The 115,343-nt window shown below is 43.1% G+C and carries 91 protein-coding genes and 3 tRNA genes (1 of these 94 running past the window's edge); 39 read left to right on the top strand and 55 right to left on the bottom strand.

From position 1 onward, the window contains the following. Window positions 1-346: 346 nt before the first annotated feature. From ovoA to ACXAGV_RS15875, 23 genes are all read left to right on the top strand, one after another. A complete protein-coding gene (gene ovoA, locus ACXAGV_RS15765) occupies window positions 347-2,458 on the top strand; it encodes a 5-histidylcysteine sulfoxide synthase (protein ID WP_474874062.1) in 2,112 nt (703 codons plus the stop codon). A gap of 154 nt (window positions 2,459-2,612) precedes the next feature. Beyond that, entirely contained in the window at window positions 2,613-4,076 is a 1,464-nt protein-coding gene (locus ACXAGV_RS15770; RefSeq protein ID WP_474874063.1) for an aminotransferase class I/II-fold pyridoxal phosphate-dependent enzyme, read from the top strand. Window positions 4,077-4,283: 207 nt separating this feature from the next. Further along, entirely contained in the window at window positions 4,284-5,012 is a 729-nt protein-coding gene (locus tag ACXAGV_RS15775; RefSeq protein ID WP_474874064.1) for a pirin family protein, read from the top strand. A gap of 180 nt (window positions 5,013-5,192) precedes the next feature. Beyond that, window positions 5,193-5,837 carry a UvrY/SirA/GacA family response regulator transcription factor gene (gene uvrY / locus ACXAGV_RS15780; protein ID WP_474825759.1) on the top strand — a complete coding sequence of 215 codons (645 nt, stop codon included), beginning with the start codon at window positions 5,193-5,195 and terminating at the stop codon, window positions 5,835-5,837. Window positions 5,838-5,868: 31 nt separating this feature from the next. Continuing rightward, window positions 5,869-7,686 (top strand): excinuclease ABC subunit UvrC, encoded by a 1,818-nt coding sequence (uvrC, locus tag ACXAGV_RS15785; protein WP_474874065.1) that lies wholly within the window; start codon window positions 5,869-5,871, stop codon window positions 7,684-7,686. Between the two features lie 122 nt (window positions 7,687-7,808). After that, window positions 7,809-8,381, top strand: coding sequence for a CDP-diacylglycerol--glycerol-3-phosphate 3-phosphatidyltransferase (gene pgsA, locus ACXAGV_RS15790; protein ID WP_474874066.1), 573 nt, complete (start codon window positions 7,809-7,811; stop codon window positions 8,379-8,381). A gap of 169 nt (window positions 8,382-8,550) precedes the next feature. Continuing rightward, window positions 8,551-8,626 (top strand) — tRNA-Gly (locus ACXAGV_RS15795). 41 nt (window positions 8,627-8,667) lie between these two features. Next, window positions 8,668-8,741: transfer RNA gene (locus ACXAGV_RS15800), tRNA-Cys, on the top strand. A 59-nt stretch (window positions 8,742-8,800) separates the two neighbouring features. Continuing rightward, window positions 8,801-8,887: transfer RNA gene (locus ACXAGV_RS15805), tRNA-Leu, on the top strand. A 248-nt stretch (window positions 8,888-9,135) separates the two neighbouring features. Beyond that, complete coding sequence (locus ACXAGV_RS15810) at window positions 9,136-10,029, top strand: WYL domain-containing protein (RefSeq protein WP_474874067.1); 894 nt, start codon at window positions 9,136-9,138, stop codon at window positions 10,027-10,029. After that, the gene (locus ACXAGV_RS15815) at window positions 10,026-10,598 is read left to right on the top strand and encodes a DUF6933 domain-containing protein (RefSeq protein WP_474874068.1); all 573 of its coding nucleotides are present in this window, start codon (window positions 10,026-10,028) and stop codon (window positions 10,596-10,598) included. The genes ACXAGV_RS15810 and ACXAGV_RS15815 overlap by 4 nt, the downstream gene beginning before the upstream one ends. A gap of 32 nt (window positions 10,599-10,630) precedes the next feature. Beyond that, window positions 10,631-12,283 (top strand): class I SAM-dependent DNA methyltransferase, encoded by a 1,653-nt coding sequence (locus ACXAGV_RS15820; protein ID WP_474874069.1) that lies wholly within the window; start codon window positions 10,631-10,633, stop codon window positions 12,281-12,283. Then, on the top strand, window positions 12,273-13,706 hold the full coding sequence (locus ACXAGV_RS15825) for a restriction endonuclease subunit S (RefSeq protein ID WP_474874070.1): 1,434 nt from the start codon (window positions 12,273-12,275) through the stop codon (window positions 13,704-13,706). Before ACXAGV_RS15820 ends, ACXAGV_RS15825 begins: the two co-directional genes overlap by 11 nt. Before the next feature lie 5 nt (window positions 13,707-13,711). Next, window positions 13,712-17,014, top strand: coding sequence for a type I restriction endonuclease subunit R (locus ACXAGV_RS15830; RefSeq protein WP_474874233.1), 3,303 nt, complete (start codon window positions 13,712-13,714; stop codon window positions 17,012-17,014). Between the two features lie 29 nt (window positions 17,015-17,043). Next, window positions 17,044-20,490: a P-loop NTPase fold protein gene (locus tag ACXAGV_RS15835; RefSeq protein ID WP_474874071.1), complete on the top strand. Its 3,447-nt coding sequence runs from the start codon at window positions 17,044-17,046 to the stop codon at window positions 20,488-20,490. 424 nt (window positions 20,491-20,914) lie between these two features. Next, window positions 20,915-21,607 (top strand): tRNA-uridine aminocarboxypropyltransferase, encoded by a 693-nt coding sequence (locus ACXAGV_RS15840; RefSeq protein ID WP_474874072.1) that lies wholly within the window; start codon window positions 20,915-20,917, stop codon window positions 21,605-21,607. A gap of 74 nt (window positions 21,608-21,681) precedes the next feature. Then, the gene (gene tpx / locus ACXAGV_RS15845) at window positions 21,682-22,179 is read left to right on the top strand and encodes a thiol peroxidase (protein WP_474874073.1); all 498 of its coding nucleotides are present in this window, start codon (window positions 21,682-21,684) and stop codon (window positions 22,177-22,179) included. Between the two features lie 122 nt (window positions 22,180-22,301). Further along, window positions 22,302-23,132 carry a sulfurtransferase gene (locus ACXAGV_RS15850; RefSeq protein WP_474874074.1) on the top strand — a complete coding sequence of 277 codons (831 nt, stop codon included), beginning with the start codon at window positions 22,302-22,304 and terminating at the stop codon, window positions 23,130-23,132. 82 nt (window positions 23,133-23,214) lie between these two features. Further along, entirely contained in the window at window positions 23,215-23,940 is a 726-nt protein-coding gene (gene cobB / locus ACXAGV_RS15855; RefSeq protein ID WP_474874075.1) for a Sir2 family NAD+-dependent deacetylase, read from the top strand. A gap of 12 nt (window positions 23,941-23,952) precedes the next feature. Continuing rightward, window positions 23,953-24,579: a LysE family translocator gene (locus ACXAGV_RS15860; protein WP_474874076.1), complete on the top strand. Its 627-nt coding sequence runs from the start codon at window positions 23,953-23,955 to the stop codon at window positions 24,577-24,579. An 82-nt stretch (window positions 24,580-24,661) separates the two neighbouring features. After that, window positions 24,662-25,393 carry a YciC family protein gene (locus tag ACXAGV_RS15865; protein ID WP_474874077.1) on the top strand — a complete coding sequence of 244 codons (732 nt, stop codon included), beginning with the start codon at window positions 24,662-24,664 and terminating at the stop codon, window positions 25,391-25,393. Further along, window positions 25,386-26,177 carry a glucosaminidase domain-containing protein gene (locus ACXAGV_RS15870; RefSeq protein WP_474874234.1) on the top strand — a complete coding sequence of 264 codons (792 nt, stop codon included), beginning with the start codon at window positions 25,386-25,388 and terminating at the stop codon, window positions 26,175-26,177. Before ACXAGV_RS15865 ends, ACXAGV_RS15870 begins: the two co-directional genes overlap by 8 nt. After that, window positions 26,174-26,821: a DUF2987 domain-containing protein gene (locus tag ACXAGV_RS15875; RefSeq protein WP_474874078.1), complete on the top strand. Its 648-nt coding sequence runs from the start codon at window positions 26,174-26,176 to the stop codon at window positions 26,819-26,821. The genes ACXAGV_RS15870 and ACXAGV_RS15875 overlap by 4 nt, the downstream gene beginning before the upstream one ends. Window positions 26,822-26,843: 22 nt before the next feature. On the opposite strand, the gene ACXAGV_RS15880 is transcribed toward ACXAGV_RS15875, so the two are convergent. From ACXAGV_RS15880 to ccoN, 12 genes are all read right to left on the bottom strand, one after another. Beyond that, window positions 26,844-27,869: a patatin-like phospholipase family protein gene (locus ACXAGV_RS15880; protein ID WP_474874079.1), complete on the bottom strand. Its 1,026-nt coding sequence runs from the start codon at window positions 27,867-27,869 to the stop codon at window positions 26,844-26,846. Then, window positions 27,870-28,823 carry a tRNA 2-thiocytidine(32) synthetase TtcA gene (gene ttcA, locus ACXAGV_RS15885; RefSeq protein ID WP_474874080.1) on the bottom strand — a complete coding sequence of 318 codons (954 nt, stop codon included), beginning with the start codon at window positions 28,821-28,823 and terminating at the stop codon, window positions 27,870-27,872. A gap of 148 nt (window positions 28,824-28,971) precedes the next feature. Next, the gene (gene uspE / locus ACXAGV_RS15890) at window positions 28,972-29,895 is read right to left on the bottom strand and encodes a universal stress protein UspE (protein ID WP_474874081.1); all 924 of its coding nucleotides are present in this window, start codon (window positions 29,893-29,895) and stop codon (window positions 28,972-28,974) included. A 249-nt stretch (window positions 29,896-30,144) separates the two neighbouring features. Next, the gene (gene fnr, locus ACXAGV_RS15895) at window positions 30,145-30,882 is read right to left on the bottom strand and encodes a fumarate/nitrate reduction transcriptional regulator Fnr (protein WP_014949596.1); all 738 of its coding nucleotides are present in this window, start codon (window positions 30,880-30,882) and stop codon (window positions 30,145-30,147) included. A gap of 45 nt (window positions 30,883-30,927) precedes the next feature. Next, window positions 30,928-31,587: a sulfite exporter TauE/SafE family protein gene (locus ACXAGV_RS15900; RefSeq protein WP_474874082.1), complete on the bottom strand. Its 660-nt coding sequence runs from the start codon at window positions 31,585-31,587 to the stop codon at window positions 30,928-30,930. Continuing rightward, window positions 31,574-31,804, bottom strand: coding sequence for a cbb3-type cytochrome oxidase assembly protein CcoS (gene ccoS / locus ACXAGV_RS15905; protein ID WP_014949594.1), 231 nt, complete (start codon window positions 31,802-31,804; stop codon window positions 31,574-31,576). The genes ACXAGV_RS15900 and ccoS overlap by 14 nt, the downstream gene beginning before the upstream one ends. 1 nt (window position 31,805) lies before the next feature. Next, window positions 31,806-34,271, bottom strand: coding sequence for a heavy metal translocating P-type ATPase (locus ACXAGV_RS15910; protein ID WP_474874083.1), 2,466 nt, complete (start codon window positions 34,269-34,271; stop codon window positions 31,806-31,808). Next, window positions 34,271-34,750 (bottom strand): FixH family protein, encoded by a 480-nt coding sequence (locus tag ACXAGV_RS15915; protein ID WP_039227668.1) that lies wholly within the window; start codon window positions 34,748-34,750, stop codon window positions 34,271-34,273. The genes ACXAGV_RS15910 and ACXAGV_RS15915 overlap by 1 nt, the downstream gene beginning before the upstream one ends. Window positions 34,751-34,974: 224 nt before the next feature. Further along, a complete protein-coding gene (gene ccoP / locus ACXAGV_RS15920; protein ID WP_014949592.1) occupies window positions 34,975-35,928 on the bottom strand; it encodes a cytochrome-c oxidase, cbb3-type subunit III in 954 nt (317 codons plus the stop codon). Window positions 35,929-35,944: 16 nt separating this feature from the next. Continuing rightward, a complete protein-coding gene (locus ACXAGV_RS15925) occupies window positions 35,945-36,106 on the bottom strand; it encodes a cbb3-type cytochrome oxidase subunit 3 (RefSeq protein WP_014949591.1) in 162 nt (53 codons plus the stop codon). Between the two features lies 1 nt (window position 36,107). Then, the gene (gene ccoO / locus ACXAGV_RS15930; protein ID WP_014949590.1) at window positions 36,108-36,713 is read right to left on the bottom strand and encodes a cytochrome-c oxidase, cbb3-type subunit II; all 606 of its coding nucleotides are present in this window, start codon (window positions 36,711-36,713) and stop codon (window positions 36,108-36,110) included. A gap of 15 nt (window positions 36,714-36,728) precedes the next feature. Continuing rightward, the gene (gene ccoN, locus ACXAGV_RS15935; RefSeq protein WP_014949589.1) at window positions 36,729-38,162 is read right to left on the bottom strand and encodes a cytochrome-c oxidase, cbb3-type subunit I; all 1,434 of its coding nucleotides are present in this window, start codon (window positions 38,160-38,162) and stop codon (window positions 36,729-36,731) included. A 229-nt stretch (window positions 38,163-38,391) separates the two neighbouring features. Between ccoN and ACXAGV_RS15940 the strand changes: the two genes are divergently transcribed. Further along, entirely contained in the window at window positions 38,392-38,871 is a 480-nt protein-coding gene (locus ACXAGV_RS15940; RefSeq protein WP_474874084.1) for a hypothetical protein, read from the top strand. A 110-nt stretch (window positions 38,872-38,981) separates the two neighbouring features. Here the strand turns inward: ACXAGV_RS15940 and bfr (ACXAGV_RS15945) are convergent, their stop codons facing one another. From bfr (ACXAGV_RS15945) to ACXAGV_RS15955, 3 genes are all read right to left on the bottom strand, one after another. Beyond that, a complete protein-coding gene (gene bfr, locus ACXAGV_RS15945; RefSeq protein ID WP_014949587.1) occupies window positions 38,982-39,449 on the bottom strand; it encodes a bacterioferritin in 468 nt (155 codons plus the stop codon). Beyond that, window positions 39,449-39,925, bottom strand: coding sequence for a bacterioferritin (bfr, locus tag ACXAGV_RS15950; protein ID WP_014949586.1), 477 nt, complete (start codon window positions 39,923-39,925; stop codon window positions 39,449-39,451). Before bfr (ACXAGV_RS15950) ends, bfr (ACXAGV_RS15945) begins: the two co-directional genes overlap by 1 nt. A 133-nt stretch (window positions 39,926-40,058) precedes the next feature. Next, window positions 40,059-41,630 carry a cation:proton antiporter domain-containing protein gene (locus tag ACXAGV_RS15955; protein ID WP_474874085.1) on the bottom strand — a complete coding sequence of 524 codons (1,572 nt, stop codon included), beginning with the start codon at window positions 41,628-41,630 and terminating at the stop codon, window positions 40,059-40,061. Between the two features lie 338 nt (window positions 41,631-41,968). Between ACXAGV_RS15955 and ACXAGV_RS15960 the strand changes: the two genes are divergently transcribed. Beyond that, a complete protein-coding gene (locus ACXAGV_RS15960; RefSeq protein WP_474874086.1) occupies window positions 41,969-43,600 on the top strand; it encodes an FMN-binding glutamate synthase family protein in 1,632 nt (543 codons plus the stop codon). A gap of 79 nt (window positions 43,601-43,679) precedes the next feature. Here ACXAGV_RS15960 and ACXAGV_RS15965 read toward each other — a convergent pair whose 3' ends face one another. After that, on the bottom strand, window positions 43,680-44,156 hold the full coding sequence (locus tag ACXAGV_RS15965) for a c-type cytochrome (protein WP_474874087.1): 477 nt from the start codon (window positions 44,154-44,156) through the stop codon (window positions 43,680-43,682). Between the two features lie 203 nt (window positions 44,157-44,359). On the opposite strand from ACXAGV_RS15965, the gene ACXAGV_RS15970 reads away from it, so the two are divergent. Both ACXAGV_RS15970 and ACXAGV_RS15975 read left to right on the top strand, forming a co-directional pair. Then, complete coding sequence (locus ACXAGV_RS15970) at window positions 44,360-44,782, top strand: universal stress protein (protein ID WP_474874088.1); 423 nt, start codon at window positions 44,360-44,362, stop codon at window positions 44,780-44,782. A gap of 125 nt (window positions 44,783-44,907) precedes the next feature. Then, entirely contained in the window at window positions 44,908-45,264 is a 357-nt protein-coding gene (locus tag ACXAGV_RS15975) for a diacylglycerol kinase (protein WP_474874089.1), read from the top strand. Between the two features lie 38 nt (window positions 45,265-45,302). On the opposite strand, the gene ACXAGV_RS15980 is transcribed toward ACXAGV_RS15975, so the two are convergent. From ACXAGV_RS15980 to ACXAGV_RS16005, 6 genes are all read right to left on the bottom strand, one after another. Next, window positions 45,303-45,653 carry a hypothetical protein gene (locus ACXAGV_RS15980; RefSeq protein ID WP_014949580.1) on the bottom strand — a complete coding sequence of 117 codons (351 nt, stop codon included), beginning with the start codon at window positions 45,651-45,653 and terminating at the stop codon, window positions 45,303-45,305. A gap of 204 nt (window positions 45,654-45,857) precedes the next feature. After that, the gene (locus ACXAGV_RS15985; protein WP_474874090.1) at window positions 45,858-47,054 is read right to left on the bottom strand and encodes a tyrosine-type recombinase/integrase; all 1,197 of its coding nucleotides are present in this window, start codon (window positions 47,052-47,054) and stop codon (window positions 45,858-45,860) included. Between the two features lie 1,764 nt (window positions 47,055-48,818). Continuing rightward, window positions 48,819-50,117: a DUF2254 domain-containing protein gene (locus tag ACXAGV_RS15990; RefSeq protein WP_474874091.1), complete on the bottom strand. Its 1,299-nt coding sequence runs from the start codon at window positions 50,115-50,117 to the stop codon at window positions 48,819-48,821. 107 nt (window positions 50,118-50,224) lie between these two features. Next, window positions 50,225-50,377, bottom strand: coding sequence for a DUF2256 domain-containing protein (locus ACXAGV_RS15995; RefSeq protein ID WP_474874092.1), 153 nt, complete (start codon window positions 50,375-50,377; stop codon window positions 50,225-50,227). Beyond that, the gene (locus tag ACXAGV_RS16000) at window positions 50,364-51,902 is read right to left on the bottom strand and encodes a cryptochrome/photolyase family protein (RefSeq protein ID WP_474874093.1); all 1,539 of its coding nucleotides are present in this window, start codon (window positions 51,900-51,902) and stop codon (window positions 50,364-50,366) included. Before ACXAGV_RS16000 ends, ACXAGV_RS15995 begins: the two co-directional genes overlap by 14 nt. A 3-nt stretch (window positions 51,903-51,905) precedes the next feature. Next, on the bottom strand, window positions 51,906-53,330 hold the full coding sequence (locus ACXAGV_RS16005) for a cryptochrome/photolyase family protein (protein ID WP_474874094.1): 1,425 nt from the start codon (window positions 53,328-53,330) through the stop codon (window positions 51,906-51,908). A 111-nt stretch (window positions 53,331-53,441) separates the two neighbouring features. Here ACXAGV_RS16005 and ACXAGV_RS16010 point away from each other — a divergent pair, with 111 nt between their 5' ends. Together ACXAGV_RS16010 and ACXAGV_RS16015 are read left to right on the top strand one after the other, a co-directional pair. Next, a complete protein-coding gene (locus ACXAGV_RS16010) occupies window positions 53,442-54,749 on the top strand; it encodes a DASH family cryptochrome (protein ID WP_474874095.1) in 1,308 nt (435 codons plus the stop codon). Between the two features lie 12 nt (window positions 54,750-54,761). Beyond that, entirely contained in the window at window positions 54,762-56,435 is a 1,674-nt protein-coding gene (locus ACXAGV_RS16015) for a cryptochrome/deoxyribodipyrimidine photo-lyase family protein (RefSeq protein WP_474874096.1), read from the top strand. Here the strand turns inward: ACXAGV_RS16015 and ACXAGV_RS16020 are convergent. Then, the gene (locus ACXAGV_RS16020) at window positions 56,432-56,719 is read right to left on the bottom strand and encodes a hypothetical protein (RefSeq protein ID WP_474874097.1); all 288 of its coding nucleotides are present in this window, start codon (window positions 56,717-56,719) and stop codon (window positions 56,432-56,434) included. The two genes, ACXAGV_RS16015 and ACXAGV_RS16020, sit on opposite strands and share 4 nt — an antisense overlap. Window positions 56,720-56,926: 207 nt before the next feature. Here ACXAGV_RS16020 and fabA point away from each other — a divergent pair, with 207 nt between their 5' ends. After that, on the top strand, window positions 56,927-57,445 hold the full coding sequence (gene fabA, locus ACXAGV_RS16025) for a bifunctional 3-hydroxydecanoyl-ACP dehydratase/trans-2-decenoyl-ACP isomerase (RefSeq protein WP_474825677.1): 519 nt from the start codon (window positions 56,927-56,929) through the stop codon (window positions 57,443-57,445). A 98-nt stretch (window positions 57,446-57,543) separates the two neighbouring features. On the opposite strand, the gene rmf is transcribed toward fabA, so the two are convergent. The 28 genes from rmf to ACXAGV_RS16165 form a co-directional block, all read right to left on the bottom strand. Next, window positions 57,544-57,720: a ribosome modulation factor gene (rmf, locus tag ACXAGV_RS16030; RefSeq protein WP_039220169.1), complete on the bottom strand. Its 177-nt coding sequence runs from the start codon at window positions 57,718-57,720 to the stop codon at window positions 57,544-57,546. Between the two features lie 299 nt (window positions 57,721-58,019). Next, window positions 58,020-59,780 carry a DUF3466 family protein gene (locus ACXAGV_RS16035; protein WP_474874098.1) on the bottom strand — a complete coding sequence of 587 codons (1,761 nt, stop codon included), beginning with the start codon at window positions 59,778-59,780 and terminating at the stop codon, window positions 58,020-58,022. A gap of 12 nt (window positions 59,781-59,792) precedes the next feature. Beyond that, window positions 59,793-61,733: an ATP-binding cassette ATPase Uup gene (gene uup / locus ACXAGV_RS16040; protein ID WP_474874099.1), complete on the bottom strand. Its 1,941-nt coding sequence runs from the start codon at window positions 61,731-61,733 to the stop codon at window positions 59,793-59,795. Further along, entirely contained in the window at window positions 61,730-61,963 is a 234-nt protein-coding gene (locus tag ACXAGV_RS16045; RefSeq protein ID WP_474825670.1) for a glutaredoxin family protein, read from the bottom strand. Before ACXAGV_RS16045 ends, uup begins: the two co-directional genes overlap by 4 nt. Continuing rightward, window positions 61,960-64,056 (bottom strand): bifunctional 23S rRNA (guanine(2069)-N(7))-methyltransferase RlmK/23S rRNA (guanine(2445)-N(2))-methyltransferase RlmL, encoded by a 2,097-nt coding sequence (gene rlmKL, locus ACXAGV_RS16050; protein WP_474874100.1) that lies wholly within the window; start codon window positions 64,054-64,056, stop codon window positions 61,960-61,962. The genes ACXAGV_RS16045 and rlmKL overlap by 4 nt, the downstream gene beginning before the upstream one ends. 84 nt (window positions 64,057-64,140) lie before the next feature. Then, entirely contained in the window at window positions 64,141-65,148 is a 1,008-nt protein-coding gene (gene pyrD, locus ACXAGV_RS16055) for a quinone-dependent dihydroorotate dehydrogenase (RefSeq protein ID WP_474874101.1), read from the bottom strand. 165 nt (window positions 65,149-65,313) lie between these two features. Continuing rightward, entirely contained in the window at window positions 65,314-70,152 is a 4,839-nt protein-coding gene (locus ACXAGV_RS16060; RefSeq protein ID WP_474874102.1) for an NAD-glutamate dehydrogenase, read from the bottom strand. A gap of 196 nt (window positions 70,153-70,348) precedes the next feature. Then, on the bottom strand, window positions 70,349-72,667 hold the full coding sequence (locus tag ACXAGV_RS16065; RefSeq protein WP_474874103.1) for an efflux RND transporter permease subunit: 2,319 nt from the start codon (window positions 72,665-72,667) through the stop codon (window positions 70,349-70,351). A 15-nt stretch (window positions 72,668-72,682) separates the two neighbouring features. Next, on the bottom strand, window positions 72,683-73,729 hold the full coding sequence (locus tag ACXAGV_RS16070; protein WP_474874104.1) for a WD40/YVTN/BNR-like repeat-containing protein: 1,047 nt from the start codon (window positions 73,727-73,729) through the stop codon (window positions 72,683-72,685). A 79-nt stretch (window positions 73,730-73,808) separates the two neighbouring features. After that, window positions 73,809-75,176, bottom strand: a complete 1,368-nt coding sequence (locus ACXAGV_RS16075; protein WP_474874105.1) for a DUF1329 domain-containing protein — start codon at window positions 75,174-75,176, stop codon at window positions 73,809-73,811. An 11-nt stretch (window positions 75,177-75,187) separates the two neighbouring features. Next, on the bottom strand, window positions 75,188-77,248 hold the full coding sequence (locus ACXAGV_RS16080) for a DUF1302 domain-containing protein (RefSeq protein ID WP_474874106.1): 2,061 nt from the start codon (window positions 77,246-77,248) through the stop codon (window positions 75,188-75,190). A gap of 352 nt (window positions 77,249-77,600) precedes the next feature. Then, window positions 77,601-77,843 (bottom strand): DUF2835 family protein, encoded by a 243-nt coding sequence (locus tag ACXAGV_RS16085; RefSeq protein WP_474874107.1) that lies wholly within the window; start codon window positions 77,841-77,843, stop codon window positions 77,601-77,603. After that, window positions 77,830-80,439: an aminopeptidase N gene (gene pepN, locus ACXAGV_RS16090; RefSeq protein ID WP_474874108.1), complete on the bottom strand. Its 2,610-nt coding sequence runs from the start codon at window positions 80,437-80,439 to the stop codon at window positions 77,830-77,832. Before pepN ends, ACXAGV_RS16085 begins: the two co-directional genes overlap by 14 nt. A gap of 47 nt (window positions 80,440-80,486) precedes the next feature. After that, window positions 80,487-81,962: a Na+/H+ antiporter NhaC gene (gene nhaC / locus ACXAGV_RS16095; protein ID WP_474874109.1), complete on the bottom strand. Its 1,476-nt coding sequence runs from the start codon at window positions 81,960-81,962 to the stop codon at window positions 80,487-80,489. 72 nt (window positions 81,963-82,034) lie between these two features. Then, window positions 82,035-83,369, bottom strand: a complete 1,335-nt coding sequence (locus tag ACXAGV_RS16100; protein WP_474874110.1) for a sodium-dependent transporter — start codon at window positions 83,367-83,369, stop codon at window positions 82,035-82,037. Between the two features lie 82 nt (window positions 83,370-83,451). Beyond that, window positions 83,452-85,494 carry a carboxy terminal-processing peptidase gene (gene prc, locus ACXAGV_RS16105; protein WP_474874111.1) on the bottom strand — a complete coding sequence of 681 codons (2,043 nt, stop codon included), beginning with the start codon at window positions 85,492-85,494 and terminating at the stop codon, window positions 83,452-83,454. Between the two features lie 2 nt (window positions 85,495-85,496). Then, window positions 85,497-86,165, bottom strand: a complete 669-nt coding sequence (gene proQ, locus ACXAGV_RS16110; protein ID WP_014949542.1) for an RNA chaperone ProQ — start codon at window positions 86,163-86,165, stop codon at window positions 85,497-85,499. Window positions 86,166-86,181: 16 nt separating this feature from the next. Beyond that, the gene (locus ACXAGV_RS16115; protein ID WP_014949541.1) at window positions 86,182-86,472 is read right to left on the bottom strand and encodes a hypothetical protein; all 291 of its coding nucleotides are present in this window, start codon (window positions 86,470-86,472) and stop codon (window positions 86,182-86,184) included. Window positions 86,473-86,474: 2 nt separating this feature from the next. Continuing rightward, window positions 86,475-86,930 carry a GAF domain-containing protein gene (locus ACXAGV_RS16120; protein WP_474874112.1) on the bottom strand — a complete coding sequence of 152 codons (456 nt, stop codon included), beginning with the start codon at window positions 86,928-86,930 and terminating at the stop codon, window positions 86,475-86,477. 12 nt (window positions 86,931-86,942) lie between these two features. Further along, window positions 86,943-87,674, bottom strand: coding sequence for an SIMPL domain-containing protein (locus ACXAGV_RS16125; RefSeq protein ID WP_474874113.1), 732 nt, complete (start codon window positions 87,672-87,674; stop codon window positions 86,943-86,945). A 294-nt stretch (window positions 87,675-87,968) separates the two neighbouring features. Then, complete coding sequence (locus tag ACXAGV_RS16130) at window positions 87,969-89,090, bottom strand: pyridoxal-phosphate-dependent aminotransferase family protein (RefSeq protein ID WP_474874114.1); 1,122 nt, start codon at window positions 89,088-89,090, stop codon at window positions 87,969-87,971. A gap of 520 nt (window positions 89,091-89,610) precedes the next feature. Further along, the gene (locus tag ACXAGV_RS16135; RefSeq protein WP_474874115.1) at window positions 89,611-90,135 is read right to left on the bottom strand and encodes a gamma carbonic anhydrase family protein; all 525 of its coding nucleotides are present in this window, start codon (window positions 90,133-90,135) and stop codon (window positions 89,611-89,613) included. Window positions 90,136-90,145: 10 nt separating this feature from the next. After that, window positions 90,146-91,006, bottom strand: a complete 861-nt coding sequence (gene tesB / locus ACXAGV_RS16140; protein ID WP_474874116.1) for an acyl-CoA thioesterase II — start codon at window positions 91,004-91,006, stop codon at window positions 90,146-90,148. Further along, complete coding sequence (locus tag ACXAGV_RS16145; RefSeq protein ID WP_474874117.1) at window positions 90,999-92,879, bottom strand: protein kinase domain-containing protein; 1,881 nt, start codon at window positions 92,877-92,879, stop codon at window positions 90,999-91,001. The genes tesB and ACXAGV_RS16145 overlap by 8 nt, the downstream gene beginning before the upstream one ends. 84 nt (window positions 92,880-92,963) lie before the next feature. Then, window positions 92,964-93,842: a 23S rRNA (adenine(2030)-N(6))-methyltransferase RlmJ gene (locus tag ACXAGV_RS16150; RefSeq protein ID WP_474874118.1), complete on the bottom strand. Its 879-nt coding sequence runs from the start codon at window positions 93,840-93,842 to the stop codon at window positions 92,964-92,966. A gap of 147 nt (window positions 93,843-93,989) precedes the next feature. Continuing rightward, window positions 93,990-95,690 (bottom strand): dihydrolipoyllysine-residue acetyltransferase, encoded by a 1,701-nt coding sequence (locus ACXAGV_RS16155; RefSeq protein WP_474874119.1) that lies wholly within the window; start codon window positions 95,688-95,690, stop codon window positions 93,990-93,992. Between the two features lie 16 nt (window positions 95,691-95,706). Further along, on the bottom strand, window positions 95,707-96,684 hold the full coding sequence (locus tag ACXAGV_RS16160) for an alpha-ketoacid dehydrogenase subunit beta (protein ID WP_061095031.1): 978 nt from the start codon (window positions 96,682-96,684) through the stop codon (window positions 95,707-95,709). Beyond that, entirely contained in the window at window positions 96,684-97,871 is a 1,188-nt protein-coding gene (locus tag ACXAGV_RS16165) for a thiamine pyrophosphate-dependent dehydrogenase E1 component subunit alpha (protein ID WP_474874120.1), read from the bottom strand. The genes ACXAGV_RS16160 and ACXAGV_RS16165 overlap by 1 nt, the downstream gene beginning before the upstream one ends. Before the next feature lie 517 nt (window positions 97,872-98,388). Between ACXAGV_RS16165 and ACXAGV_RS16170 the strand changes: the two genes are divergently transcribed. Next, window positions 98,389-102,357, top strand: coding sequence for a S8 family serine peptidase (locus tag ACXAGV_RS16170; protein WP_474874121.1), 3,969 nt, complete (start codon window positions 98,389-98,391; stop codon window positions 102,355-102,357). Between the two features lie 42 nt (window positions 102,358-102,399). Here the strand turns inward: ACXAGV_RS16170 and rmuC are convergent, their stop codons facing one another. Together rmuC and ACXAGV_RS16180 are read right to left on the bottom strand one after the other, a co-directional pair. Continuing rightward, window positions 102,400-103,689: a DNA recombination protein RmuC gene (gene rmuC, locus ACXAGV_RS16175; RefSeq protein ID WP_474874122.1), complete on the bottom strand. Its 1,290-nt coding sequence runs from the start codon at window positions 103,687-103,689 to the stop codon at window positions 102,400-102,402. Window positions 103,690-103,900: 211 nt separating this feature from the next. Beyond that, entirely contained in the window at window positions 103,901-105,430 is a 1,530-nt protein-coding gene (locus ACXAGV_RS16180; protein ID WP_014949528.1) for a fumarate hydratase, read from the bottom strand. Window positions 105,431-105,698: 268 nt separating this feature from the next. Here ACXAGV_RS16180 and pabB point away from each other — a divergent pair, with 268 nt between their 5' ends. The 3 genes from pabB (at window position 105,699) to ACXAGV_RS16195 (ending at window position 109,300) form a co-directional block, all read left to right on the top strand. Further along, window positions 105,699-107,138 (top strand): aminodeoxychorismate synthase component I, encoded by a 1,440-nt coding sequence (gene pabB, locus ACXAGV_RS16185; RefSeq protein ID WP_474874235.1) that lies wholly within the window; start codon window positions 105,699-105,701, stop codon window positions 107,136-107,138. A 62-nt stretch (window positions 107,139-107,200) separates the two neighbouring features. Continuing rightward, the gene (locus ACXAGV_RS16190) at window positions 107,201-107,773 is read left to right on the top strand and encodes a CoA pyrophosphatase (protein WP_474874123.1); all 573 of its coding nucleotides are present in this window, start codon (window positions 107,201-107,203) and stop codon (window positions 107,771-107,773) included. 153 nt (window positions 107,774-107,926) lie between these two features. After that, the gene (locus ACXAGV_RS16195) at window positions 107,927-109,300 is read left to right on the top strand and encodes an L-serine ammonia-lyase (protein WP_474874124.1); all 1,374 of its coding nucleotides are present in this window, start codon (window positions 107,927-107,929) and stop codon (window positions 109,298-109,300) included. A 77-nt stretch (window positions 109,301-109,377) separates the two neighbouring features. On the opposite strand, the gene cysB is transcribed toward ACXAGV_RS16195, so the two are convergent. Further along, a complete protein-coding gene (cysB, locus tag ACXAGV_RS16200; protein ID WP_474874125.1) occupies window positions 109,378-110,352 on the bottom strand; it encodes an HTH-type transcriptional regulator CysB in 975 nt (324 codons plus the stop codon). Window positions 110,353-110,560: 208 nt separating this feature from the next. Here cysB and ACXAGV_RS16205 point away from each other — a divergent pair, with 208 nt between their 5' ends. Further along, window positions 110,561-111,265 (top strand): sensor histidine kinase, encoded by a 705-nt coding sequence (locus tag ACXAGV_RS16205; RefSeq protein WP_474874126.1) that lies wholly within the window; start codon window positions 110,561-110,563, stop codon window positions 111,263-111,265. A 94-nt stretch (window positions 111,266-111,359) separates the two neighbouring features. Then, a complete protein-coding gene (locus ACXAGV_RS16210) occupies window positions 111,360-112,118 on the top strand; it encodes a hypothetical protein (RefSeq protein WP_474874127.1) in 759 nt (252 codons plus the stop codon). A 37-nt stretch (window positions 112,119-112,155) separates the two neighbouring features. On the opposite strand, the gene ACXAGV_RS16215 is transcribed toward ACXAGV_RS16210, so the two are convergent. Further along, window positions 112,156-113,040 (bottom strand): LysR family transcriptional regulator, encoded by an 885-nt coding sequence (locus ACXAGV_RS16215; protein ID WP_474874128.1) that lies wholly within the window; start codon window positions 113,038-113,040, stop codon window positions 112,156-112,158. 122 nt (window positions 113,041-113,162) lie between these two features. Between ACXAGV_RS16215 and ACXAGV_RS16220 the strand changes: the two genes are divergently transcribed. The 3 genes from ACXAGV_RS16220 to ACXAGV_RS16230 form a co-directional block, all read left to right on the top strand. Next, entirely contained in the window at window positions 113,163-113,870 is a 708-nt protein-coding gene (locus tag ACXAGV_RS16220; protein ID WP_474874129.1) for a CoA transferase subunit A, read from the top strand. Beyond that, the gene (locus ACXAGV_RS16225; protein WP_474874130.1) at window positions 113,870-114,523 is read left to right on the top strand and encodes a CoA transferase subunit B; all 654 of its coding nucleotides are present in this window, start codon (window positions 113,870-113,872) and stop codon (window positions 114,521-114,523) included. The genes ACXAGV_RS16220 and ACXAGV_RS16225 overlap by 1 nt, the downstream gene beginning before the upstream one ends. A 245-nt stretch (window positions 114,524-114,768) precedes the next feature. Next, a protein-coding gene (locus ACXAGV_RS16230) for a DEAD/DEAH box helicase (RefSeq protein ID WP_474874131.1) crosses the window boundary here: on the top strand, window positions 114,769-115,343 show its beginning. The gene runs 751 nt beyond the window's last position; the window shows 575 of its 1,326 coding nt (coding positions 1-575); it begins with the start codon at window positions 114,769-114,771; its stop codon lies off the right edge, out of view.

A 115,343-nucleotide genomic window follows, 5' to 3' on the forward strand; every position in this document is an offset into this window, starting at 1 on the left:
GAGAGTTGGCAGAGCCCGGTTTAATGCACCTGACTTGAAATCAGACGTGGGGTCAAACCCACCGGGGGTTCGAATCCCTCACTCTCCGCCATATACAAGAAACCCGCACATTGTTGCGGGTTTTTTTATGGGTGAAATATTTTCTGATCTCATCCTGTCTGTATCTTGTAATTACAAAACATTTCATAAAAACCAAGTTATGTCGCGCTTTATTCACAAAAGCTTGATATATATAAAAAGGTTTACAATCAACTGAAATCTTTACGGCATATAAAAGCGGTGTACGTGTACGTATATCGCTGGTCCTACGCAGTTGGTAGTAATAACAAGAATTCAAGAGGACATCATGCAGGCAATGCCCACACTTAATCTTCGGGAAGGCACGGTTGAACAAAAAAGACGGGAAATAAAGGCGTATTTCCTCGACTCATTCAACACATATGAATCACTTTTCTCTTGCCTAGCGAATGACGAGGTCTTTTACGAACGACCTGAAAAACTGCGTCATCCGTTAATTTTTTATTTCGGCCATACCGCCACGTTTTTTATCAATAAGCTCGTGCTCTCAAAGGCTATTAACGAACGAATTAACCCAAAATTTGAATCGCTCTTTGCTATTGGTGTTGATGAAATGAGTTGGGATGATCTTAACGATGAAAATTACGACTGGCCGAAGGTGGAAGAGGTGCGTCAATATCGTAATCAAGTGCGCACATTGGTATGCGATTTAATAGATACCATGTCTTTCACCATGCCTATTGACTGGGAAAGTCCAATGTGGCCCGTTGTTATGGGAATAGAGCATGAACGTATTCATTTAGAAACCTCATCTGTTCTAATCAGACAGCTACTCATTGCATCGGTACGCCCCAGCCCAGAATGGCCTGCATGTAGCACTATGCAAACTAATGCTGAAGCGTTAGAGGCTAATGTTTTAATGACCGTTCCGGCACAGAAAGTCATAAATGGCAAAGCGTGGGACAGTGCTTATTACGGCTGGGACAATGAATATGGTTCTCAGCAAGAATCCGTTAGCGAGTTTAGTGCGTCTAAATTTCTTGTAAGTAATGGTGAGTATTTATCGTTTGTACAAGACGGCGGCTATAACAACGCAAAATACTGGGAGGCTGAAGGCAATAAGTGGCGTGAATACACTAAAGCTCAGTATCCTGTATTTTGGATTAAAAAGGGTGATGATTATTTATATCGCAGTATGCTTGAAGAGCATCCACTACCTTTAGATTGGCCTGTGGATGTGAATTATCATGAAGCGAAAGCGTTTTGTAACTACTTGAGTGAAAAAACGGGTGAGCTTATCCGTCTGCCGACTGAAAATGAATGGCAAGCGTTACGTCAGCAGGCTGGTGTAACACAAACCGTATACAGCGAAGGATTCAACATAGCGCTGCAAAAGTATGCGTCGAGTGAACCTGTTAATGTTAATAAGTCCGGCGAATTTTATGATGTTGTTGGCAACGTATGGCAATGGACAGAAACACCCATCTATCCGTTTGAGGGCTTTAACGTTCATCCTTTATATGACGACTTTACAACACCAACATTCGACAATAAGCATAACCTCATTAAAGGCGGTAGTTGGGTATCTACAGGTAACGAAGCAATGAAAGATAGTCGTTACGCTTTTAGGCGCCACTTCTTTCAGCACGCGGGGTTTAGGTATGTTCAAGGAAAGCGAGTTATAGCAGTGAACGATTTTGATTATGAAAGTGATACACAGGTTTCGCAATACAGTGAATTCCATTACGGCGACGAGTATTACGGCGTTCCTAATTTTGCTGAGGCCAGTGCGCAGTTTTGTATTAACGCTATGCAAGGGCGTCAACACGCTAAAGCGTTAGATTTGGGCTGTGCCGTTGGTCGGTCTACCTTTGAACTTGCAAAATACTTCGATCATGTCGATGGCATCGATTTTTCTGCACGCTTTATAAAAACAGCGTTTGAGATGCAAGAGCGTGGTGAAATACGCTATAACCTTATAGAAGAAGGTGAACTTACGTCGTTTAAGGCGCGCAAGCTCTCTGCGCTCGGTTTAGATGACAGTGTAGACAACGTTGCTTTCGCACAAGGTGATGCGTGTAATTTGAAGCCGCAATTCACAGGCTACGACTTGATCTTCTTAGGCAACCTTATTGATAGAGTGTATAGTCCAAGAAAGGTATTAACGGACATGGCCACTCGGCTAAATAAAGGTGGATTGCTCGTTGTCGCCAGCCCCTTTACATGGTTGGAAGAGTATACCGAAAGAAGTGAATGGTTGGGCGGCTATAAAGATGAAAATGGTGAAACGCTTAGCTCTACTCAGGCGCTTGAAGATGCATTAGGTCATAGCTTTAAACGAATTGCTGAACCTAAAGACATTCCATTTGTCATTCGAGAAACAAAGCGGAAATACCAACATACGCTTTCTGAATTTAACGTGTTTGAAAAGATAGAATAATGCTGTGTCTGTTAAAGCGCTGTGTCTATTAAAGCGTGTGTGCAGTATAAAGTGAGCGCGGTACGCGTGTTTCGCGCTTATAAATATAATAGATTTCAGAAGGCCTTTAGCCAATAGTAAATGCGCAAGGCTATATAAATAGGATAATGTGAAGGTGAGCAACGCGCTAAGCCATCTCCCCGTGTTCAACGCTATGCAAAGCGAGTTTATGCCTTACAAGGATGTATGGCAGGCACCTTCTCACCTGAAACTCGATCAAACCCGTCTTAAATATTCAGCGATATTTCGCCGCTTTCAGGGCGCGTCTTCATCTCAAGCGAACGTTGTCGCGTCTCAGCAAGACCCTATTCCAATGTGGATAGCGGATATGGACATCCCGCCTTGTGATGAAATTCTCAGCGCGATTACACAGAACCTTCGCTCTACTTACGGATATCAGTCCCTTGATATCGGTGACGCGGTAGCAAAACGTTTTGAGCGTACCACGCAAAAAAGTAGTCGCTTTAAAGTAGAAAGTGGCGATGTTGTGGATGTTGCGAGCGTAATAGGAGCAATAGACGTTGCGCTTCACACTTTTTGCCAACCTGGTCAAAAAGTCATGGTATTAACACCAACTTATTCCCCTTTAACAGAGGCTATTAAAAATAACGGCTTAACGCCAGTATCTATTCCAGTCATTCAAAACGCGCGTCAAATTCAGACTAAATTTTCTGAAGTTACCGCGACAAAGGGTAGCGACAAGAGTCGTCAGGAAGACGTCGAAGGTTCTTACTCAACTATAGATACTTCAGCCTTCGATAGTGCTGCGGCTGCATTCGTGATTTGCCATCCTAATAACCCTACAGGTACAGTGTTAAGTGCAGAAGAGCAGCGTGTGATTATGAGCTTCTGCGCCAAGAACGATATTTTAATGATCACTGATGAGGTGCACAGCGAGTTTGCATTTAACTCGTCAAATGAACCAACGCTAATCCCCATGTTTGGTGCAGAGATAAGCAATAAGAGCGAGAGGCGCCAAGAAAGTCAAAACGGTGGTAACATCCATACTCATCAACTGCCACGCATTATCCACATCAATAGCGTATCTAAGGCGTTTAACCTAGCGAGTATTCCAGGTGCATCGTATGCGGTCATTAAGGATAAAACGATCAGAGAGACGTTTGCCCAAGCTATTAATAGCAGGCACCTTAACGCAAGTAACTTAGGAAAAGTTGCGTTGATTGCCGCTTATGAGAAGGGAAGTACTTGGTTAGACAGCGTAAAAAGTGCGTTGAGCTTCAACCGAAAGCTTGTTGTGCGCTTCTTTGAGCACTATGGTTTATCTGTTAATTATACAATGGGCAGCGCTGGTTATTTCTTGTGGCTAGACCTTTCAACATTCCCTTCGCATTTAACACAGCCGAACAGTATCGCTTCTGTGGATGAAGCTCCTTTAGGTGACGCTTCTCGTCAACCTCTCAAATATTCACCCGTGACCACTGTGGAAGGATGTATTGAGCGCGGCGTGATAGGTAACGACGGCGCGACCTTTGGTTCTCCACACCATATTAGGCTAAATTTAGCCTGTCACCCTGCGGTTGTAGAAACCGCGCTGCATAGACTGTGCTTTATTTCTTAGCGTAGCTTAACCCGCATCTGTTGACCGATAGTTAGTTTAATTCTAAATATTAGAATAATAAGCTCAAATATATGACATTTAATTTCTATTAAAGAGGATTAAAATAGCCTTATTAAATAATTAGCCCTTAACACATGTTCTATCGCCCAGCGTTACTCCTGTTGGGCAGAAGAGTCAGTGGCGGCTTACGGTTATAAGGAATGCAAGATGATTTATCTGAGAGAAGCGAATGAAAGAGGAAAAGTGAACTTTGGCTGGCTAAAAAGCCAACATAGCTTTTCGTTTGGACACTATTATGACGCAAAACATATGGGGTTTTCAGCGCTACGGGTTATCAATGACGATGTTGTTCAGGCCGGTAGAGGTTTTGAAACCCATGGTCACAGAGATATGGAGATAATTTCGTATGTTGTGAGCGGTGCTTTAAAGCACAAGGATAATACCGGTAATGAGTACGTAGTGCCTGCGGGTGACGTGCAAGTAATGAGTGCAGGTAAGGGTATTATGCATTCGGAGTTTAACCCTTCTACTGAAGAGCCTGTTAACTTTCTGCAAATTTGGATTGTGCCCAATGAAAAAGGCGGTACGCCCAGCTATGCGCAAAAAACCTTTGGCACACATGCAGGTGGAAATAACCATGATTCAAAGCTTGAATTATTAGTAAGTGATGACGGTAGGGAAGGGTCATTACGCATTAAGCAAAATGCGGCAATCAGCCGTTTAACTTTGAAAGCTGGCGAAACATGGGAGCATGGCACTGAAGACCAAAAGGGTTACCTTCATATGATTAGCGGTAATGTACAGGCTACGGTAGACAGTGAAACGAATGCAGTTGAAATAGAGGCAGGCGATGCTTTGGGTATTTACGAGCAAGACATCATTCGTCTGAAAGCCTCAGAGGAAAGTGTGGCCTTGTGGTTTGAATTACCTAAATAGCTGCCTAAAAGTAATCTAGATCAATAATTTAGTTTCAAATTGTGTATCTCTACTTCACGAATTCTTATCTCGTGGTATGATGACTTGGATAAGGTTAAAGGCTGGTAATACTTCTCATTAATGAGCATTATCAGTCTTTATTCCAGTTGTATGTAAAACTGAAGTCAGTGAGATACTAGAGTGATAAAAATAATCCTAGCAGATGACCATGATTTGGTCAGAACAGGGATACGCCGGATTCTGGAAGACGTAGACGACTTTACTATCCTCGCAGAAGCGAAGAACGGTGAAGACGCGGTACTTTTGTGCCGAAAAAACGCGCCAGATGTTGTACTCATGGACGTGAATATGCCCGGTATTGGTGGACTGGAAGCGACAAAGAAAATTGTTCGTATGTCTGAAAATACGCGAGTTATTTGTGTTTCGATGCACAAGGAAAGTCCTATTCCAATGCAAGTTATGGACGCAGGCGCATACGGTTTTCTGTCAAAAGATGCTGAGCCAGACGAAGTAATACGCGCTATCCATAAAGTTGCGGCAGGACAAAAGTATGTTGATCAAGAAGTGGCCAATAGCATAGCCATCGGTAAGTTATTGCCTAGTTCGGATAATCCGTTTGACGAGCTATCGAGTAGAGAACTTACAATAGCAATGCGATTAACCGAAGGTCACAAAGTGCCTGATATAGCCCGAGAACTCAGTATTAACTCAAAAACGGTTAATACTTACCGTTACAGAATGTTTCAAAAGTTAGGTGTAAATTCTGATGTAGAGCTAACGCACTTGGCCTATCGTCATAAGCTTATCAATCCTAACACCTTTTAAGCGTCACTAGACGCGCAACGTCAAAGTGATTATGTCTGCATTTGATTCAGCAGCATTTCTTAAGAATCTAACCTCTCAACCTGGTGTGTACCGCATGTACAACAATCAGGAAGAGGTTATTTACGTAGGAAAAGCCAAAAACCTCAAAAAGCGTGTATCAAGCTACTTTCGTAGTAACCTTGATAACGCCAAAACCCGTTCGTTAGTCAGTCAGATTGCGAATATGGATGTTACGGTTGTAAACAGCGAAACCGAAGCGTTCTTGCTTGAGAACAACTTCATCAAGAAATACAAACCGCGTTACAACGTGGTCATGCGTGACGACAAGTCTTATCCTTTTATCTTCTTATCCGATCACGAACATCCTCGGCTTTCTTTCCATCGCGGCCCTCAAAAGAAAAAGGGCGAATACTTTGGCCCATACCCCAGTGCGTGGTCGGTGCGAGAAAGCTTGCGTTCAATGCAGCGAATCTTCCCCGTACGTCAGTGCGAAGATAGCTATTACCGAGCACGCAGCAGACCTTGTCTTCAGTATCAGATGCAGCGCTGCAGTGCGCCGTGTGTAGAAGGCTATGTGAGCGATGACGAATATAAAGAGCAGGTCAATTTTGCACGCTTGTTCTTGAAAGGTAAAAACCAGCAGGTCATTGGTGGGCTGGTGGAAAAGATGGAAGCAGCTAGCGAGGCACTCAACTTTGAAGCTGCTGCCCGTTACCGCGATCAGATTAATGCACTAAGAAAAGTTCAAGAACGACAGTGGGTTGCCGGTACTCAAGACGAAATGGATGTGTTTGGATTTGCGTTCAAAGGCAATATGGCGTGTATTCAGGTAATGTTTATTCGCGAAGGGCAGTTGTTAGGCAGCAAGGCCTATTTTCCCAAAGTACCCAACACTGCTGATGAACAAGAAGTTTTTGAATCTTTCTTCCTACAGTTCTATCTGGCGGGTAATAAAGTTATTCCCAAGCAGATAGTACTTAGCAATACATTAACTGACGAAGACGCGATAGCAGATGTACTAGCCAGTGAAGCGGGGCACAAGGTTCAGTTCTTTAAAGGGGCGAGGGAAGAGAAACGCAAGTACCTGCAGCTCGCGCAGTCAAATGCGCAAACTGCGTTAGATGCTCAATACAGTCAGCAAAAGTCTGTGTTTGCACGCTATCTCGACTTAGAAGCGGCACTGGAAGTTGATACGCCTATTCAACGCATGGAGTGTTTTGATATATCACATACGTCTGGCCAGCAAACGGTGGCTTCGTGCGTAGTATTTAATCGAGAAGGGCCACACAAAAGTGACTATCGCCGATACAATATAGAAGGCATTACCCCAGGTGATGACTACGCGGCCATGGCACAGGCGTTAAAACGTCGCTACAAGTCAGTGAAAGAAGTGCAAAAAATACCTGACCTTCTATTGATAGACGGTGGTAAAGGACAGCTTGCCCAAGCAGAAGCGTTTTTTGAAGATTGGCCCCATGATAAAAAGCCTATGCTGTTAGGCGTGGCAAAAGGCACCACTCGTAAGCCTGGCTTAGAAACGCTAATACTTGCAGGTAGCCATCAGGTTCTGCCGATGGACAGCCATTCGCCTGGACTTCATCTTATTCAGCATATTCGCGATGAATCACACCGATTTGCTATCACCGGGCACCGCAACCGCCGTCAGAAAGTAAAAACGACCTCGAGTCTTGAAAGTATTCCTGGTATTGGCGCTAAGCGTAGACAAACGTTGCTGAAGTTTATGGGCGGCTTACAAGGTCTTAAAAAGGCCAGTAAAGATGAAATAGCAAGTGTACCAGGCATTAGCCCAGAACTGGCGGATACTATTTACGACCACCTTCATCAATAAATGACTGAGTAACAAGCAATGCATTGCAAATTAAGGTAATGTGTTGTGGAAATGAAAGAAGCTTAGCTAAAAGCTACTGCGCTAAAACGCCCATAGAGGCATAACACCGAGACGTACTTTTTATGTGGACTGTTCCAAACTGTATTACTTTATTTCGAGTAATCCTTATACCTGTTTTTGTGGTTGTTTATTTTCTTGATTGGCGCTGGGCGCACGAAGCAGGGGCCTTTATCTTTTGGCTGGCGGCAATAACGGACTGGTTTGACGGCTATCTAGCAAGAAAACTACAGCAGTCTACACCCTTTGGCGCATTCTTAGATCCTGTAGCAGACAAGCTCATTGTGGGCGCTGCTCTTCTTATGATTACTCATAGTTATGCAAACCTGTGGATCACGTTGCCATCTATTGCGCTTTTGGTGCGTGAAATTTATGTGTCGGCGCTTCGCGAATGGATGGGTTCGAATGGCGTAAGAGACGCCGTTAAAGTGTCTTTTATAGGTAAAGCTAAAACCACTGCTCAAATGTTAGCCTTAATTGGGTTACTTTCAGGATTAGAAACCTTTATGGGCATAACTATTTATTGGGTTTCTTTAGGTTATATTCTTTTATATTTCTCAGCAGTGCTGTCAATTTGGTCAATGTTTGTTTATACAAAAGCGGCCTGGCCACACCTTCGAAGTGGCGCAGCAAAGTAGAATTGATCGCGGTTTAATCAAAGTGAATAAAAAAATAGCAAACGATCATAAAAAACCGCATTTATCTCAATTTAAACGCTTTTTTGTGTTGACAGTTTTGAATGGGTAGGTAGAATGCACCCCACATTTCGAGAGGACATCAACCAAACGAAATGGTCGATTAAGACATGCGGGAATAGCTCAGTTGGTAGAGCACGACCTTGCCAAGGTCGGGGTCGCGAGTTCGAATCTCGTTTCCCGCTCCAATCTCTTAGAGATGAGTTTTAATCACGCGCCAGACGCATCTGGCGGAATGGCAGAATGGCTATGCAGCGGATTGCAAATCCGTCTATCTCGGTTCGACTCCGGGTTCCGCCTCCAAACGCTGCAACGCAGCATCAGGTTCTACGCCTGACACCTTTGCTGAAAAGCAACCCGATGCCCGGGTGGTGAAATTGGTAGACACAAGGGATTTAAAATCCCTCGCTGGTAACAGCGTGCCGGTTCAAGTCCGGCCCCGGGCACCATTTCATAGTTTGGCTCTACCCCATAAACGGGGGATCAGCATTCACCTTACACGATTGTAACACCATCCCATCCACAATGGGTCATCACTCTTATTCGATAGTTCACATGCGGAGATGAAAGGTTGTAACTATTATCTACGTACTTTGTTTAAGCTATTGAATTTTATTAACATAAACAATCCGATCACTTTACAACCATACAGAAACAAACCATACTAGCCCTAAGTACAGGTTAGTAACTTGGTAGAATGCTCGAACAGATAAGTTATGCTCAAAAACAACGATTAGCCTACATAGATTTTTGTTTGTTGTTTAAAGGCTCGATTTACAGACAAGAAATTATAAACCGTTTCGAGATAGGTCTATCGGCAAGCTCTCGTGATTTCAGTATTTATAAAGAGCTGGCACCAACAAATCTGATATACGATACAGCAGACAAACGCTATTATCAGACATCTACTTTCAAACCTGTCTTCGAACACGATGCAAGGCGTACGTTAACCAAACTCGCCAACGATATCTCCGACGGGTTTGATGCAATAGGTGATATCCATTTCCCAGTAGAAGCGCCATCCAGTCTGAACGTACCTGACATCTTTATCGTTGCGCGCCTTGTTCAGGCCATTCTCAATAACAAAGCGGTTAGTGTTATTTACACGTCACTTTCTAGCGGTTCAGGAGCCAGAGAACTTGTACCGCACTCCATCGTGGACAATGGCCTACGCTGGCACGTTCGTGCGTTTGATCGTAAGAGTAAAAGCTTCCGAGACTTTGTGTTAACGCGCATTAGCAAGGTAACAATTAAAGACACGCCTAACGAAGATGAAAGCGCCCAAGCAGATACCGAATGGCAGCGCCTTATACCACTTCAGCTTGTGCCGCATCCAAAGAATGTTGAACATCCTACCGCAATAGAAATGGATTACGGCATGGAAAACAAGCAACTTCTTATCGAGGTACGAGCGGCAATGGCTGGTTACCTGTTAAGGCGGTGGAGCGCGGACTGTACCGAGCGAGGGACATTAAAAGGTGCGGAATATCAACTTTGGCTGCAAAACCGTTTTACGCTCAACAATGTGCAAAACTTGGCGATTGCACCGGGGTATGAAGCAAAAGATGACGGAAGCGGAGGTGGTAATTGATCCTCCATTGTACCAAGAAGCTTTACGCCAAACTGCCTGAGAAGGTGAAAGCTACAGAACAACCTGCGACTGCTATTGGCATTCAGGCACAGTGGCTAAACTGGCACGCAAACCTCATCACTATTCTGCGAAGACAATGTGTAGTCGCCGTGCATGATGCGACACGTTTCACTTTGTTTATCCCATGCCTTACCAAGAAAGACTTAGCAAACCTTGATTGGCATTTTAACGATGTGTTTATTAACACCTTGCTGAAAAGTGATATACCACCTGAGCTAGTTAATGTCGCCGTGACGAACTACCAACCACTCACGTTCGATACAAATTGTAATCGTTCGGTTCAAGGTACGATGAATCAGGTGGCTCAGGAAATAGATTATGGGTTGTATTACAAAAACACCTCGGTAGCAGATATCAGCCCCTACCGATACAGTGCAGACTTAAGCCACAGGCCTTGTGGAGTAAAAGGCCAGAAAGATTACATATGGCCAGATAGAGAAATGGCCAAGTTACTACAAAAATTACCAAATACAAATGCCGATAGTGCAGCAAGTACGAACCTGCATTAGTGGCGAATGGAATAAGAATACGGACACAAGCAATGAGTAAAACAACGAAAAAGTCATCAGCCAATAAGAAAGAAATCGTCTTTGAAGAAGCTCTATGGGATGCAGCCAATAAGCTTCGTGGAAGTGTTGAATCAGCAGAATATAAGCACATAGTTCTTAGCCTTATATTCCTCAAATTCATCAGCGATAAGTTTGAAGCCCAACGAGAAAAGCTCAAAGCAGAAGGCATGGGCGACTATGTTGATATGGTCGAGTTTTACACTAAAGATAATGTGTTCTACTTACCTGAAGAAGCCCGCTGGTCGACAATTCAAAAACAAGCCAAGCAAGACGATATCGCGGTTAAAATTGACACTGCATTACATACCGTAGAGAAAACCAACCCATCGTTAAAAGGCGCATTGCCGGATAATTACTTTTCGCGTTTGTCGTTGGACGTAAGCAAGCTCGCCGCACTCATTGACACCATTAATAACATCAACACCGTGGCTAACGAATGCGACATGAGCGAAGAAGACTTAGTAGGTCGAGTTTATGAATACTTCCTTGGTAAGTTTGCCGCTAACGAAGGAAAAGGCGGTGGCGAGTTCTATACACCAAAATCTGTGGTTACCCTGATCAGCGATATGTTAGAGCCCTACAAAGGCAAGATATACGACCCGTGTTGTGGCTCAGGCGGTATGTTCGTGCAGTCGTTAAAGTTTATCGACAGTCACAAAGGCAATCGCAAAGATATTTCCATTTACGGTCAGGAATATACCAACACCACTTATAAACTGGCGAAGATGAACCTCGCAGTTCGGGGTATCTCTGCCAATCTCGGTGACATTGCCGCAGACACTTTCTTTAAAGACCAACACCCAGACCTAAAAGCCGATTACATTATGGCGAACCCACCGTTTAATCAGAAGCAGTGGCGTGCCGACAATGAACTCACCGACGACCCTCGATGGGCAGGCTTTGACGTACCGCCAACAGGTAACGCTAACTATGCGTGGATCATGCACATGATTTCTAAGCTTAGTGAGCACGGTACGGCAGGCTTTGTGTTAGCGAACGGTTCAATGAGCTCTAACACCAGTGGTGAAGGTGCTATTCGTCAGAAAATCATCGAAAACGACCTGGTCGATTGTATGATTGCGCTTCCCGGTCAGTTGTTTTACACCACACAAATTCCGGTCTGCTTGTGGTTTATCAGCAAGAACAAACGTGAAGACAAAGCGCGTGGCTACCGCAACAGACAAGGCGAAACGCTGTTTATCGATGCCCGAGAAATGGGCAGTATGATTAGCCGTGTGCATAAGGAACTAACTACCGAAGATATCGCCAAAATCGCCAACACCTACCATGCATGGCGACAGGATAGCCAATCCATCGCACAGGCACTCGCAGAACAACAAAACGATGCCCCCACACAAGAGCTGCTACAAGAACACAAGGAGCTCAATGCTTATGAAGACGTTGCAGGTTTTTGTAAATCGGCAACCTTAGAAGAAATCAAAGCCAACGATTACGTGCTAACGCCTGGTCGCTATGTCGGTGCTGCTGCTATTGAGGATGATGGAATTCCGTTTGAAGTCAAAATGCGCGAACTTAGCGAAACTTTATTCAGCCAAATGGACGAAGCTAAGAAGTTAGATAAGGCGATTTTACAGGGCTTTGAGGAGTTGGGATATGGAGAGTAGTTGGAAAACTTACAAGCTCGGTGATTTAACTAAATGGTCGTCAGGTGGAACCCCAAAAAAAAGTGAAGCTTCATACTGGGGGGGAGATATACCTTGGATAAGTGCTTCATCTATGGATGGGCATCTATACAGTGACTCAAAATTGAGGATAACTAATAAAGGTCTCGCAAATGGTTCTAGATTGGCACCCAAAAACAGTATTTTACTATTAGTTCGCGGAAGCATTCTACATCAGAAAATCCAAGTAGGGTTGGCAACAAAACCTGTAGCTTTTAATCAAGACGTAAAGTGTCTAGTACCGGATGAAGAAATTCTAGACCCTTGGTACTTACTTTTATGGTTTAAAGCTAAAGAACAAGAGTTGTTGACATTGGTTGAAAGCACCGGAATAGGAGCGGGTAAATTTGATACAAAGTTATTATCTGAATATCCAATAGATATTCCTCCCGCGAATGAGCTGAAAAAAATAAGAGAATTTGGTAAAGCACTCTTCGATAAATCAACTAATATCGTAAACACTAACCAAATCCTAGATCAAATGGCGCAGACGCTTTTTAAAAGCTGGTTTGTTGATTTTGATCCAGTAGTGGATAACGCGTTAGCAGCAGGCAATCCAATACCCGACGAATTAGCCCATCGTATTGAAGTTCGCAAACAAGCCCATGCATTACCCGCTTCTCTTGAAGGCAAAAGGCAGCCATTGCCAGAACATATCCGAAACCTATTCCCGAGCGAGTTTGAGCAAACAGGTGAGCCTGCTGTTGGTATAGATGGGTGGGTGCCAAAAGGTTGGCAAATAACTAGCATGCATGAAATGGTTGAGACAATCTCTAAGACTTATAATCTAAAAGAAGTTAATGAAGTTATTTTCCTTAACACCGGCGATATCGAATCCGGAAAAATACTTCATAATGAATACTCACCAACAATCGGGTTGCCGGGGCAAGCTAAAAAAACAATTAAAAAAGGCGATATTTTATACAGTGAAATCCGACCACAGAACAAAAGATATGCGTTCGTAGACTTTGATGCAGAAGAGTACGTTGTATCGACTAAGCTAATGGTTTTGAGAGCTAAAGAAGGAATTGAACCTCTATTGCCTTACTTTTTGTTGACGCAAGAAGAGACTATAAATGAACTTCAAAGGATCGCGGAGCATCGTTCAGGCACATTCCCACAGATAACATACAAGGAATTGTCGAAAGTTCTAACCATATTACCTCAAGAAGCGGAACTAGTAACCATATTTGTCGAACAGTATCTAAAGGCGAGCTACGCTAAAAAAGCATCATTGGCTCAGCAAAATACGCAACTTACCAAAATAAGAGACACATTATTACCCAAACTCATATCAGGCGAGATTCAGTTAGCCTCGAAGGAAAAGAATAACACTAACCAAGGGCAAGAATTACAAGGAATGTAACCATGCTGAATTTCACAGAAGCGCAATTAGAAGCGGCAATTATCGAGTTGCTAGAAGGACAGGGATATCCTTATGTGCCCGGTAATCAGGTTGCGCGTGCGCCTACCGACGTTATAATTAAAGATGACCTGCGTGCGTTTTTAGCCAAGCGATATGCTGATGATGATATTACCAGCGGTGAAATTGACAGTATCATACGCCAGGTTGAACTTCTGCCTGCCAGCGACCTATACGACAGCAATAGAACCTTTTGTAAGTGGTTAAGTGATGGTTTCTTACTTAAACGAGAAGCAAGTAGCGAAGCAGGTAAAGCCTCCCAGAAAGACTTGTATATTCAGCTTATTGATTACGATAACGTGGTCGAGTCATTGCTTCCAGCATTACTAAATGACAGGCACGAAACAAACCTTATAGAACAAAACCATCAACAAAAGGTGGCCGAGCAACATCCTGATTTCGAAACGATAGTTTCAGCTACTAAAGATAGCAATATCTATAAAATCGTTAATCAGCTTGAGATAGAAGGTTCAGAAGGCGAACTGCGCATACCTGACGGTATTCTTTATATCAACGGCTTACCTATCGTGGTGTTTGAGTTTAAAAGTGCGATTCGTGGCGAAGAGGCCAGTATCCACGATGCTTACGTGCAGCTCACAACGCGATACCGCAGAGACATACCACAGTTGTTTATCTATAACGCGCTTTGCGTCATTAGCGATGGCGTTAATAACAAGATGGGTAGCTTATTTGCACCTTATGACTTCTTCTATGCGTGGCGAAAGGTGACAGGTAACGAGTCAATTGAGAAAGACGGTATCAGCTCTCTGCATACACTGTTAGAAGGCCTGTTTGATAGAGCACGGCTTCGCGATGTGATACGTAACTTTGTGTTCTTTCCTGACACCTCAAAACACGAGGTGAAAATTGTTTGTCGCTACCCTCAGTATTACGCCGCCAGAAAGTTATATCAAAACATTAAAGAGCACCGTAAACCAATAGGCGATGGTAAAGGCGGTACTTACTTTGGGGCAACGGGATGTGGAAAAAGCTTTACCATGCAGTTTCTTACCCGCTTGTTGATGAAAAGTGTTGAGTTTGAAAGCCCAACCATTGTGCTGATTACAGACAGAACAGACTTGGACGACCAGCTCTCCCAACAGTTTACCAATGCCAAAAGTTATATTGGCGATCAGACTGTAGAGTCGGTAGAAAGTCGTTCTGATTTGCGTGCTAAATTACAAGGTCGCAACAGCGGCGGTGTGTTCTTAACCACCATCCATAAATTCACCGAAGATACCCAGCTACTTACCGAACGAAGCAATGTGATTTGTATCTCAGATGAGGCACATCGAAGCCAGACTAATCTTGATCAGAAGCTTCGCATTGTGGAGAAAGGCCCTAACGCAGGTGTTAAACGTACTTTCGGTTTTGCCAAGTATTTGCATGACTCACTACCTAATGCCACCTACGTGGGTTTTACTGGCACACCGGTAGACGCCACCTTGGATGTGTTCGGTCAGGTAGTCGACAGCTATACCATGACCGAGTCTGTCAAAGACGAGATCACCGTTCGTATTGTGTATGAAGGCCGTGCAGCCAAAGTGGTATTGAACAATGCTAAGTTAGAAGAGATTGAAGCTTATTATCAACAATGCGCCGAAGATGGCAGTAACGAACACCAGATAGAGGAAAGTAAGAAAGCCTCAGCGAACATGACGGCTATTTTAGGTGATCCTGACCGTATTGAAGCTCTGGCGAAAGATTTTGTGGCGCATTATGAGCAGCGACAATTAGAAGGCTCAACCATCAAAGGCAAAGTCATGTTCGTGTGCAGTAGCCGCGAAATCGCCTGGCAGCTCTATCAAGCACTAAAAGACATAAAGCCCGAATGGTTTGAAGTCTTGGAGTGCGAAGCAGGCGCAACACTGACTGAACAAGAAAAGAAAAAGATTAAGCCAATAGAGCGGGTAAAAATGGTAATGACCCGTGGTAAAGACGATCCCAAAGTATTGTGGGATCTACTCGGTACTAAGGAAGATCGAAAAGAACTTGATCGTCAATTCAAAAATGAAAAGTCCAATTTTAAAATCGCCATTGTGGTGGATATGTGGTTAACCGGTTTCGATGTGCCATTTCTCGACACGATTTACATCGACAAACCCATACAACGCCACAACCTGATCCAGACTATATCTCGTGTTAACCGCAAATACGAAGGCAAAGACAAGGGCTTAGTCGTTGATTACATCGGTATAAAGAGCCAAATGAATAAAGCATTGGCCCAATATGCCAAGTCAGATGAAACCAATTTCGAAGATATCGCCCAGTCTGTCGTGGTGGTGAAAGATCATTTAGACCTTCTTGCTAAGCTTACCCATGGCTTTGATGCCAGCGACTATTTCACTGGTAAACCTATTGCTCAGTTAAACTGTTTGAATAATGCTGCTGAGTTCGTACTACAAACCAAAAAGCTAGAACATCGGTTCATGGCATTGGTGAAACGATTGAAAGCAGCCTATGACGTTTGCTGTGGTAGCGAGAAACTTAACCAAAAAGAACGAGATCTGATCCACTTCTACCTTGCTGTACGCTCCATCGTATACAAGCTAACCAAAGGCAATGCGCCAGATACCGCGCAGATGAATGCCAAGGTGCGCGAAATGATCACCGAGGCGTTAAAGGCTGATGGAGTTGAAGAAATCTTTAAGCTGGGGCAGGGACAGGACGGTATCGATATCTTCGACGATGATTATCTTGCCAAGATCGAAAAGATAAAGCTGCCTAATACCAAAATTCAGTTACTTCAACAGATGCTGGCAAAAGCCTTGGGCGAGTTTAAAAAGGTCAATAAAACCAAAGCGTTTGATTTTTCAGAGCGGTTTAAATCACTGGTTGAAAAATATAACGAACGAAAAGAAGAAGATGTGCTGGTGAGTAATGTACTGGAAGATTTTTCAGACGAAATCATCAACATGTACAACGACCTTAGAACCGAGATGAACTCCTTTGAAGACATGGGCATCAACTTCGAGGAAAAAGCGTTCTACGACATCCTGCTTGCCTTAGCCGCCAAATACGACTTCAACTACCCCGATGATAAATTACTGGAGCTAGCCAAAGCGGTTAAAGCGGTTGTGGACGACAAGGCCAAGTACACCGACTGGAGCCAGCGCGATGATATTAAAGCAGAATTGAAAGTGGATTTAATTATACTGTTAGCTAAGCACGGCTACCCACCTGTAGACCGCGACGAGGTGTATAAGGAAATATTTGAGCAGGCTGAGAACTTTAAGAAGAATAGGCTATAGTTTGGTAGCAGAAAACTACAAGGATGAGTATGTCGCACACTTATTATGTACAACCTGAAGCACGACCGGAACAAAAAATTGTTTTCACGTCGGTTGATCAAAAAGGGGGGATCGGGCCGCTAAGCCAATATGTGATTCGTAACAGTGGTATAAGCGTGGCAAACCCTACACCTAAAAATCTGGAGAAAGGTTTCCATATAGCCGAAGACAAAGGCCGTATGCTTGTTTTTATTGTGACTGTTACATCCAAGATTACTACTACCATCGCATTGGAGGAAAATCTTGGTTTAGCATTAGATTCACTTGGTGTGGTTAAGCAAGAAACAAGTATTTGGTTTCCATTAATGGGTACGGGCTCTGGTGGGCTCTCGTATAACAAAAGTGCGACTATCATCAAAGATGTACTCGAAGAGCGAATACCCATTCCGTTATCAAAAGTAATTATTTCTCTGCCAAGCGATTTGAATGCGCAACAAGAAATTGAAATAGAAAAAGTATTTAACCCTTTTTTTGAGCCTGAGCCAAAATTACCCGATGATATTGAATCCTTAATTGAACGTTTCCTCCAGAGATTTCCGTTACATGAATTGCAATTCATGAATTTGGAGTCTTACTCGAATATTAACAGCAGAGACTATTTTACCTATTGGTTAGAACATGAGACATCCGCTGTTGGAGGTGTTCGCGGAGGAAGTTCATTCAAATTTGGCATATTCAAAAGAAGGTCGAAAGAAACCAAGGTTAGTAACGCAAAATACAGCTATGAAGATGATTACGCGTGGTATACACAATACGGACCCACAAAAGAAGTCGCATTCCAAACTATTCTAGACAATATTGTCCGAACGGCTTCATATGCGGCTAAAGGTGATATTAAAGAAATAGGCAAAGTTAGTTTAGATAGCAGGATTAAATGGAAAATTGCTTTCCTGTATCAAAATTTTCAGAAACCTAAAGTAGTGAGTATCTATAAAAAAGAAGCCTTAAGAGATTTAAGTGGGTTACCAGATTCTACTTTTACTGTCGCAAAGGCGCATGAGCTGTTAATCAAAAAGAAACCGAAGGACTTAGACGTTTGGACTTACAGCAAAAATTTGTGGACTGAGTGGTCTAGCAATCAACAAAACTCGGCTGAAGAGAATACCATAGTAGCAAGTCAAAATATTCCAAACGACCAAGGGGACTATATTGCTGAGCCACCTAGTGAACAAGAACAAGAGGAAGACATTGTTCTTGATGATGAGAATTTACAGATTACACGCTTTGACAACGATGGCTTAGCAGGGAAAGATCATTTAGGTATTCAAAATGAAATTGAAGCGCTCGCCAGCATAATCGCATATAAAGAGACAACTCCGCCCTTGTCCATAGGGATTTTTGGAGAGTGGGGTGCGGGTAAAAGCTTCTATATGCAGCAATTAATTTCACGTATTGATGAATACTCCCAGAAGGCTCGCGATAGCAGATTACCTCAAAGGAGCTATCCGTTTTTTAAACATATAAAGCAAATAAAATTTAATGCGTGGAATTATGTCGAAAGTGATTTGTGGGCTAGTCTTGCGCATACAATTTATAAGAACCTTTATCAAAGTGATGAGAATAAGAATAAAAAAGCTTCTCATTGGTTAAAAATAGTAAAATATGGTGAGGAAGAAGCTAAGCAAAAGGAAGCCGAAATAAAGAAACTGGAGGCAGAGTCCAGGGAAGTTGAAAATAGTTTGAATCGTTTAAAACAAGAGAAAAAAGATACTGAACTTGAAAAAATTGACGATGAAAATAAAGTGCTGTCTGCGGCATTAGATCCGAACACAAGCAAAAAGTGTCTAGCTCTCCTCGAACAACTTGGTCTAAAACAACAAGTAAACACCATCAATGATGCAATTAGCGTAGTAAACGAGCTAAAAACTATTGGAAACAGAGTAAATCTCCTATTTAAAGCTGTTTCAAAAACATCATTGCTGACGATTCTATTTTTAGTGCTTCTTCCGTTTCTCACTTTCTATATTTTTACTCTTCTCGACGGGATCTTCTGGGAGAATAAGCTAGTAGATAAAATTGTAGCTTTTCTTGTTTTTATGAGTACTTCATTAGCATGGATAAAAAATAGAATAAACCTAGCTAATGAATGGTTAAACAAAATTGAGGACTTACAGTTATCAACACGGTCATTGAAAGATAGAAAGCAAGAACAACTTGCCGTTCGCAAGAAAGAGGCAAATAAGAAACTAGAAGAGTTAGACCGAAAAATTGAGAATACGAAAGAACAAAAAATTCAAATAGAGAAACAAATTAAGCAAGCGAGAGTAAACCTCAATGATTTAACGCCAGAATCAATATTGGCTTACCACATTAGTGAAACATTAGGTGATAACCGCTATGGCAAGTTTCTTGGTCTTCCCGCGATTTTAAGTCGTGATTTTGAAGTTCTTTCATCAACAATTGAAAAGCAAAACGAATCACTGGAAGACATCAATTTATATCCCACCTTAAACGAAGAATTGAATGCTGAAGATGCTGCACATCGCATCAATAGAATAGTTCTGTATATTGATGATCTAGATCGCTGTGAACCTGAAACTGTCGTCAAAGTTTTGGAAGCCGTTCATTTATTTCTTGCCTCGCCTTTGTTTATCGTTGTTTTGGGCGTAGACCCGCGATGGTTGTTTTCTTCGATAAGAGAACATTATGCTTCATTGATGCAAAGAGGTGAGGCTGATCATGAAAGTACGCTATCGGCTTCGACACCAGAAGAGTATTTAGAGAAAATATTTCAGATACCTATTTGGTTAAATTCCCCGAACAACGAAAACGTACAACGTATTATCTCAAGCTTAATTGGAACAGTAAGAAAAGAAGAGAGTGTCAAACAAAACCACACTAATTCAGATAGCTCTTCAAAAAAAAATGAGAGACAACATGACGATAAAGACAAATCAGATAACAAAGAGGAGCATGGTGGCTCCATAAAAAGGAAACTTAACCACAACGATAATGAGAGTTCTGAGTCGAGAGAAACCGAGCAGTTAATGCTTGCACAACACCACAAGTTAGAATCCGGAGAGGTTCAATTTATCAGTGGTTTGAGTCATATACTTGGGCGCTCTCCACGCTCAGTTAAACGTTACCTAAATATATACCGACTGATTAAATCCTCTTTGTCAGAGGAGGATTATGAACGATTCATGTTCTCTGTTGATGATAATGAAGAGGGGTACAAATCCGTTTCTTTCTTACTTGCTGTTGTTGTTGGAAATCCCGATATTGCGCCAACAGTTATTAAAAAGTGCAATAATTTTGAGACGTCAACGTCAATTCGAAAAATCATAGAATCGTTGAGGGCACCTCAGCAATATGAAAGCCAGAAAATAGATCTTTTTATAGAAAATTGTGAAAAGCTTGACTGTTTAGATATACCGTTATCAACAATTGGATACTGGTCAAAAGTTGTGTCGCGATATTCTTATACAAAAATGTGAGGATTGTGATGACACTCGTATCATGGTGAAAATTCAGTATTTACGATTTTCGTCATTATCATGTTCGACGTACCACCGTCACTTGCTGTTAGATATTGTCTTAAATTGAACTACAATTTGAAGCAACACACTACTTTTTATTGTTTATAATTCAGGTGCTTGGTTAATTGAAACCGGTGCAGGTTCAAGTCCCAAATTTCACCAACAGGAACCGGTGCTACGGGTGGTGCTTTCGATCTTCATTTATTTTTATTCTTTATTAAGATCAATCAATTAAATCAAAGTTCAAGTCCGGCCCCGACACCATTTATCAACTCCCAAATCTTAATCAAAAAATTGATAAGATAATAGCGCTCTTTTATCACAAATTACTATGGTAAAATCCGTAAAATTTTTGCAAAGACGTACTATCTTGAATTCTGTTATGTCACTTCGTTTAGACGAGTTATCTCGTGCTGAACGTCCATTCTACGCACGTGGGAGTAAAGTAGTTCGCTGCGACGCGTGTTTGCTTCCAACGCAAAACTGTATTTGTGAATTTAAGCCTGAGGCTGGCACTGACGTGGCGGTTTTGTTCTTGATGTACAAAGGCGAATACTATAAGCCTACCAATACCGGTCGTTTAATTGCGGATGTGGTTAAAGATAACCACGCATTTTTGTGGAAGCGCACCGAGCCAGAAGAGGCGCTATTGGCGTTACTTCGTAACGAAAAATATTTTCCTATCGTGGTATTTCCACACGAATATGCTGCAGCTGAACGTTGTATTGACACGCCACCATTGAATACTGGGAAAACGTTACTATTTATTTTCTTGGATGGAACGTGGCGTGAAGCAAAAAAAATGTTCGTGAAAAGCCCTTACTTGCATGACTTTCCTGTGTTGGGCGTGAGTATGGACGTAGCGTCAGATTATTTACTACGCGAATCTACCCATGATTTCCAACACTGTACTGCTGAAGTTGGCATTAGCGTTTTAGACCTTGCGCAGCAGAAGCAAGGGGCACAAACTTTAGCGCATTATTTCAGTGTGTTTAGACGGGAATATTTAAAAGGTAAGCCGCATTTGCAGCATAAGCTTGCGTTTGCAGAGTCGCAGGTTAAAAGTAACATTTAAAAAGCGTCACTTTTATTTGCGAAAGTATTGTTTTACATCCACTATTTCATATTAACAAAACACGGAGAAAGCGAATGGCATCAGTTACTTTTCAAGGCAATACAGTTACGACAAAGGGTCAGCTTCCTGAAGTAGGTACATCTGCACCAGACTTTTCATTAGTGAAAGCAGATTTGGGTGAAGTAACATTGTCTGAGCTTGCTGGAAAAAATGTGGTATTAAACATTTTCCCTTCTATCGACACGGGAACGTGTGCAATGTCTGTGCGTAAATTCAACGAAGAAGCGGCAAAATTGGATAACACTACAGTTATCTGTGTATCGGCAGATCTTCCGTTTGCAGCGGGTCGCTTCTGTGGTGCTGAAGGTATTGAAAATGTACTTACAGGCTCGACTTTCCGCTCAAGCTTTGGTGATGACTATGGTGTTACCTTTGAATCAGCGCCGCTTACTGGGCTGCTGTCTCGTTCAGTAGTGGTTATCGATGCCGAAGGCAAAGTGGTTTACACAGAGCAAGTTGCAGAAACAACAGAAGAGCCGAACTACGACGCGGCTATCGCAGCTCTTAGCTAAGTAGATCCGCAACATAGGTTAGTTGGTTAGCTAACTATGTAATGTGTTTGAATACGTACCGATTTGTTTTATCGGGGTATTACAGGGCACTCACTGATGTGGGTGCCTTTTAGGAGAATGTAATGGCATCGGTATTGCTCTCAGTTGGTGAATTAGCCAATGTAATGCAACAAAAGCCGGTAACGCTTGTACGAGCGTTAATGGACGACCCCGTTTCAAAAACACCAGATACGCGAACGGCAATGGTTTTACCTGCGTCAGTCGACTTTGACTTAGATAGTGAAGGTAGCGATCACACTACAGGTCTCCCCCACAGTATGCCTTCTGCAAATGACCTTGCTATTTATCTTGGTAATCAGGGCATAACAGCGAATACACCTATTACGGTATATGATACCCGTGGAATATATTCTGCGCCAAGAGTGTGGTGGATGTTAAAAGCGTTGGGCCACCAAGATGTTTATCTATTAAATGGCGGACAGCCTGCATGGGAAAAAGCAGCGCTGCCGGTTTCAGAACAACAACAATACGGAAAATTAACCTATCAAGCTACGCCTAGGCCTGGTTGGTTCGCAAATTCCGGTGCAGTACTTCAGGCAATAAATACTGAAGCACAACTTGTTGATGCGCGCAGCGCACCGCGATTCAAAGGAGAAGTATCAGAGCCTCGTGAAGGAGTACGTTCAGGTCATATGCCTGGTGCGTTTAATATTCCTTTTGACACCTTAGTCAAAGACGGGCATTTTTTGCCAGTTGAGCAGCTTAAGGCTGTTTTTGACCGCGCTAATATCGATTTACGCAAACCCATTATATGTACGTGTGGTTCTGGCGTTACCGCCTGCATAATTGGAGTGGCGGCATTATTGTGCGGCGCAACGCAGGTTTCAGTATATGATGGCTCTTGGTCAGAGTGGGGCGCTGATACTCAATATCCTGTGGTCAAAGATATTTAAAGAGTCGCGGTTTATAACTAAGTAAATACACAACATGCTAATCGTATAATTAGCGCTATAACAACAGAGTAAGAACAACCTGATGCCATCTGATCAATCTCTACCCAATATTGTTATTCTTACCGGTGCGGGCATTTCCGCTGAATCTGGGCTAAAAACCTTTCGTGATAATGACGGCCTTTGGGAAAATCACAGCGTTGAAGAAGTCGCTACGCCCGAAGCTTTTGAGCAAAACCCAAGCTTGGTTTACCGCTTCTACAATGCGCGTAGAGCGCAGCTTCAAGAAGATGATGTCGTGCCAAACGCAGCGCATTTGGCGCTGGCTAAACTCGAGAAAGCTTTCGGTCACAAGATGATGCTAGTGACGCAAAATGTTGATGACTTACATGAACGTGGTGGCAGTGAATCGGTTTATCATATGCATGGCAAGCTACTGTCGGCGCGCTGTGCTATTAGCCAGCAAACTTTTGATTGGCGTGAAAGTTTTGATCACACGACAAAATGCCCATGCTGCGACAGAGTAACTCTTCGACCTGACATTGTGTGGTTCGGTGAAATGCCAATGTACATGGAAGAAATTTACGAAGCGCTTTCACAAGCCGATGTATTTATAGCGATTGGTACATCCGGCAATGTGTATCCCGCTGCTGGCTTTGTTCAGATTGCTAAAGAAAATGGGGCACATACAATAGAAGCGAATTTAGAGCCAGGCGTATCTAATGCCTTGTTCGACGAATCACTTACAGGACTAGCCTCGCACATAGTTCCGCAATGGGTTGATGAATTAATAACAAAATATGCGCTGTAGGAGGCGCAAAGCATGCAGTATATGAATGAATTTCTTACCATTGCATTGGTACATCTTGTGGCTGTCGCCAGCCCTGGGCCTGACTTTGCGGTGGTGGTTCGAAACAGCGTGGCTTATGGCAGACGTATAGCCATGTACACTAGCGTTGGTATTGGGCTAGCAATCTTATTGCATGTTGCTTACTCATTAGTGGGGCTTAGTGTGGTTATTGCAACTACTCCATGGTTATTCACCACGTTTAGCTATGCCGCCGCAACTTATTTACTGTACCTTGCGTTTGGTGCGCTTAGAAGCGGGCCTGTAAAGCAAGACCAAGCTGTTGACGCTGAAAAGAAAACATCCCACATATCGGCAAAGCGCGCAGTGTGGATGGGCTTTCTCACAAATGGGCTTAACCCAAAAGCGACACTTTTTTTCCTCTCGTTATTTACTGCAATTATTAGTATTGATACACCATTTACAGTAAAACTCAGCTACGGTATCTACTTAGCTATTGCTACTGGACTGTGGTTCTGTTTTCTTTCATACCTTTTAAGCACCAGTAAAGTAGCTGAGCTTATTGGTAAAAAAGGGTATTGGTTAGACCGTGCGATGGGTGTGCTACTCGTCGGTTTGGCTGCGAAATTAGTATTAGGTTAACGTTTGTTTACCATACAAACAGGCATTTGTTTTTGCGAATTGATATAATCGCTCTGATTTTTCAAAAAGAAAAGAGAGTTGTGTGAAAGACATAAACCAAGACCGCCTGAACAATACGTTGTCTAAACAGTATCAATTTGATACCAAAGGTCTATTGCGCCGCGCTGCCGGTTTAACAAAGGCAAATTTTTCATCATTACTGCAGGGAAGTGTTGTTCTATTTCTTACGTTTGTCGTGTTAGGTGTATTTGCTCAGCAATACATTACAATAAATGACGATGGAACCTATGTTTTTGAGCATCAGTCAATCATTGAAATTGTCGCAATCTGCATCGTTGCCCCGCTGTTGACGGGGTTGTACATGATGGGCGTTTTTGTCGCCCGTGGCACTAAAACTTCAGTATTTACCGTATTCCAATTTTTTCCCCTTATATTTTTGGTCGCGTTAACCCAACTAGTAAACAGTATTCTTGTTCAACTTGGCATGATGCTGCTTATAATTCCTGGTCTGTACTTTTATTTAGCGTCGTCTTTTTCCCTAATGTTAGTCGCTGATAGAAAGCTGACGCCAATTAGTGCGATTATCCTGTCCTGTCGCGTATTTAATGCATACTGGGCTCAAATCGCCAGCATATTTGGTGTGTTCTTTTTACTGTTTGCTTCAGTTCCATTAACGCTGGGGTTTTCACTTATTTGGGTATTACCTTTTTATTTTAGTATGATGGGCTTACTCTATCAGGAACTGATTGGCGAGCAGGGAGTGAGCACGGAAGCATCTGAAAACGATGTGAATGAGTCTAGCTTCGATGCATAAGCGTGAAACCTTTAAGATAGTCCTTATAACGCTGGGCGTTTTGGCGGTAATCGTCATCAATGCCATTATTTTTACAAAGGACGAGCCGGATATTTTAGAAATACCGCAAACGGTTGAAGCTAAAAAGCCGGTGCCTGACTTTTCTGCCTATACAGATGTAAAAGAGAAGAAAGAAGCGTTTTTTAACTATTTACGACCTGAAGTAGAGAAACAGAATGCTTATCTACTTACGTTAAGGCATTACGTGCAAACCCTGTACAGGAAGGCGTTAGCCAACGAGTCGCTCTCTGAAGAAGATATGGCGAGGCTTGAGTGGCTTGAAGAGGAATATCGAGTTAAGCCGACGCAACCGTTAAAGATGAAACTGTTGGCGCTGTTGCAAAAAATTGATGTTTTGCCTGCGGAGTTGGTACTTGTGCAAGCTGCAAATGAGTCGGCTTGGGGCACAAGCCGATTTGCAAGAAAGGGATATAACTTCTTTGGTTTATGGTGTTTCTCTAAAGGCTGCGGTTTTGTCCCAAGCCGTCGAAACGATGGTGCATCTCATGAAGTTGCTAAGTTTGATAGTCTTTCGCGCGCAACCTACACCTACATGAGAAACTTAAACCGCCATGACGCATATACAGATTTAAGAGAAATCCGTAGCCGATTGCGTGCGAACCAAATTCCTATTACTGGAGTTGCTTTAGCTGAAGGGCTAATGAATTATTCCGAGCGTGGAGCCGCTTATGTTGAAGAGCTTCAAACTATGATCCTATTTAACGAGGAGTTTTTATCCGAATGATACGCGCTGCTTTATTTTTTGCTTCATCTCTGTTTATAGGTGTTGGCAGTTCATCCGTAGCTGCTGAAACGATAGACGTTGAGTACAGCCGTTTCTACAGCCATGTTAAAAAACTAGACAATGAAGATACCCAAGCGCTTCAGTTTGCCTTTGGTTTTGTCCGTGTTGGCGAAGGGCGTTTATGTGCGGTTAATGAAGCATCTATTGTTACTGATAAGAAAACGATGCCTTTAGAGGTAACTGAAGAGGGGCGTTTTACTGTACCTACAGAGAAAGCACTGAAGCTGGCTAATGCACTGGTTCGAATTGACTTAGACGAGCGGGCTAACGTTTGTGATATGTCGGTGCAGCTTGAAACCAAAGCGGAATATCTAAAGCAGTATTACACAAAAGACGACCTTACTTTTTTGTATGGTCAATACGAAGCTTTCTTTAATGAAATGGGAAGCTTCTTGTCTTTCATGATGCCCTCGGTAAAAGGCTTGATGATTCAGTTTGATGACAAGAATTTAGACTTCATTACACCACAAGGTGTGCAAATTAATAATGGCGTGTTGCATCTAAAACAAGATTGGATCAACGACGCTAAAGGCTTAACGTTACCTCATGCGCCGCTGCGCGTGACCGCTATGGCGTCAAGTTAATCACCAGCTAAGGAATTGGGTATCAGGTAAGCAACTGATACCTAATTTGCTCTGCAACACGGGCGATGGTTTCTTCGCCTTTTGCGCACAGTTCTTCCGCCCTATGAAACTCCATGATACCTACATCAGTAAGCTGCGGTTCTATTAGTATATCTGGCGGGTCGCCGGCTAAACGTGAGCGAGTAACACGAGCCTGCAGTATTTCAAGTGAACTGCTCATAACGCTCATAATTCCCGGTGGGTTTCGCTTATTCACTTTAGCCGGTACTTCGGTAAATTCTTCTTCTACTTTTTCAATAACATCAGAGGCTATGCTTTCTTCGGTATTCACATCTTCAGAAGCATTGACTTGAAGCTGCTCTTCACTTTCTTCTGACGCTTTATCATCTTTACTATCAGGCGAAAACCATTGGCGCAATACGTTTTGGCTTTTAGTAAAAAAGTCTTCTGTTTTACGCTGGTTTTCCTCGTGATCCTGCCTTAATTTCTCCAAGCGAAGTGGACGAAAATCAGCGTTGAGGTTAACCGCAATCACGAAGTCTGCGCCTAACTGACGACATAAGTTCACGGGGACGGGATTAACAACGGCGCCATCAACTAACCATCGATCGCCATGTGCCACGGGCGCAAAGAGCGCTGGAATAGCGCACGATGCTTGAATAGTGTCGCCAATAGGACCTGAGTTAAATACCACTTCACGGCCGGTATAGAGGTCAGTTGCCACCGTCGCAAAGGGCTTCAGCATTTCTTCATAAGAAGAGACACAAAACTCGCTGGCAAGCTTGTCGAAAACTTTTTGGCCGCTAGCGATGCCACCGCGCCTAAGCCCAACTCCCATAAGCGCAAGCACTTGCCAGTCGCTAAGTGAACAGGCCCACTCTTTCAACCCTTCCAGCTTGCCACTTGCGTAGGCAGCACCAACATAGGCACCAATAGAGCATCCCGCTACAACGTCAACTTTTACGCCGAGTTTTTCTAATGCTTCAATGATGCCAATGTGAGTCCAGCCCCTTGCGGCACCGGCACCTAACGCAAGTCCAATTTTCATTTACTTCGGTTCCATAATGTTTATAACTTCAATAGTATTATTTTCAACACTGAAGTCTGTACTATTTTCTGTAGTGAAAGCAGGTTCATCGAACCCGATATCTCCATCTTCTACGGGACCGTCTTGAGTGGCAATCGATTTAAAGTCATAAAGGTTACTGTCTACAAGGTGTGAAGGGGCCACGTTTTGAAGCGCACGGAACATCGACTCTATACGACCTGGGAAGCGACGGTTCCAGTCTTGAAGCATTGCTTTGATGTTTTGGCGCTGTAAATTTTCTTGTGAGCCACAAAGGTTACAAGGAATAATCGGAAATTCAGCGGCCTGAGAATATTTCTCGATGTCTTTTTCTGTGCAGTACGCCAATGGACGAATAACGATGTGTTCACCGTTGTCGCTGACTAGCTTTGGCGGCATAGACTTAAGCTTTCCACCATGAAACATATTGAGGAAAAACGTTTCTAGCATGTCGTCGCGGTGATGACCTAATGCAATTTTAGTCGCACCTAACTCTTTTGCCGTGCGGTACAGAATACCACGGCGCAAGCGAGAACAGAGAGAGCAAGTCGTCTTTCCCTCTGGAATTTTGTCTTTAACAATAGAGTAGGTGTCTTCTTCTACAATTTTGTAGTCAACGCCAATGCTTTCTAGATATTCAGGCAAGATATGTTCTGGGAAACCAGGCTGCTTTTGGTCAAGATTAACCGCAACGATATCAAAGTGAATAGGCGCAATCTTCTTTAAAAACAATAAAATATCTAGCATGGTGTAGCTGTCTTTACCGCCAGATAAACACACCATTACTTTGTCGTTGTTTTCAATCATACCGAAATCGCCAATGGCTTTACCCACATTGCGGCGAAGTCGTTTCTGAAGTTTGTTGAAGTTGTACTTTTGCTTACTTTGCGCAGCATTTAATGGCGACGCGTCAGCACTGTTTGTGCCTAAACTCATAATTAACTAGCTTGGTTTGTGATAAAGCCACCATTATACATTAAAGCGGCTTTTCGAGACCATGCTTGTGAAGTTAAATTTGTTGGTGACATACCGTGTTGGCCGCTAAGTAACGGCAAACACGGGCTATGAGGTACTGATGAAAAGATTACACCGACAACGGCGACACAAATCCATCTGGCTTAATAGCAAGCACATCGCAATTGAGTTCGTCGATCACGTGTTCTGCAGTGTTACCAATTAGGGCCGCTGAAATGCCCACACGGCCAACGGTACCAATAACAACCAGTTCTGCATCCAGTGTTTTTGCCACTTGCGGGATAACTTTTTCAGGCAAGCCTTCTTTCACTACACATTTGTCTTCTGGAATACTGTATTTTAGTGCGTGGCTGCGCATTTCTTTCAAATGATGGCTTTTTACCGCGTCATGATAGGTGTCGGGGTCGAATTCAGGTACTTCTATCGCGATATTAAGTGGAGTAGAAGGGTAACTGTTGACTAAATTTACGCTGCCTTTCAATAAAGAGGCGTAGTCGTTAGCAATAAGGGTGAGCTTATCGTTTAGTGCGGCATGTTCATCGTCTTCACTGCCTACGTTTACTGCAGCAATAATCTCTCCGCCTTCTGGCCAGTCGTGCTCTTTAACGAGCAACACTGGGCGAGGGCATTTACGCATTAAGTGCCAGTCGGTGGGAGTGAAAATAACAGAAGCAAGATCGTCGTGCTTTTTGGTTGCCTTTACTACTAAATCTATCTGATTGTTTAGGGTGTAGTAAATAATCGATTCATACGCGCGATTATTCCATTCTACAACGATATCAGTTTCAGTGAATCCTTGTTCTCTTAAGTGGGTGGCAAGCCATTTTGCATGCTCCTTTGTGACTGCATCGCGCATTGACGCGCGCTCATCGGGGCTAAGCATGGTCGTCATATCATAAGATAAGTCGTATACCACCATCATGGCGGTAACTGAAGCGCCTGTTTTTGAAGCGAGTTCATAAGCACGGCTTAGTGCAGGTTGGTTATCGCGCTCGGCATCTACCACGGCCAGAATTCGTTTACACTCAATCATAACGTCCCCCTAACTACGAAATTTAGTAGTGGCTGTCGAAATCGAAGCTTTCTAATACTAACTATAAACGACATTGGGAAAAACGTAAGTTGTTTTAGATCAAGAATTTTACGAGCCGACCATGAGTGAATTTAGTGATTTGAATAAAATAAGGCGCAACCGGCGTGGTGCTGAAAGGTTAGATAGGTGGCTAACACAGGTCACAAAAAAGCGCGCTTAGTGCGCGCCATATTTAACACTTAAAAAGGACTAACCGCAGACAACGCTTGGGCCGTTAAGCGCCGCTAGTTTGGTGTTTAGTCTATCGAAATCCAAAATAGTAATAAGCTTGCCGTCTACTTTTATGATGTTGTCTTTTTGAAAACGGCTTAACAGACGACTAATCGTTTCAATCGTTAACCCTAAATAGTTTCCAATTTCGTTGCGCGTCATGGTTAAGTGGAATTCTCTATGGGAAAAGCCACGCTCTTCAAAGCGCTGAGAAAGATGTGATATAAAATACAATAAACGCTCTTCTGCGGTTCGCTTGTTTAAAAGCATGATCATGTCGTGATCTTGTTTTATTTCAGCGCTCATGAAGCTCATGATTTGGTGGCGCAGCTTAGGAAATTGCACTGACATTTCGTCGAGGGTCTCGTAGGGAAGCTCACACACCATGGCAGTTTCTAACGCAGAGGTATAGCTTTGGTGTTTGTTCTCTCTTAATGCATCGAAACCGATAATGTCACCAGGAAAGTGGAAACCGGTAATCTGTTCTTCACCTTCGGTATTAGTCACAAATGATTTAAATGAACCGGTTCTTACTGCAAATAAAGAACGGAATTTATCACCAGTTTGAATCAGTGTGTCACCTTTATGAAGCGGCTTCTTGCGTTCAATAATATCGTCAAGAGATTCGATTTCTGTTTTGTTTAACGCCACCGGTAAACACAGGTGACTGAAACTACAGTTTTGACAGTGAATAGAAAATTGGCTTCCTTTGCTCATAATGCACGCTCTATAAAAGAATACTCGACAATGATACACCCATTTTTAAACGATTGCGCCATGGATAAGATAAGCGGCATATATGGCCATTATTACTGCAATAATTTGTCTAAAATGGTTATGTTGAAAACTTCGAACAATATATTGGCTACCAGCGCTTGCGGCGAGCAAGGTGGGTAATGTACCCAAACCGAAGAAGAACATAATACCAGCGCCTTCTAGCGCATTACCCGCCGCGAGAGACCAGGTAAGTGTGGAATACACCAAACCGCAAGGAAGCCAACCCCAAATAAAACCATAAGGTAACGCACTGAATGGGGTCTTAAATGGCAAAAAGCGCTTTGAAAGCGGCTGGACTTTAGAAAATAGGCCTTTACCCGCATTTTCCAGCACCGTTAAGCCAGTCCACCACTTCCCTAAATAACACGCCAGTAGAAGCAACATGATTCCGCTAAGTAGGGAAAGGGCATAGTTGGCAAGAGGTATATAATCTGCTGCAATTTTTCCAAGTGCCCCGGTTATTGCTCCGGCGATGGTGTAGCTCACTATACGTCCCATGTTATAGGCAAGGGTATAGGGTAATGCTGAAGCGCCTTTAGGCGATACCATCCTTAGCGCAGCGACAATTCCACCGCACATTCCCACACAGTGAACTCCGCCGGCTAAGCCGATAAGAAACGCAGAGAAGTAGTTAATCCCTTCCATGTGGCGCTTGGCTTTTGTCTACTTTACTGTCTTGAAGTTGCTTGCGTTGCTCAGCTAGCTTTTTTTCTTCTGGCGGAAGATCATCGTCAAACAGTATGCTATAACCTTGGCGATCTAAATCTTCAAATTGATTGGTTTTCACCGCCCAAAAGAATATCACGATAGCGACGGCAACAATGATGATGGCGATTGGAATTAGTACGTAAATAATACTCATGCTATTTGCTCAAAAGTCGCGTTGAGTTTGTGACCACAATGATACTGCTTAACGACATACCAACAACAGCCATCCACGGTGAAAGTAAGCCTGATACGGCGAAAGGTAAGATTAAAACGTTGTAACCTACCGACCAGCCAATATTTTGCCTTATTTTTTGCTTCACTTGGTGCGCAGTTCGAATAAGTTCTGGTACAGAAAGCAGCTGATCGCCAAGCAGTATCACGTCGGCGGCAGTTTTAGCCACGTCTGTGGCATTACCTACTGCAATTGCCACATCAGCGCTGGCAAGAACGGGCGCGTCGTTAATACCATCACCCATCATCATCACTTTCGCGCCAGATTGCTGCATAGCTTGAACGGCTTCGTACTTTTGCTCAGGTGTTAGGCCACCTTTAGCGGTCAAAATTGGCAATGGTGCGGTAAGCGCATTAACGTTTTGCTGTGTATCACCACTTAAAACGGCGAGGGTATGGCTTGCAGCTAATATATCGAGAGTTTCTTGCGTATCTTCTCTTAGTGAATCCTTTACTTCATACGCCGCCATAATGCGCCCCTTAACCGTGAGAAACACGTTAGCTGAAGGGAATTCATCAATGAGTTTTATCTGTGATTCGTGAACGCAGAATGCTGCAGATCCCATAGAAAACAAGGTGTCATTGATCTCACCGCTGATACCGCCTCCTGGCGTAACGGTAAAATTAGTTACTTTGTGTACCGTATTATCGATAGCGTCAGCACTGCCGCTAGAGGCAGTATTCTCTCTAGCTCTATCATCACTAAAGGTGACACCGTCACTAAAGGCTTTGGCAATCGGATGTTCAGAGCGTGATTCCAAAGCGCGGGCGATGGAAAACGCGCTGTCACTATCTACGCCGTCAGCATACCAGGCGTTTGAAATAGTGAATTTACCTTGTGTAAGCGTACCGGTTTTATCTAGTGCAATGGTATCGATGTCGGTAATTTGCTCTAAAGCATCGGCGCGTTTTAGTAAAATACCTTGTCTGTTTAACTTTGCCATAGCGCAGGTTAACGCTGATGGCGTGGCCAACCCTAATGCGCAAGGGCAGGTTGCAACCAGCACCGATATGGTGATCCAGAATGCCTCGTCGCTACCCTGATACGCCCAAAAGCCATAGGTTAACGCCGAAATCAGCAATACCGCGGTAACGAAATAGCGAGAAAAATTATCGGCTATCTGCGCTGCTTTAGGTTTACTCGCCATGGCACTTGCTTGCAGTCGTACAATTTGATTCACCAGCGCATTTTTAAGGGTCTGCGTAACCGTAATGGTTAGCGTACCATCTTGACAAACCGTGCCGCCGTAAACCGGGCTACTGTTTGACTTACGCACGGGGTTAAACTCGCCGGTAAGCATAGATTCGTCAACCGCTGCGTTGCCGTCGGTTACCACCCCATCAATGGGGACTGTTTCACCAGGCTTCACTAGCACTACGTCGTCAATTTTTAGCTGCTTAGCCAGACACTCGGTTAGGCTGCCATCCGGATTTAGTTTGGTCGCTGATACGGGCACATACTGCATCATATTGGCAGAGATCTGTGCGGCGCGATGACGACTGCGATGTTCTAAGAATCGGCTAAGTAACAGCAGAAAAATAAACATACAAATGGATTCGAAATACACTTCACCTTGCTCTAATACTGTAGAACGAATTCCAGCAATGTAAGTACCGAATATGGCGAGCGTAACGGGTACGTCCATATTAACTGTTCGTGCGCTCAGCGCTTTAGCTGCACCAACGTAGAATGTGCTACCAGAATACAGCACAACCGGGGTGGTGAGTGTAAGGGCAACCCAGTAAAAGTACTGTCGAGTTTCTAATTCGATAGCGCCAAACCAGTCAAAGTAAAGCCCTGTCATCAGCATCATAACCTGCATAGTCATAATACCTGCAAGGCCTAGCTTTTTAAGAAATGTTTTTTGCTCACGTTTATAGCTGGCTTCGTGCTCATCGGGATGAAACGGTGAGCCAATGTAGCCAATGCGTTTTAGCGTAGACAGAATTTGACTAAGCTTTATTTGAAACGGTGACCAAGTAACTAAAGCGCGGCGCTCTTGAACGTTCACCGCGACTTGCTTTATCCCTTCAACTTTCGACAGTTGCTTTTCGATAAGCCAGCCACACGCAGCGCACGTAATACCTTCAAGGGTTAATTGAATCTGCTTGTCCTGACCTTCTTCAAACACGAACTCTTCTTGAAGGGAAGGGTCGTCATAGACTTTTAGCTTATCTAACGTTTCTAAAATACCGTCGTCAGATTTTTGCGCCGGTTCGGTTCTAAACTGGTAATAGTCTTCAAGGCCGTTGTTAACGATCGCTTCAGCTACCGCTAAGCAGCCAGGGCAACACATGTCTCGTTGTTGCCCTAAAATGACAGTAGTAAATTTCCCATTGTCTGGACTCGCTATAGGCAAGCCGCAATGGTAACAGTCGTGCTTTGTCATTATGGATTGAATTTCATTTTGCCAGTGTGGGGCAGATAGACCGTGTTTTGAATTTTCCAGCTATCATCAATCGGCGTCAGCGATATGCGCCATTTACCGTCAAGGTTTTCTTCAATAAAGCCGCGATAAATACCGTTAGCGTCGCGACTCAATAAAACGCTAACATCGCGCTCTTCTAGCGTTACGTGATAGAAACTTAATTTAACCGCGTTACCTTCTTGAGGAATCCCCGAATGAAATTGCAGCGCTATGCTTCCATCTTCAATGGTTAAATCAGTGGTGATATTCATGCGGCGGGCTATGGCTTCTTTGTCCAGACGGGCATTGATTGCTTTTCCTTCCTTGTAGTAATCGTCTACCACCAGGCTATCTTCGGTACTAATAGCAAGGTTTAACAACACGCCACCCATGATGAGTGTAATGATAGGTACGGCAATTAAAAACCAGGGCCAGAACTCTTTATACCAGGGTCTATTCATCGAAATCTTTCTCGTATTTACTTCACTAGCAAGGTCGCTAACAACATATTTATTATTGCTACATCAGTTAATAACAATAAATATAGTGTTGGGGACACTGGTTTAATGCGCACAAAATGTGTTCGCAACGACACTTTCTGTATTGCTGTCTATATCGCTGTATTTTCTCATAAAAAAAGCCCCGTAGTAACGAGGCTTTTTAAGATATTTAATGATTTAAATCATTAATCATTTGAAAGGCTGTATACATACGCTGCAACAACGTGAATTTTGTCATCACCCAAGGTTTTCTTGAATGAAGGCATTACACCGTTACGACCGTAAGTAAGCGTTTCTGTTACCGCTCTGTGGCTGCCGCCGTATAGCCAGATATTGTCAGTAAGGTTTGGTGCACCAAGTGCTTGGTTACCTTTACCGTCCATACCATGACAAGCCGCACACGCTGCGAAACGAGCTTTACCTGCTTCTGCAAGCTGAGGGTCCACATCGCGACCGCTTAAACTAAGTACGTAGTTAACCACTTCTTCGATACCGTCTTCACCCATAGCATCTAGCCATGCTGGCATAGCTGCTTTACGACCAAGCGTAAGAGTTTCAACGATTTTCGCACCTGAACCACCGTACAACCAGTCGTTGTCCGTTAGGTTAGGGAAGCCGCCATTTTGACCACGTGCATCAGAACCGTGACACTGAGAGCAATTTTGTAGGAACAAACGCTGACCTACTTTATTTGCTTCTGGGTCTTTAGCCAGTTCTTCAACAGGAACTTGTGCATACGCTTCGAAGATCGGATCGAACTTCTCGGCAGCGAAATCTAGTTCACGATCATATTCTACTAGGTAGCCTTGCTCTTTAGCATCAATACGCGCCTGAGCTGACTCTTCTAGCGATTGAATATTTTGGTTAGAGCTCTTCCAACCCAAAATACCTTCATACGCACCTAGGCCAGGATAAAGCGCTAGGTATAAAAAGCCCCAAACGATGGTCATGTAGAACATAATTGTCCACCAGCGAGGAAGTTGGTTGTTCAACTCCTCAATACCATCAAATTCGTGGCCCATTGACTCACCTTCAGCTACGCCAGTCTTGTTAGAAAGGCACCAGCGAAGAAGGAAGTAGCAACCAATGATTAACCCTAGGGTTATCACTGAAATCCAAATTGTCCAAAACATACTCATGAGTTCGAGACTCCTGCTAATCTTCTTTTGATTTTTCTTTTTCTTCGTCTGCAAACACTAGGTTTGCAGCTTCATCGAATTTTTTCTTGTTGCGGCTGCTAAACGCCCACCACACAACACCGATGAAGCTTACAAAGACGATGACAGTAAAAATGCTGCCTACAATTCCTTGGTCCATATTATTTCAAATGTGTGCCAAGAGATTGTAGATAAGCAATAAGGGCCTGCATTTCCGTTTTGCCCTGTACTGCCGCTTTCGCACCCGCGATATCTTCGTCGGTATACGGAACGCCGAAGCCACGGAATACTTCCATTTTTTCAGCTGTTAACTCGCCATTAAGCGTGTTTTCCGCAAGCCAAGGGAAACCTGGCATATTCGACTCTGGTACTACGTTACGAGGATTAAGCAGGTGAACTCGGTGCCATTCGTCGCTGTAACGACCACCAACACGTGCTAGGTCAGGACCAGTACGCTTAGAACCCCAAAGGAAAGGGTGCTCCCATACTGATTCGCCAGCAACGCTGTAGTGACCATAACGCTCTGTTTCAGCGCGGAATGGACGGATCATCTGGCTGTGACAACCTACACAACCTTCACGGATGTAGATATCACGGCCTTCAAGCTCAAGCGCGGTATATGGACGTAAGCCTGTTACTGGTTCCATGGTTTGCTGTTGAAACATCAACGGCGTTATTTGAACCATGGCACCGAAGCTGATAGCGATAAGGATTAATACCGTTAACAGACCGACGTTCTTTTCAATTAACTCATGTGCGTTTTTCATTATTCGTCTCCTTTACTACGCCGGCTGAGTCGCTGGGTCTGCAGCGATACTGCCTTTAGGTGCACGAACGGTTTTCCATGTGTTGTATGCCATAACAAGCATACCTGCTACCACGAAACAACCACCAATGAAACGAACCACATAGAAAGGCTTAGACGCTTCTAATGACTCAACAAAGCTATAGGTTAACGTACCGTCAGCATTTACTGCACGCCACATTAGACCCTGTAGTACACCAGACATCCACATTGCTACGATGTATAGAACAACACCGATAGTTGCGAACCAGAAGTGTACGTTAACTAGCTTGGTGCTATACATAGCGCGCTGACCGAATAGCACTGGAATTAAGTGGTAAATTGAACCAATTGAAACCATTGCAACCCAACCTAGAGCACCAGAGTGTACATGACCAATTGTCCAGTCAGTGTAGTGAGACAGTGCATTAACGGTCTTGATTGCCATCATTGGGCCTTCGAAGGTAGACATACCGTAGAAAGACAATGAAACAATAAGGAAACGCAATACTGGGTCGGTGCGAAGTTTATGCCACGCGCCAGATAGCGTCATAATACCATTAATCATACCACCCCAAGATGGAACGAATAGGATAATAGACATCACCATACCTAGTGACTGAGTCCAGTCTGGTAGGGCAGTGTAATGAAGGTGGTGAGGACCGGCCCAGATATACAGAGAGATAAGTGCCCAAAAGTGAACAATTGAAAGTCTGTATGAATAAACCGGGCGACCAGCTTGCTTAGGTACGAAGTAGTACATCATACCAAGGAAGCCCGCAGTTAGGAAAAAGCCTACCGCGTTGTGGCCGTACCACCACTGCATCATAGCGTCTACTGCGCCTGCGTACAGTGAATACGATTTAGTGAAAGACACCGGAATAGCCATGCTGTTACCAATATGAAGAATTGCAACAGTTAACATGAACGCACCTAAGAACCAGTTCGCCACGTAAATGTGCGAAACTTTACGGATTACTAGGGTTCCGAAGAAGTTAATGATATAAGCGACCCAAACCAGTGCCAAAAGGATATCAATTGGCCATTCTAGTTCAGCGTATTCTTTCGAGCTGGTTAAACCCATAGGCAGGGTGATAACTGCTAAAACGATTACGGCTTGCCAACCCCAGAAGGTAAATGCGGCAAGTTTGTCACTGAACAGTCTTACCTGGCAGGTACGCTGAACGATGTAGTACGACGTTGCAAATAGCGCACAGCCGCCGAAGGCAAAAATAACGGCGTTAGTGTGCAACGGACGCAAACGTGAGAATGTTAGCCATGGTGTGTCAAAGTTAAGCATAGGTGCAAATAATTGCGCGGCAATAAATACCCCTAGGCCCATACCAATGATACCCCAGACTATGGTCATGATGGTAAATTGCCTAACTACTTTATAATTGTAGTCAGGTTGTGCTTGGCTTATTTCACTCATTTTAATGAATCTTCCACTTCAAATGAACTATGGTCTCCAACTGCCGGAATAGTACGGTCGAGACGTGTATCAGCTAAGGAATAACGCTTCACACCGAGCTCGGAAAGAGTAATAATTATTGTCTCCAAGCCAGTTGGTACGCGGATGATAAGGTTTTTAATTACAAAAAGATACCATAAACTACCTAAGCTTGATCTCCGTCAATGAAGAAATACACAAAATTTAAGAAATGCTAAATAACGATAACAATAAACGATCAAAAATTTTACATTCCCAACTTCCATTAGTGGCTATTATTGTTGTAGCCGTGTGTGTATACCTTGCACATAAATTCCAGTCATCGGTGTTAAAAGACACGAGCGTAGTTAATGGAATAGGAAACAGCTGCAACTTTGTCAATGAAACTTGCGAATTCTTAATTGATGACAGGTTAGCAATTGCCACTTTTTCAGCCATGCCTGAAGCAGAAGAGTCAGTAACGGTTAAGCTCTTAGTTCCTGAGGGAGAGGAAATAGAGAGCGCATGGATTGAAGGGGTTAACATGTATATGGGCAAAATTCCCGTGCTGTTAGATAACGACGGGAAAGGCAAATGGTCAGGTTGGTTTATGTTAGGTAGCTGTAGTGAGCCAGTTATGAAATGGCAGTTGCGTCTAAATATTAAAGATATAGAAAGCCCCAGCTATCTGTATTTTGTTACGCAGCAGTAACTTTTAATACTTTCTATAGAAGGGAGAGTAAACGAACAAAAAAGGCCGCTTCTTATTTAAAGAGCGGCCTTTTACTAATTACTTGTAAACTCTAGCGTGAACGCTATTTCCTACATTTGAGACTGAAGGTAGTTTTGAATACCTAGTCGCTTAATAAGGCCAAGCTGCTGCTCTAGCCAGTGTGCGTGATCCATCTCTGTATCGTCTAGTAATACAATAAGCATGTCACGAGTTACATAGTCTTTCTCGGTTTCACAAAGCGCAATGACTTCACGTAACTTTGCATCAACTTCATATTCAACACGTAAATCGCTTTCTAGCATCTCAGGTACATCTTTACCCACTTTGAAGCCTGTGCGCTTCGTCATGTCAGGCGTACCTTCTAAAAACAGCATGCGTTCAATTAACTTAGTTGCATGTCCACGCTCGTCATCAAATTCATGATCGATGCGTTCGTAAAGCTTATTCAAACCCCAATCAAGATACATCTGAGAGTGAATGAAATACTGATCCATGGCGGCTAACTCATAAGAGAGTAGTTCGTTTAAGCCATTGATGATTGCTTGGTTACCTTTCATTAGTCATCTCCCATTACTTGCGCTTGTAGGTAGTTTTCTATACCCATAGCATCAATTTGGTATTCTTGCGTTTCAATCCAGTCTAGGTGCTCTTCTTCGTATTCAAGAAGGTCTTCAAGCAAATCACGAGAAACATAATCCTGCTTTTCTTCACATAGCGCGATAGCTTCACGAAGTAGTGGAAGCTGTTCTTTTTGAAAACGCGCATCACATGACAGCATTTCAACGGTATCTTCACCGATATAAAGTTTACCTAACGCTTGAAGATTAGGAAGGCCCTCAAGGAATAAAATGCGCTCGATAAGATCGTCCGCTTGCTTCATGTCCTTGATAGACTTTTTATAATTCTTTTCGTTGAGCTCAGAAAAACCCCAGTTTTTGAACATACGAGCGTGCAGAAAGTATTGATTTATCGAAGTAAGTTCACTTGTCAGTACTTCGTTCAATTTTGCAACAACTTGTTTATCACCTTGCATTGTGTAAACCCTATTAACGTATTTGTATCAAGTTTAGTCTAAATTTGACTGTATGTCAAAAAACCTTTGCAAAACAGTCATTTACAAACGATAACGTTTCTCAATTCATCCATTGTTCGCATTTAGAACAGCATTACTGTTGTGCATGCGCATAAGCAAGACTTTCTTCAGCAAAACCAAGCCCTGCCTCGGTAAAGAAGTTGAAGACTTTATCAACACCGTTTTCCAATAAATATGACACTTCATCTTCATAGCGTGCAATGGCTGCAACTTTTCCAACATAGCCCGCGTTTTTTAGCTGACGTGTGATGTTGATTGAGTCTTGTATAGAAGGTAACGCAAGTAAAACAAGCTGCACTTGTTTAATATCTAAATTATCCCACAAATCGACGTCTTCACCATCACCGCATATTACGTTTAACCCTTCATCAGACATTTCTTTTACTTTCAGACGGTCAGCATCCATTCCCCAAACGTTGACATCGCTCAACTTAGACAGAGCGTTGAAAGCACCGCGACCAACACGACCCATTCCCAATACCAAAAATTCCGCGTTGTGAAGAGTAGGGTAAATATCTTCTTTTAAGCGCTCGTTTTTCTCAAAACGTTTAATAGTGTGTTTATGATTGTGATATTGAGAATGTGAATTGCGATAGAGCACACTGGTAATAACGAATGAAATAGATACGGCTAACGCAATGACCACTAACCAAGAGTTTGCCAATAAACCTAATGAAACGGCTAGCGCACCAACAATAAGCCCAAATTCACTATAATTTGAAAGCACCAAGCTGCTCAAGTAAGCCGTGCGACCGCGAAGGCGAAGTGACGCAAATAAGCCGAAAAAGAGAGCTGCTTTTAACGGTATAAATAAGCAGAACACGATAGCTAGGACAATCATACTGAGATCGGGAAGGGCGGTAAGACCGATAGTAAGGAAGAAGCCGATTAATAAGAGATCCTTAAAACTAAGCAGCGACTTCGCTAGCTCCGAAGCCTTTTCGTGTTGCGCTAACATGATTCCAAAGATTAGTGCCCCAAGATCGCCTTTAATGTTAACCAGCTCAAACAAGTGATAGCCACCTAAGGCGAGGATAAAGCCAGTAAGCGGAAGCAGTTCACCGTGGCCCGACTTATTAATCATTTTGTTTATGATTGGCATTGCTGGGAATAAGGCCAACAACGCAAGCGCCCACACCGAGGGGAGCTTTCCAGTTGCTGCAACAAGGAAGATCACAGCAAAAACGTCTTGCATGACCAAAATGCCAATGGCAAGGCGGCCGTGGCGGGTTTTACTTTCGCCACTTTCTTCTAATACTTTAACCACGCACACTGTGCTACTGAAACTAAGGGCAAAAGCGATAAGCGTAGCGCTTTTCCAAGTAAGGCCGTCAACGAAATTGGCGGCAACCGCACTTATTGCATAAACACAACAAGTAATAACGCCCACCCATATTAAGGTGTGTGAAACACTTCCCGCCCAAACTTCTCGACGACTCAAATCGCGGATGTTGAGTTTCAGACCGATGGTGAAAAGCATAATAGTAATACCCAAATTGGCTATTTGGGTTAAATCTTCAGTAAGCGTGTAGCCTGCAAAATTTAATAAAAAGCCAGCTACCAAATAGCCGACAAGAGGAGGGATGCCAATGAGCTTAACCGTTAAGCCGCAAACAAATGCGAAAAGAAGAAATGCAAACTCCATGAATTACCTTTCAGAAAATGTTGAACGTAAAATCCGTTACCTTTTTAAGGTCACATCATCTATTAACCAGTGATAGCTACAAATCGCCCAGTCAACTCGCTAATTGAAAGGCTTTAGACTAGCATGCAATCGCTTGTTTTCGCAGCTAAAAAAGTGCTGTAATTCGTCATTATGGTAACGCGTAACCCAGTTAGACTATAAGCCGTCTCAGTATATTTAACGCCTAAATCAGTTATTTACCGCTAAAGTAAATCTAGTTCCCGATTTCAGGTGTATTGAGAAAGTCTGTAGGCATATTATTTTGTTTAGATATGACTAAAAATAAAGAAGGACTTTGAATGCGTTTAACAATTCTAACTGTGCTAACCCTGCTGGTCGCTTTCAACGTGGTGATTGGCGTATTGTGGGCGCCCGTGTGGTGGTTTTTACTTTTATCAGTCACGCTACTCATTTTTGGTCTATACGATGCCTTCCAAACAAAACATGCCATTTTAAAGAACTTTCCATTAATTGGCAGGGTACGATGGACCGTCGAAGGACTAAGGCCCTACATCCAGCAATACATCATAGAAACCGATACTGGCGGAGCACCTATTTCCCGTATGTTTCGTTCGATTGTTTATCAACGTGCGAAAAACAGTAGAGAAACTGTTCCCTTCGGTACTCAGCTAGATACATATAAAGATGGCTATGAGTGGATTGGCCACTCTTTATCTGCTCGCGAAGTGGAAGACATGGATGAAGATCCCCGAGTGACGGTAGGTGGCCCACACTGCAAAAAACCTTATTCGGCAAGCATTTTAAATATAAGCGCAATGAGTTTTGGAAGCTTGTCAAAAAATGCCATTTTGGCGTTAAATAAAGGTGCTGTAAAAGGCGGGTTTTACCATAACACAGGTGAGGGTGGTTTAACCCCATATCACCTCGAAAACGGTGGCGATATCGTTTGGCAAATTGGTACAGGATACTTTGGTTGTAGAAGTAAAAATGGCGGTTTCGATCCCGTTCTTTTTGAAGAGAAAGCCAAACTCGACAATGTAAAAATGATAGAAATAAAGCTAAGTCAAGGAGCTAAACCGGGTCATGGTGGTATTCTTCCCGCCTATAAAAATACGCCGGAGATCGCTGAAATTAGAGGTGTTGAACCAGGTACCCAAGTAGATTCTCCACCTAGGCATAAAGCATTTTCAACGCCCTTAGAAATGATAGATTTTATAAGCCAGTTACGCGAATTAAGTGGGTACAAACCAGTGGGAATTAAACTCGCTCTTGGTAGAAAAAGTGAGTTCATTGCCATGTGCAAAGCCATGGTAGAGAAGGACGTAACGCCAGATTTTATAACGGTAGACGGGGGCGAAGGAGGTACCGGCGCCGCACCGCTTGAGTACACAAACTCTATAGGATTTCCTTTGCGTGAAGCCTTGGCGTTTGTTGACGATTGTCTCACTGGTTTTGGTATTCGCGACAAAATTAAAATTATTGCTTCTGGAAAAATCATTACCGCTTTTCAGTTAGCGAAAAATCTAAGTTTAGGTGCCGATTTATGTAACAGTGCCCGAGGAATGATGTTGGCACTTGGATGTGTTCAGTCGCTGTCATGCAATACGAATAAATGTCCGACCGGTGTAGCAACACAAGACCCTAAGCTTGCCAAGGGCTTAAACGTTGAAGACAAGTACGAGCGTGTGTACCGCTTTCACAAAAAAACTATTCATGCGCTGATGGATATCTTGTCTTCTACAGGACATGTGAGAACTAGCGAACTAAATCGTACCCATATATTTAGGCGGGTAGATCAGTGTCATATTGCGCGTTACGACGAAATTTTCCCGTTAGTTAAAACAGGAAGCTTCTTAACCGACGACTTTCCCGATAGATTTAAATTACACTTAAAAGAAGCAAATGCTGAAAGCTTTATGCCTTGTAGTTTATTGGCAGAAATAGAGAAAGAAACGAAAGCGGTATCTTAAAAACGGCTAAGCCATGACTCCTAATCAAATACCGATTGTGGAGTCACGCTTAACGATTTTTATTGCCTAAAACTGCGAGTTAATCTTTAGATTGCTCGCTTGGAATACGCAGTTGATAGAGGCGGTAATCACTTGTCCTGTAGGGTGTTACTTTATATTTAGGCTGAAGATACGCCACTAAATCTATTAGTTCAGAAACGGTTAGCTCGTCGTTTACAACTCGCATTAATGACACACCGTCTTCGCTGGTGAAACTGGCAGGCTGTCGAGGAGTAAGTTTGTGTGATGGGTTAATAATACTTGTCACCAATTCTGCATAAGTTTTAATTCTTCCACTGCTGCCTCCCAACGGAATAGGCTTCGCGACTAGGTATTGCGCATTGTCGGGCTCTTTTTCTCCTGCAATCCTGTGACAGTCTTGGCACTGATACTTCTTAAATACCAGATAGCCTTTTTCCATATTGCCTTCGGGCAAACTAAAGCCGCGAGGTGACTGCGCGCCATGGTCACAGGCGAAAAGGAGAAGCGTTGCTATAACAACTATTGCCGTTTTCATACTCAATTCCCTCATTCTTTTACGGTAAGGATTCGTAATGTTCGCTAGAACTAATGTGCATACACTGATTATGAATGAGGCTGCAGACTAATCATTGACCTAGCTCAAAGAATAATTATTTGTATAGCACTACTATTTAATGGAATGAGTTAACGGTATGGTAGAAAAGCACTGCTACCAAAGAAAAATTGAGGACAGCCACAATGCAAGGTTATGAAACAATTTTAGTACCTATCGATGTTTATTCCGATTACGATCTAGTGGTAGAGAAAGCTATAGCTATTTCAGGCAATAGCCACAAAATTCACCTCCTGTATGTTGCTTATCCACAAACCAATGTAGAGCCTTACGGACTATTTTTAGAACGGGATTTTTCAGAGGAAGTAAGAGAGCAAGCATTAAGGCAATTAAAAGACGTTGCCGCAAAACATGATATACCTTACAGCCACATCAATGTAGAGATAGGTTCTCCAGCTGATGAGATTCACCATATGGCCGAAAAGATTAATGCAGATCTCATTGTTGTCGGCACCCATGGCCAGAGCGGTCTTCGTTTGTTACTTGGGTCAACAGCCAATGCAGTACTACATGGTGTTAAAACAGACGTGCTAGCAGTGAAAGTATAAATTAATGCGGCGATTAGCGTCGAAAATGCCTTAAATATGCATGATAAACACCTTCGCAGTCATGTAGATGTAACGAAGGTCAGTTACGTTTTGTAAGGCTGTAACTAATTTTAAAATGACTTATCATGATAACGAAACGGACAGGTATTTTACGCGTACTCTATGCCACTTACTATTCACTTAAGGGGCTTCGAGCAGCCTTTTTAAGTGAAGCTGCGGTCAGACAAGAAATTTTCGCAATATTGATAATGACACCTGTAACGTTTTTCATCGACGTCACGCATGTAGAACGTATATTGCTGGTGATATCTTTACTCATTGTGCTTATCACCGAGCTACTTAACACCGCTATTGAGAAACTCTGTGATCATGTCAGTACAGACATCCATTTATTAATAGGGCGTGCTAAAGATATCGGCTCGGCAGCAGTCTTCATTAGCCTAATCATGGCCGGCTTTACGTGGATTAGCATTCTTTGGTAGTGCAATTTGCGATTAATAGGCGGAAAGAAAGCCCTAATTTATAGGGCTTTGATTTTCTGGTCACAACATTCTGATACTAAGGTTCTAATTGTGCTATCTAAGTTTTTAATGTGTGAATAATGCAATGAAGTTTCACCACCGTTATTGATATCTTTTATCGTAAAAACAACATCATCGCCTCGTGAAGTTACGCAGATTCTCACGTAATCATCAGATTGAGCTAATGGCACGTGGAGATATAACGGCTCATTGTTTGAGTTTAAATAATCTAGTGCTGCTTCTTGTGACTTGAAAGGGTCTTGCTTCTCGGGTTGGACATTCCATGACGACGAGGGAACCACCATTTCCGCGAGTAATTTTCCATGCTTTGTATCAATACCGCTACTCATATATCACTCCTTTTACTTAAATGATTGCCAACTTAGAAAACAGATTCATTCATATAGGCTAAGGGCAAATTTACCTTTTGATACGCGAGTAATACAGTTTCAGATTGGTTAAAGAACGAAGAGAATAGGTGAGTTAGACATTGTTACTGATACATTTGGTTATGCGTAACCTTGTATTGATTAAGTTGCTGTATTTAATAAGCTTTATCTTTTCCGTTTTGCCGACAATTTTGCCATTCCACCACGCTTTACGTTAGCCTGTTTGGTATAATGCCCAGGCATTTCCGGTGATTGCCAACCTCCAGCCAGTTGAAGCTCGGGTAAAGATGCACCATCTTCGGCTAGAGAAACTGCACCACCAACACGACCGCTATGAGGGGTAATGTTTTCGCTAATACCAGCGCGCTGAGCGATGCGTTGCCAAATCCTATAGACACTCGAATAGTTAAGTACATTTGCCTTATGGCTGGGAATGTTCTCATCGAATGGCAAAAGTGCTGTTTTATGGTTTGTTAGTCGCCTAAACAAAACGCCTTTGTGCAGGCCGCGTAAATCTGAAGAAAGGCGGGTTGCTTTAGTTTTTGGGTCAAGATTAGCTTCGTTAATATACTCTTGAACCATAGATATAGTACTGGAAGAAACATAGCGATATTGACCTTGACCAGACTGGTCGCTTTTCGAAGAAACGACCAACAGTGTGTTATTACGCGCAGATATATCCTCAATGCAAACTCGAACTAATTCATCAGCGCGAAGCAATGCATCAAACATTAGGTTAATGATTGCAAGGTCGCGGAGCTCTAATAAAGAATCAGGAATAATTGCATTGTTTATTTGTTCAAGCATATCTATGGTAAGCGGAACCGCTTGTTTGTGAGACAAGCGAAATTTTCTATTCTCTATAAGCGATAAACGGATGAAGTCTCTTAGATACGCAGATCTAATAATTGGGTTTGGCAATTTAGCCACGCCTAAAAATTTACTAAGGGCAGATAACCGACGCTTAATAGTTCTATAGGCTAGGGGAGAACGACACAAGACTTCAACATATTGTTTAATGCAGACCTCATTGTGTTCGAAGTCATTCTTAAAGCCACTTAATCCAGCTTGCTTACAAAAAATTGCGAACTCATTGTAGTCACTAATGTATGCCCGTTGTGTGTTGTATGGAAGCTTGGTAAAAATATCTTGATAATAGCTTTCAACGTTTTTATCAGAAGATGAAAATTGGCTTGTTGCTAGGTCGTCAGAACCTGACGTGTGCTCCATACCACGAGAGTACTCGATACCAAAAGCTGGAACCGTCGCGCTACTTGAGTCTTGTGGCTGTGAGCTGCTATCACTGTTCCTGTTAACTAATTGATTTGTGAGCAAGTATGAGCTATTAGTTTTTAGGGGCATTGAGCAACCTGTTGAAGACACTATTGTAACTATTATGCTAGATTTTACAGAAGATTATAAGCTATTGATATTTAACAATATTCACGCATGATAACTGTAATTATCATGCGTGAAGGTACGAACTAATCCATTCATCACTCCACAAACCGCTTTACTATTATAATCTCAAGTACAGTGCTACTCTATCATATCACTGTATATATAAACAGTTTAGGTGTTTCAATGCCGTCAATTGTTGGCCTATCTCGTAATTACTCCAAACCATATCGCTCGATAAGGCTTGTGGCCTGCTGAGATAGTGCTTTCTTTGTGCAATTTAAATCGTGCGCTACGTGAAATCTGCAAGGTGACACTCCGAATTCGCGCTCAGATTTCACGTAGCGACGCCTATTAAATAAGCTGAAAAGTGATAAAAAACACCCTAGGATCTAATTTATTAAAGAAGTACTTCACATGATTTACTTCCAACATGTTTGCTGGTTAATCGCACATTTTCTAAAACCGAACGAGTTAAAGGTAAAAGTAAGCGTTAGGAAAGTGGAATAGGCGATAACCTAGTAGTTCATACCTTTGCTTTTTTTATATGCTTTTCATAGAGCGCCTATCTAATGGCGACTACGGTACGACGATAATAAGACAGTCGATACTGTAGGTTGCCGAATAAACGACGTCTACGAAGATATGAATTCAATAAATATCGCGTCGATTATTTTTAATTCTACGTGCTATCCACGCCACCCAACTTTAAAAAACGAACGGTCTTCATGCTCAATGTTTAATTTAGCAAGCAGTATAAACAATTGATGATATTTAAAATAAAGAGCAATTAATAAATGGGTTTTCGCGGCCGTAATTATTACATTTAACGCTCAATGTTAGAAAAACCTTAACCTTACAACTAGTCGTCTCATCTTAGAAATAATTAGTTTCCTTAATTTAACATCATCAGCGTTAAGCCTTTGGCTGATTGAGCTATTAATTAATATTACTAGCTGTGCGTTCATTATTAAAAGTATAGAAGAATAAAGCCTGATACATATTTTTAGGAACATGATTAAGTCTATTATTTATCTGTGTTAATTGTCATTAAACCTTACGAATACCTAAATATTACGGGAAGGATAGCGTAAAACACCTTGCAAGGCTCCATCTGGCTCATTCACCATCAACTTTGATACTCTATTTAACATAATATACATTATGCGTAATTGTGAATGCGGAAGATTAGGGCACTGATGTCACTCTATTCGGATGCTTTGTTGGCTGTGATTACTTACAGACTTTTATGCGTGGCTGCTGTTTTTGTGCCTCGGCGTTACCGCACTTGCTTCAATTGTGTCAGTAGTTTTTATTGAAAGTCGCAATGAACTTTGTGGATTTGGACATGGAATTTATAAATCGTGCGCTACGTGAAAACTGTAGTACTACACCTCGCAAAATGTATTTTTATTCACGTAGCGTCACGTTAGTTTTTTGATTAATTATGGGTATAAATAACAATCAGAAAGACTCAGTCTTTGTATTTTTATACTAGGCTTTAATTTATTAAATATGGATTTTAGCTATTTAAAATGTTGCTGTGTTTTTCTGAGTTATAGTTAATCAGATTAAATCTGATTAACTAAAAAAAGAAACTCGATCGGTCATTTACGTAGATTATATGGTTTGTGGTATGCAGAGATTATAATAGACTGGCTAGTTGCTTACTTTAAGCATTTTTAACAGCATTCTTAGCAGTGATTTTGGCAGTAATAACTTACACGTTTAGTTATCATTATAAACGCGCTCAATTCGCTTAATATCGTCTTCGTAATCCAATGCCAACTTTGCACGTTCGTAACTTTGCTTCGCTAACTTAGACGCCGCCTCAACAAAATCTCTTTCTATGCTTGTACCTTCATCTTTAAAGCACGCTTTAATTGTTTTTAGTGACTTTTGTATTCGGATAGCAACTTCAATATTAGCAGCACCATCACGGGCAATGCTGGTGTACGCATCGTCAAATAGATCATTCACATTTAACGCAGGCAATGAAATGCGGTCATATTTAAACTCCTCATGCTGAGCGCTATCTTTTTGCGAGTTTTCGGTTTCAGATTTAGGCTTGTGCCACAACAACATAAGGCGTGTAATGCTGCTAATGGTATTTATTGCAGTACCATGGTCATTAACCGATGGCGATAATGCACGAGATGCAATTTCGGCTAGTACGATAAAGCCAAAGCGAGGATCAGCCTCAAAGGACCTGGCTTCACCTATCGTAAATGCGTCAACAATTTCATCTGATACGACCTTTTTATTCGAATATGCTATGGCACGCTCTGGTGAGACAAACTCACCGGGTAACATGGCAACATTGATGAAGCCATCGTTTTTATCAGCTAAGTATTGCAGTTTGGCAATGTCTATAAGCTGAATATAGCCCACTTGTTTAGTATAAATGGCATGCGTCCCCTGCTCTTTTATTTGCTCTTGCGGTACTGCGCCTAAGCACGGCATATCTATTCTATTTTTAATTGCGCGAGTCGTGGCGTGCTCCACTTTTAATAGCGTTGACCCCACGCGCCCTAATCGTGCAACGCTGTCTACCCACCGGATAAAAGTTAAAATAACTATCGAAAAAGCCAGACAGGTTAGACAAAATAAAATGAAAAGCCCGGCTTCATCGAAAAAAGCTTGAGTCATTGCAGTAAGCGCTACAGCACTATAGATAAATGCGCCTATGAAAACTGACAGTGCATTTTGTGATACATCATCGGATATTATAAGGCTTAGAGAACGCGGCGTTGACGACTGACTGGCCGAAGCATAAGCATTAACCATGGTACCTGCAGAAAACGTGGCGATCACCATCATGCTAGAAGCCATTATTGAAAGCAGTGTTTCAACTGATTCGGGTTTTATTTCAGGAATATGCTCAGCCAATGAAGTCCCGTCTGCTACTTTCGCGACGAATACAGCAAAGATTGAGAGCAAACAAAAGGCAAGAGGTTTTACCCAAAGCTTTTCTTTTACACTGTATAAAATGAAACGCAGTCTATCTACGGTAATCGGTGCTTCCACAACACTCTCCTTGTATGTTCACTATGCGTTATACGTACTGTAAGAAACAAATGATTAACCTGGCCACGTCATAAAGAAGCGTTACCTTTGATAAAAAACGTATACGACTATCTTTCATTTGCTTTCAGTGGTGTTTTATTTCCTGAGCAACGTTTTGAGCAATAACGTACATTTTCCCAGTTCTTTTCCCATTTTTTGCGCCAAGTAAATGGTCTCTGACAAACCGGACAAATCTTGGTTGGTAAATCAGACTTCTTCATTTTTCGTTAGCTTAGTCAGAAATGTTGAGGCATCTTGCTTCATAGTTTCGATATTTTCTTCTTTCATTCGCCCGTAGGTTTTATAGATCATGGCCATGCGGTGATTATTGCTCAATTTTTCCTTGTGTTTGTCAATAAAGTGCCAGTACAAGTAGTTAAACGGGCACGCTTTTGGTCCGGTCTTTTTAGAAACTTGGTATCCGCAATTTTTGCAGTAATTGCTCATCTTGTTGATGTAGCTTCCGCTTGCGACGTAGGGCTTACTTGCTAGGTTACCTCCATCGCTATACAAAATCATGCCCGCAACATTAGGAAGTTCAACCCATTCATATGCGTCGGCATACACTAACAGGTACCATGCCTGCACTTCCTCAGGACTAAGTTCAGTTAAAAGACTAAAATTACCAATAACCATCAATCTTTGTATGTGGTGGGCATAAGCGTTCTGTTGCGTTTCTTTAATACACTGGCGCATGCAGTTCATATTCGTCTGGGCGTCCCAAAAAAACGAAGGCAATGCGCGGCTGTTATTGAAGTAGTTATCGGTTTTTAGGTTTGGCATAAAGTGCCAGTAGAACCCTCTGACATACTCCCGCCAGCCCAGAATCTGGCGAATGAACCCTTCAGCAGAATTAAGAGGTACTTGCCCTGCATGGTAAGCTTGCTCTGCTGCATGAATGGCTTCTTTTGGCGTCAATAAACCACAGTTCAAATAAAACGCGATATGCGAATGATAAAGCCAAGGCTTGCCTTCCACCATGGCGTCTTGATACTGACCAAAGTTAGGTAATCTTTCTTCTATAAAAGTATTCAATACGCTGAGTGCGTCTTTTCGAGTTACCGCAAAGTGGAAGTTATTGATATCGCCAAAATGATCGCTGAATTCGCTTTTTACCAACTCGATAACATCTGAAGTAATAGCGTCAATGTCGAATGTGGTGTGTTTTGGCACTTTGTGAGTTTCTGGCATAGATTCACGATTTTGGGCATCGTAATTCCACTTACCGCCAATGGGATTTTTTCCTTCCATGAGCACGTTGTGTTTGCGACGCATCTCACGGTAAAAAAACTCCATTCGAAGTTGTTTCTTGCCTTCAGCCCAGTCCGTAAATTCTTGTGGGGAGGATAAAAAGCGATTGTCATCACATATATTAACGGGTATGCCAAGCACGTTTTCCCATTGCTCCATGCTTTTGAGTACGCGGTGCTCACCAGGCATGGTCACTTTTACTTCGTCAAAATCTTTTCCGTTAAGTTCATGCTTTACCTGAGCGAGCAAATCACCCTGATTGTTTTTGTCGCTATAATGAACATAGTTAACGTTAAAATTGTCGTCTCGCAACGCTTTAGCAAAATGGCGCATTGCGCTAAACAAAAACGCTATCTTCTTCTTGTGGTGCTTAACGTAGGTGGCTTCTTCACGTACTTCCGCCATCAAAATTGTGTCTTTGCTTTTTACTGCGTTAGCAATCGCTGGCAATGTCTCGGTGAGCTGATCGCCTAAAACTAAAATAAGTGCTGCCATACCCTACTCTTTTAATGTTTGGAATGCGTCAAGCGCGCGTTGACGCGATGCTTTTAAATCAACAATAGGTTTTGGGTATTCCTTACCAAGCTCTATACCTGCATCTTTCAATATAGCCGAAGGGGCTTCCCATGGCTTATGGATATACTTGTCTGACAGCTTGTTCAATTCAGGACAATACTTACGCACATAGTTGCCCTTTTTATCAAACTTTTCACCTTGTAGTATTGGGTTAAATATTCTGAAGTAAGGCGCAGCATCTGCGCCAGAACCCGCGACCCATTGCCAACTTGCACTGTTACTCGCAAGGTCAGCATCCAACAATGTATCCCAAAACCATCGCTCGCCTTCATGCCAACTGAGTAATAGATTTTTCACTAAAAACGAGCCCACAATCATGCGAACTCGATTGTGCATGTAGCCCGTTTGCCACAGTTCGCGCATGCCAGCGTCTACGATAGGAATGCCTGTATTTCCCTTTTGCCACGCCTTAAGCGCTTTCGCATCTGTGTGCCAAGGAAACTTATCGAACTTTTCGTTGAAGTTCTTATTAGGCAAAGTAGGAAAATGGAACAGCAAATAATAGCTGAACTCGCGCCAACCTAACTCACTCAAGTAGGTTTCAATGCTTTTGTCTTCACTATTTCCAAACTTGTCTTTAATTGCATACCAAACTTGATTTGGAGACACTTCACCAAAGTGTAAATGCGGCGACAAACGCGATGTACCTTTAGCCGAAGGGATATCTCGTCCATCTTTATATTTGCGGGCAGAGTTTTCGATAAAGTCAGCGAGGTTATCCGCAGCACCGTCTTCACCTGGCGACCATTCTTTTGAAATGGTCTCGTCCCAGTTGATGGTAGGCAGTAAGTCTAGCGATGCTAAATCAACACCTTCACTTTCTACATCTGCATAGGTTATGCGTGCTGGCGGGGCTTTAGGGTATCGCGGCTCTTCTGCTTGTAAACAGCCGTTCTTGTAGTAAGGAGTAAATACGCGATACGGTGTACCGTCTTTTTTCAATACTTTCATTGGCTCCCATAGTAAGCTGCCGTTACAGCTATGGGCTTCATAATCGTTGTCAATTAAAGATTGCTTAATCGCTTTGTCACGATTAATTTGCCAAGGCTCGTAGCATCGGTTCCAAAAAATTGCTTTTGCACCAAAGGAATCCATTAACGTTGGAATGATATTCTTTGGATCGCCTTTAAAAATTTGTAAGTGGCCATTGAGGCGTTGATTAAGAGACACTAGAGAGTGGTGAAGCCACCACTTGCTGGCTCCTCCAGGTACTCTTCCGTCAGGGGCTGTATCATCATAAATATAAATGGGTACTATTTTTCCCATATCACAAGCTGCATTTAATGCTGGATTGTCTTTTACGCGTAGGTCTTGTCTGAACCACATGATACTAACAGGAACGGTCACTTTTTTTCCTCAGGCGTTGCGCCAAATTTAAATATTATTCGTATCTCTAATGTTACGAAGTTAAGCAGCTTCAGGATCCGTGTAATCATCAAAAAAAGCACTTAAATTAGTATGATAAATCAGCATTCTAACGGTCAATTTGAAAATAGTTGTCAACGAGGCCTATTCTGGTTCAGGTATGACCTAAGACTTCACGATAATGCCGCTATTGCTGCATTATGCAAAGAGGTCAGCAAAGTCACATTCGTTTACATTTTGGATGATAAAAACTTTACCCCTAACGCTCTTGGTCTCTTTCCAATGGGCAAGCACAGGCACATCTTTTTGCTGCAAACATTGGTTGATTTAAAACAACAATTAGCAAAATTTGGACATGAGTTGCTTGTCGTAAAAGGTAGTGCCGCTGAATGTTTGGTTGAGCTTTTAAGGTCCGGGCAATATACCCATCTTGGTGTGAGTCAATGTTGTGGATATGATGAGACTGCAGAGTTAAACACCGTCAAACGCTTCTTCGATTCACTAACTATTATCGAAACCTCCACATTTGGTTTATTTGATGCACAAACATTTCCCTTTAGCATTGAAGAAATGCCCGACGTTTTTAGCCCGTTTAGAAGAAAAGTAGAGAAACACTGCAAACCACTCGCGGTTAATCCCACTATAGAGCGCTTACCTTCTCCTTTTGTACCGACGATAGACAAATCTTTTTTACTAACGCTAGATCTCGATTTACCTGAACCATCAGAATCATCGTTTATTGGTGGTGAAACCGCAGCGCTTTCACACCTACACACATACTTATTCAACTGGCGTGCTGCGTCATCCTACAAAGAAACCCGTAATGCACTAGATACATGGAAGGATAGTACGAAATTATCAGCTTGGTTAGCTAATGGTTCACTTTCTGCGCGAGAAGTAATGAGGCAAGTTCATCACTTTGAAGAGACCATTGAAAAAAATGACTCCACCTATTGGATTTATTTCGAACTACTGTGGCGAGAGTTTTTCCACTGGCTACAGTGTAAATATGGTGCTAGGTGGTTTCGCTTTAGCGGTATTCAGGGCAAAACACCTTCCACTACACATTGCACTGAGACGTTTACGCAATGGTGCGAAGGCAAAACCGGCTACCCTATTGTGGATGCGTGCATGCGACAACTTGCCGAAACGGGATATATGTCGAACCGCGGCAGGCAACTCGTTGCCAGCTGCTTTGTGCACGAGCTTCGACAAGACTGGCGCTACGGTGCAGCATGGTTTGAACACCAATTAGTTGATTACGATGTAGGTAGCAACTGGGGAAATTGGCTTTATCTTGCTGGCGTGGGGAGTGATCCTCGTGGGCATAGGCAATTTAACCTGCAAAAGCAGACTGAGATTTACGACCCAAAAAGCGAATTTCGTAATAAATGGCTGTAGTTACTTAACGGTATGGTGCCAGATAAATTAAAAGAGGCTAACTCAAATAACTCAAAAGAGACAGTCACGGTTATTTGGTTAAAGCGCGATCTTCGCTTACGTGATCACGAACCTTTTTATCGCGCTGTAGAAAAGGGTGAAAAGTTACTCCCACTATTTTGCTGGGAGCCCTCGCTCATTGCCGACCCGCATATGGATGTCCGTCATTGGCGATTTATGCAGCAAAGTGTTTATGACATCAATAGCCAATTACCCTCTTATACACATGTTTTGACCTTGCACTGTGAAGTAATAGAAGCACTTGAACTCATTGCACAAAATTACAACATTGGCGCAGTTAGGAGTTACCAAGAGATAGGTCTTGAGGTTACGCATAACCGTGACATTGTTATATCCAAATATCTGAAAAGTAAAGCTATTTCATTTACTGAATATCAGTATGGTGCAGTATTACGTGGGTTACCCCATCGAGCGCATTGGCAGCAAAACTGGGAGCGTCATTTTGCAGCAGCCACCTATGATTTTGATATAGAAGCTGCAAAATGGGTTAATTGGCGTAACCATGCTAGTCTTAAAAAAGCGTCTAAATCTATTAAGGAAATAGCTGAATTAAAACCCTTTCCATCCGACCGACCTAAAGACTATTCTGACGGAGTTGAATGTAACGTATACAAGTCTGAGTACACCAAAAATGAAGTAGCATCCGGTATAGCTACAATGCAACCTGGCGGTGAAAAACGTGCTTGGCAGGTGTTAAAAGACTTCTTCAGCCATCGTGGGCAGTACTATCACCAGCATATCTCAAAGCCTGAATATGCACGTCGAGCATGTTCGCGATTGAGCCCTTATCTCGCATGGGGAAATATCTCAATAAAGCAGGTTTATCAAAGCGTTCAGCTAGAAAAGCAAGCTAAGAAAGCTTTATCAACATCACAGCGCAAACAGTGGAGTCGCGCCCTATCTGCCTTAACATCGAGACTGCACTGGCACTGTCACTTTATTCAAAAATTTGAAAGCGAAGCCAGTATCGAGTGGCGACCTATGAATAGCGCATACGAAAAATTTCCTTTCATAGATGGACCTGAAGCTGAACGACGCTTTTATCGCTGGTCGACTGGCCGCACTGGATACCCGTTGGTAGACGCATGCATGCGCGCATTAAAACAGACTGGTTATATCAATTTTCGGATGCGAGCAATGGTAACCAGTTTTTTATGCCATCATTTAAATGTGCATTGGTTAAAAGCGGCTCACTATCTAGCCTCTCAATTTTTAGATTTTGAGCCCGGTATCCATTATCCACAAATACAAATGCAGGCAAGCGTGACAGGTATTCACACTGTGCGCCTTTATAACCCTGCAACACAGTCACAAAAGCTAGACCCCGAGGGTGTCTTTATAAAGAAGTGGGTACCTGAGTTGGCGAGTCTACCTAATGCGGCGGTTCATGCTCCCTATTTGCTACCGCCATTAGAAGCACAGATGTTAGACTTTAATATTGACCGAGATTATATTGCACCAATTATAGATATCGCTCAAAATAACCGCATGACTGCAAAAAGGTTGTGGGACTTTCGAGAGCGCGATGATGTCATTGAAGAAGCGCAGCGCATAGTTAGGCGTCATACCATGCAAAATAGTCCAAGCCGCGCGTGGTTAAACAACAAAGTCAATAAAACAGCTTAACGGTTATTTTTTCTAAGCCATTCATTTAAAAGCTTAATTTGGCCACATTTGTAGGCAGCATACATAAGTCGCATAGCATTAGACATAGCTTCGCTGTCGGTCCAGCCTGTTTTATCTCGGATTTCGTCATAGCAGGCTTTTGCTTCTGGGCTAACATAACCTCTCACTAATTTTTTTCCTGCGTCTTTTTGTCTCTCTCTAAAGCGTCTTTGTTTATCAGCGTTTGCTTTTGCTCTATCTACAGGGCTTTTCTTGCTGGTTTTTTTTGTTGTTTTATCTGTCATAGTTTTCACACATAGATACGATATTGTGAAGCGTAGTTTAATCGCTGTTTATAAATTGAACTTGTAGGGCGATATCCGTACGGGTTAAATTAACTTTGAGTATCTTAGCACGCGTTTTTCTTCAGAAAAATGACTGTTCAGAGTTGTTTGGCGTACAAGTGTTCGCTAAATTAACACCGTCACTTTAATAACAACAATGAGTTGGGAATGTCAGAGAAGAAAAGTAGTTTTAACAAAGAAGATTTATTGGCGTGTAGCCGCGGTGAAATGTTTGGTCCGGGCAACAGTCAACTACCAGCCCCTAATATGCTGATGATGGACCGCGTAGTTTCAATTACTGACGATGGCGGCGAACATGGGAAAGGCGAAATTGTTGCTGAATTAGATATTACGCCAGATTTATGGTTTTTTGACTGCCACTTTCCAGGTGACCCTGTTATGCCGGGCTGTCTCGGCCTAGATGCAATGTGGCAGCTTGTTGGTTTCTTCCTTGGTTGGAGCGGCGGCCCTGGAAAAGGTCGTGCGCTTGGTGTGGGTGAAGTTAAGTTTACCGGCCAAATACTCCCTACAGCCAAAAAGGTCACTTACAAAATCACTATGAAGCGCGTCATCAAGCGAAAACTCTTCATGGGTATGGCAGATGGCTCGGTAGAAGTTGATGGTCGCGAGATTTATGTAGCGAAAGATTTGAAAGTGGGCTTGTTTCAAGATACATCGAATTTTTAATCGCTGTTTAATCGACGTTGAGTAACAAGCGATAGAACAAAAAAAGCCCCTTTTCAGGGGCTTTCCTTTTTGCATAATCAGTTCATAAAAGAGAAGTGTTATTTAACACTTAAACCTAAGTGTCTATCTTCTACTGCCTCACGCCATCCACCTAACCACTGTGAACGTGCATCGTTTTGCTGAAATGGACAATTTTCCTTTGAACGACCGCTGATACCAGCTTGATAGCCTTTAGAATGGGCGCGAGTCATTTTATCTCTTTTTTGTCTTTTCATTGATTAGCCTCTTTTGTTTGTTGAATGTACAACAAATCATTTTCACGAGCGCTCTACATCATATCGGTTGATAGTGCCGGAAAATTAATTGCGTACACTACTTTGATAGTGCAATTAATAAAATGGTTCAAGAAAAATATAAAATTAAAACGCTTGACAAACTTTAAATAAATGAAGTTTCGATGAAATTTATGTTACATTTTTTATGCATAAATATGTCTGTTTTTTCATTTTTTTGGCATAAAAAAAGCCACACGAATGTGGCTTTCTAAGGCGGTCTAAAAATCGACTATAGCGTTCTATTGTTTCCTAAAACGTCTACGTACAAAGGCAGCAGCAAATAAACCGAAAAATGCGAGCCAACCTGTCGATGCACCGCTGCGCTCAAACGGTTGTTCATCTTCAGGCACTTCACAATCATCGACAGAGCCATTAGCCAATGGCGTAAGCTTAACCGCTACAATAGAGTCAACTAATTGTGTTTCACCGCTTGAGTTAATAATGTCAACGCCAGTTACGTATTTACTGTTTGTTTTAATACGCGCATTGGCGATAATTTCGTTATCATCATTGATATCAACGGCTTCAATCAATTCATAAGTATTGTCACAAGACACTAGATCATTGAGGTCTAAGAACTCTTCTGTATCGATGTTGTACATAAACGCTGCAGTTTCGCGTAGGGTGTCGCTTGTTGCATCAACATCCGCCTTGCCCACCACAATATTGTTATTGTTGATAGCGTTTGCAGTCACACCCGCACTGACGAAGAACCCATCGGGATATTTCTGTTCTTGGGTATCTAGGTTGTAAACAAAGAGGCGTGAACGTGCAATATCGCTTTGCGAACGAAGCACTGCACCTGTTACCCAGTTTTCATCATTAATAGCAATGGCTTGGCTGATAATATTTTCCTCTCGAGGGAGGAGTTCAATAGTTTCGCCGTCTCTAAATACTGTGGCAACACGCTCGCTTTCTGTTAATCCAGACTGGTTAGGGCGAGTAATCGTAATACGATCACCTGTTAGACCCTCTCCAACGGCAATACCCTGACTATTGATGTCATATGCGTAGGTGAAATAGTGTGCTGAGTCATCTTCATCTGGCTCAAATAACAGCGGATACGTATCTGTACTAATCACATCACCATTGACGTCAATTTGCCAAATCGTGGCATTAACCTCAGACAATAAAACGAAACCGGGCAAATAGTTTGTGGATGTATTCAAGTAGTAGCTAGAGATGCGCGGTACCGAAAAGTCACCATTATAAACGGTAAAAAGACAACGTCCTTCAGATTGGTCTCCACGAAGCTCTGCGTCGGCACAGGTTTCAATTGCCTCATCGACATCATCTTGGAAACTTACTGTACTGAAGCCCGCAACTTGCAGGTTCGAGTTGATTGCCCGGGCTGACGAGAAACCGCCCGCTGTCGTGTCTACTGCTGGCAACGCTTTAGTCGCACCGGAGGTCTGAACAAAGCCCTGCGGCGCTGATTCAGGGTAGGTATAATTGATGGTATCGCCATCTTCATTCTCGTAAGGGGCTAATATCACCAACCCAGATGAATCACCTACTATGAAATTTCCATTCAGACTATCTCTGCCTATTGCTTCTACAGAACGCGTATAATCATCAAACTTTTCAGTAACTTCGTCTAAGCCCGGAACCAAAGAAATATCTTGGGTGTCGGTGATATAAGTTCTAAACGGTGCAAGCTTTTGACCAGTGACTGCATTGGTGTTAGAAAGCAGATAGTTAACAATTGTTGAGTAATCTGCATCGGTGAATACACCTTGACGTGCATCATCTTCGTTTTCTAAATCTTCACCGTTAACATCGAAGAAAGTGGTATCTTCTTCTAACTGCTCCACATCTATAGGTGGGTTATATTCAAGTTGCACTACAGACAGCATTTTGCCTGAATTATCAATTGAACGAGCAAAATTGTTTCTAGCGGTATCCTGCAAAGGAAGAGGTGTCACTGAATAGGTCGCGGCAAATGCCGAAACACTTCCTGTTGCCAACAGAACGGCGGCGGCAAGCTGAGTTCGTTTCATTTAAAATCCTATTTACTGCTGATTATCTTCCAGCATACTTTCTAGTTCATCCCAGCGCGCATATTTCTGGGAAAGTAATTCTTCTTTATCTGCCAATTCGGCTAATGCCTTGGCAGTAGTGTCACTGTCTTGTTTGAAAAAGTCTGGATCGTTAACTTTCTCTTGCATAGCCTCAAGTTCTTCCTCAAGTGTTTCTAGTTCTTTCGGTAAGGACTCAAGTTCACGCTGGTCTTTGTATGATAACTTTTTCGTCTTACGGGGAGAAGACTTAGCACTAGGACTGTCTGAAGCTGAATTAGTTTCATTCTTTACCTTGGCTTTCTCTTCCTTTTCGATTTGCTGACGTTTTTCCTGTTGCTCTTTATACCAGTTTTCTACGTCAGTGAAACCCCCAATAAATTCGCGAAGCAGGCCATTACCTTCAAAAACTACGCTGCTGTTGGCAACGTTATCAACGAATTCCCTGTCGTGGCTCACTAAAAGCACGGTGCCAGTATACTCGTTGAGTAAGGTCTCAAGCATTTCTAATGTTTCAACGTCTAAGTCATTGGTTGGCTCATCGAGAACCAAAACGTTGCTTGGTTTTAGCATGAGCTTGGCAAGCATTAAGCGGTTTTTTTCACCACCTGATAGTGACTTCACCGGCGCATTAACGCGTTCAGGCGTAAATAGATAGTCTTGCAGGTAACTGATAACGTGGCGCGGGTGGCCGTTCACCATAAGGTCGCGTTTACCATCGCCAACCGCATCAATAACGGTCTTTTCTAAATCTAATCCGTGTCGATGTTGATCGAAATAAGCGACTTCTAAATTAGTGCCTTGTTTGCAATTCCCGCTGTCCGGATGCAGCTCTCCTAAAAGAAGCTTGATAAGCGTACTTTTACCACTACCGTTAGGGCCAATAAGTGCAAGCTTGTCGCCTCGCAATACATTTAAGTTTAAGCCTTTAACGATTGGCTTACCTTCAATGCTATAGCTTAAATCTTTTACCTCAAACACCATTTTGCCAGAGCGCGCGCCTTGGTGTTGGTTAACCACAGCATTGCCCTGCACTGCGCGACGTGCTTTGCGCTCTTCCCGTAGTTTTTTCAGCGCTCTTACTCGTCCCTCGTTACGGGTGCGACGAGCTTTGATACCTTGTCGAATCCATACCTCTTCTTGTGCTAGCTTTTTATCGAATTCAGCATTTTGCGACGCTTCAACTTCTAAATCGTGCTGCTTTTTCTCAAGATAGGTTTCGTAATTACCCGGGTAGCTAGTTACAGAGCCGCGATCAAGATCAATAATACGTGTGGCCATGGCGCGGATAAAAGCACGGTCATGGCTGACGAACACAATAGCACCTTGATAGTTGCTTAAGCTTGACTCAAGCCAGCGGATCATCTCAATATCAAGGTGGTTAGTAGGTTCGTCTAACAGCAATAAATCTGGTTGCCGCACTAACGCGCGCGCTAAAGCGGCTTTTCTACGCCAGCCACCAGATAATGTTGATAACGATATTTCAGGGTCAAGCTTTAGCATGGTAAGCGTTTGCTCAATCTGCTGCTCGAACTGCCAAGCGTCTCTGGCCTCTAATTGTTCTTGTAGTCGTTGAAGTTTATTTAAATTAGCTTCACTAGGGTCTTCACCCACAATGCGCGTTTGATGAAAATAGGCTTTTAGCGTTTCACCTACATCAGATAAGCCTTCTGCAACGTAATCAAACAGTGTTACATCTGTGGTTTGCGGTGGGTCCTGCTCTAAACGCGCGATTACAGTATTGTTCTCAATAATACGCTGGCCATCGTCGGCAATAATATCGCCTGCGATAACTTTCATAAGAGTGGATTTGCCGCTTCCGTTGCGACCTACCAAACATACTCGCTCTTTAGGCTGAACAACCAGCTCAACGCCGTCTAAAAGCGGCGGATTTCCATAAATAACAGTGATGTTTTTTAACTGCAAAATGCTCACTGAAGAAACTCCTCTAAATCGGCGGCACTAAAGGGCCATCCAATTTCTTTTTCATTATCGGCCCGCTTCAAAACTGGAATACGAGCGCCATACAAGTGATAAAGCTCGGTACTTGTACGAATGTTAACTTTTTCAATAATAAGCGATGAAAACATAGACGTTTGCTGCAGTTCAACATCGGCTAAATCACAGAGGCTGCATTGCGGGCCCGTGTAGAAGATTATTTTCATGAACGTAGAATCCAGCACTGGTGTATTTTACCCTTACGCGCAAAATCTTCGGGTATGGTTTCGTGGGTGATATTTTCAATGTTCAAGCCAAGGTCATTGATGGCTGACTCGTCTAACTTAAAACCACGTTTATTGTTAGAGAAGATAATAGTCCCCTGCTCTTTTAAGCAGGCTTTTGCGTCGGTAAGCATTTTTACATGGTCGCGCTGTACGTCCCACGTATTCTGCATACGTTTCGAATTTGAAAACGACGGTGGGTCGATGAAAATTAGGTCATATTTACCTTTGTGCGTCCCTAACCATGTGGTGCAGTCGGCTTGAATAAAGGCGTGAGGGCCTGTTAGTTTATTCAGTGCTACGTTTTTCTTTGCCCATTCTAAATAGGTGTTAGACATATCCACGGTGGTAACAGATTTCGCACCGCCCATAGCAGCGAAGACAGACACACTTCCTGTATATGAAAACAAATTCAACACGTCTTTGTCTTTTGACAAGGTTTTTACTTTTTGACGGGTATTACGGTGGTCTAAGAAAAGGCCCGTGTCCAAGTAATCTGTCAGGTTTACCAAAAAGCGAGCGTCGTTTTCGAACACTTCCATCATGTCGCCAGACTGATTAATTTTTTCGTATTGCTTAGTCCCTTTTTGCTGGCTACGCACTTTAAGCGCAACGTGCTTAGGTGAGACTCCAGTAACTGCTGGTAAGTGTAGTAACACCTCTTGCAGACGTTTACGGGCTTTATCTTCTGATACGGTTTTTGGTGGCGCGTACTCTTGAACGACCAGCCAATCGCCATACCTATCTACCGCCACGTTGTAATCGGGTAAATCAGCGTCGTAAATACGGTAGCAGTTTGTGTTTGCACTTTTGATCCAGCCTTTCATGCGTTTAAGGTTTTTCTTCAAACGATTCGCAAACTCATGGTTGCCGGCGTCTTCACTAAACTGAACCGTGTTTTGTTCATCAAGCACATAGTTAGCTAAACGGCACTCTAACTTACCGTTATTCATGGCATAGTCTTTGGTGGCACGAAGCTTTAATACACGTAGCAAGTCACGGTTACTACTTAAAAGCGACACGTACCAGCCTTTCCATGCTTCTTTGAAGCGCTTACCCCAATCGCTAAATAGCGGGATTAACGAAGTGAGTTCACCTAAACGCTCTCCGTATGGCGGGTTGGAAACCACATAGCCAGGAGTACTAACTGGCGGCGAGGACTTGGTAGCATCTTGCTGAGAAAACGAAATATCGTTAAACACACCAGCAAAGTCAGCGTTCGCTTTTGCAATCGCCACCATTTTACGACTGAAATCGCCCGCATAAATACCGCCACAACTGGGTTTTTGAACAGATATGGCATGCTCTACCAGCTCTTCCCAAATCTTAGCTTCATGGCCAAGCCATTTAGTAAAGCCCCAGTATGAACGCTTTATACCCGGCGCAATATTACGCGCAATAAAGGCAGCTTCAATTGCAATAGTGCCTGAACCACACATTAAATCTACCAATGGCGCTTCGGTATTCTCTGCCCAACCACTGCGCATAAGCATTGCGCTGGCGATATGCTCTTTTAGCGGGGCGTCACCGGTTTCTTGTCGATACGCGCGCTGGTGTAAACTTGCTCCAGCTAGGTCGATACCCAAAATCACATTGTCACGGTGCAACCTGGCATATACAGAAATATCAGGGCTTTTGCGCTCAACTGAAGGGCGAGGTAAACCTTGCTCTACGAATGAATCTACAATGGCGTCCTTAACGCGAACTGCACCAAACTGGGTGTTTTTGATGCCAAAGTTGGTGCCGATAAACTGTACAGATAAGGTATGACGTGAATCCATCTGCATCTGCCAGTCGATGCCCATTGCCGTGTTATACAGCGCATCCGCATCGCCTGCTTTGCCGGATGCTAGCACCCAAATTACGCGGTTAGCTAAGCGAGACCAAAGGCAAAGTTTATACGCATCTTCTTTTGAGCCTTCAAACTGAATAGTGCCAGGGCCCTGCTTTATTTGTGCATCAGGGCAAAGGCTTAGCACTTCTTGTTTCAATAGTTCGTCAAGACCGCGACTGGTCGTAACCAGAATAGTATTCATTCATGTACCTGTTTTTGATGTACGTGCTTAACTTAAAGCACGTACACGAGAGATTGGTTTAGGGTGTACTTTGTTTCGGCTGTATTATAACGCGTTTACGATGCGTTTAACGAGTGATGGGCCTTGATAAATAAAAGCTGAGTAGACCTGTACTAGCGAAGCGCCTGCATCTAAGCGCGCTTGTGCTGTCTCAGGAGAGTCAATGCCCCCTACGCCGATAATCGGTATAGCGCGGTCAAGTGCCCTATTTAATTTACGGGTTACTTCTAGGCTCATATCTGTCATCACAGAACCGCTCAAGCCGCCCATCTCATCAGCATGTTTTAACCCCGCAACAGCGTCTCGTGAAAGCGTTGTATTCGTTGCTATCACACCATCCATTTTACTGTTGAGCAACGAAGCCGCAATGCTTTCGATTTCAACATCACTTAGGTCAGGCGCTATTTTAATGAATAGTGGCACATACTTACCGTGGGTTTGTGTGAGCGTTTCTTGGGCGGCTTTTAAGCCTATTAGTAATTTGTCAAGCGCTTCACCGTACTGCAGGTTTCTAAGCCCCGGCGTGTTGGGTGATGAAATATTGATAGTGACATAGCTTGCATAGGGGTAAACCCTATTCAGGCAGATAAGATAGTCGTCAAGGGCATTGGCCTCTTCAGTATCTTTATTCTTACCGATGTTTATGCCAATAGGACCCTTAAATTGTGCTTGCTTTACCTGCTCTACTAGATGATCCACGCCTTTGTTATTAAATCCCATGCGGTTAATAATGGCGTGCTTTTCAGGAATTCTGAATAAGCGAGGTTTTGGGTTTCCTGGTTGAGGACGAGGCGTAACCGTTCCAATTTCAACAAAACCAAATCCCATGCTCGAAAATGCATCGATACAATCGCCATTTTTATCTAAGCCTGCCGCCAAACCTACAGGGTTGTCAAAGGTCATACCTGCAACGGTAACGGGCTTTTTGATTGTTGGTGTGCTGTACATCCATTTCAGCGGGGTATGTTGGGTCTTGTTCAGCCAGTTAATGGTGAAATCGTGACTTTTTTCAGGCTCGCACTGAAGTAAAAGTTTTTGCACTAGAGATTGCATGGTTGTTTTAAACGCTCGCTTATTAAGGGCCTAAAGAACGTTACTGTATGAGGGTTTGCACAGGTCTCATATTCGATGAAAATGCTGTGAAACTATACAATAATGTTCAACCGGCCAATAAAAAGCCCTGATTAACAGGGCTTAAAATATTAAGGTGCGTGTATTCTAATGGTTAGACTTCACGCTTAAAAGCATCAATTCACGTAAAGCGACAGAAAATTTCGCAAATTCATGTGTAGTACTGGTCTTAAACTCTGACATCATGTGATACCAGCGTTTAAGAAGTACCTGATTACTTTCAATCCACTCATCTAGAATTTGGTCGGCATCACCGACGTCTTCACGAGAAGATAACAGGTTCGCTGCGATTGAACGCTGCTGCCAATCCAGTTCTTCGCGATATGAAGCTCGCGCCAACGCTTGCCAATGGTTGCTCACTGCTTGATTGTTGATTTGGTCCAAGAACCAGTGAAGCTCTAAGCGATAACCTAATTGATAGTAAAGCTTAGCGACAACATCGGTATCGTGTTTGTCGGCTTCAACGATTTGTGCCAAGTCGAAGCTAGAGAACATGTTTGAGAAACTCGCAACTTGATATGCAATATCTTGAGGTACACCTTTATCGATATACTTCTGCGTTGCCGCTTCTAACTGCGCATATTCACTTTCAACCAAATAATGCTGTAAGTTTTTCGACAGTTTATCGAATGTACCGCGGTAGCTAGCAATGGCTTCTTCAATGGATTGCGCTTTATTGCCGTGGCGAATATACCAACGTGAAGCGCGACGCATAATTCTGCGTGCTTCATCCAACATTTTAAGCTGAAGCTTAGCTGGGATAACGTTGTCTAATTCCTCTATACGCTCCCACAGCGTATCCATGTTGAAGATGCCGTGCACAATCGCGTAGGCGTCAGCAATTTCGCTTACACTTGCACCGGTTTCTTCCTGCATTCTGAACACGAAGTTAAGGCCCATATCGTTAACCATGTTATTGGTTAATTTTGTGGCGATTATTTCGCTTCTAAGCGGGTGCTGCTGCATGTGTGCTGCAAATTTCTCGCGAAGTACCTTCGGGAACGCTTCAACTAACAGCTTACCATGGTAAGGATTGTCAGTGATTTCTGGAATATTGAGCGCATCTTTAAGCACCATTTTACCGTAGGCAATTAACACGCTAAGTTCAGGGCGAGTTAGTCCTTGGTCGGTTGCTACGCGATCGGAGATCTCATCATCGCTCGGTATGAACTCTAACTCACGATTTAATTGCCCTTCTCGTTCTAGGCCGTGAATAAAGCGAAGCTGCTCTTTAAGTTGCTTAACACCAGCTAACTCAGTAATAGAGATTGACTGGGTTTGACGGTAACAGTCTTTTAAAACAATTGTACTAACATCGTCAGTCATGTCGTATAGAAGCTTATTACGCTGCTTAAGCGTAAGCTCTCCATCATTGACCAAGCTGTTAAGCAAAATCTTAATGTTAACTTCGTTATCAGAACAGTCTACACCGCCTACGTTATCGATGAAGTCAGTGTTAACTCGGCCACCGTTAGAGGCGTACTCAATACGGCCTAACTGGGTTAAGCCTAAGTTACCGCCCTCACCTACAATTTTAGCCTGTACGTCGCGGCCGTTAACGCGCAAGTCATCGTTCGCACGATCGCCCACTTCAGAGTGAGATTCTTTCTTACTTTTGATGTAAGTACCGATGCCGCCATTCCAAAGTAAATCAACTGGCATTTTAAGAATGTTGTGAATAAGCTCGTTAGGCGTCATCGTTAGTTGACGCGTACCCAACCACTTTTTCATTTCAGGTGTCAGCTTGATTGATTTAGAGGCACGGCTGAATACACCACCACCTTTAGAAATCAATTTACTGTCGTAGTCTTCCCAGCTGAGGCTTGGGTTTTCAAATAAACGCTGGCGTTCTTTATAACTTGCAGCTGCATCTGGACTTGGGTCGAAGAAAATATGTAAGTGGTTAAACGCAGCGATTAGTCGCGTATGCTCTGATAACAACATACCGTTACCAAACACGTCACCAGCCATATCGCCTACGCCCACAGCGGTGAAATCGGTAGTCTGGCAATCGATACCTATTTCTCTAAAGTGACGCTTAACTGATTCCCAACCACCGCGTGCGGTTATACCCATTTTCTTGTGGTCGTAACCTATGCTGCCACCCGAGGCAAATGCATCGCCCAACCAGAAGCCGAATTCTTCTGCAATACCGTTTGCAATATCTGAGAAGGTTGCGGTGCCTTTATCTGCTGCGACAACCAAATACGGGTCGTCATCATCAAGGCGGACAACATCTTTAGGCGGTACTATTTCGCCGTTTACAATATTATCGGTTATATCCAATAAGCTTGTGATGAAAGTGCGATAACATGCTTGACCTTCAGCCTGTATAGCGGCACGGCCTTCACCTACTGGCAAGTTTTTACAAACAAAGCCACCTTTCGCACCAACAGGGACAATAACTGTGTTTTTAACCTGCTGTGCTTTTACCAGACCTAAAACTTCGGTTCTGAAATCTTCTTGACGGTCAGACCAGCGAAGGCCACCACGGGCAACTTTACCGCCTCGTAGATGCACACCTTCAACGCGAGGGCTGTATACAAAGATTTCAAACTTAGGCAGCGGAAGCGGCATTTCAGGGATCAGTTCAGGCATCATCTTAAATGACACATAAGACTTCTCATTACCCGCATCGTCAGGTTGATAGAAGTTTGTGCGCAAGGTGGCCGACATCATATCTAAGTAACGACGGATAATACGGTCGTCATCAAGATTACTTACGTTATCTAGCTGCGCTTTAATCGCTTCTAAAATAGCGTCTTCTTTTTTCTGATTACGCTTCTTCTTAGGGTTGAAGCGTTGGTCAAAGAAATCGACAAGTAAACGCGCGATATCTGGGTAATTAGAAAGGGTATTCGCAATGTAATCGCGACTGAATGAACTGCCTGTTTGGCGCATATATTTAGCATAGGCGCGAAGTACTGTAACTTTTCGGCCCGTCATATTTGCGCCTAGAATAAGGCGGTTAAACGCATCATCTTCTAGCGTTTTGTACCATACTTTTGCAAAGGCATCTTGGAAAAGAATTTGCGCGTTTTCCATGTCAAAGTGTTGTCCACTTTTGTGCAACATGGTGAAATCCATCACCCAGTTACGCTCTCCCTCTGAACACGTTATTTTATAAGGGCTTTCGTCGATTACGCGTAACCCAAAGTTCTCGAGCATGGGTAACACGTCAGACAAATGAATAGGTTCTGCGCGGTGGAAAAGCTTCAGCTTAACAACTTGGCTGTCAGCATCCTCTTCTTGAGGGCGGTAGAACAACATGTCCAACGTATGGTTGTCGTCAAGCATCTCTAGCTTGCCGATATCAACTAGCGCGGCTGATGGAAGGTTATGCTCCATGTAGCTACGAGAAAACGCATTGTTGTACTTACGCTCAAGGGCTTTACCAGATGCTTCACCGTGCGCTGCTGAAATAGCTGACGCGAGTCTGTCATTCCAGGTTTTGGTCAACTCAATAATGTTTTGCTCTATTTCCTTCACATCGAATTCCGCGTTGTTGTCGTTGACTCTTGCAATGTAATGCGTACGGGCATACACCGACTCTGAGAAGAAAGTGGTAAATTCCACTTCTTCAGTTGCACCTAATGACGCTTTAAGCAGCGCTTGTGTTTCTTTGCGCAGTTGAGTGTTGTAGCGCTCTCTCGGTACAAAGACCATACATGAAAAGAAACGACCAAATGTGTCTTTGCGGATAAACAAACGTGAAATACCGCGCTCTTGCATTTGGAAAATACCCATTACAATTTGCGCAAGTTCTTCCGCTGGCGTTTGTAACAATTCGTCGCGTGGATAGGTTTCTATAATATTAGCGAACGCTTTATAGGCGTGTGTGCCAGGCTCAAAACCGGATAACTCACAGATACGCTTAATCTTTTCGCGCAAAATCGGCAGTTGGGTAACGCTATTGTTATAAAACGATGCTGAATACAAACCTAAGAAGCGATGCTCGCCAACAACTTGGCCGTCTTTATTGAAGACTTTTACACCGACATAATCCATATATGCTGGGCGATGTACCCGTGCTCGTGAGTTGGTCTTAGTTAGAATTAACGGATTTTTACTTAATGCTTCAGCCCTTGCCGACGCAGGCAAGCGTGATAATAAGCGCTCGCGGTCGTTTACTGAGTTTTTAAGAAGACCTAAGCTAGTATCGTTTCTTGGGATCCATCTATGGTCGCCCTCGATGGCTTTAACATCGTAATAACGATATCCCATCATAGTAAAGTTATGATCGCCCAACCATTCCAAGTACGCCTTCGTCTGTTTCTTAGCGTCTGTAGACACTGGCCAGTTATACTTAGCGTTGTTTTTGATGACGTCTTGCAAAGTATTCGTCATATCTTGCCAGTCTTTAACCGCCAAAGATACTTCGTCAACAACTGAGAAAAGCTCTTTGGTTAACGCGTCGATATCCTTTTTTGATGTCTGAGTATCGACTTCAATAAAGATGACAGTCTCTTTTTTAGCGCCTTCAAGGCTCTGGCCAGGCTCGGCAAACGCTTCAACTTTGTTTCCACTGTCTCGTTTGATGCCAATCGGGCTATGAAGAAAGAGATGTGCGGTAATGTTTAACCGGTTAAGCAGCATTCGAACAGAGTCAACCAAAAACGGCATATCTGATACGATAATTTCTACGATGGTGTGGCTAGAGTGCCACCCGTGTTTAGCAATTTCCGGATTAAATACACGTATATATGGCGACGCGTGTTCAAACTTTGCCAAACCATTCCATAAACTGAGTGTTGCACCATAAAGGTCGCTGTCGTTGCGATTTTCTAAGTCATCGCTTGATATGTTTTTATACAACAGACGTCCGAATTGCTGCACAAGAGACTTCTGCTTGGTATCTACTTTTTTGTCAATAAGTGCAAATACATTGTCTAGCAGTACTGAGTGTCGCTGTGAGGTGACTGTCATTTGTTAACCTTTTTTGAATGTCATAATACCAATTGAATTTGGTATAAGTGCCGAGTACCTAACTATTTTCTCTAATAAATGACGCTAATGAAAGCCCATTTTTAACCTTATATTAACAGCATAGATAACTATGCAGAAAACACCCAAAAAAAAGGGCCAAAAGGCCCTTTTTTATGCGTAGCTATGCAAAAATAATTTATGCATCAGGGTCATTCTTATTCCACCACAGGAACCTAGCTAAGGCAGGCAGTACAATTATTGCACCGAGCATGTTCACAACGAACATAAACGTTAGCAATATACCCATATCCATCTGGAACTTAAGCGAAGAGAAAACCCAGGTACTTACGCCTATTGCCAACGTAATGCCGGTAAATAGCACAGCACTTCCACGTTCTTTCAGGGCTGCGAAATACGCTTCCTGAACGGTGGCGCCTTTCTTCAGCATTGAGCTCTTGGTAGAAAGGATATAAATACCATAGTCCACACCGATACCCACGCCAAGTGCGATAACCGGTAACGTAGAAACGGTGAGACCTATTTGAAGGTATGTCATTAGCGCTTGAGCTAATACAGACACTACATATAGTGGTATTACAACGACTAACGTGGCACGAACGGAGCGGAAGCTTATTAGACACAGCGCAATTACAGCACCAAACACATATAGCATCATAGGATCTTGTGCTGCACTAACCGCTTCGTTAGTTGCGGCCATTACGCCAACCGGTCCTGAGGCAAGGCTGAATTTCATATCATCGGTTTGATACTCATCGCGATATGCTTTAACTGCATCGACAACCCGAGATATGGTTTCTGCTTTATGGTCTTCCATGAACAGGATAATCGGCATAACAGAACAATCACCATTAAGTAAACCAGATGACGTAGGTACGCGGGAAATAGCTTGAACTAACGTTTGTTGATTACGAGGAAGCACCTGCCACTTGACATTGCCCTCGTTGTAACCTGCGTTCACGATTTTTGCTACAGATGCTAATGAGACCGCCGATTGAACCCCTTGTACGTTTTCCATTTTCCATTGGAAATCGTCCATGGCTTTCATCACGCTGTGCGATGTACAGGCTTCTGGCGTGGTTTCTACCAGAATAGAAATGTAGTCTACCGTAACCTCATATTTATCGGTAATTAAGAAGGTATCCTGGTTATAGCGTGATGTCTCATGCAAGGCCGGAGCCCCTGCGTGCAAGTCCCCTATTTTCATGTTCTGAGCCTGGAAATGCCCAAGTACAAATAAAATAGCGGTAACGGTTAAGATTAATGCTGCTGGCTTTTTACGCGAACATGCAGCAATAACTTCCCAGAACCGAGAGTTAGTATTTTCCTTACCCGCAAATTTTTCAACATATTTCTGGTCAAGCTTTAAGAAGCTCATAAGGACAGGAAGCAGCAATAGGTTGGTAAGAATAATTACTGCAACACCCATACTTGCTGTAATGGCCAACTCGCGAATAATGCCGATATCGATAACCAGCAACGTCATGAAACCTACAGTATCTGATAACAAGGCAATACCGCCTGGTACCAATAGGTTTCTAAATGCTGCCATCGAAGCCCGTTTTGCGCCAATACCCGTTACCGCCTGTTTTTCTACAGCGTTAATCATTTGCACACCGTGACTAACACCAATCGCGAACACCAAAAATGGTACTAGAATTGACATAGGGTCCATGCCAAAGCCGATTGAGGTCAAAAGTCCAAGCTGCCAGATAACAGCAATAATTGAGCAAACCAATGGCAATACAGTAAGCATGATGCTACGTGAGAAGAAGTACACCATTACCGCAGTGATCGCGATGGCAATGGCAAAAAATAACAGTACGTCCTTAGCACCATCAGCCACATCACCAATCATTTTTGCAAAACCGATAATATGAATAGAGGTATTTTCGTTTTCATACTGGCCACGAAGCTGCTCTTCTAGTTCTGCTGCCAGAGCGAGTGTGTTAAGCGGCTCACCAGTTTGTGGGTCAATATCTAGCAACTGTGCGGTTACCATAGCACAGCTGTAATCACTAGAAACTTGTCGACCTACAATGTTTGCCTTTTCTACATTTGCAGCAACTAATTCCAGCGCTTCAGGGCTAGACGAGTTAAAGTCTGCTGGGATGACTGGGCCGCCAGCAAAGCCGCCTTCAACAATTTCTGTAAAGCGCGTTGATGGGGAGAAAAGTGAGATAACTAATGAACGGTTCACGCCATTAATAAAGAAAAGCTGGTCGTGAACATTTTTCAACGTATCGAAGAAATTCTGATTGTAAATATTGTCGTTCTTATCACAGACAGAAACTAATATGTTGTTGGCCCCACCAAAATCTTGGCGGTGCTCAATATAGGTTTTCATGTATTCGTGATTAAGCGGAATATTTTTTTCAAAACCTGCGTCCAAGCGCATCTGTGAGGCTTGATAACCTAGAAATACCGTTGCAATAGCGAAAAGCGCTACCACAATTTTACGGTTTCCAAACACTAATTTTTCTAGAAAATGGGTCATTGTTTTTATACTGCCCTATTTTAAACTCAACGTTTTAATGCCATTCGCGGAAACAGCAATGCTTGTACCATTGAACTGTGTAGCATTTAAAAGCGCTGCTTTATCTTTTATCTGTGATACCTTGATGCCTTCATCAGCTTCGCAGTCTGATGGATTGGCATAAGGGTCCCGCATACTGGTAGGAAGTGGACGCTGTGCGCTTACCATCATACCGTTGTTGCCTAACGCATAGACCTTTGACTCTGAGCCAACGAGAATTGAGTTAAGTGTGCTGGTTGAACAGGTTTGAACGTATTCCCATTCCGCTTGGTTTCTGTTCACGAAAATGTTACCGCGAAGTCCTACCGCTAACACCGTATTTTCATCTAACGGTTTGATATCAAAAAATGACCCAGTATAGTCGACGTAATAACGCTCCCAAGACTCGCCCATGTCGGTGCTTTTTGCTAACAAACCCGCTTCACCAGCCATGTAAAGCGTATCTCCGTCAAGAGTCACGCGATTTAAGTGCGGCAAAATAGACTCTAACTCTTGTTGATAAAAATCTTCGTCTTCCTTGCGAATTTCTTCAAGGTATTCTTGGTCCATTGGATCAAGAAGACTGGCGTGGCGTTCTGCTGACCACGTTTTACCACCGTCAAGCGTTCGATAAAACAGGCCATAAGCACCAGTCGCTATGCCTTGCTTCTCGTCAAAAAATAATACATCTAAAAACGGGCGTTGAAGGTCGGGTTGATAATTTTGAATTTCCCAAGTTTCGCCCTTGTCTGAAGAATGAAGAATGACAGCGTCGTGACCTACTGCCCAAATGTTCTCACCTACAACAGTCGTTGCAGTAAGCGTTGATTGAGTAGGCACGAGTTTCTGATGAAAACTCTTGCCATCTTCCGATAATAAAACGTGACCGCGTTCACCGACAATAACGACAAATGAATCAGCGTCTATGTCCAAAAGAACCGATTGCTCAACCAATGGTGCCATGAATGCTTCTTCGGCGAGTGCAGTTGAAGAGTAATTAACTGCGAAAGTGGCGGCAATGCACGCTGCAATGGTTTTTTTCATAATTAACCATTCCCCCTATTTATAATTGTCTGTATACAAAAACGGTTGGCATTTGCCAACCGTTTGTTGTGTAAGGCGATTAGCGCATACCTTCTCGTCGTAACGCTTGAGGCGTGAATTCCACATCTCGAGGGCGTACGGTGAAGTCATACATCTCTTCTTCGTTGTCTAAGCCAATAGCTAGGTAACGTCGAGAGTTTAAGTCGTAATACGCGTCAAGCGTCGACCATTGTGTTGGTACTTCGTAATAGTTCACACCATAAGCTACACCAACGCGGTACAGTTCGCCACGATTATCATACATATCAGCAACTTGAATTTGCCAGCTATCTTCATCGATGAAGAATACGCGTTTTTGATAAATATGACGGAACCCTTCTTTTAGCGTCGCTTCAACTACCCAAACACGGTGCTTTTCCCAGCGTGTTAATTCTGGATTAACGTGATTTGGCTTCAAAATATCCTCATATGAGGCATTGTCTGAATGAAGTGCATAGTTGTTGTAGGCAACAAACATTTCCTGCTTGCCAACAAGTTTCCAGTCGTAACGGTTTGGAGAACCGTTAAACATATCGAAGTCATCGGTAGTACGAAGACCGTCTGCTGCAGTTCCTGGTGTGTCATACGCGATATTTGGAGCAAGACGCACACGACGCTGACCGGTGTTATAAGTCCATGCTTTACGCGGCTCTTTTACCTGATCTACTGTTTCATGAACAAGTAGCGCAGTCCCCGCTAAGCGAGCTGGCTTAGTCACCTTTTGCTTAAACATAAACAAAATATTGTCTTCTGTTAGCTTCTCTGGCGTAGCATCTTCTTCTGCGTACTTTATTAATAACTGCTCGTCAAAACCAATAACATTGTAGTCACCGCCGGTAGTTACAGCCGCTTGGCCACCGTTGCGCTGAACCGCTTCGCCACGATAGCGAAGAATGTGGTTCCAAATTGCCTCGAGACCGTTTTGAGGAATTGGGAAAGGAATACCCAAAACTGCGCCTTTAATACCATTACCGTCATCTAGCAGTTCGGCGCGTGTCGCGTTTACCTTAGTAGCATCATAAATCGCTTGTGGATTTGACGCAGAACGGCGTGTTGGGTAAACCGGCATGCGGAACGTTTCAGGGTACGCTTCAAATAACTTCTTCTGACCTTCTGATAAAAATTCTGAGTACTCTTTGTAGTTTTGAGCCGTAATTTCAAATAGCACTTTATCATCTGGATATGGATCAGGATGATGGTCACCCACGGTATAACCAGAAGGAGCAGCAGTAATACCGCCAGTCCACGCTGGAATACTGCCATCTGCATTTCCCGCTTTAACCGCGCCTAATGGTGTTAAATCATTACCCAATTTGTTTGCGTCTGCTTCAGACACTTTAGCCATCGCGCTTGCACCAGACAAGGCTAGTGACAAGGCTGCAGCGATAATTCCTACTTTTCTAATCATAAAAACCACTCTTAGATTGCGTATTTGATGTTAAATGAAATGAAGTCTCTGTCAGATAGCGCATTGGTTGTACCAATACCACCCCAGAATGCACTGTAAGACGCCGTTGCAGACCATTTGCTTAAATAGTCGAACGTGAAAGAAAGTGCAGCAGACTTAACATCTTCTGTGAAAAGGAATAATGGATCCGGCGTTGTACCTTCAACATCATGCGAAAAGGTACCGCGAACGCGAAGGTTCATACCCGCGAAAATTGAATTGTAATCAGCAACAGCTAACAAACGGTAACCCCATGCGTCGTCTGTTGCAAACGGGTTAGTTTCAGGACCATCCGAAAGGCCAACATGTAATCCCTCTCGGGCATTGCCGTTGATCGGTTCTAGAGACGGTGTTCGTGCTGTGCCAGGAGCATTTAAGCGAATTACGTCTGGATCTGGCATATCAACAACGTTCACATAACCTACTTCACCTAGAAGCACAAAGTTATCAGAGCCGAACTTAGGACCGAATACGTGTGATGCAGTAAACTGCATCTGCCATGTATCAGAGAATAGGAAACCTTCTGCGGTTTCGCCAGGGCCTACAGCGCGACCAATGTTGTTTAGCTGTGATATACCCGCTAAATCAGGGCGTAGGCCGGCATTAGCCAACTGCTCTGGCATACCCATGTAAAGCAGTTCAACATCGTCGATTTGTAATGGCTCATCTACACGGTATGCAAACTCACCAGCAAGGGCTGTAGTGCCGATGTTTGTATTGAAACTCATTCCATAAAGCTTGATGTCTTCTGGGAAAAAGAATTCAGACTTTGTGAACGCACCAAGCTCAGTGATGTTATCGCGTGTAACTTCGTTTGCTGCGATAAACGCCAAGTCTGCGCCGATACCCGCTTGCGTAAAGTCAGAGGTAACGCCTGAAATCAATGGGCGCTGGCTGTGGTAGTTGATGTGATAAAAACTAAACTCGGTTTCGTTGAGGTTTTCAGCAAACCAGGTTAAGCGAAGACCGTATTGACCTTGATCGTCTGCATCATTGCGCACTTCATCACTGAAACCGCGAATAGCCACTTTCGTTGGATATGCCAGATAGGCTTGAGAAATTGCAGCAGCATCAGCACCTGAGCGCAATAAATCACCATAACCATTTAGGGCAGTCAATAGGTGATCGAGATCGATGTCAGGGTTGCCACTGAAACCTAACTGAATGTTGTTGCGCTGACCGCCCTCACCTGCGAAGTCATTACCAGCGAAGTAGCTTCCCGATACCGGTAACCAACTCTCCTGCCATTCATATTGATAATAACCAGAGATACTGACTGTATCGGTCAAGCCCAAGGAAGCGTAGACCATACCTACCGGTAGGAACACCTCTTTAAGTTCGGCACCTGGTGCACGTGCACGAGTAACGTCAACAGGGTTGGTTGTGTTGATACCGTGTTGGATGAACGTACTTTCACCCCAGCTGATAACCTGGCGGCCTACGCGAAGCGTAAGAGGCTTGTCGCCAATCCACCAGTCGCCGTAGAAAAACGCATCGTACAGACGTACGTCTGTACAAAGTAAGTCCTCAGCTTCAGGGTCTTGACACAAGTCGTATTGGTTACCCGTTATAGGGTTAGAGTATGGGCGGTCGCCATCCATTTGCTCGAAATCATAGAACCAGAATCCACGAGCAAAGAAGCCGTAGTCACCAAAGTTAATATCTAGTTCGTGTGTTCCTGACACTTGCGTAGCGAAAGCATCGCCTGGATCGTGAGCAAGGTTACCTAAGTCACCATTGGTTGAATATGCTCCGTCTGCTAACGCCCACACATCGCTGCTTGGGTATAAAGGATTGAAAGCTGCGTGATAACCACTCCAATCGAATTGAGGGTGGTTACTGTTACCAATAAGGTCGTAATCTCGTGCCTCTGTTCGAATACTTGTAGCCAATGTAAATGTTGAATCTAAAGAAATACTTACATCACCTACTTGCCAATTTGCAGCATGCACTGGTACTGCAGCAGCACCTAGCAGTGAGAGAACTCCCGCTGCTACCGGTGATATTTTAAAAGCGCTAGGCCCGTTTTTCATATTTTTATACTCCCAAGTCGATGTGACTTAATACGTGACATCATGACCAACCATAACGATTAACAAAATCATTACATCATTTTGCCATAACCGCAAGAACTAATCCTACCAGTTAACAAAATTTACAACATTAGTCGTATCAAATAGTTATTGCTTTATTGTGAGTATAAAAGGCATTTATAAAGTTGCAGAGAAATTGTACAAATTAATTAGAAATGCATTGTGTTAGTTATTTGGGTCTGCTTAAGGGATATTTGGGGAACGATCTTTAATCTTTTTCGACAGGTAAGAAAGTGAGGAGGCTGTATTATGCTAGGTGATATTATCTTTAGGTGTGAAAAAGAAAAAAGCTCTACCCGAGCCTTTCAAAAGATTTTATTTTTTTGTTGGTGTCAACAATCATTCTAAAACGACCTTTTATTCCATCGGAGGTAACAAACTGCCGCAAACGGTTCGTTGGTACTTGGACACTTAGGCCTGATTCACTGACCATGACCACATCTGGCATAGATGCAACATAAAGCACCTCACATTGTTTGTAAGGCGCGTTTATTGAAAAGTAAAAAACCGAGTCAGTTTGGCTAATGCTTGTCATAAGCAAGGCTTTTACTTACTTTCTCAAACAGATCCTTACTTAATCCTTTATGGTTAAGCAACCGGCCAAGTTGCTGTTTCATATGAACTTGGTGTTCGCTTGCATAGCCCTGCCATTGTGTTAGTGGCGTGACAATTCGGGCTGCAACCTGTGGGTTAACTTCATCAAGTTTGAGTAAATAGTCGGTGACGAACTTATAGCCACTGCCATCCACTGCATGGAACTTTTCACTATTGTAGAAAGCAAAACTACCAATAACCGAGCGAACGCGATTTGGGTTGCTCATTGCAAACTGCGGATGCTCACACAACATGGTAATAGTGGCAAAGATGTCGTCTCTGTTTTGCGTAGCGTGAAGTGCGAACCACTTGTCCAAAACAAGCGGATCGTGATTCCACGTTTCTTCAAATTGAACCATTAAGCTATCGAAAGTAGAAGCGCTGCAGTGTTGTGCGCTTCTTAGCGCCCCTAGTGTGTCAGTCATATTATCAGCGGAGTCAAACTGAGAAACTACAATGTGCTCATACTGTGGTAAACGAGCTAAGTGTGCAAGCACGACGTTTTTGCAGCGTCGTTCGTTAATGGCGCTCTGTGTATAGCTATAAGTTTTCTGTTCTATGCTGTTGAAAATATCTAACAACTCTTTCTCTAAGGTACGTGCAAACTGGTCGCAAAACGCTTTTCTCGCTTTTGAAAGTGCCGAAACGTTAATGTTACCTCGGCTTTGACACAACGTTTCAAACGAAGGGATTACTAAACATTCACCTAGCAGCTCAAGGTTGCTCTGCTCTTGGGCAATCGCTTGCTTGATACCGTTCCAGATTTCATTGCTAATTGCAGAACCGGGCGATTCTTCAAGTTGCTTCACGCAGCGGTCATACAACGTTTGCATTGCATCCCACCGATTAAATGGATCCTTCGCATGCTTAAATATAGTAAGTAAAGACTCTGTCCCCAATGGGTTTTCTACTTTCGCTGGCGCTGAGAAGTTACCCAATACTACAGGTGTTAAATTAGTAGTTTTGGCTTCTACAGTAAAACGCAAAGAATCATCTTTTAAAATGACCATGCCGTTTTGGATTAGCGACTCTTTATCAGTATAGGTATTTCCCTCATCATCAATTATCTCGATATTTACAGGGATATATAGAGGATGCTTTTCTTTCTGATCAGAGGTTGTAGGTGTATGCTGTGACAATGTAAAGCTATGCTCAACAATACCATCATCATCGACCTCAGTGCTGTGTGCGACAGAAATCACTGGCGTACCAGATTGACTATACCAGCGGGTAAATTGGGTTAAATCTAAATCAGTAGCAGACTGCATTGCTGAAATGAAGTCATCACAAGTGACAGCCTGACCGTCGTGTCTCCTAAAGTACTCGTCCATACCACGTCTGAAGCCGTCAGGCCCCAATAATGTGTGGAACATGCGAATAACTTCAGCACCTTTGTCATAAACCGTCACCGTGTAGAAGTTGTTCATTTCGATGACTTCTTCTGGACGAATTGGATGACTCATTGCACTGGCATCTTCTGCAAACTGGTGTTCTCGCATAACACGAACGTGCTTTATACGATTACTTAACGCCGAAGTCATATCTGCGCTGAACTGTTGGTCTCTAAATACAGTAAGCCCCTCTTTAAGGCTTAGCTGGAACCAATCGCGACAAGTAACCCGGTTGCCGGTCCAGTTGTGGAAGTACTCGTGCGCTATAACCGACTCAACATTGAAAAAGTCATCGTCGGTGGCACTTTTTTGATCGGCTAATACAAACTTACTGTTAAATACATTTAAGCCCTTGTTTTCCATCGCTCCCATATTGAAGAAATCGACGGCAACAATCATGTAGATATCTAAGTCGTACTCTAACCCGAACACATCTTCGTCCCACTTCATCGCCCGCTTGAGAGATTCTAATGCGAAAATACCTTGAGACTTTTTGCCTTTATCAACATAAAGTTCTAGCGCAACCTCTTTACCGCTAGCGGTGGTGTAGCTATCGGTAAGTAAATCGAAGTCACCGGCAACTAGAGCAAAAAGGTAGCAAGGTTTAGGGTGCGGGTCGTGCCATTTCACGAAATGGGTGTTTTCATCGATATCCCCTTTGTCTACTGGGTTACCGTTTGCAAGTAGCATAGGTACTGATTTATCGGCAACCACTGTAACTGTGTAAACGGACAAAACGTCAGGGCGGTCCATAAAATAAGTAATTCGGCGAAACCCTTCCGCTTCGCACTGCGTGCAATAGGCGCCTCCCGATAAATACAAACCTTCAAGGGCTTTATTTTGTTCAGGCGCAATGGTATTAGTAATTTCTAAGACGAATTCATCAAGTTCAGTAACCACGCTTAAAGCGCTATCTGTTACCGTATATTCATTATCAGATAAATGCGTACCGTTAATAGAAATGGAATCTAACGATAAATTATCGCCATCAAGCACTAAAGAACTATCGTGCGCGCCATTACGGGTGACGGACAACGTGCTAATGACCTTGGTTTGCGTTGGGTGTAGCGTTATATGTAGGTCAACTGTAGCTATTGAAAAAGCGGGCGGCTGATAATCCGCCCGGCGTTTAGCTTGAACTGACATAGATCCTCCTAAAAGAAAGCCTACGTGGGTTTAATTGGGACTTTGTGTTAAACCGACTCTTTGCTGTTTACTTCAACATGTGGTGGTGTAATACGTAGAATCTTAATACCTAAATACGCATAAACGACAGCAAGGATCGGGTTGATTACGTTGAAGAATGCATAGAATACGTAATCAAATGGGTTTACCAATAAAACACTGTGCATGTAGGCACCACAGGTGTTCCAAGGAATAAGTGGAGACGTAAGTGTACCGCCGTCCTCAAGGCTGCGAGAAAGATTCAATTGGTCTAAACCACGCTTTTTGAATTCTTCTTTGTACATACGGCCTGGCATCACGATTGAAATGTACTGATCTGCAGTAACAAGGTTAGTACCAAAACAAGTAAGAATGGTTCGGCTCACCATATCCCCCGCAGATTTTGCACCAATTAATATGGCAGACACTGCACGCTTTAATAGGCCAACACGCTCTAATACGGCACCAAAAGACATTGCACAAATAATCAACCAAATGGTATTTAACATAGAAGACATACCACCACGAGAAAGTAAGCTATTTAAGTTCTCGTCGGGCGTTGAGAAGCTTACGCCATCGAATAGCGCAGTCCAAACAACCTTCAACGCGCCTACATTCACCGAGTCGTCACTACTTGCCATAGAAGTAACCACATCCCACTGGAATACGACTGCCCAGACGCCACCTAACAAAGCGCCGATAAAAACAGCTGGAAACGCAGGCATCTTTTTAATCGCTAAGGTCAGCAAAACGACAAGGGGAATAAGTAAATGCCAACCTAAGTCAAAGGACTCGTTTAACAAAAGTTGCATCTGCTCAATGCGTTCTGCTTTGGCTTCACCCACTTCACTAAAACCAAGTACTACAAATAGAATGAGTGCAATAACAAAGCTAGGGATGGTGGTCCAAAGCATGTAGCGAATGTGCTCAAATAAATCCGTGCCCGCAACGGCAGGCGCTAAGTTTGTTGTTTCAGATAAGGGCGAAATTTTATCGCCAAAGTAAGCACCTGAAACGACTGCGCCGGCTGTTATCGCTGCCGACATTTCCATGCCTGCAGAAACGCCCATTAACGCAACACCTACAGTAGCAGCAGTAGTCCAAGAACTACCTATACTCATTGCAACAACCGCACAAATCAAACAAGCGGCGGCATAGAAAAACGAGGGGTTAAGCAACTCTAAACCGAAATAAATAAGCGTAGGTACGGTACCAGCTAGCATCCATGTGCCAATCAAGGAGCCTACCGCTAACAAGATTAAGCAAGCGCCCAAAGACATTGAGATACCGTCTACGATGCCCTTTTCGATTGTTTTCCAGCTGTAGCCATTTTTCATTCCAATGATGGCAGCTAACCCCATGGCTAAAAGCAGTGCAATTTGGTTTGGACCGTAAGAAGAGTTGTCGGCAAACAAATAAACTGCGCTTCCCATCATAATGACTAACGCAAGAATGGGAAGCATTGCATCAAGTAGTGACGGCGTTTTTATTTCTTTATTCGTCATTGTCGTTTTTTAAAACCTTATTATTGTATTTGTAACGCGTTAAGCGTGCTGTCCGCTTTTTACTAGAATGCTTTAGAAAACTGAGCGGTAGAACATTAGCGCAATGATAACGGGACACACAAAGCGTACGTACCAAGGCCAAATTTTCCAGAAAATGCTGTGTTCAGCAAACTGATCACCTTGTTTAAGCTCATCAAGTATTGCATCTCTGCGCCACACCCAACCCGCGAAAATACACAAGGCGAGTCCTAGCAACGGTTGGCTATACTCGGTAGTTAATGCGATAACAAAGCCAAACAAGGTTTCAAAATTTAAAATGATGATGCAGCTAAGTACAAAAATAACCGATGCCATCAATAACACAGCTTTTTTACGTTGAAGGCCTTTACTTTCTACCATAAATGCAACGGGAACTTCTAACATTGAAATTGAAGACGTGACGGCAGCAATCGCCATTAGTGCGAAAAAGGTAAAGGCTACGAAAAGGCCAACGCTACCAATGGTATCGAACAGCGCAGGTAGTACTTTAAAAATTAGCGTGTCACCTTGGATTAACGCGCCTTCCGGTGTGAAGATTTCAACGCCATTGTTTAATGCAACGTACATGGCTGGAATAATAAGCATACCCGCGATAACCGCAACACCGATATCGACAAGCGCTACCGACGCGCCAATGCTAGGTAGATTTTCATTTTTACTTAGGTATGAACCATAAACCAGCATGGTACCTACACCTAACGACATTGAGAAAAATGCTTGTCCCATGGCGTTAATTAATAAGTCTGGGTCTAAAACACGAGAGAAGTCAGGCACTAAATATGCTGACCAACCTTCAACGGCACCTGGCTGTAGGCTCACATAGACAATCAATGCAAGTATAAGAATAACTAATGTAGGCATCAGACGCACTGACCACTTCTCAATGCCTGACTTTACACCGCCGATAACGATAAATGCGGTTAAGCCCATGAATAAGAAGCAGAAAATAATGTTACGCGTAACCGATGAAGTAAGTAGCCAGTCGCTAGCGCTCGTAAATCCCACCATGCTAACGGCTGCATCGGCGAAATAAACCAGCATCCATCCGCCTACAATAGCGTAAAAAGCGAGGATAAGTGACACGGTAACACAGCCCCAAATGCCAGTTAGCCTTCCTACGAAATTGCCTGATATTTTACCTAAAGCGTCAACCATATTCGAACGTGAACTACGTCCGATGATAAGTTCTGCCATAAGTACGGGGTAAGCGAGTACGAAAGCCAGCAGTAAATATACGAGAACAAATGCTGCGCCGCCGTTACTTGCTACCTTCGTAGGAAAGCCCCAAATATTACCTAGTCCTACTGCTGAGCCTGCCGCTGCTAGCACGAACCCTATTCGAGAGGAAAATTCGCCTCTGATAGCCATGTTATTTCCCTTTATTATTGTTTTAATAATTTATAGACACAAAAAAAGGGCTGGCCCTAGACCAGCCCTTTTTTCTAATCACTTAATTTCTTGTGATAGCGTAACGGCCTGTTTCAATCATATCGAAAGTGATATTGGCTGCTTCATCCAAGAATGGATCTAATTCTTCCATATCTTCAGGTAGGTCGTCCAATGTTGTGACAGTTTCCATTCCCAATCGCTGTAAACGTTCGTTAGCACGAGCAAGCGATTTTTCTTCCGCGTCTTTTTTCTCAGTTTCGCGTTCAGACTTCACTAAAGAAATGAAATCCTTGTCTTTGTTTTCTTTATATTCTTCAATATCGTCGTAAATATAAGAAAACTCTGGGTTTTGCAGAATGCGTTTGTTGTGCTTAGCTGTTAACACATCTAAAGCGGCAGCTCCATCAGCAAAGGTTGTGTAGTTTGCTCGATTAATACTATCCCACGGTAACGCGTTTTCTGCTTGGGCTTCGCCCCACTCTGACGGTTCTACAGCAGACGGATAAAGAATGTCAGGAATAACGCCTTTATGCTGAGTACTCCCGCCATCAATACGATAGAATTTCGCAATAGTAAACTGAACACTGCCTAATGGATTATCGTAAAGGTCATATATTTTGCCCAACCCGCGGTGCTGTTGAACTGTACCTTTACCAAAAGTTTGTTCACCAACAATGAGTGCGCGGTTGTAGTCTTGCATCGCTGCCGCAAAAATCTCTGATGCAGACGCGCTATATCTATCAACCAATACGGTTAGCGGGCCATCATATGCCACTTCGCCGTCTGTATCACGGTTAACGCTAACTTTGCTTTGACCGTATCGAATTTGAACCACCGGGCCTTTTTCGATAAATAAGCCTGTAAGTAACGTTGCTTCGGTTAAAGAGCCACCACCATTACCGCGCAAGTCTACGATAACGCCTTTAACGTTTTGCGCTTTCAAGCTTTCTATTTCTTTAGCAACATCCATACTCAGGTTGTTGTAAAAACTTGGAATGGTGATTACACCTAAAGGCTCACCTGCGTGAGGACCAGTCTCAGGCACATATACTTCCGATTTAGCTGCGCGATCTTCTAACTTAATTTTATCGCGAGTAAGGCTAACTACCGACGTGGTTTTCGCGTCCGTGGCTCCTTTTTCAACCTGTAGGCGAACCGTACTACCTTTCGGGCCTTTTATAAGTTCTACCACTTCATCTAAACGCCAGCCAATCACATCAACAAACTCGTCGTCGTCTTGCGCTACGCCAACAATTTTATCTTCTGGTTTTATTGCGCCAGACTCGTCTGCAGGACCGCCAGGTACAACGCTTTTGATTACCGTGTAATCATCTTCGCTTTGTAATACTGCACCAATACCTTCAAACGACAAGTTCATGTCCATTTGAAAACGTTCAGCGTTACGCGGAGATAAGTAACTGGTGTGAGCTTCAATTGTACGTGCGAATGCATTCATTGCAGTTTGAAAAACGTCTTCGCTCTTTGCTTGCTTAGTGCGCTTAATTGCTCGCGTATAGCGTTTGGTAAGAAGCTCTTTCGCCTCTTCCCACGTTTTGTCTGCAAGTATAAGATTCAACGCGTCGTATTTAACGCGTTGACGCCAAATTTCATCAAGCTCTGCTTTGCTAGCAGGCCAATCAGCGTCTTCCCTATCGTAAAAGAACTTATCGCCTTCCTTTTCGAAGTCGAATGGGCCCTTTTCCAGCAATGATAACGCAAATTCATAACGTTCAATACGTCGTTTCGCACTTACATTGTACATATCATAGGCAACAGAAAGATTGCCTTTACTCAGCGCATCATCGAACAAGGTGCGGTATTTTTCAAAACCTACGACGTCAGATAACAACAACACTTGTTTGTTGTGGTCTAGCGAGTCGATAAAGCGCTGATAAACTCTGGCCGAGAGTACATCATCCAACGATATTTCCTTGTAGTGCGCCCTAGTAAAAAGTGCGCTTACTCGCTTAGCTGCAACACTGTGTTGAGATTCCTGCTGTAAAATAGGAAGCTCGTCTACATCGGGTGTTGACGTAACTGCGCCCGCTCCTACCCCTACGGTAAGAAAAGCACTGGCGATGGAAATTCGAAGGATGTCTCTCATATTTACGACCTCTTGGAGCGTGCCAAACGTAAAGCGTCTGCGTTTACTTTAACTACCATGCCTGAGTCTAATTGAACGTGAATGCCATCTTTAGCAACTTCGGTAATTACTGCTGGCATAGGTGCTTTACCTAATTTAACGGTAACTTGCGTACCTTGCTGTAAATCGCTATCTGTCAATTTCGCAGGTGGTGTATTGTTTGGTCTGTTATTTTTCGGTTTAGTTCCGCGCTTTGTATCAGCATGGTCCGAATTTGCAGATTTTTCACCTTTTGGACGATTAAATTGACGTTTATCCTTTCGCTTAGGCTGCTGAGCTAGCTTGGCTTTGCGCTTTTCAGCTGCTTTTGCTTTGCTTTCTTCTAACTGCTGTTGCGCATGATCAGCGTGTTCTTTTTCAATTGCATCGCCTTCTACGCCGTCTAAATCTACACGGTTCGCACCTTCTTTGATGCTATGAAGATAGCGCCAGCTGTTGGTGTAATGTCGCAGTGTAGAACGAAGTAAGGTTTTGCTAACGCGTTCCTCTTCTTCTAAACGTGTGGCAAGATCTTGAAAAATACCGATCTTAAGCGGACGGGCCTCGCCTTCAATGCTAAAGCATTTTGGAAAGGTCTCTGCAAGGAAAGCTATCACTTCCTTACTGTTGGTAAACTTCTCTGGTGATTCCATTAACTTTCTAAATTATTCAGGAGATTTCATCGTTACTTGCATCATCCCAAGTTGCCAGCGTGTGGTCAACCCAATCAAGCAATTCGTCGTCATCTATTTCTAATAAATGCTTATCTTGTTGCCAAGATTCCCATGCGTAGTGCAAAATTTGCTCTAAACGCTGTGTTTCAATATCTTCTTCTGCATTGTCGTACACCGCGTGTAAGATAAAATTTAAACGTTCAGATGCCTCATCTGGGTCATCATGAAAGTCTTCCATATCCTCATACGTGGATAAAACAACGTGAATATCAACACTGGATTTCATAATTATTTCTGCGAATCCATAAGAATTTGAGCAATTTCAACGAGCCCTTTTTCGTCTTCTTCGGTAAAGCGTTCAAAAACAGGGCTGTCGATATCAAGCACGCCAACAAGCACATCGTTTAGCACAAGCGGAACAACAACCTCGGAATTTGACGCAGCATCACAGGCAATGTGTCCTTCGAATTGATGAACGTCTGCTATACGCTGAACGGTTCTGGTACTTGCACTCGTCCCACAAACACCCTTTCCAAGTGGAATGCGGATACATGCTGGTTGCCCCTGAAATGGACCAAGTACCAACTGTTCTTCTTTATACAGATAAAAACCTGCCCAATTCACCTCTTCGAGGCCATTAAAAAGCAGCGCACTTATATTTGCCATATTAGCGATTAGGTCGTGCTCGCCAGAAACTAAGCTCTTTGCTTGGTTTATTAACTGACTGTACTGTTGTTCTTTCAAACGAATTTCCTGCTATTGAACAATGTTAAAAGACACATTAACACGCGCTTCTATACGCTCTTGACCAGGTAAAGACATAGACATGTCTTTGGCAAAAGCTTCTGCGCGCATTACTGGAATCGGCATATTGCCACCAGATTCTGAGATTGCAACAACTTCACCTACTTCAATCTCTAATTCTTTTGCTAATAACTGTGCACGTTGCTTTGCGTCTTTTACAGCAGAGATAAGCGCTTTTTGATAAGCATCGCCTTCACCAACTGAAATGAAATTAAATTGTTGTATGCGATCAACACCTCGTTTAAGCACGCCATCTAACACTTTATCGTAAGTTTCAAGGTCTGTAGATGTGACGGTGATATCTCGTGACAACGTGAAACCTTCTTGCTGACGGCCTTGAGGCGTGTTGATATAGCGAGGTTGTAAGCGTACTTGCATACTCTGAATGTGTTTTTCATCTATGCCTTGATTAAGCAAGAACTTAACAATAGAGCGCAAGTCCGAATCAAGCTGAGTGTTCAGTTTACCTACTGTATTACCTTCTTCTTCAACAACGAGTGTGACTGAATAAGCGTTTGGTGTCACTTCTACGGCTCCTACGCCTTGTACATTTATAACCGCTTCTTGTGCGGCCTGTGCAGAAATCATAGGTGCAGATAAGGCAATAAATGATGAAGCCAACAATGCTCTTTTAACTACGCTTTTAGCAGTTGAATAAGAATGAGTACGCGTGATTATTTTCATAGAGATTCCTTTTTTATGGCGCCAATTAATTACGTTACCGAAAGGATAAATGTTTAAAACTGAATAGTTTATGAATATACGCAACGAAAGGAAGCATAGCACTGAACTGAGACTAGAAGAGATGTAACGTCGCCGAGATGTGCTTTTTATGAGGCAAAAATCAAATATGGATAAGTTAAAGCACAATGTTGTTTTGGTTTGGAATGCGGATTGTAAAATTTTAGGGCCTATTGAGCTTTGCTGAACAATTTTTAATTAGAATGTAAATTAAAGAACAACAGACCCTATGCTTGTTTACTTAAGCACCGTGCGCAACGCAGCAAGGCAATGGTCGATATTTCGTGGCTTACATGCGTATCCCATAAGACCAATTCGCCATACTTTACCGGCATGATCGCCTAAACCGGCGCCTATTTCTAAATTGAAATCTTCAAGCAATTGCTTGCGAATGGCAGCATCGTCTACGCCGTCTGGAATTTTAACTACATTTAATTGAGGCAAACGATAAGCACTGTCTACCGTTAGCTCTAACCCAAGTTCACTTAGACCCTGCGCAAGTTTTTCATGACCCAGAGCATGACGTTGCCACGCATTTTCTAAGCCTTCTTCTTTTAAAATCAGAAGAGATTCGTACATGGCGTACATGCTGTTGACAGGTGCCGTATGGTGGTAGGCTCGCTTGGCGCCTTGACCCCAATAACCAACAATCAAGTTCATGTCTAAAAACCAACTTTGCACTTTAGTTTTTCGGTTTTGAATAACGTTAACTGCTCTTTCACTAAATGAAACGGGAGAGATCCCCGGAACACAACTTAAGCACTTCTGTGAACCTGAATAAATAGCGTCAATGCCCCACCCATCAACATCTAGCTCGATACCTCCAAGAGAGGTAACTGCATCAACAATGCTAAGACAATCATACTTTTTTGCCAGCTCACAAAGCGCTTTAGCTTCATTGCGAACGCCCGTAGATGTTTCGGCATGCACAAAAGCAAGGATCTTAATATCCGGATTGGCTTTAAGGGTGTCTTCTACCACATTAAGGTCAGTTTGCTCGCCCCATGTATTGTTGACAGTTATAGCCTTACCACCACAGCGCTCAACGTTTTCAACCATGCGATTGCCGAACACGCCGTTAATACAAACCAATACTTTATCGCCTGGCTCCACTAAGTTGACGAAACACGCCTCCATGCCAGCTGAACCCGGAGCAGAGATTGGCATCGTCAGTGCATTTTCGGTTTTAAAGGCGTATTGCAGAAGCTGTTTGGTCTGATCCATTAATTCAATGAACATTGGGTCGAGATGCCCCAGAGTAGGTCTTGCCATCGCATTTAAAATTCTAGGGTTAACATCGGATGGTCCCGGTCCCATCAAGGTACGTTCAGGGGGAATAAAAGTAGAAAATGATTGCATAATCCATCCTCGTAATAATGTAAGGGCCTGTTTTTATGGTCAGTATCATGCTGATTAAGCATGAAGAATCACGACATACTACAAGGATAACGGAAAGGAACAACCATCTGTACTGAACATAATCAATATGAATGAAAGCATCTAGATTTATATAACCCGTCTATAACCGAGTGATTAATTATAATGTGTATAAAATGTGATCAACATGTGGGTATTATCTGGACAGTTTAAACGATAAAAATCATCACATCCGACCAGTATTTAGTTCGTTGATAACTAACGTAATAGTTCTACAATTTAATTAAAGTAAAGAGTGTAAGATAAAATTCACACAGAAATTGTTTATAAAATAAACAAATGTATTCTATACTCATTGTCCGTTTAAAGTATTTTATTTAAACTCTCCTGTGTAAAAGTTAGCGCACGGCTCAGCAATGAGCCATTCCCCTAGGCCCGGAACGTTTGTTCTGGGCATTTTTTATGGGGATTCAAAATATCGCGAACAGCCTAGTCTTAAATTTCAGCTATCAACTGGCTGTAATGATGACTTATATGTTTTGGCGTTATTCACGTAATGTTCAGCGGACGCTTTTAGTTTGGGTTCGATCTTCTCATCAAATGTTCTAATGACTTTACCAGGCGCTCCAACTACTAAACTGTAATCTGGAACTTCCATGTTTTCCGTTATCAAAGCGTTAGCGCCAATGATGCAGTACTTTCCAATTTTTGCACCGTTTAATACGACAGCGTTAATTCCTATCAAGGAATAGTCACCAATCTCGCAGCCGTGAAGCATGACTTTATGTCCTACTGTTACCCCTTCACCTAGCACTAAAGGAATACCTGCATCGGTGTGTAATACGCTGCCATCTTGGATATTCGTATTTTTACCAACGGTTATCTTGTCCATATCGCCGCGTATAACCGCATTGAACCAAACGCTTGAACCCACTTTGAGTTCAACATTACCAATAACATGTGCGCCTGGCGCTATAAACGTACTTTCATCAACCAGCGGTGATGTAGAACCTAATTTGTAGCGCATTACCCTCTCCCTATTCGTCTACTTTTCTCATTAATCCTTCTTGCATGGTTGACGCAACAAGTTCACCATTTTGGTTAAATATTTGTCCGCGTACCAAACCTCTAGAGCCTCCGCTAAAAGGACTCTCCATTGCGTACAATAACCATTCGTTCATATTGATTGGGCGGTGGAACCACATAGCATGGTCTATCGTTGCGATTCGAAGTGATTTATCGGTTACCGCTACACCGTGTGGTTGAAGCGACGTACTGAGAAAATGATAATCTGATGCGTAAGCAAGCGCAGCTTGATGAACAGTCAGTGATGCATTCATTGTGTCTCTTGCTTTTAACCAGATATAACGCGTCGGTTCGCGTTTCGCTGACTGGTAAGAGTTAGCTGCATCTACCGTGCGGATATCTACAGGTTTATGATAGCTCAACGCTTCTTGCATAGGCCGTGCAATTTTATTGAAGTTAGCTTCATAGAATTCAATGTCAGACTGCACTTCTTCCGGCGCAGGCACATCTGGCATTGTTGGGTTTTGATGCTCCATGCCATCTTGAGGAACCTGAAAAGACGCTGTCATATAGAAAATATTTCTACCATCCTGAATGGCTTTAACGCGTCTAGCAGAGAAACTTCTGCCGTCTCGCACTACTTCAACATCGTAAACTACAGGCTTTTTAGCATCGCCTGGTAGTAAAAAATAAGTGTGGAATGAGTGTGCGACTCTACCAGCCTCCACTGTTTCGTATGCAGCTGCTAACGCTTGCCCCAAAACTTGTCCACCAAACAAGGCGCGGAAGCCTAAATCCCAGCTTTGACCTCGATAGATGCCAGCTTCCACTGTTTCGAGTTCAAAAAGTGACGATAGTTTAATCTCAGACATGTTGTACTTTCTCTTCAATTACTGCTTTTGGGTTTCGCGGGTAGTACTTTTCAGGCAATTTTGCTTTATGCTCGAAAAAGCGCGTATCTTTATAGGGTAACTTCATAAACCCTGAAATGCCTAGCCCTTTTATTTTGGGAATTTGCTGAACGAGTTGCGCTAATAATGCGTGGAAGCGCTCTTCTTGGCTGTGATCAAGCAACGTGTAATAGTTGTGAATTTTTAAATGCCGCGGTAATGCTTCAAATATAATACAACCTGTGTGATGTATTGTATTAAGTTGAACGATGGTATCGATAATCTCCTGAGGCAGCTTTAATAGTTCATCTGGATCATCGCCATCTTCGAAATATGAGTGAGTACGGCTTTCATCCTTTTGTGCAGAAACCCGCGATAATTCGTAGGGAATAAACATGGCGCCTGCTGGTTTAAAGTTTTCACCTTCACTTTCGCGTTCAATGTGCAGCGTGTTTTTGGCGTTGAACATACAACATTTGAACACCGCGGGCTTGTGAATAGCCCTTGCTAAATTAATGACATTATTCACTGCTAAATCAAACGCTGCTTTCATTGATTCATCATATAAGTTCAAGCTCGAATCGACATATATACCCTCTGGCTCCCAGCGCACAGCCATACCGCCAACTACAGGGTAACGGCCTAGTCTGCTTATTGCAGAAACAAATGCTTTTTCGGTATCCCCCATGCCCTGTAAATAGTTTTTGTAGTAGCGGTCAAATTGCGCATCGTCTATATAACGAAGTTCCTCTACGTCTTTTTCATCTAACGAGTCAGACAGTCTTGCCTGTTGGCGTAGGTAAGATTTTCGAGAGCTGTAAACAACGGTTTCAATATCAGCACGGTTTTGAGTGTGGGCCAGCCATGTAGGGATTAACGGTGTATATTGTGTTGGCTTGTCTTGAGTGAAAACCATATTCTTCAAAACGTGAAGATGATTAAACAGGTAATCTCCGCCCTGCCTTCTCTTTTCTGGATCTTCACTGAGCATGTGCTCAAGGATATTAGCAAGCATTTTGGGAAGGCCAAGGGATGAAGGTGTAATAACCTTGCTTCCGTAACGACACGACTGCCCTGAAGCCAAAGCATACAGGGTGCTCGCCAAGCCTTGTTCATCGAAGCGGGGGCTGGAGAGTGCGCCATTAAGCTGCTCCTCGCCAATAAAATAAACATCGCCAAGTCGAGCATTAGTTTGATGCAGTTCACCCGACATTAAATCCATTACATTGTTACCCACATATTGCCCAGTGATGTCAGTCTGTGCGAACACTGAAGAGCCCCAATCAATCAACCCAACCGATTCATTTTCGGCATCCCAAACCAGATTCGAGGGTTTTATGTCTCCGTGCACAATGGGTTTAATTTCTCCATTTTCACTGTATTGGCGAAAACTGGATAAAAGTTCGCCGACCTGCACTGCAATTTTGACGATAATACGGGGCGAAAGTGGGCCTGTTTTCAAGCTGACTTTTTCTAGGTCTTCGCCAGGTGCGCGACCCATAACTAAGATGGATTGTTTGCGTATTTGTTGATATTCAATAAACCGCGGCACAAACTCGTGATTAACGTGAGAAAGCATAAAAGCTTCCTCTTCTAGTCTATCTTGCACATGCTGTGGCAACGTTATTCGCGAAAACTTAAATACCCGTGATTCACCGCTTGGCGCGTTCCCTGCAAACGCAAACCCAAAGGCTCCTTTCCCTAAAAGTTCGATGTCAATGTACCCCAACCCTTCTAACTGCGAGATACAAAGGTTTACCCAGTCTTTTAACTTTTTCGCATCCGCATGTGATAGCAGATATATCGACTGCTCATCGGGTATATAGAAATGTTTTAGGCCTTTGAGTTGCGACATGTTTTTTACTTCACGCTTTTAGTGACTCATTTGAAACGGATTAATCAGCAACAATACGCTTACCATTGTTAAACTGCACAGCAATCAATTATCTTCGTTTATCCAGGTAACATGCGCTGTAGCGTGATAACCCGTTTCATCGGCACCTAACATACCAACAACGCTTTCTAACGCGCTCTCTAAATTAGCATCTAATTGCCAAGGCGGGTTTAAAACGAATACGCCCGAACCATACATTCCGGCATCAGCGGTATTTTCTGCCACGCATATTTCTGCTTTAAAACAGGGTTTACCTAATGCTGCAAGCTTGTCGCACATAGCTTCACTTGCACCACTTTTGGCGCCAGCCCTCTCTGACAATAGTGGATACCACACTACGATTTGTGCCTGCTGCCAGCGTTTAAATACCTGTTCCACACCCTTAACAAGGTCGCTATATTCATTCACGCGCTCATAAGGAGGGTCGATTAAAATAGCACCGCGATTGGGTTTAGGTGGCGTGAGTGCACGAAGCCCTTCATATCCGTCTCGTTTATGTACGTGGCTATTAAGGGTACGTAAACGGGATACGTTTTTGTCTAGTTTATCGAATTCCGCAGGATGAAGTTCCATTAGGTGTAAATTATCACCATCCCTTTTCGCTTTTGCGCTTATTGCCGGTGAGCCCGGATATTGTTGTTGTGCTAAAAACGGTTCACACAACGATAAATAGTCGGCCAACAAATTTGGCAAGTCCTGAACGCCTTTATCATCTATAAGCAAACGAGATATACCCGTCTCATACTCTTTATTTTTTGATGACATGGCATCGGTTAGATCGTAGGCGCCCGCGCCTGCGTGGGTGTCGAAAAGCGTAAAAGGTTTATCTTTTTTCTTTAATGCGTTGATAACGCCAATCCAACAAAGATGTTTGATGACATCAGCGTGGTTGCCCGCATGAAAGGCATGTTGATAACTAAGCACAAAACCTCAGTAAAATTTTCGTTTGTTTATAGTGCTCTATAATAACGTCAACGCGCTTTGAGGTATACAAAACAAAAAAGGGCCAATAGTTTTACTATTGGCCCTTTAAAAATATTGCTACTGCAAATCAAATTGCTTTGGATGATATCACTTAAGGTGCATCAACATTTTTTCTGGCTGAGTTAGGTAACTCATCCATAGATTATTGAATCGCACCATAGTCGCACCATCAATAATACGGTGGTCGCCAGACCAATTAACCGCCATGATATTTTGCGCGCTAACGTTCCCTTCATCGTCAAAGCGTGGAAGTTTCTGCGTTTTGCCAAGAGCAACAATAGCAGCTTCTGGCTTATTAATTACTGGCGTTGCGGTAATACCGCCTATTGCACCGATATTAGAGATACTAATCGTACCGCCTTTAAGGTGCTCGCCAGCCACGCGGCCCGCTCTGGCTTGCTCGATAATATCCTGCATTTGAACAGCAATATCTAAAAGCGAAAGGTCTTGAACGCGCTTAATATTCGGTACAAGCAAACCAATTTTAGAGTCTACTGCAAAACCAATATTGTGATCTGCGAAGTAGGTTATCTCAGTGGCGTCTTCGTTAAGCTGACTGTTAATTACAGGGAACTCATTCAGTGCCAATGACATTGCTTTAACGAAAAACGGCATAAAGCTGAGTTTTACGTTCTTCGCTTCAAATTCAGGCTTAAGCAGCTTGCGTAGTGACATCAAGTTGTCCATTACCAACTCGTCACTTACTGTGAAGTGAGGGATAGTATAGACCGAAGCCGACATTTGCTTCGCCATAGCTGCCTGAATACCGCGAACTTTTTCCGTTCTAACGCTGCCTTTACCCACAGTGCTTGCGCTATTCGAATCACCTTTTGCTTCAGTAGATGAGCTTGGCGCAGTAGATGACGTATTTTGAGACGACGTGTCAACATTCGAATGTTGTAGATTTAACACGTCAGACTTAAGGATCCGCCCCTTTTTACCCGAGCCTTCTACAGAAGAAAGGTCGATATTCTTTTCTCTTGCAACACGTCTTACCGCGGGGCTTGCCAACACTTTACCTTCTATAGCAATAGGTGGCTCGTACTCGCCGTCGCTGAACTTTGACGGTGCCACTTGCGTTGATTGCTGGCTTAAACCGTTTGTTTGCGTTTGAAGTGAGCTTTGTGAAGCAACGTTTGATGAACCGATGTCTGACGATGGTGAGGCGTCAACTGTGCTGTTAGACGCCGAGACTTCACCGGCAACTTCTAACGCAAACAATGCACTATGCACTTTCGCTATATCGCCTTGCGCGTAATAAAGACGATGCACGGTACCTGCGTTTTTAGCGGGGATCTCTACCACTGCCTTGTCGGTCATCACTTCTACAACGGCTTGATCTTCTTCAATTTCATCGCCTTCAGCCACGTTCCATTTCACAATTTCGCACTCGACAATACCTTCACCAATATCTGGCAAAATAAAGTCTTCGATGTGCTTGCCGTTTGAAGCGCCTGAAGAAGCACTATTATTCGCTGTCGCTGTTTCAGACGCATTGTCTTTTACTGCTGCTTGCGCGTCTTCTTGAGTATCTGAGTTAACGTCGGCATCATCAGGCGTCATAGAGAATAATGGTGCGTGCACTTTAGCAATATCGCCTACCGCGTAATGCAGTTTATTAACCACACCCGCATGCATTGCAGGAATTTGCACGGTAGCCTTGTCGGTCATTACTTCCGCGACAGGTTGATCTTCTTCTATATGCTCACCTTCAGAAACTAACCATTCCAGAAGTTCGCATTCAACAATACCTTCACCAATGTCCGGTAAGATAAATTCAATTGTCATTTCATCGTCCCCCGGCTTAGTAGTGAAGCGTACGTTTTATGGCTTCGTACGTCTTCGTTTCATCTGGCATATATTCTTTTTCGTGCGCCAAAGGATACGGCGTGTCTAAACCACACACTCTCGCAATAGGCGCTTCAAGATATAAGAAACAACGTTCCTGAATGCTAGCTGCGATTTCACTCGCAAAGCCACCCGTTAGCGGTGCTTCGTGGTTTATCAATAAGCGACCTGTTTTCATTACAGATTGCATAACCGTTTCAACGTCCCACGGTAATATGCTGCGTAAATCGATAATTTCGCATGACACACCATCTTCTAAGGCCATTTCTGCAGCTTTTTGCAGAATTTCTATTTGCGCGCCCCACCCTAACAAGGTGATATCGCTACCTTCTTGAACAATATCTGCCTTACCTAATGGCAGTTCGTAATCTTCTTCAGGCACTTCCGATACAGAAGCACGGTAAAGACGTTTAGGCTCCATAAACAATACGGGGTTTTTATCGCGAATTGACGCAAGCAACAAACCTTTCGCCTGATATGGGTCACGAGGGATAACAATCTTTAACCCTGGGCAGTGAGCGAAGAATGCCTCTGGTGATTGACTGTGGTAGTGACCGCCTGCGATACCGCCACCATAAGGTGTACGAATGGTAAGCGTACCCACATCGAACTGACCGCCTGAACGGTAGCGCCATTTAGCCGTCTCATTCACAATTTGATCGAATGCAGGGAAAATGTAATCACCAAATTGAATTTCAGCAACAGGTACAGAGCCTTGTGAGGCCAAGCCGTTTGCGAAGCCAATAATGCCTTGTTCAGTAAGCGGCGTGTTAAAGCAACGCGCCTTACCAAATTTTTCTTGAAGGTGACTGGTTGCACGGAACACGCCACCAAAATGGCCCACGTCTTCACCAAAGACCATTACTTTTTCATCTTCGGTCATGGCTGTGATGAGTGCATTATTAATTGCTTGAAGTAGATTCATCTTAGCCATTATTTTACTCTCCCTGCTGTTTTAGGGAACATCTTCGGGTACTTCTTAATATGCGCTTTCAATTCACTGAGTTGTTCTTTTAAGTGCCAAGGTGCTGTGTCGTATACATCTTCGACAATGTCTTCAATGGCACATACGTCAGTCTTTTCACAACTCTTCATTGCTGCTAAAACGTCTTGTCTTGCTTTATCGACGCGCTTTTGGTTCTCAGCCTCGTCAAACCAGCCTTTGCTTTCTAACCATTTCGCCATACGAGCGATAGGGTCTTTTGCACGCCACTTATCTTCTTCTTCACGAGAGCGATAGCCTGTTGGGTCGTCTGACGTGGAGTGCGCCGCTAAGCGATAAGTCATGGCTTCAATAAGTACAGGACACTTTTCTTCAATGGCAATACGACGGGCTTCTTTAGTAGCAGCATAAATGGCTAACACATCGTTACCATCAACACGGATAGTTTTAATACCGTAACCTAAGCCACGAGAAGCAATGCCGTCACCCGCGAATTGCTCTTCTGCTGGTGTTGAAATGGCGTAGCCATTATTTCGGCAAAAGAAAATAACTGGGCAGTTTAAAACAGCTGCCATATTTAAGCCTGCGTGAAAATCTCCTTCTGAGGCTGCACCTTCACCGAAGTAACAGATAGTAACCACATCTTTACCCGACATTTTTTGGCCGTAGGCGTAACCAGATGCTTGAGGGATCTGTGTGCCCAGTGGTGAAGATATAGTCATGAAGTTAAGTGGCTTGTCACCATAATGGATAGGCATTTGACGTCCTTTGTTAGGATCGTCTTTATTGCTAAACATTTGGTTCATGAATTGTTCTGTGGTGTACCCGCGATATGCTAAAGCGCCTTGCTCACGGTACTGAGACATGATCATGTCGTCATCTGATAGTGCTGCAGCACTTGCTACTGACGCCGCTTCTTCACCTGTACTGGCCAAATAAAAACTAATACGACCTTGGCGCTGCGCTCCCACCATACGTTCGTCCAAGACACGTATATAATGCATGGTATTAAATATTTTTAATGCCTTATCTTTACCGATATCTGGCTCGACTGCTTTTTCAATGAGTTCTCCCTCGGCGGAAAGAATTTGCAGCATAGGGATATCTACAACCCCTTTTGAGATTATTTCGACCTTATTTGTTGTTTTTACTTCGGCCAAATGATTTCTGTCTTTCACGTTTGTTCCCCTTAAATATGAGGGTTAATAGCGACTTATAGAGTTTGGAATATGCTAGATGAGGATAAGCAGGAGTGTCCTACTTATTAAAAGGCATTTTTTAAAATAGGAGAAATGGCCATACTCATTTAGTTTGGTTGGAAAGGATAGTCGTCCTAAAAACGTAAAACATATGTAAATAAGTTGATAACGCAGTAGGATGTTCCTCATAAGAAAAGCACGTTTATGTGCTGTTACTTGTAATACCAGATGTCTACTTATGTAATTTTATTTCAATAAATATGCGGTATTCCTGCGCTTTTGTGCGTAAATATTCTAGTTTTATTTCACAATGCAGCTTCTTCTAAATGTAACAAAATATGTAAATTGTGTATTTCTGAAATACACATTACATAACCTCAAAAAATGTGCTAACAATAAATGTGTCATGACGACTTGAAGTGATTAAAAAGGCAAATGACCTTTAGAGCGTTACAAAGATCGTCAGACCCAGGGAACTTTTCACACGAGAATAATTATGAAAAAAACAATTATTAGCACGGTAGTTGCTGCCGCCTTAGCAGGTTCTGCTTTCGGCGCGTTTGCATTATCAAATCAAATTTCCGGTCACAGCGTTGAACAACAAAACGCTATCGAAGCATCTTTCGACAAGAAAAACATCATTGCAAACGCTATCCAAGTTAACAGCGATAGTGTTCGTGTAATTATCCAACTGAACGATGCCCCAATGGCACAGTTTAGCGGAGTAAATCCGAGTGTTAGCAGCATGGCTGCGCACAAAGGTCAAAAGGTTAACTTTGCTTCAAATGCCGCAAAGGAATACAAATCATTCCTTGAGGCTAAACAGCAATCTGTTATCCAATCTATTAAAGCTTTTGATAAATCATTTAAAGCTGACCTATCTTACACTGCAGCATTCAACGGCTTTGCAGGTATTGTGTCTAAAAGCTCACTTGATAAGCTTTCAAGCCTTTCAAATGTGAAAGCAGTATATCCAGATGTTATTCATCATGCACAAATGGACGCAAGTCTTGACCTAATTGGTGCTGTAGAAACGTGGGAACAATTTGGCGGTAAAGAAAGCGCTGGTGCTGGTGTAAAAGTAGCCGTTATTGATAGCGGCATTCGCCCAGAAAACCCACTGTTTAGTGGCGAGAACTTTGAAGCGCCAGCTGCAGATACACTACCTACAGATGATTACTGTTCAGAAGTTCCAGACTTTTGTAACAACAAGCTTATCGTTGCACGTGCAGCTGACATTGTAGAAGGTTTCGCAGTTGTTGAAGAAGAATATGAAAGCCCGCTAGGTTTCAACGGACACGGTACGCACGTTGCCGGTACTGCCGTTGGTAATTTCGGTGTTATGGCTGAGCGCGACGGTGCTGAGGCAGAAATTTCTGGTGTTGCACCTGCCGCCTACTTAATGGCGTATAAAGGTCTTTATGCGACCCCGGCAAACCCTGCATCTTCTAGCGGTGCTTCTTCAATGTTGCTTTCAATGCTAGAAGCAGCGCTAACAGACGGCGCTGATGTTGTTAACAACTCTTGGGGCGGCGGCGCTGGCGGTAACCCTAACGGTTCTGTGTACGAAGATGTACTTGAAGCCATGCATGATGCTGGCGTAGTGACAGTATTTGCAGCAGGTAACGATGGCCCGGGTGAGGGAACTATAGGTTGTCCTGGTTGTTCTGAAGACGTTATTACTGTAGCTGCGACAACAACAGATCGCTTATTTGCTAACGAGTTGACAATTGAAGGTGACACTTCAATCGGTACTATCCCTGCGCTCTACTCTGTTGGTAACCCTAGCATCGTTTTTGATACGGCTTTAACTGCACCTGTTGTTTATGCTGGTGAAGTTGCAGAGGCTAACGTTGAAGGTTGTGAAGAGTTTGCTGCCGGTGCGTTTGACGGTGCTATTGCGCTCATTAGCCGTGGTACATGTGGATTCGTAACAAAAATTGAAAATGCTGAAGCTGCGGGTGCAGTTGCGGTTGTAATTCACAACGTTGACGGTCGCGGCGAAGCTCCTATCTTAATGGGTGGCCTTAGCCCAGATCAGACTGTTCCTTCATTCATGGTACCTGCAACGCCGGGTCAAGAGTTAGCAACGCTAATCTCAGGTACTGAGGAAGCGGTAAACATTACAATTGGTGCCGAAGTAGTTCGCGTTGTATCTGAAAGCTTAGCGGACATTATGGCCGACTTTAGCTCACGTGGTCCAAACGGCGATCCTACGTTCCTTAAGCCGAACATTGCCGCACCTGGTGTAAGAATTTTCTCTGGTGAATCTCCAGATGCTCCTAATCATGAAGGCGAGAACTTCTCGTTTAAAGGTGGTACGTCAATGGCGTCTCCACACGTAGCTGGCGCAGCGGCTCTACTTAAACAAATGCACCCAGATTGGACTGCACAACAAATTAAGAGTGCCCTTGTAACTTCTTCTATCCGTGATGTACTTAAAGAAGATGCAGCTACTCAAGCAGACAACTTTGACATGGGTGCAGGTCGTCTAGATCTTCCTCGTGCTACTAGTGTTGAACTTACTTATAGCGACTTGAGCCTAGTAGATGGTAACTGTTATCTGAACTGTGAAATGTCTATAACGGTAACAAATACAAGTGACGAAGATGTGACTGTTGATGCAACGGCAATGTTTAACGACCCAGCAATTGTAGCAACCGTTACACCACAAATGGCTACCCTAGCAGCAGGTGCTTCAGCTGAGATTATGGTTGCCGTAGACGTTACTACAGCCTCTACAGGTTCATGGTCTTTCGGTGGCATTAACTGGGCTGATACTGACGATACTACGACGGATTACTTTATCCCTGTAGCGGTTTATCCAATTAGCAGCGATGAGCCTTCTCTATTTGATAGTGACGTAAGTAATCAATTCGCAGCTGAAGGTGAGCTAGTCGTTACTGAAGCATTTGCTACTAACACTGACGTTACTGGTATGATTAGTATTTCTGGTGAAATTGATCACAAATACGACATCAACCCGTCAACGATTTCTGCTGTTAAAAACGGTAACCAAGAACCTGTAAGCTACGATGCTGAATCAGGCACGGTATATTGGGAAGGTGCACTTAATACTGCGTCATTCTCAATGAATGCAGACACCACAATTGGCGACCTACTTGAAGGCTTCGGCTTAGGTAGATACGTTCCTATGGCTTCAATAGGCGTTGCGCCGCTTGTATGTTCTGGTGCGTGTGATGATGCGTCTATCGAAATTAGCTTACCGCGAACTATTACCTATCTAGGTGCTGAGTACACTACCATGCAGATTTCTTCGAATGGTTTTGTTTCACTAGGCACAAGTTCAGGAAACATTACTACTCCGTTTGCTGAAGTGCTTCCTAACCTAAGTGAGCCTAATAACATTGTTGCTCCATATTGGACTGACTTGGATTTAGCTGGCGGTGGTGCTGGTACGGGTAGTATTTATGCGGTAAGCCTGACAACCGGTCACTTCGTTGTTGAGTGGGAAAATGCTCAGATTTGGAATGAAGACGGTACAAGCTTTAACTTCCAGCTATGGTTTGAGTACGAAACAGGTAACGTGAACTTTGTTTACGGTCCAATGGACACGCCAGTGTATGCAACTGTTGTTGGTGCAGAGAATTCATCTGGTAGTGTCGGTACTACCCTTGCCTCACTAACGTCAGCAGGCCTTCAGGGCACGCTTCCAGTTGAAGGTGATGAGTTCGTACTAACGGCTAATGCAGGCGATGAAGTAACAATCAGTTACGCAGGTACTGTTGTTCCTTCAAGCGAGTATATGGACGATATGCTATCGGTTAACGAAGATGCGTCGGTAACGGCAAACATTCTTGCTAATGAAATGGATAGCACCATCATTAACACGTTTACTATGGAATCGCTTTCAGGAGACTTCCGTACGTTTACGCCTATTACTATCGATAAAGCGCCACTTGACCCGTCAACTGTTACAGTTACTACTGAAGCGGAAAACGGTACAGTGACGGTTAACGATGATGGGTCAGTAACCTATATGCCAAATGCAGACTTCTTCGGTGAAGACTCATTTACCTACACAGTTCAGGTTGAGGGCACCACTACCGACGCAGGTGAAGTTGTTGAAGGCGATATCATTGGCGAAGGTACGGTAATGGTAGCAGTTGCAGGCGTGCAAGATGCACCTGTACTTTCAATCTCTGCACCATCGAGCGTAGATGAAGGTGAGTCGTTCACTGTAACTGCATCAGCCACTGACGCAGACGGCGACGACGTTACCATCACTATCGACGGTGTTGAAACTACATCGTTTACTGGCACTGCACCAAGCCACGAACAAGCTAATCGTGTAACGGTTCAAGTAACAGCCACTGATGGTATTGATACAACTACAGACAGCGTGACTATAACGGTCAACGATAAGTCTGGTGGCTCTATGGGTTGGATTGCGTTGCTACTAGCACCTGCAGTTTACCTACGTAGACGTATGAAACGTTCATAACGTTCTCGTCATAAGCAAAAAAGGCCGCAATCGCGGCCTTTTTTAATCGTCGTTAGAAAGTTGCTGTAAATGCTGAGACATCCGTTTACTCGGTTGCACCCCTAGCTCACGAAATTTCTCAATTTGCCTAACGATATTCCCTCGCCCGTTAGTTAATTTATTCATGGCTTGCTCATAACTTGCGTGAGCGCTATCCATAGACTTTCCTACCTTTTCCATGTCAACGACAAAGCCAACAAACTTGTCGTAAAGCTTTGCCGCTTGGTCAGCAATTAGCTGGGCATTTTGATTTTGGTATTCATATTGCCAGATATTGTTAATGGTTCTTAATGCAACCAGTAAATTTGTAGGGCTTACCAACATAATGTTGTGATTTAGCGCCATGGTGACTAATTCGGGCTCTTCTTCAACTGCGATAAGAAATGCTGGCTCTATGGGGATAAACAGCAGAACGTAATCCAGCGTTTTGATGCCTTGTAAGGTTTGATAGTCTTTTGCACCAAGGCCCTTAATGTGGCCTTTTATGGATGCTACATGTTGACTTAAATATTGCGCCTTCTCGGTTTCATTGTCGCAATTGTAATAGCGCTCATAGGCGGCAAGACTTACTTTTGAGTCAATAATTACATCTTTATCGTTGGGCAAATGAACGACGACGTCTGGTTGGAAACGCTTGCCCTGATCTGATGTCGCAGACATTTGAGTTTCAAATTCATGCCCTTCGCGTAAACCCGACTCTTTTAAAATACGCTCCAGCACTACCTCGCCCCAGTTTCCTTGTTTTTTATTATCACCTTTAAGTGCACTGGTGAGTGCAGCGGCTTCTTCAGTTATTTTCTGATTAAGGGCTTTTAAACTTAAAATTTCTGTTTTAAGTGAAGCTCGTTCTTGGCCTTCACGTATATGCTGCTCTGATATTTGGCGTTTAAAGCCCTCTAATTCGTTCTTAAACGGTGCAAGTACAGCTTCTATATTGTGTTTGGTTTGCTGCGTGTATCGCTGCTGTTTTTCTTCAAAGATACGGTTGGCTAAATTCTCAAACTGAGTTTGCAAACGTTGTTCAGAAGCATTCATTGATGCCAATTTATCTTCATGGGCTGCGTGAAGTGCTTGAATTCTCGCTTGGTGAGCTTCATTCTGTGCTTGAAGCTTAGCGTTAGAAATCCGCGCCCCATTAAGTTCGCTTTGTAAGTGCTCATTGTGACGGGAAATCTGAGCGAGTTTAGCTGTGTTGATTTGACTGCGAGCAAACGCATAAATGGCTAAAACACAAACACTTAAGAAGGTAATGAAGAAGGCGGTGGGTTCGCTAGCAATAAGATTAATTAACATAGTGCACGTTTATACTGTTGTTTTGTACAGCACTATAAACAAAATTGAGAAAATATACCAATGTGCGTTGTTTTTAAAGAGAACGGTAAGTTTACAGCCTCGCATGAAACTTAAAACATGGTATACAGTTTCTTTAAATAAAAACGGGCGCTGTCGCACCCGTTTCAACTTTTTAAAAGAAATCTTAATTTAAGGTTTCATTTTTATAAGATTATTTAGATAGCGAGGCATCAAGCTCTTCAATTTTTGCTTTCCAAATGGCTGGGCCATTTTTATGAGCATTGGCACCCGTGCTGTCTACAGCAACGGTTACTGGCATGTCTTCTACGTCGAACTCGTAAATTGCTTCCATACCTAAGTCCTCGAATGCTACGACACGAGATTTCTTAATGGCTTTAGATACAAGGTACGCTGCACCTCCAACTGCCATTAGATAAACCGCTTTGTGTTTAGCAATTGAATCAACGGTTGCTGGACCACGCTCTGCTTTTCCAATCATGCCAATAAGGCCTGTTTTTTCTAGCATCATGTCAGTGAACTTATCCATACGGGTAGCCGTTGTCGGGCCAGCCGGACCAACCACTTCGTCACCTACAGCATCAACAGGACCAACGTAATAGATAAAGCGGTTAGTTAGGTCAACACCCTCCGGTAAACCTTCACCATTTTCCATCATGGTTTGAATGCGCTTGTGAGCAGCATCACGACCGGTAAGCATCTTACCTGACAGCAGTACCGTTTCGCCTACTTTCCACTCTTGAATATCTTCTTTTGTAACTTCATCAAGGTTGACGCGGCGAGTGTTTTCGCTCACTTCCCAAGTTACTTCTGGCCAATCTTCTAATTTAGGTGGCGTAAGCTCCGCTGGACCCGAACCATCTAGATAAAAATGTGCGTGACGAGTCGCCGCACAGTTAGGGATCATTGCTACAGGTTTTGACGCAGCGTGAGTAGGTAGCGACTTAATCTTAACGTCAACAACGGTCGTTAAACCACCTAGGCCTTGCGCACCGATACCCAATTTATTTACGCGGTCAAAAATTTCTAAGCGAAGTTTTTCGTCGGTAGTTTGCGGGCCGCGCTCTATAAGCTCTTGGATGTCTACTGGGTCCATAAGGCTTTCTTTTGCAAGTACCGCTGCTTTTTCAGCCGTACCGCCAATACCTATTCCCAGCATACCTGGAGGGCACCAGCCTGCCCCCATCGTCGGCAAAGTTTTTACTACCCAGTCAGCAATATCATCGCTTGGGTTAAGCATTACCATTTTAGACTTGTTTTCAGAACCGCCGCCTTTAGCCGCGATCATCACTTCGATCTTTTCACCCGCTACCATGTCGATATGCACAACAGATGGCGTATTGTCTTTGGTGTTTTTGCGCGCACCGGCAGGGTCAGCAACGATAGAGGCGCGAAGTGGATTGTCTGGATTAAGGTATGCACGACGTGTACCTTCATCAACCATTTCTTGAACGGTCATGTCAGTTTTATCCCACGTCACACCCATACCAACTTTAACAAAACAGGTTACGATCCCCGTGTCTTGACACAAAGGGCGCTTACCCTCTGCAGACATGCGTGAGTTGATAAGAATTTGCGCCATCGCGTCTTTCGCGGCTTGGCTCTTTTCCTTTTTATAGGCTTCTTCTACGGCTTTAACGTAATCGAGCGGGTGGTAATAAGAAATAAATTGCAGGGCATCTTCAATGCTGTCAATGAAGTCTTGTTGACGGATAACGGTCATGACATCCTCTTTTTATTTGGCTTTCGTGGTCTTAGCTAGCTAAAAAAGCGTATACTAGCGCATCTAAAGACAACGCACCATGTAAAACCATGTGCTTGTGGCTAATTCCAGTCATTTTTAAAAACTATGCTGAAGGGATATCTGAAAAAGCAGCCTAATGTGATCGGTTATTAGTCTTTATTTGTTAACGCCAGTTAAAAATAGAAGGAAGTTTGTGCTTAATTCAAGCACCAAACGCCCACGATTAAAAGAAGTACAGAAAACACCTATGTCACACGCAGATACTATTCACGTTCATGTTTCCCGTTTCACTGCAGAGGAATTAGCCGATAAATTAGCGCTAAATTGTGACGAGAACACAGCCGTTTTCAATGCACTTTTTAAGCGAGTCTCTACACGCCCATACTCCCTTTTACTGGATACTTCCGGTTCGTCGAAAAGTGAAGGTCGCTTCAATATTATGGCATTTTCACCTTCCGCGGTTATCGAAGCAAAAGGTGATAAGGTTCAACTCATCGAACTAAACACTTCAAAGCGTCAGCAATTGACATTAACCCCCTTTGAAGCGGTGCAAGCACATTTACATGCGCGAGTTTCAAATGTACAGATACATGCCAGTGTAAATACAGCGCACCTCCCTTTCATTATCGGTGTGGCTGGTATGGCAGGCTATGACACTGGGCGCTTTTATGAAAAGATGCCAAGCATCGCCAAAGATGACTACGAAACCCCTGATTTCGCGGTTGGCCTTTATCTTCGTTCACTTATTGAAGATACAAAAACAGGTTACATCTATTATTGCTCCGTTGACAGTCAACCACTGACTCAGGTTTTTTCTTCGTTCAACGACGAAACTCCTGAGCCAAGTTTCAAGTTAACGTCTCGGTTCGAATCAAATTTATCTAAAACGGAATATGAAGCTTGTTTGGATAAAATTCACGCCTATTTGCGTGCCGGTGACTGCTATCAAGTAAATATGGCGCAACGTTTTAGCGCAGCGTTTGAAGGGAATATGTGGCAAGCATATTGTGAGCTACGCAATCAAAATCAAGCGCCATTTTCAGCTTTCTATAACCTGCCCCAAGGCTGTATTGCTTCTATTTCACCAGAGCGTTTTCTTCGCGTTAAAGATGGGATTGTAGAAACTAAACCGATAAAGGGTACACGCCCACGATTTGAAGACAAAGAAGCAGATGCAGCTAGTGCACAGAGCTTACTCTCAGCAGAAAAAGACCGTTCAGAGAATCTTATGATAGTCGATCTGCTGCGCAACGATATTTCAAAGCACTGCAAACCTCACTCGGTAAACGTACCTGCACTCTTTGCTCTTGAAAGTTATCAGGCTGTGCACCATTTAGTAAGTACGGTAACTGGCGAATTGAATGAGTCTTCTTCGCCTTTATCGCTTCTGGCATCAGCATTTCCTGGAGGCTCAATAACTGGAGCACCGAAAATCCGTGCGATGGAAGTTATCGATGAGCTAGAGCCTCACCGCCGGAATATCTACTGCGGCAGCGTTTTCTATATGGGTTTTCGTGAAGACATGGATTCAAGTATTTGTATTAGAACCGTATTGGCAGAGAACCGTCGATTACATTGCTGGGCCGGTGGTGGTATTGTGCTAGATTCTGTTTCTAGCGAAGAATATCAAGAAACCCTAGATAAAGTGTCTAGAATACTGCCAGTACTTGAATCAATTAACCAATAGCACAGTATCTGTATGTAATGTGCTAGTACAAAGGTAAGCATATAGGTTGTAAGCAAATATCTATGACAAAGAACGAATTTCTATCACAGTTTCACCACTTAAGGCAGCCTCACACCGAGCCAGATTTTCCGTTGCGAAAAACAGGACGTCCTGCGGCTGTACTTATCCCCCTGATAGATTATGGCAATTCGCTTCAATTATTACTTACCGAACGAGCGCACCACCTTAAGCATCACCCAGGTCAAATCAGCTTTCCAGGCGGAGCGGTAGACGAAGCTGATAACTCTTTGTTTGACGCGGCACTTAGAGAAGCTGAAGAAGAAGTTGGTTTACCCGCTACTAACGTAGACGTAGTAGGAATGTTGCCTAGATACCGAACAATCAGCGGATATGAAATTGCGCCAGTTGTTGGTTTTGTAAATCCTGACTTTACACCGATTATTGACAAAAATGAGGTAGAAAGCGTTTTTGAAGTGCCTCTCGCACATGTTTTAGACAGAAGAAATCATTTAGTTCACACGACGCATCGCGATAAAAAGGCATTTCCAATTTACTTTATCCCATGGAAAAACCGCATGATATGGGGCGCTACGGCGGCAATGTTACGCAATCTTTCTCATCATATTCACCCTTAGCCTTTGTATTTGCTTAACCACTGTTGCGTGCATTATAAATTAAACTTTACAGCGTATTAGCAAAACTAATCTCTTTATTAGCTTTTCTGTATTGTGGTTTTTACGCGGTAGATGCATGATCCTATTATTACTTTGTTTTAATTTTGAAAGTTTATGATCAGTGTATTTGATATGTTCAGCGTGGGGATAGGCCCTTCTAGTTCGCATACCGTAGGCCCAATGAAAGCGGGCGCTGAGTTCGTGTCCGAACTCTCACAAGATACTGTACTTTTTGAAACGGTAGACAGTGTGAAAGTTGAACTGTTTGGCTCTCTTGGTCAAACTGGCATCGGCCATGGTACTGGCAAAGCCGTTATCTTAGGCCTTTTGGGGGAGTTGCCAGACGTCGTCGACGTGGACAGTATAGAAACTAAACTTGAAGAAATTCGCATCAGCGAAAGTCTCTGTCTCAACGGCCTAAAGTCAGTGCGCTTTCCTAATAAAAACGCTATTGTCTTTCATCGTCGAAAAACATTACCAAAGCACGCGAACGCATTAACTTTTTATGCGTATTCAAAAGACGAGTTGGTAAAAGAGCAAACTTACTACAGTATTGGTGGTGGCTTTATCATAAAAGATGAGGACTTTGACGCCACTAAAGCCCACGCAGCCAGCCTACAGGCTGCAGTTCCCTTTCCTTTCAAAACCGCTGGCGACCTTCTAGCGTTGTGCAAGAATAATGGTTTGAGCATTAGCTCATTAATGCTGCGAAACGAAGCTACTTTTAGGCCGAAGCACGAAGTTAAACAACAACTTCATAATATCTGGTTAGTAATGAAAGCCTGCATACAGCGCGGTATTGAAAGTGAAGGGATTTTGCCTGGCGGTTTGAAAGTGGTACGTCGTGCTCCTGGCTTGTATCGTCGTCTTCAAACTGAGCATACGAACGACCCTATGCAGACTATGGATTGGGTTAACTTGTTTGCTTTAGCAGTAAATGAAGAAAACGCAGCCGGAGGTCGAGTTGTCACAGCACCAACAAATGGTGCAGCAGGTATTATTCCAGCGGTGCTTCAGTACGTTGATAAATTTATCAGACCTGTGGATGAAGAAGTAGCAAGCCGCTTCCTGCTTACTGCTGGAGCCATTGGTATTCTTTACAAAGAAAACGCGTCGATTTCTGGTGCTGAAGTTGGCTGCCAAGGAGAGGTGGGGGTTGCGTGTTCAATGGCTGCCGGAGCCCTAGCGGAAATTATGGGGGGCACAGCTGCCTCGGTAGAGAACGCTGCGGAAATCGGTATGGAGCATAATCTAGGGCTTACTTGTGACCCTGTTGGTGGCCTTGTTCAGGTGCCGTGCATTGAGCGAAATGCTATGGGCGCGATAAAAGCCATCAACGCATCTCGCCTTGCACTGCGCGGAACAGGTGAGCAAAAAGTATCGCTAGATAAGGTCATTAAAACCATGCGCGATACAGGTAACGACATGAAAACTAAATACAAGGAAACCGCACGAGGCGGACTAGCGGTGAATATTATCGAGTGCTAACTCGGTTAAATTAGTCTTTAAGATACAAAAAAGGGGCATTTGCCCCTTTTTCTATTTATGCTCACAAGCTAAAAAATTTACTTCACCGGAAGCGTTACACCTTTAAACATCTTTTCAACTTCCTCATTGTTTTTCAACATCATGGCCTTCTCGACCTTATCCTTTGTTAAATGTGGCGCAAACCGCTCAATAAAGTCGTACATGTAGCTTCTTAAGAACGAGCCTTTTCTAAAGCCAATCTTGGTAGTGCTGTAATCGAACAAGTGACTCGCATCTATTTTTACCAAATCATCATCAAGCTCTTCACTGACTGCCATTGAGGCTATTACGCCAATACCTACTCCTAAGCGTACATAAGTTTTAATTACGTCGGCATCGGTAGCGGTGAATACAATCTTTGGCGTTAACCCAGCCCTTTCGAAGGCTTGGTCTAACTCAGATCGTCCTGTAAAACCGAAAACGTACGTAACTAATGGATACTTTGCGATATCAGAAATATCGATAGTGCTCTTTTTCGACAGCGGATGATCTTTGTTTACGATTACACTGCGATTCCAATGATAACAGGGAAGCATGACTAAATCGTTGTATAAGTGCAGTGCTTCTGTGGCAATAGCAAAATCAGCTTCGCCTTTAGCAGCTAAGTCGCTAATTTGCGATGGCGTACCTTGATGCATATGCAGTGAAACCTTGGGGTACTTGCTCATAAAACCCTGTATCACATCAGGTAATGCATAACGGGCTTGCGTATGGGTAGTAGCAATATTCAGTTTACCTTGGTCAGGAAGTGTGTGCTCTCTAGCCACGGCTTTAATACTTTCAACTTTCGCCAAGATTTCACGCGCAATATTAATTACGTCGTTGCCCGCATCCGTAACGTGTGTCAGGTGCTTGCCACTACGGCCAAAAATTTGAACGCCTAGCTCATCTTCTAACATTCGAACTTGTTTGCTAATACCAGGTTGAGAGGTATACAAGCTCTCTGCAGTTGCCGACACGTTCAAATTATTATTGAGGACTTCTACGATATACCGTAGTTGCTGTAGCTTCATATTTTACACCGTTTAAAGGAAAGACTGACTCTGTACTCCCACCGTTATAACCAAAACTACTGTTTTTTACTAGTTGCTATTACAAAATTAGCATTATAAAGTTGAATTTATTTATTTTTTTACAAATTTACGCGTAATTTTCCCTTCATTGTTCAATCTCTTCTACAGTATGTTTAGGTTGAAATAGTCGCACGGCGTTTAATAGTTAATGAGTAGCAGTAAACAAGTTACATCCACAATTGATTTTTCATCGGTACTAGCTGCAGCTGTACACGATATGAAAAACTCACTTTTTCTTTTAATTCAGTCTATTGAAACGCTAAGCGATACCCTCTCTCCGCAAGACACTAAAGCAAGAGAGCAAGTTGCCAGTGTTCATTATGAAGCGTCTAGGCTTAACACTAACCTTGTCCAAATCCTCTCTTTATACAGAGCAGAGCTAGAAAGTCTACCCATAACGGTTGACGAAAGTTTTCTAAAAGATTTAGTAGAAGACGTTATTGGCTCAAATGCGCTGTATGTCGCTCAAAAAAATATTGATATAGTCATTGATATTGAAGAAGACTTGAGCTGGTATTTGGACAGTGAGTTAATTTATTTACTTTTAAACGACGTCATTATAAACGCTATGCGCTATGGAACATCAAAAATACTTGTTTCAGCGAATGTCGACGATAATGATTTTATGACGTTAAAAATTGAAGATGATGGTAGTGGTTATCCAGACGAAATGCTATCCAAAAGCCACGAAGATTTGTGTGACTTTGAATTAAGCCAAGGCCGGACAGGTCTGGGGCTATTCTTTGCCAAACTTATTGCAAGTGCGCATTCGCAAGGCGATAGAAATGGCACTATTGCCCTATCAAATGGTGGATGTTTCGGTGGAAGTGTATTTGAAGTAAAAATACCGTAGTATTGTCAGATAAAAATAGATAATTCAGAAAGTAACGCTCGCGGTTAAGAAAAAACTGACGTTATAAGAAATAAAAACAGACGGAAACACACGCATGTACGTGATTATTATTATTTTAATTGTTGTCTTGCTTATTGCAGCTATTTTCATAAATGCAATACAACAACATCGACAAAAGCAAGAAGCGGAGCGACGTACTGAGCTTGCTAAACAACGCACCCTTGTCGATGAAACCGAAAACGTTATCGCTGCAAGTGTAAACATGCCGGTTTCTTCACGGATCATGGGCATCCTCCACAATCGTATCCTCAATGCGCTTAAAGCAATGAACGAGTTATCCAGCACTGCTGAACTGAAGCAAAGAATTTCTAGTAGCGAACAAGCAACTGCTGCGGCGCTCTCTGATAACTCTGGGGCAACAGCTGAATTTTCATTACCTGATAATGACAAAATGATTATTCAGTACATTCAAGCAGTTAAACGACTTCGAATTATCCTTCGATCTGAGCACAGCAAAGGCCAAATCGATTCAAAAGTGTTCATGGATGAAGATAAGCAGCTTGAACGCTTGCAGGTAAAGGTAAATGTAGAAACATTGATTAAGCGCGGCCGTGCTGCACTACAAACCAATATGCTTGGTTCTGCACGACAGTATTTCGAGAAGGCAAAAAATGCACTAGAAAATCAAAACCCTCAAGACGAATATTCTATGTCCAAGCTTGCCTCATTGAACGAGTGGTTACACGAAATCCAAAGTAACCTTAAGAGCGTGAACGAAAAAGATCGCGCCAAGAAGCAAGAAGAAGAAAGAGACGAATTAGACGAGCTTTTCGCGCCTAAGAAGAAGTGGTAGGCCGCCCCTTTTCTCAAAGACTTTACTGCGCATTATTTCACTCATAATGCGCTACGGCCATGTCCCACATAAATTGCGCCGGGAGCGATAGTCCTTTTCGCGCATTTCGAATTATTCCAATATTTTTCACAAGAGGCATGTCACTAATTTCTTTTGTCACTAACCCCAACCCTTCCATTTGCGCTTTACAAATCGCCGGCATAATAGATATACCTAAACCATTTTGAATAAGCTTTCCGAGAGTAGATAACTGCCCGGTTTCCGCGATTATATTTAGCTCGCCATATTGTGCTAGCTTTGATTGAGTCCAATGGCGTACCGCAGACCCCCTATTCATCATCACTAATGGCAGTTTTAGACAATCCTGCCAATGTAACTTGTCCCCGAAATGAGCTGATTGTGCTTGATTGGTCACAACAACGAACTCATCAGCAAAAAGGCTTTTAAACACTAAACCATCTTTGCGCTCTGGCTCAAACGAGAACCCAATTTCGCTACGACCGGTAGTAACTTCATGAATTACCTGTTCCATCACTACATCGACAATTCGTAAGTTTACGTTTGGAATGCGTTGATGAAATACGGACAAGATATGCGGTAAATGAGACTCGGCAAATGACGGCATAGCGCAAATGGTAAGTTGCCCTTTCGCCATAGCAAACAGATTCTGTATATCAGAAAACGTATTGTCCCAGTCGTGTAGAAGCCTCAAAGCATTAGGAAACAACACTTCTCCTTCTGGTGTTAGGCTTACATTGCGTGTATTGCGTTGAAATAACTTACCGCCTAACTGCTCTTCCATTTTTTTAATTGCCGATGACAAAGCTGGTTGTGTTAGGTGCAAATTTACCGCTGCTTCAGCAAAGGTTGATGACTTTGCCACTTCTACAAACGCTTTTATTTGACGGTATGAAACATCCATAAATTTTTTAAACAAGCCCATCTATTAATAAATATATTTTATTAATCGCAAGATTAATTCGATTTTACAAATGAAGCAACAATGTTGATACTTATTTTTAACAAACGTTTTGGAGATTAAAAATGGCGGGATTTAACAAAGTTGTTTCCTCGTACGAAGAAGCAATGGCTGGCCTTGAGAATGGGATGACAGTTATTGCAGGCGGTTTCGGATTGTGTGGTATACCCGAAGGACTGATAGGCCAAATTAAGAAAATAGGCGTATCTGGACTTACTGTAGTTTCTAATAACTGTGGTGTAGACGGATTTGGCTTGGGTCTTTTACTCGAAGACAAACAAATAGCAAAAATGGTGTCGTCTTATGTAGGTGAAAATGCCCTGTTTGAGAAACAACTGCTTAACGGTGAGTTGGAAGTTGAGCTTACCCCTCAAGGAACGCTAGCTGAAAAAATGCGCGCTGGTGGTGCTGGCATTCCTGCATTCTACACTGCCACAGGTTATGGTACGCCCGTTGGTGAAGGAAAAGAAGTTAAAGAATTCAATGGTCGCCCTTATATTCTTGAACATGCTATTACTGGCGACTTTGCCATTGTAAAAGCATGGAAAGCCGATACTTACGGAAACTGTATTTATCGCCACACAGCACAAAACTTTAATCCTATGGCCGCTACTGCAGGTAAAATCACTGTGGTAGAAGCAGAAGAAATTGTAGAGCCTGGTGAATTAAACCCAAGCGAAATACACACTCCAGGTATTTATGTAAACCGTGTTATTCAAGGTTCATTTGAAAAACGTATTGAACGCCGTGTAATTAGTAAGGAGTCAGTGTAATGCTTAGTAGAGACCAAATCGCAATGCGCGTCGCTCAGGAATTTAAAGATGGTGACTACGTAAATTTAGGCATAGGTATCCCTACCCTTGCAGCTAACTATGTGCCAGATGACATCAGTGTGATGCTGCAGTCAGAAAACGGTCTTTTAGGGATGGGACGTTACCCGACCGAGAATGAAATTGACGCTGATATGATTAACGCGGGTAAAGAAACGGTAACGGCTATCACGGGCGCGTCTATTTTTAGTAGCGCCGAGAGCTTCGCCATGATCCGCGGCGGTCACGTTGACTTTACTGTACTTGGCGCATTTGAGGTTGATGTGTCAGGTAATATTGCATCTTGGATGATACCGGGCAAATTAGTTAAAGGCATGGGCGGTGCTATGGACTTAGTTGCTGGCGCGAAGAACATAATCGTTACCATGACCCATACCGACAAACACGGTAACCCAAAACTACTTAGCGAATGTACCTTACCGTTAACCGGTGTAAACTGTATTACGCGCATTATTACCGACTTAGCAGTACTGAGTGTTGAAGACGGCGCATTTTTGCTTCAAGAACGCGCACCAGGCGTCAGCGTTGACGAAATTAAAGAGAAAACGGGCGGAAAGCTTGTTGTTCCTGAAAACGTACCTGAAATGCAGTTTTAAGCTCAGCGTTTAATTGTGCATCGTATGGTCGCGCTTATCATTTAATATTTTTGCTTTTGTGGTAAGCGCGCGCCATTGGGTTAACTCACATTTTTACTTTAACGTTATATTCTTCGTTTAGTAACTATTGTTACAAGTGCCCATCTTCAGTATGCAAACTTATAAGCCTTTCCAATAAACCTTTAAATGCACCGTGCATTAAGGGATAATGCGACTGAATGTTATTTTAAAAAGGCTATACCTTCTTGCTAGTTACTGATTTACCTGTTCACCACAAAATTATTTCAAAGCTCGAAACGAAAAACATTTCGACGCTAACCGAAATTCAAGAACGCACTATGCTGCCTGCTATTCAGGGCAAAGATATTATTGCGTCATCAAAAACGGGGTCAGGTAAAACCTTCGCCTTTTTAGTGCCCGCTATAAACAGGCTAATGTCGCAAAAAGCCCTTAGTCGTCAAGACCCACGCGCACTTATTCTTGCGCCAACGCGAGAACTAGCTAAACAAGTTTTCATTGAAGCAAAATCAATGTGTACTGGGTTAAATCTTACTTGTTCACTTATTGTGGGTGGTGAAAATTATAACGACCAAGTTAAAGCACTTCGCCGTAACCCTCATATTATCGTTGGTACAGCTGGTCGTGTAGCTGATCACTTGTTAGATAAAAGTGTGTATTTAAACGGTTTAGAGCTGCTTATCTTTGATGAAGCCGACCGTATGTTAGATTTAGGTTTCTCTGCTCAGCTTAAAATGATTAACGACTATGCCGACCACAGAAAGCGTCAAACTATGCTGTTTTCTGCCACGCTCGATAATAT

This window comes from Alteromonas sp. ABH4_453, from assembly GCF_056160665.1.

What these genes read in the sequence shown, in the direction of transcription:
- ccoN (WP_014949589.1), bottom strand. Translation starts at nt 38,162, where the DNA reads ATGAGTGAAATAAGCCAAGCACAACCTGACTACAATTATAAAGTAGTT.
- ACXAGV_RS15900 (WP_474874082.1), bottom strand. Translation starts at nt 31,587, where the DNA reads ATGGAAGGGATTAACTACTTCTCTGCGTTTCTTATCGGCTTAGCCGGC.
- ACXAGV_RS15985 (WP_474874090.1), bottom strand. Translation starts at nt 47,054, where the DNA reads ATGCCCCTAAAAACTAATAGCTCATACTTGCTCACAAATCAATTAGTT.
- rlmKL (WP_474874100.1), bottom strand. Translation starts at nt 64,056, where the DNA reads ATGAATACTATTCTGGTTACGACCAGTCGCGGTCTTGACGAACTATTG.
- ACXAGV_RS16045 (WP_474825670.1), bottom strand. Translation starts at nt 61,963, where the DNA reads ATGAAAATAATCTTCTACACGGGCCCGCAATGCAGCCTCTGTGATTTA.
- ACXAGV_RS15835 (WP_474874071.1), top strand. Translation starts at nt 17,044, where the DNA reads ATGTCGCACACTTATTATGTACAACCTGAAGCACGACCGGAACAAAAA.
- rmuC (WP_474874122.1), bottom strand. Translation starts at nt 103,689, where the DNA reads ATGTTAATTAATCTTATTGCTAGCGAACCCACCGCCTTCTTCATTACC.
- tpx (WP_474874073.1), top strand. Translation starts at nt 21,682, where the DNA reads ATGGCATCAGTTACTTTTCAAGGCAATACAGTTACGACAAAGGGTCAG.
- ACXAGV_RS16010 (WP_474874095.1), top strand. Translation starts at nt 53,442, where the DNA reads ATGATAAATCAGCATTCTAACGGTCAATTTGAAAATAGTTGTCAACGA.
- ACXAGV_RS15940 (WP_474874084.1), top strand. Translation starts at nt 38,392, where the DNA reads ATGCTAAATAACGATAACAATAAACGATCAAAAATTTTACATTCCCAA.
- ACXAGV_RS15980 (WP_014949580.1), bottom strand. Translation starts at nt 45,653, where the DNA reads ATGAGTAGCGGTATTGATACAAAGCATGGAAAATTACTCGCGGAAATG.
- cysB (WP_474874125.1), bottom strand. Translation starts at nt 110,352, where the DNA reads ATGAAGCTACAGCAACTACGGTATATCGTAGAAGTCCTCAATAATAAT.
- ACXAGV_RS16170 (WP_474874121.1), top strand. Translation starts at nt 98,389, where the DNA reads ATGAAAAAAACAATTATTAGCACGGTAGTTGCTGCCGCCTTAGCAGGT.
- ACXAGV_RS15870 (WP_474874234.1), top strand. Translation starts at nt 25,386, where the DNA reads ATGCATAAGCGTGAAACCTTTAAGATAGTCCTTATAACGCTGGGCGTT.
- uspE (WP_474874081.1), bottom strand. Translation starts at nt 29,895, where the DNA reads ATGATTGAGTGTAAACGAATTCTGGCCGTGGTAGATGCCGAGCGCGAT.
- ACXAGV_RS16000 (WP_474874093.1), bottom strand. Translation starts at nt 51,902, where the DNA reads ATGGCAGCACTTATTTTAGTTTTAGGCGATCAGCTCACCGAGACATTG.
- ACXAGV_RS16180 (WP_014949528.1), bottom strand. Translation starts at nt 105,430, where the DNA reads ATGACCGTTATCCGTCAACAAGACTTCATTGACAGCATTGAAGATGCC.
- ACXAGV_RS16080 (WP_474874106.1), bottom strand. Translation starts at nt 77,248, where the DNA reads ATGAAAAACGGGCCTAGCGCTTTTAAAATATCACCGGTAGCAGCGGGA.
- ACXAGV_RS15975 (WP_474874089.1), top strand. Translation starts at nt 44,908, where the DNA reads ATGATAACGAAACGGACAGGTATTTTACGCGTACTCTATGCCACTTAC.
- pepN (WP_474874108.1), bottom strand. Translation starts at nt 80,439, where the DNA reads ATGTCAGTTCAAGCTAAACGCCGGGCGGATTATCAGCCGCCCGCTTTT.
- ACXAGV_RS16195 (WP_474874124.1), top strand. Translation starts at nt 107,927, where the DNA reads ATGATCAGTGTATTTGATATGTTCAGCGTGGGGATAGGCCCTTCTAGT.
- ACXAGV_RS16130 (WP_474874114.1), bottom strand. Translation starts at nt 89,090, where the DNA reads ATGCAATCATTTTCTACTTTTATTCCCCCTGAACGTACCTTGATGGGA.
- fabA (WP_474825677.1), top strand. Translation starts at nt 56,927, where the DNA reads ATGTCAGAGAAGAAAAGTAGTTTTAACAAAGAAGATTTATTGGCGTGT.
- cobB (WP_474874075.1), top strand. Translation starts at nt 23,215, where the DNA reads ATGCCATCTGATCAATCTCTACCCAATATTGTTATTCTTACCGGTGCG.
- ACXAGV_RS15960 (WP_474874086.1), top strand. Translation starts at nt 41,969, where the DNA reads ATGCGTTTAACAATTCTAACTGTGCTAACCCTGCTGGTCGCTTTCAAC.
- ACXAGV_RS16115 (WP_014949541.1), bottom strand. Translation starts at nt 86,472, where the DNA reads ATGAAATCCAGTGTTGATATTCACGTTGTTTTATCCACGTATGAGGAT.
- ACXAGV_RS15995 (WP_474874092.1), bottom strand. Translation starts at nt 50,377, where the DNA reads ATGAAGAAGTCTGATTTACCAACCAAGATTTGTCCGGTTTGTCAGAGA.
- pgsA (WP_474874066.1), top strand. Translation starts at nt 7,809, where the DNA reads ATGTGGACTGTTCCAAACTGTATTACTTTATTTCGAGTAATCCTTATA.
- ACXAGV_RS16015 (WP_474874096.1), top strand. Translation starts at nt 54,762, where the DNA reads ATGGTGCCAGATAAATTAAAAGAGGCTAACTCAAATAACTCAAAAGAG.
- ACXAGV_RS16190 (WP_474874123.1), top strand. Translation starts at nt 107,201, where the DNA reads ATGACAAAGAACGAATTTCTATCACAGTTTCACCACTTAAGGCAGCCT.
- ACXAGV_RS16020 (WP_474874097.1), bottom strand. Translation starts at nt 56,719, where the DNA reads ATGACAGATAAAACAACAAAAAAAACCAGCAAGAAAAGCCCTGTAGAT.
- uvrC (WP_474874065.1), top strand. Translation starts at nt 5,869, where the DNA reads ATGTCTGCATTTGATTCAGCAGCATTTCTTAAGAATCTAACCTCTCAA.
- ACXAGV_RS16135 (WP_474874115.1), bottom strand. Translation starts at nt 90,135, where the DNA reads ATGCGCTACAAATTAGGTTCTACATCACCGCTGGTTGATGAAAGTACG.
- proQ (WP_014949542.1), bottom strand. Translation starts at nt 86,165, where the DNA reads ATGGAATCACCAGAGAAGTTTACCAACAGTAAGGAAGTGATAGCTTTC.
- ACXAGV_RS15915 (WP_039227668.1), bottom strand. Translation starts at nt 34,750, where the DNA reads ATGAATAGACCCTGGTATAAAGAGTTCTGGCCCTGGTTTTTAATTGCC.
- prc (WP_474874111.1), bottom strand. Translation starts at nt 85,494, where the DNA reads ATGAGAGACATCCTTCGAATTTCCATCGCCAGTGCTTTTCTTACCGTA.
- ACXAGV_RS15880 (WP_474874079.1), bottom strand. Translation starts at nt 27,869, where the DNA reads ATGAAAATTGGACTTGCGTTAGGTGCCGGTGCCGCAAGGGGCTGGACT.
- ACXAGV_RS16210 (WP_474874127.1), top strand. Translation starts at nt 111,360, where the DNA reads ATGTACGTGATTATTATTATTTTAATTGTTGTCTTGCTTATTGCAGCT.
- ACXAGV_RS15925 (WP_014949591.1), bottom strand. Translation starts at nt 36,106, where the DNA reads ATGGACCAAGGAATTGTAGGCAGCATTTTTACTGTCATCGTCTTTGTA.
- ACXAGV_RS16100 (WP_474874110.1), bottom strand. Translation starts at nt 83,369, where the DNA reads ATGGCTATCAGAGGCGAATTTTCCTCTCGAATAGGGTTCGTGCTAGCA.
- ACXAGV_RS16060 (WP_474874102.1), bottom strand. Translation starts at nt 70,152, where the DNA reads ATGACAGTCACCTCACAGCGACACTCAGTACTGCTAGACAATGTATTT.
- ACXAGV_RS15965 (WP_474874087.1), bottom strand. Translation starts at nt 44,156, where the DNA reads ATGAAAACGGCAATAGTTGTTATAGCAACGCTTCTCCTTTTCGCCTGT.
- ACXAGV_RS16065 (WP_474874103.1), bottom strand. Translation starts at nt 72,667, where the DNA reads ATGACCCATTTTCTAGAAAAATTAGTGTTTGGAAACCGTAAAATTGTG.
- ACXAGV_RS16155 (WP_474874119.1), bottom strand. Translation starts at nt 95,690, where the DNA reads ATGACAATTGAATTTATCTTACCGGACATTGGTGAAGGTATTGTTGAA.
- bfr (WP_014949586.1), bottom strand. Translation starts at nt 39,925, where the DNA reads ATGCAAGGTGATAAACAAGTTGTTGCAAAATTGAACGAAGTACTGACA.
- ACXAGV_RS15875 (WP_474874078.1), top strand. Translation starts at nt 26,174, where the DNA reads ATGATACGCGCTGCTTTATTTTTTGCTTCATCTCTGTTTATAGGTGTT.
- pabB (WP_474874235.1), top strand. Translation starts at nt 105,699, where the DNA reads ATGTCACACGCAGATACTATTCACGTTCATGTTTCCCGTTTCACTGCA.
- ACXAGV_RS15840 (WP_474874072.1), top strand. Translation starts at nt 20,915, where the DNA reads ATGTCACTTCGTTTAGACGAGTTATCTCGTGCTGAACGTCCATTCTAC.
- nhaC (WP_474874109.1), bottom strand. Translation starts at nt 81,962, where the DNA reads ATGACGAATAAAGAAATAAAAACGCCGTCACTACTTGATGCAATGCTT.
- ttcA (WP_474874080.1), bottom strand. Translation starts at nt 28,823, where the DNA reads ATGAGTTTAGGCACAAACAGTGCTGACGCGTCGCCATTAAATGCTGCG.
- pyrD (WP_474874101.1), bottom strand. Translation starts at nt 65,148, where the DNA reads ATGCAATCTCTAGTGCAAAAACTTTTACTTCAGTGCGAGCCTGAAAAA.
- ACXAGV_RS15850 (WP_474874074.1), top strand. Translation starts at nt 22,302, where the DNA reads ATGGCATCGGTATTGCTCTCAGTTGGTGAATTAGCCAATGTAATGCAA.
- ACXAGV_RS15825 (WP_474874070.1), top strand. Translation starts at nt 12,273, where the DNA reads ATGGAGAGTAGTTGGAAAACTTACAAGCTCGGTGATTTAACTAAATGG.
- rmf (WP_039220169.1), bottom strand. Translation starts at nt 57,720, where the DNA reads ATGAAAAGACAAAAAAGAGATAAAATGACTCGCGCCCATTCTAAAGGC.
- tesB (WP_474874116.1), bottom strand. Translation starts at nt 91,006, where the DNA reads ATGTCTGAGATTAAACTATCGTCACTTTTTGAACTCGAAACAGTGGAA.
- ACXAGV_RS15910 (WP_474874083.1), bottom strand. Translation starts at nt 34,271, where the DNA reads ATGACAAAGCACGACTGTTACCATTGCGGCTTGCCTATAGCGAGTCCA.
- ACXAGV_RS16145 (WP_474874117.1), bottom strand. Translation starts at nt 92,879, where the DNA reads ATGTCGCAACTCAAAGGCCTAAAACATTTCTATATACCCGATGAGCAG.
- ACXAGV_RS15820 (WP_474874069.1), top strand. Translation starts at nt 10,631, where the DNA reads ATGAGTAAAACAACGAAAAAGTCATCAGCCAATAAGAAAGAAATCGTC.
- ACXAGV_RS16160 (WP_061095031.1), bottom strand. Translation starts at nt 96,684, where the DNA reads ATGGCTAAGATGAATCTACTTCAAGCAATTAATAATGCACTCATCACA.
- ACXAGV_RS15970 (WP_474874088.1), top strand. Translation starts at nt 44,360, where the DNA reads ATGCAAGGTTATGAAACAATTTTAGTACCTATCGATGTTTATTCCGAT.
- fnr (WP_014949596.1), bottom strand. Translation starts at nt 30,882, where the DNA reads ATGAGCAAAGGAAGCCAATTTTCTATTCACTGTCAAAACTGTAGTTTC.
- ovoA (WP_474874062.1), top strand. Translation starts at nt 347, where the DNA reads ATGCAGGCAATGCCCACACTTAATCTTCGGGAAGGCACGGTTGAACAA.
- ACXAGV_RS15775 (WP_474874064.1), top strand. Translation starts at nt 4,284, where the DNA reads ATGATTTATCTGAGAGAAGCGAATGAAAGAGGAAAAGTGAACTTTGGC.
- bfr (WP_014949587.1), bottom strand. Translation starts at nt 39,449, where the DNA reads ATGAAAGGTAACCAAGCAATCATCAATGGCTTAAACGAACTACTCTCT.
- ACXAGV_RS16225 (WP_474874130.1), top strand. Translation starts at nt 113,870, where the DNA reads ATGCTTAGTAGAGACCAAATCGCAATGCGCGTCGCTCAGGAATTTAAA.
- ACXAGV_RS16205 (WP_474874126.1), top strand. Translation starts at nt 110,561, where the DNA reads ATGAGTAGCAGTAAACAAGTTACATCCACAATTGATTTTTCATCGGTA.
- ccoO (WP_014949590.1), bottom strand. Translation starts at nt 36,713, where the DNA reads ATGAAAAACGCACATGAGTTAATTGAAAAGAACGTCGGTCTGTTAACG.
- ACXAGV_RS16085 (WP_474874107.1), bottom strand. Translation starts at nt 77,843, where the DNA reads ATGACAAGCATTAGCCAAACTGACTCGGTTTTTTACTTTTCAATAAAC.
- ccoP (WP_014949592.1), bottom strand. Translation starts at nt 35,928, where the DNA reads ATGAGTATGTTTTGGACAATTTGGATTTCAGTGATAACCCTAGGGTTA.
- ACXAGV_RS16125 (WP_474874113.1), bottom strand. Translation starts at nt 87,674, where the DNA reads ATGAAAATAATCACGCGTACTCATTCTTATTCAACTGCTAAAAGCGTA.
- ACXAGV_RS16075 (WP_474874105.1), bottom strand. Translation starts at nt 75,176, where the DNA reads ATGATTAGAAAAGTAGGAATTATCGCTGCAGCCTTGTCACTAGCCTTG.
- ACXAGV_RS16035 (WP_474874098.1), bottom strand. Translation starts at nt 59,780, where the DNA reads ATGAAACGAACTCAGCTTGCCGCCGCCGTTCTGTTGGCAACAGGAAGT.
- ACXAGV_RS15955 (WP_474874085.1), bottom strand. Translation starts at nt 41,630, where the DNA reads ATGGAGTTTGCATTTCTTCTTTTCGCATTTGTTTGCGGCTTAACGGTT.
- ACXAGV_RS16215 (WP_474874128.1), bottom strand. Translation starts at nt 113,040, where the DNA reads ATGGATGTTTCATACCGTCAAATAAAAGCGTTTGTAGAAGTGGCAAAG.
- ACXAGV_RS15810 (WP_474874067.1), top strand. Translation starts at nt 9,136, where the DNA reads ATGCTCGAACAGATAAGTTATGCTCAAAAACAACGATTAGCCTACATA.
- ACXAGV_RS16070 (WP_474874104.1), bottom strand. Translation starts at nt 73,729, where the DNA reads ATGAAAAAAACCATTGCAGCGTGCATTGCCGCCACTTTCGCAGTTAAT.
- ACXAGV_RS15860 (WP_474874076.1), top strand. Translation starts at nt 23,953, where the DNA reads ATGCAGTATATGAATGAATTTCTTACCATTGCATTGGTACATCTTGTG.
- ccoS (WP_014949594.1), bottom strand. Translation starts at nt 31,804, where the DNA reads ATGAGTATTATTTACGTACTAATTCCAATCGCCATCATCATTGTTGCC.
- ACXAGV_RS16220 (WP_474874129.1), top strand. Translation starts at nt 113,163, where the DNA reads ATGGCGGGATTTAACAAAGTTGTTTCCTCGTACGAAGAAGCAATGGCT.